Here is a 95,236-nt window from a genome sequence, read left to right as displayed (position 1 = left end):
CGCGCCGCCCCGAAACGGGCGGCGCGTTCGCGTTGTGGCGGGGCCCGGACGGGCGGGCGAGGATGGGGCGGCCTTCGGCATCGGAGACCTTCGGCGGCCGGGCGCATCCGTCTTCGCCGGCCCTTCCGGGGGCCTCGGCGCGATCGGACGCCAGGCATGTGCGGCTCCCGATGTGCCGCCTGCCGAAATCCCCAATAATGATCAGATTTGAGTGTGTTTTTTTATTGCGAAAAAACAGTTATGCGTCTATGATCATCTTCGTAGTCGATAAATTCAACTGTTTTATACAAATAAATACAGTCGCGCCGATTACGCCGCGCTTTTTCGGTCCATGAGGGCGCCTTTCATCACACTGTTTGGATGACGTAAGCCTTTTCTTTCTCATTCTCGTCGAGCGCAGTCCGTCCAGGCGCATTTTGCGCGATCAGGCGGAGACGCCGGGGTGGACCGCTCAGTCCTTGGCCATGCGAAGGCGCGTTTCGGCGCGCATGGACACCAGGCGGCATTCGAGAACCCGCGCTTTCTCCATGAAGGGCTCGTGCGGACGCCATCGGGGGCTCAAAGGCGAACGGGCCCCAAGCGCATGTCCGGGACATGCGCGATGACAGATCGACCAACCGGGAACAGGTCGCAGGTAGGGGCTCGACCGCGTTCGCCGACTGCATGCCCATCGGACGCGCCCGGCGATCGGGACCGGACGGAATCATCGCGGCGGGGAACCTCGCGGCGGGAAACGATGCAGCGGGAAATGATAGGGCGCGAAGGATGTGGCCGGAGGGGCACGCGCCGCGGCGACGACGCCACTCTAAACCGGGTTCAAATACACCCCTCAAAATACACCCTTCCAAAAAAGTCATGCGCGAGTGATCCGCGCCCGATCTTTGCTCGTATAAAAAAATTGGCCTCATCGCATAACTTTAGCAATATCAAATGCACTTTTCGTAAACGAACCTTGCCTAAGGTTTATCCGCGACATGATCCGAAACGCGCAAGGCGCCCAGCCCGCCGCTTTCCCACATGACCGACGCCGATGGAGCGCGACGACCGACCTCGGCTTCGCGCGACGACGCAGGCCCGCGATGACGGCGGGCCCAGCATGACATGTATAGAGACAACAGCCGGCGGCGCTCATGATTGCGCGCCGGATCAAGACGGCGCGCGTCGGCGCGTCCGAAAGTGGGGACGACAATGCTCGACGGACTGTTTGCCAAACACGCCAAGGCGAAACTCGCGGCGCTGGATGCGCTCGGCGCGAATGTGATGCTGGCCGACGCCCAGCTCAACATCACCTATATGAACGACAGCGTGCGCGAGCTGCTGCAGGACGCCGAGAGCGACCTCAAGAAGGAATTGCCGCGCTTTGCGATGGCGACGCTGATCGGCTCGTCGATCGACGTGTTCCACAAAAATCCGAGCCACCAGCGCAATATGCTGGCGGCGCTCAAGACGCCGCACAATGCGACGATCTGGGTCGGCAAGCACGCCTTCGATCTCAAGGTCGCGCCGCTGATCGACGGGGGCAAGACCTTCGGTTTCGTGGTGGAATGGTCCAACGCCAAGGAGCGCCTGCTCAATCTCGACTATCACAACCAGATGGCGGCCATCAATCGCGTGCAGGCGGTGATCGAATTCACGCCCGAAGGCAAGGTGGTCTGCGCCAACCAAAATTTCTGCGACGCCTTGGGCTACCGGCTCGACGAAATCGTCGGACAGAACCACAGCCTGTTCGTCGACAAAGACTACGTCGCCTCCTCGGCCTATGGCGAATTCTGGAACGCGCTGCGCCGCGGCGAACCACAGATCGCCGAATTCAACCGCCTCGGCAAGGGCGGCAAGAAGGTGGTGATCAGCGCCTCCTATAACCCTATCAAAGACTCCCACGGTCGGGTGATCAAAGTCGTGAAATTCGCCACCGACGTGACGGAACGGGTGCGCGCCGTCGACGAGATCGGCGAGGGCCTGGGACGCATGGCCGACGGCGACATTTCCTTCGAATTGAACAGGCCATTCGCGCCGGACTTCGAAAGCCTGCGCATCAATCTCAACAATGCGCTGAAACAACTCTCGGAGACGCTGGGCGCAGTGGCGCGATCCACCGGCGAAATCGACGGCGGCACGCAGGAGATCTCGCGCAACGCCAACGATCTCGCCCGCCGCACCGAACAGCAGGCCGCCTCGCTCGAGGAGACCGCCGCCGCGCTCGACGAGATCACCGCCAACGTCTCCAGTTCCTCCAAGCGCGCCGACGAAGCCCGCCGCGCCGCCGGCGAGGCCAATGACAGCGCCGCCCGATCCGGCAAGGTGGTGGCCGACGCCGTCGGCGCCATGGCGCGGATCGAGGCGTCGTCGAACCAGATTTCCAACATCATCGGCGTCATCGACGAGATCGCCTTCCAGACCAACCTGCTCGCCTTGAACGCGGGCGTCGAGGCGGCGCGCGCCGGCGACGCCGGCAAGGGTTTCGCGGTCGTGGCGCAAGAGGTGCGCGAACTCGCCCAGCGCTCGGCCCAGGCCGCCAAGGAAATCAAGGACCTGATCCGCAACTCCTCGGAAGAGGTGAAGACCGGCGTGCGCCTGGTCAGCGAGACCGGTGAGGCGCTGAAGACGATCGAGACCAATATCGTCGCGGTCAACGACCATATGAACGCCATCGCCATCGCCGCGCGCGAACAATCGGTCGGCCTGTCCGAAGTCAACACCGCCGTCAACCAGATGGACCAGACCACCCAGCAGAACGCCGCGATGGTGGAGGAATCCAACGCCGCGAGCGCCACGCTGGCCAGCGAGACCGATCGTCTCAGGGAGCTCATCTCCCGCTTCAAATTGGCGGGCGGCGCCATTGCCGCGCCGCGGGCCGTCGGCCACGCCGCCCGCCCCGTCGCCTCCCCCGCCCGCGCGCTGACCGCAAAGGTCGCCCGCGGCATGAGCGGCGGCGCGACGGCGGAGAAGTGGGACGAATTCTGAACCTGACCGTTCGCGGCCATTGCCTCGACGGGGGCGGTCCCAGCGCCCGAGATAGAGACGAAGACATCGCGCGTCGCCGGAGGCAGTCCCTCCGGCGACGTTTTTTTCGTCGCCGGATCACTGGGAAAGGCGACTGACGCAGGCTTTGGTTGTATCGGGCGTCGAGCTCCAAGACCTGTCGCGAATGATGAGATCTTGCGCGCCGCGCCGTTGTTCGCGCGACGGTATATTGTCTCCAAAAATCAGAGTTTTACAGGTTGCAGCCTTGCATGATAATTTTCGCGAAAACGCAAATAGGCTTAAGATCAGCAGCCGGACATAAGTCTCCGTTAACCCAAACCAACCAATATTTGCCCGGAGCAGAGGCAATCTGCCGGAAATTTTTACGCCACTTTAGCGTGTCCTTCGGAGGAAGAACTGACGACCATGCAGAATATCAAAATCATTTCGAAAATCGGCCTCGTGATAGGCTGCCTGGTGCTGCTCTGCCTCGGTGTGGCCGTTGTCGAACATCACGCGACAGGGGTCCAGGAAGAAAGCGCGGCGATGATCGATCACACGCATGACGTCATCAGCGAAGTCAACGCGATGATGGCGGCCATGGTCGATCAGGAAACCGGCATGCGCGGTTATGTGATCGCCGGCGACGAGGCGTTCCTTGCGCCGCAGATCACCGGCGCCAAAGCGTTCGAGAAGGCGCACGCCGCCGCCAAGGCGCTGACGGCGGACAACCCGGTCCAGCAGGCCCGTCTCGACGACGTCGCCAAGCTCGCCGCCGAATGGACGACCAAGGTGGTCGAGGCCGAAAAAGCGTTGATGAAGGACCCGGCGACGCAGGATCAGGCGCGCCAGATCGAGATTTCCGGCGCCGGCAAGGCGTCGATGGACGGCATCCGCGCCAAGGTGGCCGAGCTGATCGAAGCCGAGGAAGCACTGCTGGCCATCCGCGATGCGGAGGCCGAAGCGGCCGCCGTCATGTCGCAGATGGCCGCCATCGGCGGCGGCGTTGTCATGGTGCTGTTCTCCATCGCCGGCCTGTTGCTGCTCAACCGGGCGCTGGTCGCGCCGGTCCGCGCGCTCAACGCCTGCATGGTGACCCTCGCCGGCGGCAAGAACGACATCGACGTGCCCGGCCGCGATCGCCGCGACGAACTGGGCGCCATGGCCGCCGCCGTGGAGACGTTCCGCCAGACGGCGCTCGCCAAGATCGACGGCGACCGCCGCGCCGCCGCCTCGCGCGAAGCCACCGACGCCGAGCGCGCCCAGGCGATGGAAACCGAGCGCCAGCGCGCCGCCGCCATGGCGGAAGCGACCACCGGTCTCGCCGAAGGCCTCAAGCATCTCTCGCAGGGCGACCTGACCTATGAGCTGCCGCGTCCATTCGCCAGCGAATTCGAAGGCCTGCGCGTCGATTTCAACGCCGCCGTCGCCCAGTTGCGCGAGACGCTCTCCTCGGTGGCCGAAGCCACCCGCTCGATCGACTCCGGCTCGCAGGAACTGTCCTCCAGCGCCGGCGACCTTTCCAAGCGCACCGAACAGCAGGCGGCGTCGCTCGAAGAAACCGCCGCCGCGCTCGACGAGATCACCGCCAACGTGTCGAGCTCGTCCAAGCGCACCGAAGAGGCGCTCGGCATCGCCACCAACGCCAACAGTTCGGCGCGGCAATCCGGCGAAGTGGTCTCCAACGCCATCCAGGCGATGAGCCGGATCGAGGAATCCTCCGGCAAGATCAGCCAGATCATCGGCGTGATCGACGAAATCGCCTTCCAGACCAATCTCTTGGCGCTCAACGCCGGCGTCGAAGCCGCCCGCGCCGGCGAAGCCGGCAAGGGTTTCGCCGTCGTCGCCCAGGAAGTGCGCGAACTCGCCCAGCGTTCCGCCCAGGCCGCCAAGGAGATCAAGGATCTCATTCGCGCCTCGGCCATCGAGGTGGAGAGCGGCGTGCAACTGGTGACCGCGACCGGCCAGGCGCTGAAGGGCATCGAGGAGCATGTGGTGGCGATCAACACGCAGCTTACCGCCATCGCCACCTCCGCCCGCGAACAGTCCGTCGGCCTGTCGGAGGTCAACACCGCCGTCAACCAGATGGACCAGACCACCCAGCAGAACGCGGCGATGGTGGAAGAGGCGACCGCCGCAAGCGCCTCGCTCGCCAGCGAAGCCGACAAGCTGCGCCAGCTGGTGGGCCGCTTCCAGCTCGGCGCCCGCATGGCCGCGCAGCCGCGGTCTGCGAGCCACGCCTCCCGCCCCGTCGCCTCGCCCGCCCGGGCGCTGACCGCGCGCGTGGCGAAGAGCGTCGGCGGCGCGGCGGCGGCCCAGCAATGGGACGAATTCTGAGCCGACGTCTCGCGCGATCGGCCCGGACAGAGATCGAGGAAGGCCGGCGGACCAGCTTCGCCGGCCTTCCTCGTATCAGAGACGGTCGGCGCGCTCGACCCGGAGCGCGGCGATCTCTTCGCGCAACGCCCTGACCTCGCGCAGGAGATCGGCGTTTTCGACATGGATCGATTTCAGGTCGGCGTCGGTCTCGGCGCTCTGGTCCTGCATGGCCGAGACGATGACGCCGATGAACAGGTTGAGCACCGAATAGGTGCTGAGCAGGATGAAGGGCACGAAGAACATCCAGGCGTTGGGATGGACATCCATCACCGGCCGCACGATGCCCATCGACCAGCTTTCCAGCGTCATGATCTGGAACAGCGAATAGAGCGAGGCGCCGAGGCTGCCGAACCAATCCGGAAAGGTGACGCCATAGAGATTGGTGGCCATGACCGAGGCGACGTAGAACAGCAGCACCATCAGCACGATGATCGAGCCCATGCCCGGCAGCGCCGCGATCAGCCCGCCGATGACCCGCCGGAGCGACGGCACCACCGAGATCAGCCTGAGCAGACGCAGGATGCGCAGCGCGCGCAACACCTGGAACGGCCCGGTGGCCGGAATGAGCGCGATGGCGACGATGCCGAAATCAAACAGGCTCCACGGATCGCGGAAGAAGGCGAGCCGGAAGGCGTAGAGCCGCGCCGCGATCTCCAGCGCAAACAGCGCCAGGATCAGCCGATCCACCCCATGCAACAGCGGCCCCGCCGCCGCCATCGCCGCGGGCGAGGTCTCCAGCCCCAAAGTTATCGAGTTGAGCAGAATGAGACCGACGACGAACCGCTCCCAGCGCTCCGACGTCAAAATCCCGATCAATGTATTGCGCATGGCCAATCCCTTGTTTCGCGGTGATGGAATCGCCGAAGGCCCGGGCTTCGTCAAGGCGCCGCGACGGCCGCCCTGCGCGACTTTTCCGGTGGTTTCCAAATTCCCGGCCGTCGCGCCCTCAAAGGCGATGCCCCGCCTCTCTCGGCAACGCCTCGGCGCGGTCCAGTTCGGCGCGCTTGACCAGGATGTGATCGCCGTCGAAGGTCGAGACCACGAAGATCCCCAGGCCGGCGGTGGAGAGCGGGGCGATGACTGAAAGCACGATTCCCGTCTCGTCGAAGGCGAAGGGGCCTTGCAGCTTGAGGCAGGCCCAGCCGGCATCCTGCCGGACATCGGAAGGCGCGCGCTCGGCGCGGCGGAGGATCGACAGTTCCTCGTCCGATCGCGAGATGCTGACGAAGCCGTCGCCCGCGGCCCAAGCGGGAATGGGATCTGTGGGCGAGAGGCGGCAGACGGCGTAATCGCCGGCCAACAGCGAGAGAGCGACGGAGGGCATGATCGGGTTTCCTGGCGGCTGCGACTTCGGGCGCGCGAGCCCAGACGAGGCCCGGCGGCGACCACGTTGTCGAACCGCGTGGCCGCTCTGTCAAGCCGCGTCGGGCGCCCGCGACACTCTTGACATCCAGCCTGTTCGAGCGCATTTCAGCCTCGACGGACAAGTCCGTCATTTTCAAAGGAACTCTCGTCATGGACCCCGACAGTCGATCGTCGACATCGCATAACCGGCGCGCGCGCTGACGGGACCGCTCCCGACGGCGCAAGGCGCGCCCGAAGGAGAAGACAATGCTCAGAACCTATGTCCGGGCGGACGACCGCCTGCGCGCCGCAGCCCTGGTCGCCGAGGCCGCTCCCTCCCCTGAAACCGCCGTCGCAAACGAAGCCGCCGTGATCTGGTACGATCTCGTCGAGCCTTCGCTGGCGGAAAGCCGGCATGTCGAAGCCTCGCTCGGCCTGACGCTGCCGAGCCGCGACGAGATGGAGGACATCGAACTCTCCGCCCGTCTCTACCAGGAAAACGGCGCGGAATTCATGACCATGACGGCGCTGACCAATCTCGACGGCGACGAGCCGGTGAAGACGCCGGTGACCTTCATCCTCACCGATTGCGCGCTGGCGACGCTGCGCTATGGCGAAAGCCGCGCCTTCGCCGCCTTCGCCGCCCGCGCCGTGCGCACCAACGGCCACGCCTTGCAGAACGCGGAGGTGGTGATGCTCGGCCTGATCGAGGCGATGGTGGACCGCATGGCGGATGTGCTGGAGCGGATCGGCAACGAGATCGACGGCATTTCGCGCAGCATCTTCCGGGCGAAAGCGGCGCGCTCCAACAAGAAGCAGCAGGACCTGCAGTCGCTGATCGAGCAACTGGGGCAGAAGGGCGATTTTCTCTCCGGCATCCGCGAAAGCCTGGTGTCGGTGACGCGGCTGGTCGCCTATCACGCCGCCACCGAAAATCCCGGTCGGAAAAGCGGCAAGGAAGCGCGCCAGATGATCAAGCTGCTCGGCCGCGACGCCACCTCGCTCGGCGACCACGCCGCCTTCCTCTCCGGCAAGATCAACTTCCTGCTGGACGCGACGCTCGGGCTGATCAATCTCGAACAGAACCAGATCATCAAGATCTTCACCGTCGCCTCGGTGGTGTTTCTGCCGCCGACACTGGTGGCCTCGGTCTACGGCATGAATTTCCAGCTGATGCCGGAACTGCAATGGAGCCTCGGCTATCCCTGGGCGATCCTGCTGATGATCGCGTCTGCGGCGCTGCCGTTTCTGTATTTCAAGCGGCGGGGGTGGTTGTGAGGGGCGCCTCGTCGAAAGATGAAGCATTGCTCAAATACAACTGAAAGGGCTTTTAAGAGTTTCGCAAAAGTTGCGGTCCGCCTATCATGATCCGGTCGCCGGAAAAGAATCGACCCCGACCCGGCGACCCGGACGAGCATTCACACTCCAGCTCGGACGCGCCACATCACGTTGTCATGACGGCCATTGCGGGATATACCTATGGGCAAGATCAAACTCTATGAGGGCTTTGTTCCCTCGAGCAACTTCCTCGACAAATCCAGCTTCCGGCTGCGCGAACACGACGCAGACGAGATGCTGTTTTCCGACAAGCGCGGCGCGCATGTCGAGATCCAGGGCAAGGATTTCGCCTACAGCAAGGGCGAACTGGTCGGCGGCACGATCACCGCCATGCAGATCTACGACAAGGACGGCGGCATCACCCTCAGCGCCCGCAATATCAGCATCAAGAGCGACGTGTTCAGCTTTTACTATGATCGCGATGGGTCCTGGGCCTTCGATTACGTCCATTCCCTGGGCAAGGACACCGTCATCGGGTCGTCAGGCGACGACATGATGACGGGCGACGATAAGGACGACATACTGCACGGCAAAAGCGGGGCGGACAGGTTTTACGCGCAGTTCGGAACCGATACCCTGTACGGTGGAGGCGGGGAAGACCGCTTCTACTTCAATTACCGAAAATTCGACGACGCGGTGATCGGCGATTTTGACGATATCGGCACGATTCAGGATGAGATGGTCATCAGCAACTATATGTATCAACACATGAAGGTTCAGCAGGTCGGCAAAGACACCGTGTTGCATTTCGACAAACACGACGTGACCCTGCTCGATTTCAAGGCCAAGGACATCGACAGAGGCGATTTCGATTTCGCGCCTAGCTATGGCTAACCGAACCGAACACAATCGTATTTTCAGATTGTCGGCAGACGGCTGAATGATGTGGGCGCTGCACTTGTTTTTCGTGCGCGTCACACCCGCCAAAACAGGGTGGCGACATTCTGGATGCGACGAACCGCGGCGCCTGTATCATTATTCCTGCCGTCGGCGGACGATCTTCGAGAGAGAAAAACTACTAACGAGAACAAAGTTCGATGGCAAAGATCAATATTTACGAGTCACACTCGCCAGCCAAATTCATATTCAACGAAGATTATTTCCATCTCCATTACAAGAGTAAAAAGGAAATAATATACACAGACGGCAGCGGCGCATTCATAGAAATGAGAGGCGATGAATTCCGCTTTTCAGGCGACCGACTTGTTGCCGGGACAATAAAATCCATCGAAATTGACACCCAAGGCGGAAACATCGCCCTTGAGGCGAAGAATCTCAATGTAACGAGCAGCGTGTTCAATTTCTATTTTGACCATGGCGGCGTCTCCGCATTTGACTATGTGCACACTTTAGGCCGCGATGTCATTGTCGGCTCGAGCGGTGACGACATATTGCGGGGCGGCGACAAAAACGACCGGATTCTCGGAAAAGCGGGCGACGATTATTTCCTGGCGGAACGTGGCGTCGATACTTTTGGCGGCGGAGGCGGCGCAGATGTGTTCTGCCTGACTTTCCGGCAATTTGGCGCCGTTGTGATTAATGACTTTGATGACGTTGGCACCGTGCAGGACACAATGATTGTCAGCCGATGGATGTATCGCGCCATGGATATCGAACAGGTCGGTCAGAACACTGTGCTGCATTTCGCAGAGCAAGACGTGACCCTGCTCGACTTCAGGGCCAATAATATCGACAAGGGTGACTTCGATTTCGAACCGGCCTTCGGCTGAATCGATACTTCACTGACGGACCGATTGCGCGGCTTTCAAAAACAAAAGCGGCGACTCTAGCGTCATACAAAGGGAGGTTGACGCCCTCTCTCCCCCAAATATTGACGAAACCGAATTTTCATGTCCTATTCTTTTTATGATTTACTAACACATAAGCAAAAGCGGGAGGGCGTTATCATGAGCATCGAGGTCCGTCACGACTATCCAGGCCTGATTATCAACGTCGTGGATCAAGCGATCAGTTTAGATTTCGAGATCGCCGACGGGGATGTCACCTACTATCTCAACGGCAACGACGTGATCTTCGCGCAGACGACGTTCGACAATTTCATCAACGCGCGCGCGGGTGACGATTACGTGGCCACGGGCAACGGCGACGACACCGTCTATGGCGGCGGCGGCGACGACGAGCTGATCGGCGGCGGCGGCTCCGACATGATCAGCGGGGAGACCGGCGGCGACATGATCTATGGCGACGACGGCGACGATGAACTTCATGGCGGCGGCGGCGACGACGAAATGTTCGGCGGCGACGGAGCCGACCGTCTGTTCGGCGAAACCGGCGACAACAGGCTCTCGGGCGACGACGGCGACGACACGGTGGTGGGCGGCGGCTCCAACGACGTCCTGTCCGGCGGCGACGACGACGACAACATGCGCGGCAACCAAGGCGACGACGCCCTGTTCGGCGACGCCGGCGACGACGTCATGCGCGGCAGCGAAGGCGCCGACTATCTCAGCGGCGGCGACGGCGCCGACGAATTGCGCGGCGGCAAGGACGACGACATTCTCGAAGGCGGCGCCGGCGTCGATCAACTGCGCGCCAGCTTCGGCGACGACGAACTGGTCGGCGGGCTCGGCGCCGATATTCTGGGCAGCGGCAGCGGCGCCGACGAATTCGGCTATTACGAAGCGGGGGATTCGGGAATCGGCGCCTCCAAGCGCGATACGATCACCGATTTCACCCAAGGTCTCGATTATTTCTATCTCACCGATCTCGACGCCAAGACGGGCGGCGGCGACGACGACTTCACCTTCATCGGAACCAAGGCCTTCACCGCCGCCGGCCAGATCCATGTCAAGCAGAGCGGCAGCAGCGTGCTGATCGAGTTCAACCTCGACGCCGACAAGACGGCCGAAATGTCGATCCTGGTGCAGAACCAGAAGGCCTCCGCCTTCGACGGCGGCGATTTCGCGCTGTAAGACAGCTGCCCGTATCGGCCTGCGCCGCCCCTCTCCCTTTCCGGGACCCGACCGGAAGCAGAGAGGGGCGGCGCAGGCGCGTTTGCGTCACAGCATGAAGAAGCCCTTGGAGAAGGACGCGACGTCCTCGACCTGCAGGGAGAAATCGACCTTCCTGTCGCCGTTGACGTCGCCGTAGATCACGTCGTCGTCATAGCGCAACTGCCCGGCCTTGCGGCTGAAATCGTCGTCGCCGATGAAGCTGAAGGCCTGGTTGCCCTTGGCCTTGCTGTTGGCGTCGATGTCGCTGAGATCGATGCGGTCGCCGGATGCGAAGTCGTGGATGACGTCGCGCCTGGAGGCGGCGGCGGGCGAGTCCGACAGGGCGGTGAAAATGAATACGTCCTTGCCGCCGCCGCCATAGAGATCGTCTGCGCCGCCGAGACCGGCGATCTTGTCGGCGCCGCCATTGCCGCGCAAGATGTTGGCTTCGCCATTGCCGGTGATGCTGTCGGATTTCGAGCCGCCGGACGCATTTTCGAAATTGCGGATGAGGAAGACGCCGTTGCCGCTGTCGACGATGGCCGGCCCGTCGAGATCGATGTCGAGCGACTTGGAGAACGCCTTCATGTCGAGCGTGTCGGAATCCTTGTTGAAGCGGTCGCTGACGTTTTCACCGCCGTCGATCACCAGGAAAGCATCGGCCTCCGCCTGCTTTTTCAGGATGACGGTGTCGGCGTCGCGTCCGGCATGGAGATAATCAGTCCCGCCCGCGCCAAGCGTGATCTCGTCGCGCCCGCGTCCGGCGATGATCGAGCCCACCCAGCCCGTGCTGGTCGAGATCTCGTCATCGCCGCGACCGGTGTTGAGATATTCGACATCGCCGGCGGTTCCGAGCGCGATGATATCGGCGTCGATCCCCGAGAGAATGATATTGGCGCCGCCCGCGCCCATGGTCAGCCGGTTGGCGCCGCCGCCGAGATCGAGCGTGAAGACGTAACCGGAACCGGTTTCCACGACATCGTCGCCGCCGCGCAGCTCGACCATGCCTGCGCCGGCCGCGCCGAGCGCGAGCTGTTCGGCGCCATCGCTGCCCTTCAGCGTTTCGACGAAGGTGGCGGCCAGCGTGATCTCGTTGACGCCCTGCATGCCGTAGACGCCGAGCGTCTCGATGCGCCTGCCAGACCCGACTTCGCTGTCTTCGATGACCGCCCGGACATCGCCGGTGAAGCGCATCAGCGCGATCGACCAGTCGGAACCGCTCAGAGAATAGCTCGCCGTATAAGGCCCTGTGTCATCCATGACGAAAGTGTCGACAAAGAGCAGCCAGTGGTCGCTCCATTCGTAGTCGTCCACGCCGACAGAGAAATTGGTCACGCCATCCAGCGTCACGGCGATGTCTGATGTCAGAGTCGTCATGGCAGGGCCTCCTCGATAGTTTTCGACACTCTATTTTGATTGAAGTATCAATATTTGCCAGCCGACAGAGGATTGATCAACCCCGAAAAAACCCGGCGTTCCGCTCAAACCGCGCAAATCCATTCCGAGAAAGCTCGATATTTCTATAAGTCGCTGATATTTTTTGCTGAATTTTCGACTGACTTGGGATGATTTTTTTGAGGCGGCCCGGCCGATTTCGACAGCGCGCGCCGGCGGCGTCACCCGCGCACGGCCCTTCGCAGCCCGGAGCGACGCCGATCCGACGGAGATTCGCAGACGTGGGGGCCTGCGCGAGGCGCCGCTCGTTTGCGGCGGCGCCCGCGATCGGCAAGGACAAACATGGCGGCCGATCAGGCGCGGCCCGCCTCACCGGCGGCGAAGGCCGCTGCTCAATCCTCCAGCGCCCCGCCGGGCTTGCGCGGCTTGTTGGACAGCGTGGTCGAGGCGATCTTCATCAGATTGTCGCCGCGGCGGACGAAGCGGGCGGCGACGCGGGTGACGATGGTTCCGTCGACGGGGGCGTGGACGGCGATGTCGTTCTCCGGGAAGCCGGGGGTGGAGATGATGGTGGCGAGGCGGTCGCCGGCGGCGACCTGGTCGCCAAAGGTCTTTTCGAACAGCACCGTGCCGGCTTTGGGCGCGTCGATCATCTGCACATAGTCGAGGCCGGCGACCGGACCGGAAAACGTTTCGCGGCGCACGGGTTCGCCGGAGACGACGCCGCGGCGTTGCAGGAAGGCCATCAGGCCCTCAGCGTCGCTGGCGGCGAGATCGGGGCGGACGTCGCGCAGGCCGCGGAACTCCATGGTCAGCGAGATGCGGCCGTCATGCCAGGCGCCGCGCGCGCCGAGAGCGCCGGCCTTCCAGGCATGGGTGACGGCTTCCTCGAAGGCGGTCGAGCCGCCGTCGGAGAGCAGGACGGCCTCGAGGCCGAAACTTTCGGCGAGATCCATCGCTTGCGGCCAGAAGGCGGCTTCGAGATAGGCGTAGAGCTGGCTCTCGTCGTCGCAATGCAGATCGAGCACCAGATCGGCGCCGAGGGCGAGATGGAGAAGCCGGCGCTTGAGCTGATCGGCGGCGGACGAGGCTTCGATCCGGTCGAGCAGGGTCTCGCGGTCTTCGAGCGCGATCAGCGGGTAGTCGCGGTTGAAATTGGCGCGGCTGGCGATCTCGAAACGGCCCTGCAATTCGCCATGCAGCCATTGGCCGGCGCCGATCGGATTGCATTTGGGCACGATCACCACGTCGCCGAGAAGGCGGCCTTCGCCTTCGGCGGCGCGGAGCGCGGGAATGAAGGCGTGCAGCGCCGCGACGCCGGGCAATTCACCGGCATGCAACGCCGCCTGGATATAGACTTTGGATGCGTTGGGGTCAGACCCCGTGAAGGAAAGAACCGGGATGCGCCATTCTCCGGCGACGTCGTCGGCGATCACGATTTCGGATGTCTGCATGGTCTGGCTCCCGTCTTGATGCGGGGCCTATGTGCCGGGTTTCGGGCGCGCTGGCAATAGGACGGGATGGCTCGGCCTGCGCATGGCGCCGATTGGCGGGGGGGCTTTGCTCGCGCCGCATGCGGCGCTCCTCGGCGCCGTGCCGGGTCTGTTCAACGCGCGACCGACGCCGATGCGCCGCCGGGGTCTTCGCTGGGCCCGAAAAATCCGCTCAGTGCTTCTTGGACTTGGAGCCGCTTCTGCGCTTGCGCGGGTGGTCGTCGGCATCGGTCCAGCGCTCGTAGCGCACGCCGGTGAAGAGCAGGATCCGCGCTTCGCCGGTCTGGTCCCGCATGCGTTTCGGCTGTTTGGCCAGCCATGTGTCCAGTCTAATCACTTCTGCCATTCTCTTCTCCATCAACTGGATCGAGACGGATGAACTGGGAATGATCTCATCCTGCCGCACCAGGCAGACGCTCTCCGTCGCCGCGAGGGCTCCGGACATATGCGCCTTTCTCCTTTCATCAGCCGCGTCGGGCGTCAATTCGACGTCCGAAGCGCTTTTTAGTTCCACGAGATACACGATGGATCGCGAAGGTTAACGCGACCTTATGATTTGCGATCACACCATGGCATAGTTAACATCGGCTTAACGGGCGCACAAACGATTTCAACGGCTTGATTTTCACGAGGACGTCAGTGACGGCGAACGTCGCGCGGCAGCCGCGCTTCGAACGGCGCGATGGCCGCAGAGACGGGAAAACGGCCGGCGCGGGGCGGCGCAAGCCGTCGGGCGCGTTTTTTCGACGGTTGCGTTCAGTGAGAAGGAGTCGGCGCCTGCGCTTGCACGGCCGGGCTCTGGGCGGCGAACAAGGAATAGTCTTCCTTGAAGGCGGCGTCGACCGCGCGGCTGATTTCGAGATCGAACACGTCCCAATAGGCTTCGAAAAAATTGAAGCCGTAATTGGCCTGGATGATGGCGCTGATGAAGGCGGTCGCGGCTGTTTCGTGCAGGGCGTCGCCGCGCATGGCGGTCACGCAGGTGACGACCGCCTTGCGATAGGAAGCGCAACGCTCGCCGGACCATTTGTCGAGCAGGAACTCGCCGGCTTCGCGCGTGGTGCGGATCTTGGCGATCTCCTTGCCGCTGCGCCGATCGAAGAGAACGACGCCCATCTTCCACAATCCGCTGATCATGGAGCCACCCCATCGGTTATTTCCATCAAGGATAGCTATTTAAGCTTGCCCGAAAATGCTCCCGAAAATGATCAGGCGCGTCCTCGCTCGCCGATGCTGTCGCCATAAGCCCAGTAGGGGAAATCGGCCTCGATTAGCTCCTGCGCGGCGCGGGAGATCTCGGCGTCGAAATCGTCCCAGAACGCATCGAAGACATTGATCTCGTAGCGCGCCTCGACGGCGGCGCTGACGAAGGTCGCGGCGGCGGCGGCGTGCGGGATCTGTCCCTTGAGAGCCTGGGCGCAGGCGCGCACGGCGCGCAGATAGGCGTCCTTGCGCTCGCGACCCCAGCCGGACAACAGAAACTCGGCGGCGGCCCGCGTATCGGCGATCCTGACCGTGCGGCCGTCGAGACCCGCGCCGCCCAAGAGAACCCCACTTTGCCACATATGTCTCGTCATCGCTTCAATCTCACAATTCGCATCCCGCCGGATGTAGCGCGCCAAGCTTGCGCGGGCTGAGACGGCGCCAGTGCGAGATCTTGCAATGCCGGGATTTCGAGCGGGTCCGCGGTCGATGGTTAACGGCCTGTAAACCGTTTGCAGGTAGCCTTTCCGAAATGGGACAAGTATTGCGTAGAGGGCGCCCAGGTGTCTGACGGATTTCGTGATTTGGAAGGTCCGCCGCTGACGCGGACCAAGGATGTCGTGCTGATGGCCACCGTGTCGAGCTTCGAGGCCATGCCGCATCCGGGGCGCAACGACGTCAGGCAGTTTTCCGAACTGTTCGAGCCGGTGTTCCGGGCCTCGAGCCTGGAAGCGCAGCGCAACGCCGCCGCCGCGCTCGCCCGCTCGCCGCATGTGCCGCGCAGCGTCGCCTGGTTTCTCGCCACCCAGCCGATCGCGGTGGCCGCGCTGTTTCTCGGCGCCTCCCCTACCCTGGACGACGACCTGTTGATCGCCGCCGCCCGCCTGAAGGGTCGCGACCACGCCAAGGCGATCGCCGCCCGACCCAATCTCTCGGTGAAAGTGGTGGATGCGCTGGTGGCGCTGCATCAGGGCCTGCCCGAGCGCGCCGTGGGCGCGCGGAGCGAGGCGGACGCTCCCTCGCAAACCACCGGCGACACCCGCCTGGCGCGCGAGGAGACGCTGCGTCGGACGCTGAAATCACTGGTGGCCCGCGACGCGCTGACCCGCGACGAAGAGAGCGAGGACGCCGCCGCCGAGCGCGAAGAGGCGCTGCTGATACGCTTCGCCCGCCTTCGCGAAGCCAAGGCGTTCTCCCGCATGCTCTCGCACTGCCTGGGTTCGAGCGTCTGGCTCACCAACCGCATCATGCTCGATCTCTCCGGCCTGCAGCTCGCCACCGCGCTCAAGGCGCTCGGCCTGCATGACGGCGAGACGCGTTTCGCCTTGACCCAGTTCTATCCGCATCTCGCGGGCGGCGACATCGAAGGCGCGCGCGCCGACAGCGTGGTCGCCGGCCTCGACGCCGAGGAATGCGCCGAGCGCGTCGGCGTCTGGATCCGCGCCGACGCCTATACCCAGGGAGCGGCGGAAGAGACCGCCGCCAACGCCAACGCCGCCGCCCCGAGGCGGTTCAGGGCGAGCGACAGGCGCGCGGCGGGGTAACATTCGCCGTTTCGCCAACCTCGCCGATGAGTTATGACCATTTTTGAGAAATGGTCACAAACTTCGAGCGAGCGATCGTGAAAAGCATCGATCTCCTTTATCAGACAATGCTGGCCGAACTGGCGCAACGCAGCCTGGACGCGGCCTGGACCGCGGACTTTCCACCCGACGGGCGGTTCGTCACGTCCGTCGTCAAGGGCAAACGATATTGGTATTTCGATCTCTCGCTGCAGGACGGCGGCAAGAAGCGCCGCTATGTCGGACCGGCCGACGACGAGGCGATTTCCGCCCGTGTCGAGACCTTCAAGCGGGACAAGGACGATCTGCGCGCGCGCCGCCGCATGGTTTCGAGCCTCACCCGCGAGGGAGGGATGATTGCCCCGGACCGCATGTCCGGCGACATCGTCGAAGCACTCGCAAATGCGGGTCTTTTCCGTTTGCGCGGCGTGTTGATCGGAACGCTGGCCTTCCAGACATATGGCGGATTGCTCGGGGTGCGGCTGCCCATGGCGTCGATCCTGACCGGCGACGCCGATATCGCACAGGATTTCGCCATCGGCCGCGAAGTCCAGGATAGCCTGCCGCCGATCCTCGGTCTCTTGCAGGCGGTGGACCCGACCTTCAGGGCCGTTCCGCATCGCTCAGGCGCAACGGCGTCCTCGTCCTTCCGCGCATCGACCGGATACCGCGTGGAATTTCTGACCACCCATCGCGGCTCGGACGACTTCAGCGACCATCCGTCAAAGATGCCGTCGCTTGGGGGAGCGAGCGCAGACCCTCTCCGCTTTCTCGATTTCCTGATCCGCGACCCCGTGAGGACCGTTCTTCTGCACAAAAGCGGCGTGCCGGTGATCGTGCCGGACCCGGCGCGCTACGCCGTGCACAAACTGATCGTCGCGAGCCGACGTCGCGACGGCGGCGAAAGCGCGCTCAAGCGCGACAAGGACATTCGCCAGGCCGCGCTCTTGTTCGAGGCGCTGGGCCAAACGCGGCGAACATCGGATCTGTGCCTCGCCTACAACGAGGCATGGGAGCGGGGCCCCGCCTGGCAAGAGGGACTGCGGGCAGGCGCAGCGATGCTGGACGAACCGGACAAACGACGGCTCGCGGATCTGCTCAGGGCTGGAGCCGCTGAAATCGGAGAGGACGCCACCCCGCCTTTCGGGTGAGGCCCCGGCAACATCCGACACACGCCTCGATATGGAAAAACGCCGCCCATGGGCAGGGAATGCCATGGACGGCGCCGGTCAGAAACGAAGTCCGAAGGCTTCGGTGATCCTCTACATCCACACTGCGACAGTTTTGCGATGCAAAAGTAAAAATCCGACAGAAGACACGGGCATGGATCGCGCGCCGGAGAGCGGCTCGCGGCCGGCGGACGCCGATCAGAAGATGCGCAGGCGGCGATGTTCGATGTCGTCGCGGGCTTCGCGCGAGGCGGCGATCACCGAGGAGGCGAAGGTGGCGATGAACATCGCCGAAATCAGGCTGGCGAACAGGGCGAGCACGAATGTCATGGTCATATCCTCGTCAAAAAGGATCTTGTCCGGCGTGAAGCGCGTCGGGGTGATGATTTTCCGGATGGTTTGTCTCGGCCGGACGCATCGTCCAATTCTTGCGGACCAGCCCTGAAGTCTGGATTCACCATGACAGACTCAGATTGCCAGCCGGTTGAAGAAGATGGTTAACCGACGGTGAATCCACCCCCTCGCCTCTCCCCCGCCTGACGGGCGATGCGGATTCTTGATCGGCGTCAGTTTGAGAAGTTGCAATTTCGCAACATCGCGGGATATCCCCGAAATCGTATTTAGAGGCTTCTAATCTATTGATCTAGAGCAACGAAAGCCGTGGCGATGGGCGGATAGTGCGGCCGTGACACACGATGCGGGCCCGCCCTGGGGCGTCTGGCGCGGACCCCTCGCAACGGAAGGAAAAAGACCATGTCTCACGCTCACGCCGCGCCGCTTCTGGCCGCTCTCGCCACCGCCGCCCTGCTCGGCGGCATGCCGGCCAAGGCCGCCGACCTCACCGCCGCGCCCGATGTCGCGCCGGAAGCCCAGGCCGATGTCGCCGCGGCCTTCAGCCCCTGGCAGGTCCGCCTGCGCGCCCTCGGCGTGCTGCCGACCGACTCGGGCGATGTGGACGGCATCGCCGGCTCCGACCTCAGCTACACCGACAGCGTGATTCCGGAACTCGACATCAGCTATTATTTCACCAAGAACATTTCGGCCGAACTGATCCTCGGCACGACCCATTCGTCGATCCATGGCGACGGCTCGGTCAAGGGTCTCGGCAAGGTCGGCAAGACCTGGATCCTGCCGCCGACCCTGACCGCGCAATATCACTTCACCAATTTCGGCGCGTTTCAGCCCTATCTCGGCGCCGGCGTCAACTACACGATCTTCTACAACCAGGATTCTGCCGGCGCGATGACGGACATCAAGGTCAAGAACGCCTTCGGCGTGGCGCTGCAGGCCGGCTTCGACTACATGATCGACGAACATTGGGGCGTGAACGCCGATGTGAAGAAGATCTTCCTGCGGCCGGACTGGGAAGGCGTGGCGGGCGGCGCGCCCGTCAAGGGAACCGCCAAGCTCGATCCCTGGCTGATCGGCGGCGGCGTCACCTACCGCTTCTGATCCGCGCGGGCAGTTTGGCCGCATAGGCATGAAGGCCCCCTGCGATGCGCGCCCCCGGCAAGGGGCGCGCATCGATCATTCGAGGGCGAAGGGCTGGACGACGCCGCGATCAGAAAATGAAATCGCCGGCGTCGAGTTCGGCCTTCTGGGTGTTCCGGATCAGGAGTTGGTCCGACCCCGCCGTAATGACGACGTCGGCGCCGACATTGGCGGCGTGATTGGCCTTGAGATCGGCGAAATCGGCGATCGCCGCCCAGCCGCTGAGGTCGATGTGGTCGATTTCATCGGCATAGTCGCCGATCCTGTCCTGGCCGTCGCCGGAGACGAAATGAAACGTGTCGGCGCCGCCGCCGCCGGTCAGCGCGTCGGCGCCCTTGTTGCCGTAGAGATGGTCGGCGCCCGCCGCGCCCTTGAGAATATTGTCGGCGGCGTTGCCGCGCAGCACATTGCCGAGCTTGTTGCCGACGCCGCTGATGTCGCCTGCGCCGATGAGGATCAACTGCTCGACATTGGCGCTGAGCGAATAGCTGACATAGGAGCGCACCGTATCGCTTCCCCGCCCGCCTTTTTCTCCCAGTATCAGGTCGGCCCGATCGGTGGTCAGGGTGTCGTTGCCGGCGCCGCCCACCAGGTTGCCGTCGAGCGCGCCCTTGACGCCGTTGAAACTGTCGTCGCCGGCGCCCAGCAGGACATCGCCGACCAGCACGCCGCTGTTGACGACATGGGTGTCGCCAGCCTCGGTGTAGATCGAGGCGACATCAGACACGATCTTGCCGCGGTTGACGATGGTGGAGTTGTAGCCGGCCTCCGGCGTGTCGTAGACGCCGTAGGACGCGATGATCACACCGGAAGTCTGATTGACGATGGTGTCGTCATTGCCGGAGCCGAAAATGCCCGAGCCGGCGATCGCCGTAATCATGCCGCGATTTTCGACGTCGTTGGAGTTGCCGTCGAGACGAACTCCGAAATTGTCGCCGGCGATCACGCCGCGGCTGACGAAATCACTGTCCCCGCCGCCGAGAACCACGCCGGTCGCGCCGCTCACCATGGCGTCTGCGCCGATCCAGACGGACGTCTTCGTGCCCAGCAGGTTCAGGCCGGCCACACCGGCCGACACGTCGCCAAGCACGGTGACCGAGATCCTGCTGACGCTGTCGGCGGCGGAGATGCCGAAACCGGACTTAGTCGCGGAAATGGTCGCATTGCCGACAAGCGTATAATCTTCGTTCGACAAGGTCGCCGCATAGGTCGATGTCAGATTCCCAGTAATCCTTCGCGCCATTACATTGTCCTCTGGTGTTTTTCGCCGTCACGAGATCGTCTTCATAACGATTCCACTATCGGGACGGTCGTCCAGCGGCATTCATACATTAAATACTATTTTCATTCGGTTAATTTTTACCAGTCCGAAGCGCCGTCGCCCAATGCGGGCGGCCCTTGGCCTCGGCGATTTTGGCTGCGGTCTCGCAATCATAGGGCAGGCGGCGGAAGGTCACGTCCCAGTCCGCATCCCGCCGTTCGATCACCGCATAGGCCGCATGCGGCGACCCCGCCTCGACCTTGTGCGGATGGGGTTCGTCGTCGTCATAGGCGGGGCAGCCGACCGAGCCGGGATTGACGATCAATCGGCCGTCGGAAAGCCGCACCATTTGGGCGAGATGGGTGTGGCCGCAGAGGATCAACGATTGGCTCACGCCTTCGGCGAAGGTCTCCACCTCGGCGAGAGGACGGGCATGCACGATGCCGTCGGGCGAGACGGTCTCCAGCCAATAGATCATGTCGCTTTGCGGCGTGGCGTGGCAGAGGAACACCTCGTCCCGCCAGACGCGCGAAAACGGCAGGCTGGCGAGCCAGGCGTGATGGGCGGGCGCGAGCTCGTGCCAGCAATCGGCCTCCCATTCATGCAGGTCGGCGGGATCGCCGCGCAGGTAACGATCGTGATTGCCCGAGACCGACACCATGTCGCGGGCGAGAATGAGATCGGCCGTGCGCGCCGCCTCCAGGGGGCCCGAGAGGTGATCGCCGAGATTGAGGATTTCGGAGATTCCATGCGCGTCGATATCGGCCAGCACCGCCTCCAGCGCCAGCGCATTGCCGTGGATGTCGGCGATGACGGCGAAGCGCATCACGAGCCGCGATAGGTGGAGTAGCCGAAGGGCGAAAGCAGCAGCGGCACGTGATAATGCAGCTTGGGATCGGCGACGCCGAACCGGATGGGAATCATGTCGAGAAACAGCAGATCCGGCAGTTTCTGTCCGGTCATCTTCAGATAGGCGCCGGCGTGGAACACGAGTTCATACTGGCCGCGGGTGAACTGCTCCTCGGGCAGGATCGGCCCGCCGTCGACGCGGCCGTCGGCATTGGTGCGGACGGTTTTCAGATATTCGCGCACCTCGTCCTGGATCCGGAAGACATCGATCATAACGCCCTTGGCCGGAAGGCCGAGCGCGGTGTCCAGAACATGGGTGGTGAGGCCTGCCATCAAGAAATCTCCGATATCGTAAAGGGCGTTTGGTAGAAATATTCCTCAAGGTTAACGCCCGGCCCCTGCCTGTCAACCACGAGAAAGTCGCAAACATCGCCGAGCGCCATCAGAGGGTGGTGCCAGAGACCGGCCGGATAATTGACGCCCTGGTCGCCCCGCGCCAGAAACACCTGGGGAACGCCCGGCTTGCCGCCCTCGTCGGCGGCGACCACCACCAGCCAGTCTCCGCCCGAAAGCGGCTGGAAGCTCTGGCTCCCGAACGGATGTCGCTCCATCATGTCGACACTGTAGGGCAGGCGCCGCGGCTGGCCGCGAAAAATATTGAAGATCACCTCCGCCCCCTCGCCCAGGGCTTCCGCCCGGCCGAGCCCGTGATGCCGCTCGGTGGTTCCGCCATTGATGAGCCGCATCTTGGCGGGTGAAATTTCAATGACCTGGCCAAAGGGCGCGAAGGCTTCCGTGGTGAGCGGGCGGATGGGGAGGATCTGGGGCAATGAAAGGGTCCTTATGGGTGGAAGCATCATTTCAGGGATTTCGTCCCGCTCTGATGGGTGACGGCGCGCTCCGCCCCTCATCCCCCTGCCGGGCACGCCGTCAGCGCTCATATCGGCCGGGCTTCCCCGAGAATTCGCGATCTTAAGGCGGGAGGGATATCGCCCGGCGTCAGGAGATGAATCGATGTTCCTTCGAGAAGCCGCTCCAGAGCATCCTGGAGACCGCCGAGCGTCAGAAGCGTCGAGCCGGCGAGGTCATCCACCAGAATGTCGAGGTCGCTGTCCTCGCGGTCCTCGCCTCGCGCCACCGAGCCGAAGACGCGCGGATTGGCGGCGTTGAAACGGCGCACAGCGTCGCGGATGGCTCGGCGGTGCGCGTTGAGACGATCGGACGGTTTCATGCGGCGGCTCCCTTCTCGCTTGATGATAGCGCGGGGAGATCTGGTTTTGAAGGGCGGAGTTCGGCATCCATCAAAGGCGACCGAGGGTCGAGGGGCGCATGCCCCCAAACGCAAAAACGCCAGCCGCGGGGGCTGGCGTTTCGCATGTCACGTCCGTTGCGCCGATCAGGCGGCGGCGGAGGCTTCGGTGGCGACTTCCGCGATGGTCTTCAGGACCTGGGAAGCGATCTGGTAGGGGCAGCCCTGGGAGTTCGGGCGGCGATCTTCGAGATAGCCCTTGTAGTCGTTCTTGATGAAGGAGTGCGGCACGCGGATGGAGGCGCCGCGGTCGGCCACGCCCCAGGAGAACTTGTTCCACGGAGCCGTCTCGTGCTTGCCGGTCAGGCGCAGATGGTTGTCCGGACCGTAGACGTCGATATGCTCTTTCCAGTTCTTGCCGAAGGCGGCCATGAGCGCTTCGAAATAGGCCTTGCCGCCGGTTTCGCGCATGAACTTGGTGGAGAAGTTGCAATGCATGCCCGAGCCGTTCCAGTCGGTGTCGCCGAGCGGCTTGCAATGGAATTCGACGTCGACCGCATACTTTTCGCAGAGGCGCAGCAGAAGGTAGCGGGCGAGCCAGATTTCGTCGGCGGCCTTCTTGGAGCCCTTGCCGAAAATCTGGAATTCCCACTGGCCCTTGGCCACTTCGGCATTGATGCCTTCATGGTTGATGCCGGCTTCGAGGCAGAGGTCGAGATGTTCTTCGACGATTTCGCGGGCGATGTCGCCGACGTTGGAATAGCCGACGCCGGTGTAGTACGGACCCTGCGGCGCGGGGTAGCCGTTCTCCGGGAAGCCGAGCGGACGGCCGTTCTGGTAGAGGAAATATTCCTGCTCGAAGCCGAACCAGGTGTCGGCGTCGTCGAGGATCGTGGCGCGGCTGTTGGACGGATGCGGGGTGACGCCGTCGGGCATCATCACTTCGCACATCACGAGAGCGCCGTTGGTGCGGGCCGGATCGGGATACAGAGCGACGGGCTTCAGCACGCAATCCGAGGAATGACCTTCGGCCTGCATCGTGGACGAGCCGTCAAAGCCCCAGAGCGGGAGCTGTTCAAGCGTCGGGAATTCGGCAAATTCCTTGATCTGCGTCTTGCCGCGCAGGTTCGGAACCGGCTTGTAACCATCCAACCAGATATACTCGAGCTTATACTTTGTCATGTCCATCTCTCGTAAAGTGACTGCGCGCGTCCTGGCGCAACCGTAGTTCAGATCCGCCGGCACGCCCGGGGCTCAAAAAACAGGAATGCAGGTTTCGTGCCAGTTTCAGGCCGCATGCTCGTGGACCGCGAAAATGCGGCGTTTCGACGCCATTCGATTAAGCTTTTTGCGCCAGACTGACGGAACTTACGGCTCCCGGGCGGTGTTTCTGCTTAAAATTTGGCGGAAAAAGAGATGCCGCCCAGAAAAACGCCGCGGCAAGCCCAGGAACCGGTCAGACTCTGATAATTTTTTGGGCGTTTTGCTGTTTTTATGTGCAAACATGTGAAGTTTCTGTTACAACCAAGATCCGGGCTCCTTGGAGCTCATGGAGGAAAGCGAGGCAGTAGCATGACAACGGGCATGATCCGGGAATCGGCCACGATCTACCAATTCCCCAAGAGAAATATTCGCGATCAACGCTTTGGCGCCAATGTTCCCAAGGTGGTGATCATGGAGAGCGGCGCGAGCTGGTATCACGAAGACGCCATCCGCGAAGCCGACGAGACGCGCAAGCAGTAACCTCCGCCTGACGCGAGACCCGCGCCCGCGAAAGATGTCGCGGGCGGAGGAGGCGTTGCGTCAACGCCGGAAGCGCGCCATGCCATGGCGGACCAGACGATCGACGAGATCGTCATAGGCAAGGCCGCTGGCCGAAAAGGCGCGGGCATACATGCTGATATCGGTGAAGCCGGGCATGGTGTTGACTTCGTTGGTCACGAAGGAGCCGTCTTCGCGCAGAAAGAAATCCACGCGCGCCATGCCGTCGCAACCGAGCGCCCGGAACGCGTCGCGCGCCGCATGGCGCATCACATCCTCGACATCGCCGGGCAGAGAAGCGGGCGCGATCAGGGCCGCGCCCTGGGGATCGAGATATTTGGCGTCATAGGTGTAGAAGCCATGGCTTTCGGCGGGCGCGATCTCGCCGGGGCGCGAGACGCGGATCTCACCCTCCTCCGTTTCCAGCAGGCTGAATTCGATCTCGCGGTCGGCGACGAACTCCTCCACCAGCACGATGTCGTCATGGCGGAAGGCTTCCGCAAGCGCGGCGTGGAACGTTTCCTCGTTCGTCGCCTTGCCGACGCCGACGGATGAGCCCTGGCGGGCCGGCTTGACGAAAACTGGAGATCCCAGCTTTTGCGCCACATCGGCGAAATCGGCCTGTTCGCCGCGCCGGAGCGTGAGATCGCGGGCGACCGGCAGACGGCTTTCGCGCAGCAGGCGCTTGGCGACGGATTTGTCGATGGCCGTGGCGGACCCCAGAAGTCCGCAACCGATCAAGGGCAGGCCGACGACATCGGCAAGGCCCTGCATCGAGCCGTCCTCGCCATGCAGACCATGCAGCACCGGAAACAGCGCCTGAAGCGGCGGAAGCTCCCGCGCGCCCTTGGCATCCAGCGCGATCAACCGTCCGCCGCCGCCCGGCGGCAGGCAGAGGTCGGGGCCCGTCTCGGGCGACGTCAGCGTCTCGCCGCCCAGATCTTCGCCCAGCCGGAAACGACCGTCACGGGCGACGAAGATGGCCACGGGCTGATGGCCGGAGCGCATGAGCGCCCTGAACACATTGGTCCCCGATCGCAGCGACACGTCATGCTCGCTGGAGCGGCCGCCATAGAGCACGCCGATCCGCAATCCGCTCTGTTTGCCCGTCATCATCCTGTCCCTTCCCTTGCGCGCCACTTCGTATACTCGTATACTCGTATACGAGAATGATCAAGGCGAGATGCGGCGAAACTAAGGAGGCCCGGTCATGCGACGAACACCGCCCTCGTCGGCGCCGTCCGCAGCGGCGTTCCAGACCGCCGCGCCGCGCACCGCCGCCGACGACATCGCCGACCACTTGCGCGAGGAGATCCTGTCCGGGCGGCTGCCGGGAGGCGCGCTCATCCGGCAGGACGAGTTGGCGGCGCGTTACGGCGTCTCCCGCATGCCGGCGCGCGACGCCTTGCGGCGGCTGGAAAACGAGGCGCTGATCGAGATCCATCCGACCCGGGGCGCGGTGGTCGCGCCGTTCGATCCCGATGCGATCAGGGAGATCTATGCGCTCAGGGCGCTTCTGGAAACCGAAGCGCTCAGCCTCGCCTGCCCGCGCCTGACCGAAGCGGATCTCGACGCGGCCGAAACCGCGCTGGCGCGGCTGGAGGCCGAGCGTGACCCGGCCCGCATCGGGGCGCTCAACAGCCGGTTTCATCTCTCGCTCTACGCGCCCTGCGGCAATCGCCGGCTGATCGATCTCATCGACCGCGAACATGCGGCCGCCGAACGCTATGTGCGGCGCCTGTTGACCGGGCTCGACCATCAGGACCAGTCGCAGACCGAACACCGAGCCATGCTCGACGCCTGCCGGCAAGGCGACACGAAAGCGGCGGTCGCCATACTCCGGGGCCATCTCGACGACGGCGGCAGGCGACTACTGGCGGTCGTGGAAGGCGGCGCATGACAAACGAACCGGTGATCATCGTCGCCTATGATCCGGCCTGGCCTGAGATTTTCGAGGCGCTGCGGCGACGGATCGAGGCCGCGCTCGGGCCGATCGCGATAGCGGTGGAGCATGTCGGCAGCACCGCCGTGCCGGGGCTTCCCGCCAAGCCCATCATCGATATCGACGTGGCGATCGCCGGTGACAGCGCCCTGCCCACAGCGATCGCGGCTCTCGCGACGATCGGCTATGCGCATCAGGGCGAGAAAGGCATAGCCGGCCGGCACGCCTTTGCGGCGCCCGCGGGGCTTGCCCGGCATCACCTCTATCTCTGCGCTGCGCATTCGGCTGAACTGCGCCGCCATCTCGCCTTCCGTGACCGGCTCAGAGCCGACGCCGGCCTCGCCGCCGCCTATGGCGCGCTGAAGATGCGGCTGGCGGAGGAGTTTGGCTGGGATCGCGAGGGGTACACGATTGCGAAGACCAGCTTCATCGAAACGGCGCTAGAGGATGCGCCTTAACCCGTCATTTCGACGCGTCCGCGCTTCCCGCAACACATCCAAACCGCTAGAATGCCGCTCCATACAGCCTTGGAGGGATTCGCAGGCCGCCGCCTCGCCGCCCGCAACCCGCTCTCATTCAGACAGAAAGCCCTTTGTCCATGCGCACCGACGCCTCGCTCAAGCCCGTGCTCGCCGCCGCTCTCGGCGTCGCGCTGTTTTCGTTGCTGGATGCGATGATGAAGCTGATCGCCAGCGCCTATCCGCTCGCCCAGACGACGGGGCTGCGTTATGCGGCGGGCGCGGCGGCGGCGATCGTCTATTACGCGCTGACGGTGGGCCGGCCGCCCTCCTGGGCGGCGGTGATCCGCAGCCTGCCGCGCGCCGCCTGCATTCTGCTGGCCGGCACCTGTTTCTTCTTCGCGCTGTCGCGGCTGCCCTTGATCGACGCCATCGCGCTCAGCTTCCTGTCGCCCTTGTTTCTCGGCCTGTTTTCCTGGGCGCTGCTCGGCGAAAAGCTGCGGATCTCGACGATCGGCGCCATGCTGGTCGGGCTCGCCGGCGTGTTCGTGATCGCGCAGGGCCATCGGCTGGACGAGAACAAGGCTTTCGAAATGCTGGGGTTTCTCGCCGCCATCGCCACCGCCGGCTTCTACGCGCTGTCGATGGTGCTGACGCGCAAACAGGGGGCGACCGATCCGGTGCCGACGCTGGTGATGCTGCCGGTGACGATCGGCGCGCTGGTGACGGCGGGGCCGATGGCGATGGCATGGCAGCCGGTGGCGCACTGGCACTGGCTGGTGCTGGCGGCGGTGGGAGTCACCGGCACCACGGCGCATCTGTGCATATCCTGGGCCTACACCAACTCCCGCGTCGGCCGTCTCGGACTGCTCGAATATACCGGCCTCGTCTGGGGCGCGATCCTCGGCTATCTGATCTTTCGCGAAAGCCCCTCGGCCTTCACGCTGGCGGGTTCGGCGATTATCGTCGCCGCCTGCCTGCCGGCCTTCCGCAAGGAGCCGGCGTGAACGCGCCGGTTCAGAAGGCGCGGGCGCGGCCGTAGAGGGCGTAATTTCTGCCGTCGCCCGCAACGGAGGGCCGCGCGCCGTAGAACACCGGCGCGCCGTCGCGATTGAGCATCGAGGTTTCGAGCGCGGTCATGGCGTGGCCGAGCAGTTCCGGCGGCGCGCCGGCCCCGCTCGAGGCGGCGCATCCGTAATGGCCCGTGAGCACCGGCGCGGTGGCGATGGAATGGCGCAGCGTTCCGACGATCTCGGCGGTCGCCTCGTGCAGCCGGCGGGTGACGCCTGTCACATAGGTCTCCTCCGTGCCGAAGACGATGAAGGCCAGGTGCGGCTGTCCCAGCCAGTAGCCGCCTTCCCTGCCCTTCAGCAATTTGCGGGCGAAGCCGCCGAAACGGGCGAGGAAATAGGCGCGCGCCTTGGCGAGCTCCGGCCGGTCGAACTGTTCGAGGCCGGAGATGCGGCAGAGGATCAGCGTATAGCCGTCGATGCCGCGATCGCCGTGGAAGATCTCGCCCATGCGCCGGTTGAAGGCGCGGCGATTGCCCAGCGCGGTCGGGCCGTCGGTGAATTTGGAGCGTTCGGACTGGTCGATCGTGTGGCGGATCGCCTTGACCGTCTCGATGCGCTCATGCACCGAGCGCATCATCCGGGTGGTGGCGACCTTCTGGGCGGCGGTGGCCTGGCTGACATGATCGATGGCGCGGCGGATGGCGGTGGAATCGCGCGGATCGGCGCGGGAAAACTGTTCGCTCGCCTGATTGAGCACCATGGCGTAGGCGCTGAGCGCCTCCTGGCCGTTGGACAGCGCATCCTGAAAGCCCTGCAATTCCTCGGAAAACAGCGAGGCGGAGCTGTCGAGCGCCGAATGGCCGAAGTGATGCGGCAGGAATTCGCGCGCCAGCCGCTCCACATCCTGCGCCGTCACATGCTTGCCGAGCGCGATGAATTGCTGGCGCAACTCCGGATTGTCGCCGGAAAGCACCTCATGCATCAGCTCGAAACTGACCGGCGTCACCTCCAGCCCCATGCGCAAGAGCTGGATGATCACCTGCTGGGCGAAGTCTTGCCGGTTGGGGATGGGGTTCATGGCGGAAGTCCTCGGATTCTTTCCGAATCATAAGGCCTCTCGGCAAATGCTTGCTTAAGCGGAGTGGTTAAACCACCGTTAATCGCGTGCGAATTTCAACCGGGCCCCTTCAGGCGAAAACCCTCGGCCAGCGCCCGAAAGGCGGCGATGGCTTTTGGCATCGCATCATCCGGCGCGGGGCTGGCGGCGACCCAGAGGGCGGCGTTGAGGGCGGCGCCGGTCAGCAGGCGGGCGGCGGCGTCGGGATCGACGGGCTTGAGGACGCCGTCGGCCATCAACGCCGTCACCGCCTGACGAGTCTCCGCGAGGCAACTGCTCTGGCTCGGCCATTGCGAGGGATCGCCGAGCACCGAAGGGCCGTCGAGCAGCACGATGCGCTGCACTTCGGGATCGAGCGCCATTTCGATATAGGCGGCGGCTTCCTTCTGCAGCGCCTCCCAGCCGCTCTCGGCATCGGCGGCGATGGCGCGGGCGCGGGCCGCCATTTCCGAATCCACCTGATGCACGACGGCGGCGAACAGGCCGCGCTTGTCGCCGAAGGCGTGATAGAGCGCGCCGCGCGTCAGCCCGGCCTCGGCGGTGAAATCATCCATCGAGGCCGCCATATAGCCCTTTTCCGCGAACGCCCTGCGGGCGGCAGCCAGCAGACGGGCTCGGTTTTCCTCCATGCTTTCGCTTCGCTTTTTCGCCATGCGCGCTCCATTTAACATACGATACGTATGTAGACTGTTGACATACGCATCGTATGTCGCCATTTTCACATACGCAACGTATATCGAACCGGAGACCGAGGCAAACGCCTCCCGCCGGTTTTCCACCAGGAGAGACGAGATGACCAAACCCGAACCGATCTTCCCCGCCGACCGGCACGCGCTTTACGCGGCGCATGGCTATTCCGCCGCCATCCGCTCCGGCGACCTTCTGTTCGTCTCGGGACAGGTGGGCAGCCGGACCGACGGCTCGCCGGAGCCTGATTTCGAACAGCAGGTGCGGCTGGCCTTCGCCAATCTCCAGGCCACGCTGGCCGCCGCCGGCTGCACCACCGCCGACATCGTCGACGTCACCAGCTTCCACACCGATCCGGAACGCCAATTCGAGACCATCATGGCGGTGAAGCAGGAGGTGTTTCCGCAAGCGCCCTATCCCAACTGGACGGCGCTGGGCGTAACCTGGCTGGCGGGCTTCGACTTCGAGATCAAGGTCGTCGCCCGCATTCCCCAGGCTGTGGGTCGCGCCTGACGGCTCAGGCGTCGCGCTCCAGCCTCGCCAGATCCTCGAGCAGGCTCGGCCCGACCGGCGACCAGCCCAGGCGTTCGCGGGTGAGCGCGCTGGAGGCCGGCATGTTCATGGTCATGAAATGGGTGAGCCAGCCGAAATGGCCGGCCGCCTCGTCCGGCGCGATCGAGACCACCGGCAGGCCGAGGCGAACCGCGAGCCTGTCGATGATGGCGCTCAGCGACACCGCCTCTTCCGCCACCGCGTGATAGCGGGCGCCGGCGACGCCATTCTCCACCGCCAGGCGGTAGAGCCGCGCCGTATCGTCGATCGGGCAAGCGCACCAATCGACCGCGCCGTCGCCGACATAAGCGAGCGCGCCCTTCTCCAAGGAGAGATCGATGAGCGGGCTGATCAGGCCCTGCTTGCGGCGGTCATGGATCTGCGACAGGCGCATGGTGATTACGTTGACGCCGCGATCGAGCAGGTCGCGACCGGCGAGTTCGGAGGCGACGCGGGGATTGTGGCTGCCCGCGTCGAAATGATCCTCGACGGCTTTCTCGCCCGGCCCCGGCGTGCCCAAGCCGACGCCGGAGGTCACGATCAGCGGTCGGTCGGAGCCGACGAGCGCCTCGCCGAGCGCGCGGATGGCGACGCCGTCGCGGCCGCAATTGGCGGCGAAATTCGTGAACGTATGGTCGAAGGCGGTGTGGATGACCGCGTCGCAGACCTCGGCGCCGGCGCGCAGGCTGTCGTGATCGTCGATGCCGCCGTGATGGACCTCGGCGCCGAGCGCGGCGACCTTTTCCGCGCCGGTTTCGGAGCGGACGAGGCCGAGCACCCGATGGCCGGCGCCGACAAGCTCGGGAATGATGTGGGAGCCGATGAAGCCGCTGGCGCCGGTGAGGAAGATGCGCATGAAAAGTCTCCTTGCTTGCTGCTGGCGATGGCGTAAACAGGAGATCTATCGTGTTAAAGCCGGTAGTTTATCCTATTATAATGCTTCACAGGATCAGGCGATGGACGAGCACAACGCGCTGGGGCGGTTTCTGAGGGATCTGCGCGCTCGCCGCGACCCGGCGAGCTACGGCTTCGCATCGAGCCGTCGGCGCACGCCGGGTCTCAGGCGCGAAGAAGTGGCGCAGCGCGCCCATATCAGCCCGGCCTGGTACACCTGGCTGGAACAGGGCCGCGGCGGCCCGCCCTCCGCCGATGTGCTCGACCGCATCGCCAAGGGACTGCTTCTCACGGAGCCGGAGCGCGAGCATCTGTTCGTTCTCGGGCTGGGCCACCCGCCGCCGGCGCGCTACCGCGCGCCCGAAGGCGTGTCGCCGCGCCTGCAGCGGATGATCGACGCGATGGACTTCAGCCCGGCGATCCTGCGCACCGCCACCTGGGAAGTGCTGGCCTGGAACCGGGCGGCGGCCGTGGTGCTGACCGACTACGCCAAACTGCCCCCCGACGGGCGCAACCTGCTCAGGCTGATCTTTTCAAACCCCGACATCCGCGCCAAGCAGGTCGACTGGCGGGCGATGGCGAGCGGCGTGGTCGCCGCCTTCCGCGCCGACGCGGCCCGGGCAGGCGCCTCCACCGAGGTCATCCGATTGGTGGAAGAACTTTCGGCGCTGAGTCCGGATTTCGCCGAGATGTGGGCCGACGCCTCGCTGCTTCCGCATGGCGACGGCGCCAAGCGGCTCAACCATCCTGTTCTCGGGCTGATCGAGCTGGAATATTCGAGCTTTGCGGTGGACGGGCGGCCGGATCTCGGGCTGATCGTCTATAATCCCGTCGACGAGGCGGTCGCAGGGAGGATCAGGGCGTTGGTGAAGGGAATGGCGGACTGAGCGTGCGCGCGACTGGCCGCCAACTCATTATTCCGGCGCAACCCAACGCAGTTGGCCGAGAAAAGCAATAAATCGCGTGCAAGTTCGGTCTGCATGCTCCTCCCGCCTCCATTGTCGTTGGGCAATCCCTGTATCGACATAGCGAAATTCAACCAAGCCGGAGGACAAGGGCGATATGCGCAAATACGGGCCGCTGTACGGAGCCGTATTCGTTTGCTGGACACAAAGGTCGTGCAGGGAAGTCCATCCGAACAAGGCAGACTTAAGCGGTCCCTCGGCAATCAGGCTCGCCACCTGCTCGACGCCGGATAAAGCACTTTGAAATTTGCTGTCGCCACCCCCCTGCCTTTGGCGAAGTTTGACGACGATATTGTCCCACGCTTCCGTCATCCTGCGAGCGTGGGGCGTCGTCCTCCGACTGTCAATCGGTCACTGCCTCTTCCACAAATCTTTCAATTCTGGCTCGGCATCGACATGAAGCAAAAGTGCTTACTCGCTTTGAGGGGCATGTGCTCCGCCCCTCAAAACGCCGCCGGGGCCCAAAAATCCGAGGACTGCAGGCGGGCGACCGATTCCAGATGCATCAGGTCGACCGCTTCGCCCGGGCCGGCCGCGCCGTCGGCGTCGAAGGAGAGGATGCGGGTGTCAATATCGAAGATCAGCTGTCGGGTGGAATTGAGCTGGCCGCCGGTGATGGTGAGGTCGCCTTCGTGATCGACGGTGATCAGGGCGGCGGCGATGTCATAGGCGCCCTGATGGGTGTCCGGCAGATGACGCAGGATCTCGCCGCCGAGCGTGATCAGGTCCTGGCCCTGGCGGAAATCGGTGATGCGGTCGACGCCGTCGCCGGTGTGGAAGATAAAGAAATCCGAGCCCGAACCACCGGTCAGCACGTCGTCGCCGCGGCCGCCGCTGATCATGTCGCGGTCGGCGCCGCCATCGATCACATCGACGCCCGAGCCGCCCTGAATGTCGTCCTGATGGGCGCCGCCGAAAATGGTGTCGTTGCCAGAGCCGCCGAACACGTCGTCCTCGCCCTTGCGGGCGTCGATGCGGTCGTTGCCGGAGCCGCCATAGATAATGTCGTCGCCGGCGCTCGTGCCGATCACGTCATTGCCCCAGCGAGCGTTGATGCGATAGTCGGTCGAAAAGTCGAAGCGCGGATTGATCACGAATGTGTCGGACGCGATGGTGAGATTGTTGAAGCCGGATTTCACGGCGTCTTCACTGAAGGGCATGACGCCGGTGATGTCGAAACCATTGAGGCGCTTGATCAGGATCGCATTGGCTGCCGTCGTCATCTGACTTCTCCCTTTTGACAGGCGACGCGCCCTCCGCACCGCTCATGACCAGGGTTGTGCCGGATTTCTCCACCGCGTGCTGTTCCCGGCGGAACAGGCAGGCTCGGCCCGGCGGCGCGGCTGCGACGGACCGAGCCTGGCGCGGCGTCGGCGCCGAGGGCGCCCATCGTCTATCGCCCCGAAAAAAGAACGCTGCGCCACAACGCACTGCAACATTCTCGATCTTGAAACGTTATGCATTGCAGCACAGATTTGATCGGTGGCGATCAACATAGGAATTCTGGCGCGGTCGGGGCCGAGGGTGAAGATGACGAGCGACACCATGAGGGCGGAGCGGAAGACGCGCTGGCTCTGGCTGGCGGCTTTCGCGACCGTCTTGATCGGCCTTGCTCTGCGCCTGCCGGAGATCGGTTCGCGCTCGCTGTGGATCGACGAACTCTACAGCCACTGGTTCGCCTCGCGCAGTTATGCCGAACTCTGGCGCGACGTGCCGCAATACGAGACCCATCCCCCCGTCTATTACACGCTGCTCAAGGCCTGGTCCGGCCTGTTCGGCGACGGCGAAGCCGGGCTTCGATCGCTGTCCTTGGCGGCGAGCCTGGCGACGATCGCGGCGATCGCGGTCTCGGGACGCGTGATCGGAAGGTCGCCGCGCTTCGAGGCGGCGGGGCTCGTGGCCGCGCTGTTTGTCGCCGTCAACGCCGCCAATATCCGCGATGCGCAGAACGTGCGGCCCTATGCGCTGCAGACGCTGCTGCTGACCCTCGCCATCCTCGCGGCGCTGGCGCTGATCGAGCGGCTGGCGCGCGCCGACGACAAGGCGCCGCGCGGCGACTGGCTGGGGCCGGCGCTGCTGATGGGGCTGACGGCGGGGGCGGCGCTGTTGTTTCACAACACGTCCTTCTTCGTCGCCTTCGGGCTCTGGGCCGGGCTTGCCGCGACGCTGCCGCTGATCCCGAGCGGGAGGCGGCTCATGGCGTTCGGCGTGATGGCCGGCGCGGGCGTGCTGGCGCTCCTGGTCTGGGCGCCCTACGCGCCGATCTTCTTCGCCCAATCCAAGGGCTTCATGGGCCTCGCCTTCTGGCTGACGCCGAAGCCGCGGGATCTCTGGAGCGCCTGGGAGCTGGTGATCGGCGGCAATTGGCTCGCGCTCTGTCTGACGGCGGCGCTGCTGCTGGTCGGCATGTTCAGGATGGCGCAGGCGGCGCCGCGGCAGGCGACGATCGCCGGCGTGACGCTGACCCTGCCGCTCTATGCGCTGCTGGCGGTGAGTTTTTCGGTCAAGCCGATCTATATCCAGCGGCTGTTCGACTGGATGGTTCCTTTGGCGCTGCTGGTCGTCGCTTATGGCGTCGTCTCGCTGCCGGGGCGGATCTGGATCAAGACCGCGCTTGCGGCGCTGGTGATCGGCCTTTCGGTCGAGCGGACGATCGAGGATTTCCAAAAACCGATCGACGACTGGAAGATGATCGCCCAGGTGATCGCCGACAATGCCAAGCCCGGCGACGTGGTGATCGCCGCGCCCGCCGAGGGCAGCGTCGCGGTGGATTACTACGCCCGCCGTCACGCGAACTTCCCGCCGATCGTCTATGTCCCCGGCCCCTATCCGCAGCGCGGGCTGGATCGCACCTATATGAGCAATCTCGGCGCGCCCCGGATCGCGCCCGAGGACCGGGCGATCGTCGAGGCGGCGCTTGCGCGCCACAGGCGCGTCTGGCTCGTGCAGGTGTCGATTTCGCTTTACGACCCCAAATCCATCATCCGCTCCGCCATCGCCGAAAAGCGCCGTTTCGTGCGCTATGACGGCAATTCGCTGGCCAAGGTGGAACTCTTCGACTGACGCGACCTTTCTTCCTCATCGACCGAAAGACAGCTGAGCCATGAGCGACATCGACCTTCTCCCGAGAACACCGGCCGCCGAAGCCGCGCTGCCGCCCGCCCCCGCCCGAGCGGCCGAGACGACCGCCGCCCCCCTGCCCCTGCCCCGGGCGGCGATCGAGCTGACCGTGGTCATCCCCAGCTATTGCGAGCGGGAGAACATCGCCGAACTCTTCCGCCGCCTGGACGTCGCGCTCGATGGCGTCGCCTGGGAGGCGGTGGTGGTCGACGACGACAGTCCCGACGGCACCGCCGAGATCGCAAAATCGATCGGCCGGCGCGATCCCCGCCTGCGCTGCATCCGCCGGGTCGGCCGACGCGGCCTGTCGGGCGCGGTGATCGAGGGAATGCTGTCCTCCTCCGCGCCGGTCGTTGCGGTGATCGACGCCGATCTCCAGCATGACGAGACGCTGCTGCCGAAGATGCTCGCGGAAATCCGCGCCGGCGCCGAGATCGCCATCGCCAGCCGTTACGCCGAGGGCGGATCCGCCACCGAAGGCTTTTCCGGCGTGCGCCGCTGGGGCAGCGAGATGGCCACCACGCTGGCGCGCAGACTTATGGGCGTCTCCGTCAGCGACCCGATGTCGGGCTTCTTCATGCTGAGGCGCGACATCGTCGAGACGCACGCCCATGACCTCTCCAGCCAGGGCTACAAGCTGCTCGCCGACATCCTGTGGAGCGCAGGCCGAAACCGGCGGATCGTCGAACTGACCTATCGCTTCCGCGCCCGCCAGCATGGCGAGAGCAAGCTCGACGCGCTGGTGACGCTGGATTATCTCGGCCTGATCTTCTCGAAACTGCTCGGCGGGGCGCTGCCGGTGCGCTTCCTGATGTTCGCCGCCGTCGGCGCCTCCGGGGTGGCGGTGCATCTGATGATGCTGCAATTCGGTCTCGGCAATCTCGGCCTCGCCTTCGGCTGGGCGCAGGCGCTGGCGGTGATCACCGCCATGACCTGGAATTTCGTGCTCAACAACCGCCTGACCTATCGCGACGCCCGCCTGACCGGCTGGGGCTTCATGACCGGGCTCGTCAAATTCTACCTCGCCTGTTCGATCGGCTCGATCGGCAATATCGGGGTCGCGAGCTGGATCTACTCCTTCCACGCCACCGCCTGGATCGCGGGACTGACCGGCGCGGTGATGGGGGCGGTGTTCAATTATGCGGTGAGCTCGGCGCTGATCTGGAAGAAGTGAGAGTTGCGGGTGGGGTCAGCGGGCATAACGGGACGGTATAAATTCATTTGGCTTTTTCTAAGTCAGAGACAAAGAGACCATATTTCGTACCACGACCTGTCGCCACGATATTCGTTCCCGGCTGCAGCGTTTTCCGAAAAGTGTCGCTTACGCCACAGACGCGGTCGAACGGAAATGGCGCGCCCTGGAAGGTGACGGACGATCTGCAATATTTTTCATCGGCGTCACGCGCTTGATCGACCACATAGGCCATTTCGACAGGCCCCCCGAATACAATTGCCATCACCATCGGAACCGCGATGTTGACGACAGTAGCGCCGAGGCAATACCCCAGAACAGGGGAAGCTATGACGGCAATTACTTTCTTCAGCTCATTACTGCTTGATTGGGAAACAGAAGACACAATCAGCCATACAGTGAATCCTCCCGTGCCAATTCCAACCAACATTGCCAGATCGCGCACATCACGTATCCATGCCGGCGATGGCAAGAAATTGTTTCCTGATATTTGCACGAGCAGCGGCAACACTCCGATCAACAACCAGATGGCGACAGCCCGTTTTCCGTAAAGCGCTGTTCCATGATGCTGATATTTGGATTCCAATTTCGCCTTCCTCCTCTTGCTCGCCACAAATTACCTACATCCTGTCCCATTGGTCTAAATTGCTTTTTGCAACAGCTGGTCAGAATTCGTCGAAGAAAATGTCGTTGCCGATTGCTGTGTAGATCCTCTTCCATCCAAGACCTTCACGGCTTCATTTCTTCTTTATTTCGGCCAGTGAGATTCAAGTTGGCGCGTAGCGCTCCACAGGCATCGGCGCTGACCTGGAAGAAGGGTCGTCGCCTGGGGTTACCCCCCTCTGGTCTGCCGACCATCTCCCCCTCAAGGGGGGGAGATTGGCTGGCGGCTCGATCCTCGCCCAGCCATTTTCGTTGAAAGTGGGGAAGCCGGCGCCTCCCTCAATCTCCCCCCTTGAGGGGGAGATGTCCGGCAGGACAGAGGGGGGTGGCCCGGAGGGCAGAAGCAAACATGGCCACACACTTCGTCCCCTACCCGACCGCCTCGATCTCGATCTCCTTCCCCGCCATGACCACCACATCGCCCTCGCTCTTGCCGATCAGAAGGCGCGCGATGGGAGACACATAGGAGATCGTGCCCGCCTTGGGATCGGCCTCGTCCTCGCCGACGATGCGGTAGGTTTCGACGCGGCCGTCCTCGCGGCGGAAGGTGACGGAGGAGCCGAAGGCGATCACGTCTGGATCGGCGGGGGCCGGCATCAGTTGGGCGCTGGCGATCCGTTCGGAATAATAGCGGATGTCGCGCAAGGGGCTCGCCTGCTGGCGGCGGCGTTCGTTGACGTCTTCGATCGCGTTGGCCGCCTGATAGAGCTCGCGCGCCTCGGCAAGCGCCGTTTCCAGCGCTTTCAGGCCCGTCTCTGTGACGAGATTGGCGTGCGGCGAGATCTCGCGCGGCGGCAGCAGCGTTTCCGACGCGGTTTCGGCGCTTTCTTCCTTGAGGAAGGCGACGCTCATGGGATGTCCTTTCCGGGCAAGACCTGAAGGCGCGGGCGGCAAGTCTGCCACGCGCCGGTGGAAGACCTTACGCCTTCACGCCCAGCAACCTGAGCCGCATCACCCCGCCGTCGGGATGCATGGCGAAGCGGACATGGGTGACGGGGCCGATCGGTTCGACGTCGGAACCGGCGAAATCATGGACATGATCCATGGCCAGCTTCTTCCTGGTCAGGATCGGCGTCCAGTTCTCCGACGCCGCGATCTCTTCCGGCGTCAGCGTGTCGCCGAGATCGGGCAGATAGGCGCCCAACAGTTCGCAGGTGTCCGGGAAATTGCCCTTGTAGAAATGCGTATCGACCGTGACCTTGCGGATCACGCCGGCATGGCCGAGACGGATGATCGCCCAGTCATGGCCGGGGCCGCGGCGGCGCTTGGTTTCCCAGCCGTCGCCCATATTCTTGCCGCGGCCGGGCTCGAGCATCTTGTCGGGATGGCCGTAATGGGCGTCGGACCAGGCCAGCGATTTGGCCCCGTGGAAGATGTAGGCGAGGTCGATTTCCTGATCGGCGCCGACCTTGGACCAGTCGAAGGCCGCCGTTCCATAGACGCGCAGCCGCGCCACGCCGCCATCGGGATAGATGTGCAGGCGCAGATGCGTCCAGACGCGGGTCTTGTCGGCGTTCTCGTAGAAGTGATGGGCCGACGGGCCCAGCGGGCTTTTCGCCACCAGTTCGGTCCATTGGGCGTCGTCGTTCGGATCGGGGTCGCCATCGGGCGAAAACGCGGCTTCGATGGCGGCGAAGGGCGGATAGTTGCCGGTGAACCAATGCGTATCGACGTCGAAACCCTGGATGCGGCCGGCCATGGCCAGCCTGATCACCGCATGGTCGTGACCTTCCACGCGCTTGCGGCGGCTTTCCCAGCCGTCCATCCATTTGCCGTTGTCGTCGTAGAGATCGGGATCCCAGAGCGGCGGCTCGTCGGCGAGCATGCGCGAGAGCGGCGCGAAGAATTCGTCGGTGGAGAAAACCGCCGTCGCGCCCAGCCGGGCCGAGGCGAGATTGACGGCGCCCGCGGCGAAAGCGGGCATGTCGAGCGTTCCGTAGGAGACTGGCAAGGCGTTCCTCATTCTTGTGTCTGGGCTTGCTGCTTCGGCTAGCTATAGCGCGGGGCGACAGGGATTGAAATGAAACTTCTGACGCCGGCGGCCCGACGCCAGTCTTTCCCTCTCCGCCCCCGATCGTCATCACGCAACCCGACGGATTTTGAGCCGAGTGGACATTTTGTCGCAGAACACGCATCAATTCCAGGGTGGCGTTTACGTAGAAAAAACAAATCAGGGATAATTTTGGAAACTCTCATAACAGGCAGGTCATGACGGGACAGCGCACGTACAATCGCAAGCTGCTGATGGGCGCCGCCTGCGCGACGCTCGTGGTCAATAGTTATGTACTCTTTCTCAGTCTGGTCAGCCTGGTCGATACGAATGACCGCGTTAGGCATTCCATCATCGTCAAGGGCGAGTTGGCGCGGGTCAGCGTGGAAAAGTCCAATGCCGAATCCAACCAGCGCGGATATTTGCTGACATCGGATATCCGCTATCTCGACCCTTATTACAGCGCCGCCAACATCATCCGCTCCAAACTGGACCGATTGCGGGAGTTGGTCTCAGACAATGCCGAACAGCTTCGTTACGTCGAGAAGATGAGCGAGCTCATCGACTTGAGGTTTGACGAAATGGGCGAAGCCATCGTGCTCCAGAGCGCTGGCAATTCCGCTGGCGCCGTGGAGCAGGTGCGCAAAAATCGCGGTAAGGAGATCGGGATCGAGTTTTATCGCACGGTCGAGCGCATGCAGCAGGCGGAGGAGCGCCTTCTTCTGGAGCGCGAAGCGGAAGCGGAACTGGCCAAGCGCGCGGCTTTTCTTACCCTGATCGGGTTTATCGCCACAACGGCCTTGCTGCTTGCGGCGCTCTTCTTTCTCGGACGGAGGGAAATCGCCCGCAAGACCCAGGCCTCGATGGAACATGAGGCGATGGCCGTCACGCTCCGAGAGCAGTCAGAACGCCTGGCGCGGGAACGCAATGATGTCGCCCAGCTCAACGAGGCCAGTAATTTTCTGCAGAGCTGTAACAGCATGGAGGAGATCTCCGCTGTCATCGGTCCATTCCTGGAGCGCTTGTTTCCCAACAATTCCGGCGCCATCTACATCACCGCTCCGTCGCGCAACCGGCTGGACCTGATCGGTTCATGGGGAGACAGAGCGTTTCCCAGCCATTTTGCGCCGCATGATTGCTGGGGCCTTCGGCGCGGGCAAATCGAGGCGCGGGACGCAAACGATGTCCGCCCACGTTGCGAGCATCACGCCTCGGAGCCACATGCGGATCATGAGTTATGCATCCCGCTTGTGGCGCAAGGCGAAACTCTGGGACTGCTGTCTCTGCTCGCCCAAACGGCCGGGTCCGACGCCGCCGAACGTCGCGATACGCGCCGGCTGGCGGAAATGGCGGCGCGCCAGATCGGCCTGACCCTGTCGAACATCAGGCTGCGCGAAAGCCTGCGAGACCAGTCGATCCGCGACCCCATGACCAAGGCGTTCAATCGGCGCCATCTCGAGACGGTGTTCGAGAAGGAAATGGCGAAAGCCATCCGCTATGGCCGCCCCTTGAGCATCGCCATGCTCGATATCGATCATTTCAAGCGCTACAACGATACCCATGGCCATCAGGCGGGCGATGCGGCTCTCATCACGGTGACCCAGCACATCCAGTCCAAACTGCGCGAAAGCGACTGGCTGTTCAGATATGGCGGCGAAGAATTCCTGATCCTGTTCAGCGAATCCGGATCGACGGACGCGGCGACAAGGCTGGATCACATCAGGGAATCCGTGTCCATGCTGGGGATCACCAATGACGGCATTGCGCTGCCGCATGTCACGATCTCTTGCGGCGCGGCCGGTTTGGGCGAGCACGCCGAGACGTTCGAAGCTCTGGTCAGCGCCGCCGACGCCGCGCTTTACGAAGCCAAGAAAGCCGGGCGCAATCAGGTGAGGCGCGCCTCCGAGCTAACGGCCATCGGCAAGATCGCCTGATCGCCGGGCGCCGACCTTCGAGACGCCATCGGCACGAGCCGTCAGGACCAATCCATCGCCTCCAGCCTCAGCCTGGCGATCTTCTCCACCTCATGCGCCGCCGTGTCGAATTCGGTGACGCGGGAATTGTGGATGCGGCGTTCGAAGGCGGCGAGGATGTCGTCTTTGCCGAGGCCCTTGACGGCGATGATGAAAGGGAAGCCGAATTTCGACTGGTAACGGGTGTTGAGATCGGTGAAGCGGGCGAATTCCGTCTCGGTCAGACGGTCCAGCCCGGCGCCCTTCTGCTCGGCGCGCGACTCTTCGGTCAGTTGACCGGCCACCGCCAGCCTGCCGGCGAGATCGGGATGGGCGCGCAGCACGCCGAGCCGCTCCTCGTCGCCGGCGGCGCGGAATTCGGCGGCGAGCGCGGCGTGCACCGTCGGCGCCGACAGAGGCTCCGGCGCGCCATTTCCGTCGAAGGCGCGCTCGGCGATCCACGGCGAATGTTCGAACACCCCGCCGAAACGAGCCACGAAAGCGTTCCGATCCATGAACCTCTCCCTTTTTCAACCGCAAATCAGTCTTGCGACCATATAGGCGCGGCCGAGCCGAGAACAAGCGCAAAGCAATCCGCCTGGCGCAACCGCCCTTTCCAGAGAAGTGAAGGGTCAGTTCCATGGGGGTTTGATTTAACTTTTATCAACTTTAGCCCCGCATTTTATATGAAACTCATGATTGAAGAGCAGGTGGCATGAAAAATCTTTCGGTGTTGTTTCGCGTTTTCATACTGACCGGCTTCTGCCTTCTGGTCCTCGCAGCCGCCCTTTTCTTTCGCAACGAGGAAAGCTACGGCGATGTGGTGGCGGAGCGGAAGGCGATGCTGGCGCAGATGAACGAGAACGCCGTTTCGATCTTCAAGCGCTATCACACGCTCGAAACGGAGGGGAAAATCACCAGAGAGGCCGCGCAGGCCGATGCGATCGCCCAAATCATGGCGATGCGCTACGGCGCGGACGGCTATTTCTGGATCAACGATCTCGACGCCCGGATGATCGCCCATGCCGCCAAGCCGAAACTGAACGGAACCGACGTGTCCGGCATGAAGGATCCCGACGGCGTCTTCATCTTTCAGGAGTTCGTGCGCACCGCCAAGGCGAACGGCCAGGGCTTCGTCGACTATATGTGGCCGAAGCCTGGCTCGGACGCGCCGGTCGGCAAGAATTCGCATGTGATGCTGTTTGAGCCCTGGGGCTGGATCGTCGGCACCGGCGTCTACAACGACGATATCGCCGCCATCCATTCCAGCGGCATGGCCAAGACCGCCGGCATCCTCGCCTTGGCGGGCCTCGTCACCATCCTGTTTTCGGTGATGATCGGCCGCTCGATCTCGGTCCCGCTCGGCGGCCTGCAGGCGGCCATGGCGCGCATCGCGGCCGGCGACGCCTCCGAGGAGGTCGCCCATACCGATCGCCGCGACGAAATCGGCCGGATGGCGGCGGCGCTGGTCGAATTGCGCCGGTCGGTGATCGAACGCCGCGCGCTGGAGGACGGCCGCGCCGCCCAGCAGCAGGCGCTCGCCGACGCCCGCGCCCGCCAGGACGCCGCCGATCGCGAGCAGGTGGAAAAGCAGCAGGCGGTCATGGGCGAGTTCGAACGCGCGCTCGGGCTGATGTCGTCGGGCGACCTGACGGTGCGGATGAGCGGCCTTCCGGCCGATTACGCCCGGCTGGAGCAGGATTTCAACTGCGCCATCGGCAATCTCGCCCAGGCGCTCGACGACATCGCCGTCTCGACAGACACCGTCACGCGCACGGCCGCCGAGATCGACGCGGCGGTGGCGCAGCTGTCGTCGCGCACCGAGGGACAGGCGGCCAATCTGGAGGAAACCGCCGCCGCGATCGAGGAAATCAGCCGGACCATCCAGTCGTCGGCCCGGAGCATCGACCAGGCCAAGACCATGGCGGCCGCCGCCAAGACCGATGCCGGAACGTCGAGCGGCATCGTCGGATCGGCCATTTCGGCGATGAGCCGCATCGAGGAGTCGTCGCGGAAAATCGGCGAGATCATCGGGGTGATCGATGAAATCGCCTTCCAGACCAATCTTCTGGCGCTCAACGCCGGGGTCGAGGCGGCGCGCGCCGGCGAGGCCGGCAAGGGTTTTGCCGTCGTCGCTCAGGAAGTGCGGGAACTGGCGCAGCGTTCGGCCAATGCGGCCAAGGAGATCAAGGCGCTGATCACCGCGTCGAGTCAGCAGGTCGGCGAAGGCGTGCATCTGGTCGAGGAGACCGGCAAGTCGCTGTCGGGCATCGATCGCCGCGTGGCGACGATCGACGCCAGCATCGGCGACGTCGCCACGCTGGCCCGCGAGCAATCGTCCGGCATCGCCGAGATCAACGGCGCCATCAGCCAGATCGATCACATGACGCAACAGAACGCTGCGATGGTGGAGGAAACCACCGCCGCCACCGCGACCCTGCGTCAGGAAACCGAAAACCTGGCCCGCCTGCTCGGCCGGTTCAAGGTCGAGGAGGAGCGTCGGCGCGCCGCGGCGTGACCACGGCGCAGAGCGTCACTTGTTCTGAAGAAGCCACATCTTGCCGGCCATGGTGATCTCATGGGCGGCGGTGTCGGCGTCGGCGCCTTCGCTGGTGGATTTGATCAGGCCGTGGTCGCGCAACTGGGTGATCACCGCCGTGGTGACGGTCTTGATCGGCTGCGGGCGCTCCTTGAACCGGTCGGTGCGCGCATAGGTCACTTCGGCGTTGAGGTGGGTCCATTTGTTGCCCTCGCCGAGATGAAGCCCGCCGTCCTTGACGAGTTTGAGGGCCTTGATCTGCGTCGGGGTGAGTTCGATGGTCATGATGGTCCTTGGTGTGCGGAATTAGAGGCGCCGGAACGGCCTGGAAATGCGACCGGCGCGGCCCGGGAACGCGCGGAGACCGTTCCACGAAAGCCAAGGCAACGTTTGCGCGCGCGCTTGCGGCGCGCGGCTACGCCGGTGCGGTCCTTATGACCCCACGCGGTCGCCATGGCAAGCCCGACCTCGCCGAACGCCTGATATTCACGGCCCGTGACCGCATGCAGCGTCCGCGGCGCCCCGTTTTGCATACCTCAAAGCCTTTGACAGCGCCTCTGGTTTCTCAAATATCGGGCTCCGGTGATTCCAGGGCAAGGGAGACGGCGACATATGGCGCGGGTTCAGAAACGGACGATCGACGACGACGACAATGTGTTCCTGGAGGGCATTCTCTGGAAGAAAGTGGATTCCGACACGATCGCCGCCTGGAACGACCAGGCGCTGTGGATCCACTTCAAGGACACGGCCGCCAACAGCTGGACATGGGCGGACAAGTCCTTCTTCAAATCAGTGTTCGACCAATGGACAGACGTCACCCGGCTGAGCTATCGCCTGACCAATGACGCCACGAAAGCGGACATGGTCGAAACGATCGTGCCCCAGAAATTCTTCGGCGGCGGCGGCGGCGGCAATGTCACGCTCGGCGCGCATGAAACGCCCTATTTCGAAATGAAGAACGGCGTGTCGCGCGGCTGGTACTGGGACGACATGCTGGAGAACGGCTCGACCCGGGAGGGATCGCTGATCTATTCCACCGTGCTGCATGAACTCGGCCATGCGCTGGGCCTCGCCCACCCGCATGACAAGGGCGGCGGCTCCTCGATATTCCCAAACACGCGCTACGACCATTCGGCCTATACGATCATGTCCTACAACGAAGCCTACAGCTTCGGCGCCAATGGCAAGATCACGCTGCGCGCCGGCGCGCTCGGCGGGCTCGACCAGGACTATGGCCTGCGCATCGACCCCGCCGCCTTCGACATCGAGGCGATCCAGGCGATCTATGGCGTCAAGCAGGCGGCGCGCGGCGACAATGTCTATCGTCTCTCCGACGAGAACGGCTACTGGACGACGCCCTGGGACACCGGCGGCATCGATACGCTGCGTTATGACGGCGACGGCCGCGCGACGCTGGATCTCCGACCGGCCTCGCTCAAGCAAGGCGCTTCCGACGCCGGCGGTGGCCTGTCCTATGTCGCAGGCGTTTACGGCGGCGTGACCATGGCGTCCGACCGCACGGTCAAGACGGCGGTGATCGAACGCGCCGTCGGCGGCGACGGCGACGACCGGATCATCGGCAACGACGCCAACAACCGGATTTCCGGTCGCGGCGGCGACGATGTCATCGATGGCGGCGGCGGCGCCGTCGATCTCGTCAATTACCGCGGCGCCTACGACAATTACTGGGTTCGCATCTTCGCCAGCGGCACGCTGGTCGAACAGGAAAAGAACACCAGCAAGTTCGACGACGGCTTCGACCGCCTGAAGAACGTCGAATACCTGCACTTCTCCAACGGCTATGTTTCGTTGGTCGAAGGCCGTCAATCGTCCAACGCCCGCGCGACGGGACTGACGTTCGCCGTCGACGGCGTGGACCCTGGCAAGATGTTCTCGATGCTGGTCGGCTTCACCTCCGGCGAGGATACGATCGTGTTGAAGGACGATCTGTTCGACGGGCTCGCCAAGGGCCGGCTCGACGCCGATCAGTTCGTTCTGGGCGACAAGGCGCTCGACGCCGATGATCACCTGATCTTCGACTACGACGCGCGCGCGCTCTACTACGACGCCGATGGCGCAGGCGGCGCCGAAAAAGTGCTGGTCGCGGCGTTCGGCGATCTCGTGGATGTGGCGGCGCGCGATTTCCTCGTCGTCTGATCGCGCCGTCGCAATGCTCACGTCTCAGCGCGCCGGCCCGCCCGGCGCGTCTTTTTTTGGGTGAATGGCCGGCGACACTCCTGCGGCGGGCCAATTCCTTTGACATGGCCACGAGTTTCTAAACTATCTGGGCCGAGGGCACTGATTCACGCGGGAACGGGCGGAGGGACACTTATGGCCACAGTGATCAAGCGCAATGTCGACGACGGCGAGAACGTATTTCTCGAAGGGATTCTCTGGAAGGGCGTCAACGCCTCGCAGACCTATGCCTGGAGCAGCGACGCGCCGCTGCAGCTCTATTTCCAGGACACCGCCGCCCATAGCTGGACGGAGGCGCAGAAGAATTTCTATCAAAGCGTGCTCGGCGAATGGACATCGGTCACCCGGCTGAGCTTTTCGGTGACCAACTCGTATTCGCAGGCGAACTTGGTCGAGAAGATCGTCGGCCAGAGCGCCTGGGGCGGCGGCGGAATCGTCTATGCCGATCATGAAACGCCCGACGACGCCTGGTCCTTCGGCAACGCCATCGGGCGGTTCTGGAACAAGCTCGTCGATCCCTCCGACCTCAAGCCGGGCTCGTTTTCCTACGAGACGCTGCTGCATGAGCTCGGCCATGCGCTGGGTCTCGCTCATCCGCACGACAATGGCGGCGGCTCGAGCATCTATGCGGACAAGACCTATGACCATATCACCTATACGATCATGTCGTATAACGACAATTACAGCTTCAAGGCGGATGGCTCGATCAAGCTGAAGAGCGGCGAACTCGGCCCGCACAGCCAGAGTTACGGCTTCCGCATCGACCCCGCCGCCTTCGACATCGAGGCGATCCAGGCGGTCTACGGGATCAAGCAGGCGCATACCGGCAACGACGTCTATACGCTGTCGGACAAGAACGGCTACTGGACGACGCCCTGGGACACCGGCGGCAACGACACGCTGCGCTATGACGGCGCCAAGCGCGCCGTTCTCGACCTGCGTCCCGCATCGCTGCGGGAAGGCGCGGCCGACGCCGGCGGCGGCGTCTCCTATGTCTCCGGCGTTTATGCCGGCATCACCATGGCGTCGAACCGCACGGTGAAGACGGCGGTGATCGAAAACGCCGTCGGCGGCGACGGCAACGACGCGATCACCGGCAACGGCGCCAACAACCGCATCACCGGCAATGGCGGCGACGACAAGATCAATGGCGGCGGCGGCGCGAAAGACACGGTGATCTACCATGGCGATCTCGACGACTACTCCATCCGTTATCCCGGCTCCGCCGTGATCCTGACGCACAAGTCCGGAACAAGCGTCTTCGACGACGGCACGGACCGGGTGACCAATATCGAATATTTCAAGTTCCGGGACGGCGTCTATGAATATGCGCGCGCCAATGAGACGGCGCGCGGCGACGGCCACGCCTATCTGCTCGACGGCAGCCTGACCGACAAGGCGGCGACGCTCGTCATCGGCTTCATCACCGGCCGGGACACGCTCGAACTCGACGCTTCCGTCTTCGCCGCGCTCGCCAGGGGCGGCGTCGCAGACGACGTCTTCACGCTGGGTTCGCAGGCGAAGGACGCCGACGACAGGCTGATCTACAATGCCGGCCGCGACGCGCTCTATTACGACGCCGACGGCGCCGGCGATGGCGGGAAACTGCTCGTCGCCCAGTTCACCGGCGATGTCGACCTCGGCGCGCGCGACATCCTGGTGGTGTGATCGGCGGGCGGGTTTCGTCCGAGCGCCGGAGCGGCTCGCTCCGGCGTCCTCCATGCCGGCCCTCTAATTTGCGCGACGGCCTTGCGGGCCGGATTTCGCGACCTATATCCAACGGGTTCTTGCCATGCCCGCCGCATTTTCAGCAGTCGCGCGGGCGTTTCCCTGACATCACTCGACGACGAGGTTTCCCATGCCGATCGCAAAAGGCTACGCCGCCACAGATGCGTCCAGCCCGCTCACGCCCTTCACCTTCGAGCGCCGCGCCCCCAATGACGACGACGTCGTCATTTCGATCAAATATTCCGGCATCTGCCATTCCGACATCCACCAGGCGCGCAACGAATGGGGCAATTCTATCTATCCGATGGTCCCCGGCCACGAGATCGCCGGCGTGGTGACGGAGGTCGGCGCAAAGGTGACCAAGTTCAAGGTCGGCGACCATGTCGGCGTCGGCTGCTTCGTCGATTCCTGCACGCAATGCGCAACCCGCGATCTCGACAACGAACAGTATATGCCGGGCCTGATCGGCACCTACAACGCCTATGAAGCCGACGGGACGACGCCGACCTATGGCGGCTATTCCGACAGCATCGTGGTCAAGGAAGGCTATGTGCTCTCCATCCCCGAAAACCTGCCGCTCGACGCCGCCGCGCCCCTGCTATGCGCCGGCATCACGCTCTATTCGCCGCTCAAGCACTGGAACGCCGGCCCCGGCAAGAAGGTGGCGATCGTCGGCATGGGCGGCCTCGGCCATATGGGCGTCAAGCTCGGCGCGGCCATGGGCGCCGACATCACCGTGCTCAGCCAGTCGCTGTCGAAGAAGGAAGACGGCCTCAAGCTCGGCGCCAAGACGTATTACGCCACCTCCGACGCCGAAACCTTCAAGACGCTCGCCGGAAGCTTCGACCTGATCCTCTGCACGGTCAGCGCCGATATCGACTGGAACGCCTATCTCTCGCTGCTCAAGGTCGACGGCGCCATGGTGCTGCTCGGCGTGCCGGAAAAGCCGGTGCCGGTGCACGCCTTCTCGCTGATCGGCGGCCGCCGCACGCTGGCCGGCTCGATGATCGGCTCGATCAAGGAAACCCAGGACATGCTGGATTTCTGCGGCCGGCACGACATCGTCTCGGAAATCGAGACCATCTCCATGGACCAGGTCAACGAGGCCTATGAGCGCGTGCTGAAAAGCGACGTGCGCTACCGCTTCGTCATCGACATGGCGACGATGTAATAAAGATGGACGGGGGCGCGGCGCGGATGAGCGGCGCGCTCCTGTTTCTCCTCAGGCCATGTCGATGGGACGCACGGAGAGCCGCAACCCCATCGCTTTCAGGATCGCGGTGAGGCCGCGAAGCTCCGGATTTCCCTTGTCGGACAGAGTCCGGTAAAGCTGTGTGGGATTGAGGTCGGCCGCCTGCGCGACGGCCGAGACGCCGCCATAGGCTGACGTCATTTGCCGGAGCGCGATCATCAGTTCCGCCTGATCTCCCTCCGCGAGGATCTGGTCCAGGGTTTCGGCGGCCAGCGCCAGATCTCCCCTGAACAGCTCCGCCATCGCTTCGTCATGACTGCGATCCTTCACGGCATTCTCCCTTATCAGTGGCTCCGGCTCTTCCAGTCTCGCCAGCAGGCGCAAGCGCGATCGATATCCGCTCCCTGGCCGCGCTTGTCGCCGCCACAGAGCAGCAGGACGAGGGTGTCGCCGGCGCGGGCATAATAAAGGCGGTAGCCCGGACCCAGATCGATCCGCAATTCATGCACACCGTCACGAAGCGCCTTGTGGTCGCCGAAATTTCCGAGCTCGAGACGGTTGATACGCCTGACGATCGCAGCCTTGGCCCTGATGTCGCGCAGGTCGTGGAGCCATTCGGTGACGAGATCTACTCCGCCCTTGGTCAGATAGTGGCGAATGATCAACATATATCACCTTCGTTTAAAAACGAAAAGCATGATCCGGAGATATGACGACGATAACCTGACTAGGTCTTTCGGTCGAGACGTCAATCGGCGCCCGAAGACTGAGGCTCCAAGGTCGGGTCGGCGGGCGTCTGTAGCTGTGGCCATCCCCCCTCTGCCCTGCCGGGCATCTCCCCTTCAAGGGGGGAGATTGGATGGGGCGCCGGTTTGCCCAATCTCGACGTCCATGGCTGGGCGATGGTGGCGCCGCTTGCCGATCTCCCCCCTTGAGGGGGAGATGGTCGGCAGACCAGAGGGGGGGTGGCCGCGTGCGTGACAGATGTCCGCCTCCCGACAGCGCTACTGGTCTCCGCCGCAACATCAATCCCGAGGCTGCCGTTTGGGACGCCATGGCCTCTCGAGCCACCAATCGATCTGCCAATCCTCATAGCCGAGCAGTTCACCCTCGCGGCGCTCATGCGTCTCGTCCCATGCGCCCTCGCTCCAGAGATCGAGATAGGCCTGGATGCGCCAGGCTTCGGCGGGCTGCGCGTAGAGCAAGGTGCGAACGGGGTACGAGAAGTCTCGATAGCTTCGCAATAAAGTCACATCCCGTTCGACAAACGTCGCCGCCGCAATATGCGGAGCAAACCGGGCCTTCAATTCATCAAACCAGTCGCTTTCAGGGTCGCTGCTAAATACTGCGAGCGGCTTGCGCCCTTCCAGCATCAACGGCAGTTCGAAGTCTGTGTGGATGAGATAGGGCGCGTGGCGCGTCTGACCGTCTCGCTCGATGTAATCGAGATCGGGATCGAGATCGAGCGGCAGCGTGAAGAGCGCGGCGACGCGTTCCACATCCCCCTCGTCGAGGAAATAGGAATAGGTCATTTCGTCATCGTCTTCGATCTCCAGAGCGGCGGCGAGGCGGCCGGGGTCGTCGATTTCGATACGCGCTTCATAGAGTGCGGATCCGGTTGCGGGATCGAGACGCTTCAGAAAGAAGACCGGCAAGCCGCCCCCTCACCAACTCGGCTTGTGGTGCGCGTGCCAATGCTTCGCGATGTCCAGCCGCGTCGGCGTCCAGGCGTCCTGATGGCTCTTCACATACTCCACGAACCGACGCAGCGCCGCCACGCGGGCCGGGCGGCCGACGAGGCGGCAGTGGAGGCCGACCGACATCATCTTGGGCGATCCCGCCTGCCCCTCCCGATAGAGCTCGTCGAAGGCGTCCTTCAGATAGGTGAAGAACTGGTCGCCGGAATTGAAGCCCTGCGGCGTGGCGAAACGCATGTCGTTGGTGTCGAGCGTGTAGGGGATGATCAGGAAGGGTTTGCCTTCATGATCGGGAACCCAGAAGGGCAGATCGTCGGAATAATTGTCGGAGGAATAGAGGAAACCGCCCTCCTCCATGACGAGCTTCAGCGTGTTGATCGACGGCTTGCCCTGATACATGCCATAGGGGCGCTCGCCGGCGACTTCCGTGTGCAGCCTGACGGCTTCGAGAATGTGCTGGCGTTCGACTTTTTCGGGATAATCCTTGTATTCATGCCAGCGATAGCCGTGGCTGGCGATCTCCCAGCCGGCCTCGTTCATGGCGGCCACCGCATCCGGGTTGCGGGCCATGGCCAGCGTCACGCCATAGACGGTGACGGGAACATCGAGCTCGGTGAACAGCCGGTGGAGCCGCCAAAAGCCGGCGCGCGCGCCGTATTCGTAGATCGATTCCATGTTGAGATTGCGCTGACCGGGCCAGGCCGGTCCGCCGACGATTTCCGACAGCAGATTCTCCGAGGCCGGGTCGCCATCGAGAATGCAGCTCTCGCCGCCTTCCTCGTAATTCAGCACGAACTGCACCGCGACCTTGGCTGCGCCCGGCCATTGCGGATCGGGGATGTTGCGCCCGTAACCGACGAGATCCCGGCTGGTCTTGATATCGACAATCATCTGTTCCGCCTCGTTCTTTTCGTATTGCAGTGCGGCAAAGCTAGAGCGGTGTGGCGCATTTGTCGAGGGGTGGAAACGGCGGTCTACAGCAACCAGCCATGGACATCCGACGACAGGACGGTGGTCACCTCTTCGACAGACGACACGGTGACAACCTGATCGCCAACGGTCACCTGCACCAGTTTTCCGTTCTCTTCGACGGTCTGGATTTCGGTGGGTTCGTCGACCACGAAAACGAGCGTATCTTTGCCGCCGCCGCCGCGAAACTCGAAATTGTCGCCTTGATAGCTTATGACGACATCCTTGCCGGCCCCGCCATAGAACAGATCGTTGCCGCTATAGTTGAACATCAGGTCATCGCCGCGGGCGCCCATATAGATGTCGTTGGTGGCGCTTTTGCCGAAACGTCCGACATCGCCGAGAATATCATTGCCCGCGCCGGCGAAGACCGAGATGTCATAAGATTTTCCCTTAATGAAATCGCGGCTGTTCGTGCCGAATATCGCTCGCATGTTCATTCCTCCTTTTGCTCCCGGTCGCCAGTGTGAAGCATTTCAAGAAAACCCGCAATGATTGCGGCTTAATCGGCGACACGGCAACCTGCGGCGTGCGCCCGGCTATGACGCGCAGCCTGCCGGGATAGCGGCTGCAAATGACCTCACCCAATCCGCCCAGACGCCGACAAACCTCTGTTCCGGCTGGTTCTTTTTGTCATTTATCAGGTGAACGGCGAACGCGATGTTGCGGATTTGCCGAGCGGCTGATTTTGCGAAGCGCGGCGGCTGTGCACGGATTTCAAAACCGGTTGCAGATGGCGAAATTTCATGCAACTCAACAATCAGCGAATGTTGCTCAGCATATTGAAAGCGATTTTGATGACGGCACCTTATTTTCCGTTTAACGGTGCGTCCGCCGACAACGAGTTGACGCGGGCCTCTGCGCCAAACGGCGGCGGCATCCCTATTCACAACACCCTTCGCAGACGTGGCCGAGACGCCATCGCAGGCGGCGAGGCGCGGCAGACATTACTATACCCCTTTGATGGTGAAGCGGGCGACGACGGCAATGACGCGACCTTCGTTGCAGCCGCTCGTGAGGCGATCGCCCAGACAATGCGCCTGGTTTCGAGGATATGACCGCGGCCGATCCGTCGGTACGGCGTTTCACCTTTATATTGGCGCCGGTCCTCTTCGATATGAAATCTCTGACATGGATGACGCAGTATGACAAATTTAATCAAGGGCCTCGTGGTCCGCGGCGATGACGGCGACAATAGTCTGCGCACGCTCTACAAATACGAAGACAACGAACTTCATATTTACAATGTCGTTATGGCCGGCGACGGCAGCGATATCATTCGGTCGAATGATCAGGTCGCCAGAGAAACAGGGTCCGCGCTCTATGGCGAAGATGGAGATGACTACATCTTTGATTCCAATGCGCGTGACACATTGAGCGGCGGCGCCGGAGACGACTACATTTCTTCCGTCGCGGACAATAATGGTCAGGGTCACAAGGACAAGTTTGATGTCGTCGACGGTGGCGACGGTTACGACACGCTGAAATTTTCAGGTCGCATCGATGCGAAATCGTCGGGATTTGAGAAGATCATCGTCGGAGGCTTGGTGAACCTGACTGGCCTGGACCTATCTGCGCTGACGTCGATCGCCGCCGCCGGCACGAACGCTACAATTCAAATGGGGTCGGTTCATGATCTCTCCCAGGTCACATTCGCCGACGTGATCGGCCTCTACAAGATGATCGGATCTGACGACGGCGACCATCTCGACATGTCCGACGAGGAGGCAGCTTTCAGCTTCGATGGCAGGAAGGGCGATGACTATCTGCGGAGCAGCGACCAGGACACCGACTTAAGGGGCGGAATGGGGAATGACACGTTGATCGGCGGAGACGGCGACGACGTTCTCGATGGGGAGACAGGAGCGGATCGATTGCGCGCCGACAACGGCGACGATCGTATTTTAGTCGACAACAATGGCGATGTCGCGTTCGGCGGCGGTGGCGACGATGAATTCATCCTGAAACCGGCAAAGCGCGGTGGGGACGCCGAACTTCATGGCGACGCCGGCGACGACAGATTCGAAATCGGGAAATCCACGAAAGCCCTCGACCTGATCATCGAGGGCGGGAAAGGATACGACACGCTGCTCGTGAGCGGGGACATATCAAGCGTCACCGGCGATATCGACAAACTCATGTTTGAAGGCGACCTTGTCGTCTCGACCGATTTTCTCGACAAGGTCAAGGAATTGAAAGTTCAGAGAGAGCCGATGACCGTTCGCGGTCATGTAACTCTGTCCGACGGGGGCGAATTGACCTGGCGTGGGAACGAACAGACTGCGGATCTGTATGGATCCGACGAAGACACGCAGTTCGACATGGCGCGCGTGACGAACCAGACGCGAATCTTCGCCGGAAATGGCGACGACACGATCGTGGCGGGGTCGGGCGGCTCCCTCGTCGTCGGCGGTAAGGGCAACGACACATTCATCAGCGGAAAAGGCAGCGATATTTTTATCGGTGAGGCTGGGAGAGATGTATTCGTGGTCCGCACGATCCTGGGCAAGGACGAATTCATCATGGACACCTCGGGGGGCGATCACGACGTGATCGATCTTTCCCATGTGCGGGATATCGACAACTTCACTGCGCTGAAGCGACATCTGACCGGCCCGGCCTACGACGTCACGATTGATTTCGGGGACGGAAACCAACTGCATATCGGAGTGGCGGAAGACCTTCTGCAAGCGAAACACTTTATCTTCTAGGCATTTTTAATTTTTGTGCGGACGGCGCTCAGGCGCCGCCGCTCAGTTCGGGGCGGTGCTTAATGTATAGTTGGGATCAGACGACCGTAGCCGGTTCACAGTCAAACGATGTGATTTCGTTCAACATCCTCCAGGCGCCGGGCCAGGAGCGGGCACGGGTGACGATTTTGGGTTATGGTGGGAATGACGTGATTTCCGTCGTCGACACCAAGGCGGGCGGGGTCGTCATTGACGGCGGCGATGGACGCGATGTCATCAGAGGCTCAAAAGGACGAGATGTCCTGACGGGAGGAGCCGGAAACGACCAAATCACGGCTCGCGGAGCCAACGCATCCCTCTATGGCGGCGATGGCGACGACGTTCTGAAGGCCTCCCGATCGGGCTATCTCGAAGGCGGCGATGGCGACGACACGTTGTTTAGAAGCTTACACGACAATGTTTCCGTTCATGGAGGCGCAGGCGACGATACGATGGTCATCAGCAGTCGATCTGAATTGTCTCTGGAAAAGACGCTGCTCTTTTCGCGATCATTCACTGAGGTGGAGCATTTCGCCATCCAGGGATCCATCTACCTGTCTCGTGACATCATGAGCCTGCTCGGCTCGGTCTCGTCTTTCCACAATGACGATGTCTCCATTCATCTCACCGGCGACGGCGCGCGGATCGGCAAAGGGTTTCTCGACGGCGATTTTGGAGGAACCATTACCGGCGGCAGAGGCGACGACCTCATCAATCTTCGTGGGACCGAAAACGATCTGTGGCTGGAGGGCGACGATGGCAATGATCTGCTATACGGCAACGATCTCGACAATATCCTCGTCGGAGGAACTGGGGTCGACACCCTTTTTGGCGGCAGGGGCGACGACACGCTGTATTCCGAGGACACGTCTTCAAACACCATGTTCGAGGAGGGCGACCTCAACAAGTTGTATGGCGACGCCGGAGACGACCGGCTGATATTCATCGGCAATTACGGGTCCGGCTGGGGCGGCGCCGGCAATGACGTCTTTATAGCCGAAACGACCTATATGCAGGCTATCGAAGGGTCATTCTACGGCGGCGGCGGCAACGATCTCTTCAAGATGGACGGCGTCGACGGCACGGTCGTCGGAGGCGCCGGCAAAGACATCCTCGAGATCGAGTATGGGCTGGGCGACAAGACGGTGCTCGATGTCGAAATCCTCAGAGGCCATCGACTGTCGGGACCCGCCGCAGCGCTGAACGCCGTCGATCTGCTGGACGTCACAGGAACCGGTCAGGTGCGGGTGGCAGATGGCGAACTGCTGGCGCCGACGCGCATCAACGGAAAATTCCAGGTCAGCGGCAGCGACGAAGACAATTCCATCGATCTCTCGCACACCCGGATAGACGGTCGAAATCTCGGCGTCTATCTGCTAGACGGCGACGACCGGTTCCGGGGTGCTGCAGGAGACGAGACTATCCACGGCGGAGGGGGCGTCGATACGATCTACCTCAGCGACCATATCGGGCGCGATACGATCACAGATTTCTCGACCAATGCGAAAGAAGAAGATCGCCTCGATTTCTCCAGCTCGAAAGTCATCCGCGATATCGACGACCTCGAAGCGCATTCTGAAATCATCATCGATGATCTCTCCTATGTCCTGATCGTCCATATGGCCAAATCCGAGCTTCGGGTCGAATTTGACAGCTATACCTGGACGCTGGACGCCAACAACCTGATTTTCTGACCTTTTCACGTTTTGACGCAGCTCATCGCACAACGGATTTCAAACCATGGCGAGATACATCTCTGAGATGGTCACCATCGACGGCAATACAATCACCGGCTCCGCCGGCGACGACAGGGTCAATCTCGACAAGAAGCCCATCGATTCCGCGTTCGTCTTCGCGGATCTCGGCGGCGGCAACGATATCCTGCGAGACAACGAAGACGATGGCTGGTTCGGCAATTATTACATGTCCGTGCATGGCGGGGACGGCAATGACAGCCTTTACGGCGGTTCTTCGCCAGACGCTCTTTATGGCGACGCCGGAAACGACTATATCTACCTTTATGGGGATCTGGCCACCCAGGAACTGTCCACCGCGATCGGCGGGGCGGGTAACGACACGATCGACATCCGCGAATGCGGCAATGCCTATGGCGGCGAAGGCCGCGACACGATCATCATCAAGGAACCTGTCGAGACCGGAACAATAAGTGGCGGCGCCGGAGACGACACCCTGGTCCTGATCGCGCCCACCTTTCTCCATGTGAAAGATGTGGCTGTCGATACGGTTGAGCGGGTGATCTTCGACAACCCCGATTTCTCGACGAGCAAGCTCAGGACGACGGACGAGTTCCTCGAAACATTCGATCGGGTTGGCTTCAGGGGAAAGCGATTTGACCTCTATTTCACCGACCAGACCGATTTCCGATCTCCGGAAATTTTTGAACGTCATCACTTCAGCCTCATAGGATCTGGCAGCGACGACATCATCAAGCTTGGCGAAATCGAGGGACTGACCCTCAGCGGCGGCAAGGGCGACGACATCCTTCAGGGGCGTTACGTCGATGGCGGCCAGGGTTTTGACACCATCTACGGCACGGATCTGGATGACCACCTCACAACCGGAAGAATTCCCGACGCGGATATCCTTTATGCCGGCGACGGAGATGACCATGTCGCGAGCTTATACAGCGGCGATAAGGTTTATGCCGGCGATGGCGACGACACCATCATCTCGATTCGGACGAGAAAGCAGTTCCACGGCATGCTTTCCGGCGGCAATGGCGATGATGTGCTCCATGTTTCAGACGAGCGATTTTACGGCCTCATCTCCTTGAAATTCAACGGCGGCGCGGGAACAGACACCCTCTATTTCGCCGAGGGAACGATACGGCCTGAAAGCTCCATAAACGCTGAAATCCTTGATGTGATCGGTGTCATCGCAACACCGGACCAACTGTCCGACTTCGACGTTATCCGGCTCCATGGCAAGACGGGAATAATCGGCCTCAGCCAGGCCGGAGAATTGAACCTCGACAAGGTCGAATTCGGGGACGGAAAAGTCTATGGGGTGCGGGGATCGAAGGGCGACGACACCATCTTCATAGACGCCGCAAGCGGCCAGAATCTCTCGATTTCCGGAGGCAAAGGCGACGACAGGATTGCGAGTGGAGGAGGCGACGACAGAATGACGGGCGGCGACGGCGCCGATCTGTTTGTCTTCGGACATGACTTCGGCGACGACCGGATCGATGATTTCGCCTCTGGCCGCTTCCATGACGTCATCGATCTCTCAGATGTGGCGTCGGTCTCCTCCTTTTCCGATGTGACGGGGCATGTGAAGGAAGATAAGTGGCGCGTCACGATTACTCTGGATGAAGGCTCAATCACGCTTTACGGCGTCAGCAGCGAGAACCTTGATGACAGTATGTTCGTCTTCTGAGGTTTTCCGACCTGCTTCGGCCGGATGACGATCGTCAGATCGAGCTGCGCCATGATGCACCCAACCGAACGGCGCGGGCGACGTCAGCGCGAGGGCTGTTCGACGCCGTGCTCGCGTCGACGGCCGCCCAGCGCCAACACCAGACCGATGATCACGAAGATCGCGCCGGCGACGAGGCTGACCAGCGTGACGAAGCCGCTGACCGCCAGGCCGGCGACCCCCGTCAGCAGCGAAACCTCGCCCGACGCCGCGTCCGAGCCCGGGATGATCACGTCGAAGAGCGCCTGGCCGGTGAGAAGAATCGTCGACACGGGAAGGGAGAAAAAGCTCGCGCCGGCGATCAGGAAGCCGCGCCCGAACGCCGCCCTGATCGTGGAAGCGAGGCCGGCAAGGACCGCGCCGCCGAGGGCGACGGCCGGGACCAGAAGCAGCGATCGATCGGCATGGGACGAACCGAAGGCGGCCACCGCCGGCGCGAGCGCCAGGCCGGCGAGCGCGCCGAAAAACACGCCCGCCAGGATCCTGACCGCAGCTTTGACGATTCCCATGCGGCGCTCCCCCACTCCGTTGGGCCGCAAGTATCGGCCGCGCGGCGGCCGCGTCAATCGCATCCTCGACGCGGGCGGCGGCTGCGACATGAAAAACTGATCGCCTTCAGGATGGAGACGCCGTCCGACGCCGAGGTCGGGGCCGGTCATGCGGGGTCGCTTCGCGCCTGCGCGGCGTCACCCCGCCTCGGCGAGATGCGCCTCGGTCCGGAAACTGTCGGGCAGGCGCTCGGGCTCGCGCCCCTCGATGACGTCGATCAGCGCGTCGGCCAGCGCATGCGCCACGCCGAAGGAGATCTTGAAGCCGCCGGTCATGGCGAGGATGTTGGCGTGGTCGGGCAGCGGGCCGAGCATGGGGTCGCGGGCGATGGCCTTGGGGCGGAGGCCGGCCCAGCGTTCGATGACCGGGGCCTTGCGAAGCGCGGGGATGAGGGCGCGGGCTTTCTCCAGGACGTCGTCGAGCTGCGCGTCGGTGGCGAACGGATCGTCATAGGTGTTTTCAGAGGTCGAGCCCACCGCGACATGGCCGCCGGCATGCGGCACGACATAGACGCCGTCGAGAAAGGCCACGGGCAGGCCGGGGTCGAGATCGGCGGCGATGAGCGCGGCCTGGCCTTTCACCCCCTGCCCCAACTGCTTTTTGAGCGGCGGCAGCAGCGCCTCGAGCTGCGCGAAGGCGTCGACGCCGGAGGCGAGCACGAGGCGATCGAAGAGGATTTCGCCGGCAAAGGATTCGACATCCAGCCCCGCGAGAGATGCGCCCGAGGCGCGGAGGCAAGCGCGGCCGGCGGCGGGGTCGACCGTGTCGAGCTCGGTCCCGAGGAAGATCCGCACATTCGGCTGACGCTTCAGCCAGGTTGTGAGCACGGCGCAAAGGCCGCGCGGGCTCATGCGGGCGGCGAGCGTGTCCTGCACATAGCCGCCATCTGCAAAGGCGGGGTCGATGTAACCGGCGACCGGGGCGGCGTCCGCGACGCGCCAGTGGAAGGCGGCGCCGGGCGCTGCCCAGGCCGTCTCGGCGTCCTGCCGGTGGCGTTCGGCGATGGGGCGCAGATGGGCTTTCGGCAGCGGGATGATGCGGCCGACGCGGGCATAGCCGGCGGAGAGACCGGTCTCGGCCTCCAAGGGAGCGAGCTGATCGGGCAGCGAGATCAGCGCGTCGAACTGGAATTTCTTCTTCTTGCCGAAGTGATTGGGCATCCAGGGAAACAGCGCGCCGAGCAGCCCGCCCGAGGCGCCGGCGCCCGGCGCCGCGCGATCGATCAGCGTCACCGCATAGCCGGCCTCCGTCGCCTTCACCGCCGCCCAGAGGCCCATGACGCCCGCGCCGGCGACGAGAATGTCGGTTGTGAATTGACCGGACGCTGCGGGCGGATTATCGGCTTTCGACATGGACACCACGGATATTGCTGAAGATGCGACGCTGGACTGGATCGAGGGCGATATGCCCTATTCGACCCTGTTTGGCGATCACTTTTATTGCCGCAGCGACGGACGCGCCGAATGCGGCCATGTGTTTCTCGGCGCCAATGGCCTGCCCGGCCGCTGGGCGGATGGCGGGGCTTTCGCCATCGGCGAACTCGGCTTCGGCACGGGCTTGAATTTCTGCGAGACGCTGAGGACATGGCGGGCGGCGCGGGCGGCCGGCGCGGCGCCGGGAAGGCTCTCCTTCACCTCCTTCGAGCTCTATCCGATGGAGCGCGAGGCGGCAGCCAAAGCGCTGTCCCGTTGGCCGGAGCTAGCCCGCGAGCGGGAGGATTTCCTGGCGCTCTGGCCGGAAAAACCTGACGCCGACGTGACGCTGGCCTTCGCGCCCGATGTGACGCTGCGGGTGATCGTCGGCGACGCCTCGACGCGGCTGTCGGCCTGCAACGACCTGTTCGACGCCTGGTATCTCGACGGCTTCGCGCCATCGCGCAATCCGGCCATGTGGTCGGAGGAGCTGATGGCGGCGGTGTTTCATCACACCCGGGCCGGCGGCAGCTTCGCCACCTATGCCGCCGCCGGTTTCGTGCGGCGCAATCTGGTGGCCGCGGGCTTTGAAGTGGAGCGGCGACCGGGCTTTGCGGGCAAGCGGGAAATGCTGGCGGGAACCAAAGCGGCGGCCTGAGCCTTCAGCCCCCGCGTCCAAATGCCGTCTTTACCGTCTTGATACGGTCACGGCCGCATGATGAAATGGGCGCGACGCAAGGAAGGATCGCATGACTGCAAGGCCCATCATCGACTGGCGCTACGACCGCTATGAAATCATCGCCGACGGCATCGTCCACGGCGTGGGCGTGGCCGCCGCGCTGGTGGCGGTGACCGTGCTGATCTTCTACGCGACGGTGTGGGGCACGGCGGCGACGATCGCCGCCTCCTGGGTCTATGGGCTCGGGCTGATCGCCTCGCTCGGCATTTCCTTCGCCTATAATATCTGGCCGGTGTCGCCGGTGAAATGGTTGCTCCGCCGCTTCGATCATTCGGCGATCTTCATCCTGATCGCCGCCACCTATACGCCCTTCCTCGCCGCGGCGCTGCCGGATGGGCTGGTGCTGGCCAATCTCATCGGCATCTGGGCGGTGGCGGCCTTCGGCGTGGCGCTGAAATTCTTCTGGCCGGGGCGCTTCGACCGGCTGGCGATCCTGCTCTATCTCGCCATGGGCTGGAGCGGCGTGGCCATCGCCGGCAAGCTCTCGACCGTGCTGTCGCTCGCCACCCTCGTGCTGATCCTCATCGGCGGGATCATCTATTCGCTCGGGGTGATTTTCCACGTCTGGGAAAAGCTGCGCTTCCAGAACGCCATCTAGCATGGCTTCGTGGTGACGGCGGCGGGCGTGCATTACGCCGCCGTGCTGACTTGCGTCATCTGGCAGAGCGCCTGATCAGGCGGTCTTTTCGAAATCCAGCGCATGGCCGTTGATGCAATAGCGCAGGCCGGTCGGCGGCGGGCCGTCCGGGAAGACATGTCCCAAATGCGCGTCGCATTCTGCGCAGCGCACCTCCACCCTGACCATGCCATGGCTGACGTCGCGGATATTCTTGATGGCGTCCTTGTCGACCGGCTGGAAATAGCTCGGCCAGCCGGTGCCGGAATCGAACTTGGTGTCGGACGAGAACAGCGGCGTCTTGCAGCAGACGCAGCGATAGATCCCCGTCTCGTGATTGTCCCAATAAGGCCCGGTAAACGGCCGCTCGGTGCCGCCCTCCCGCGTGACCCGGTATTGCTCGGGCGTCAGGCAATGGGTCCACTCGGCCTCGGCGGCCTTGGTCTTGGCGTCGGTCATGATGATCTCCCTGTGATCGGAGGATAGATGGGGTGAGCGGGGGGAGATGGCAAGGATGGGGTTGGTCTTTAGGCGAGATCCGAAGCATCGGCCGCACGATCAAGGCGACGCAACGCCGCTCTGCCGCCGAACCGCTTGAAACTTTGCCAATGCTGGCGCATGATGGGCGCTTAAAGAGCCATATAGACGCTCATGGGCATTTAAATGCTCATATTGTAGGACTGACATGAAACGGATCCGCAGCTATTCGCGCATGACCAAACAGGCGCTGTCGATCCTTGGCAAGCTCATTCGCGCGAACCGCCTGGAGCGTGGGATGACGGCCGTGGAATTGTCCGAGCGCGCCGGCATATCCCGCAAGACGCTCCGAGCGATCGAGAATGGCGAGGGCGGCTCTGAAGTGGGAGTGGTGTTCGAAGTCGCCGCTCTGGTGGGCGTTCGCCTGTTCGACGCCGACGACAAGATCCTCGCGCTTCAGGAGGCCCGCCTCGACGAAAAACTCACGCTGCTGCCGAAGAGCGTTCGCCATGGCAAGCAGGAGGTCGACGATGACTTCTAGGCCGAAGAACCCGAAGGAGGCCTTTGTCTGGATCTGGTTGCCAGGAAAGACGGATCCCGTCGTCGCCGGGCGTATGGCGGCAGACGGCGCCGTCTATGGTTTCAACTACGGCGCCAGCTATCTCGCCCGACCCGACGCCATCCCGATCTACGCGCCCGAACTTCCGCTCGAGCGCGGATTGATCGCCCCGCCTCCCGGTCTCGCCATGGCCGGCAGCCTGCGCGACGGGTCTCCCGACGCCTGGGGCCGCCGGGTCATCCTCAACCGGCTCATGGGCGCCAAGGCGACAGACAGCGCAGAGATTACCGAACTCATCTATCTGCTCGAATCCGGATCCGATCGCATCGGCGCGCTCGATTTCCAGCAGTCCGCCACGGATTATGTTCCCCGCCTCAAGGCTGAAGCTTCTTATGGGGAACTGCTGGAGGCCGCCGAGCGCATCGAAAGAGGCGCGTCGCTGACGCCGGCTCTCGACCAGGCCATCAACCATGGCACCTCGATCGGCGGCGCGCGCCCCAAAGCCCTGATCGATCACGGCGAACGCAAACTCATCGCGAAATTCTCCTCCAGCGCCGATCTCTACAGCGTCGTGAAGGCGGAATTCCTCGCCATGACGCTGGCCGCCTGCTGCGGTCTCGACGTTGCGCCCGTCTCGATGATCACGGCGGCGGGCAAGGATGTCCTGCTGATCGAACGCTTCGATCGCGTCAAGGCGGAGAACGGCTGGCGGCGCACCGCCATGGTGTCGGCGCTGACGATGCTCGGCCTCGACGAAATGATGGCCCGTTACGCGTCTTATCAAGACCTTGCCGAACTCATCCGCCACCGCTTCGCCAAACCGAGGGCGGCGCTTCGTGAGCTCTTCGGGCGGATCGTCTTCAATATTCTCTGCGGCAATACCGACGACCACGCCCGCAACCATGCCGCCTTCTGGGACGGCAGCACGCTGACCCTGACCCCAGCCTATGACATCTGCCCGCAGGGCCGGACCGGCAACGAAGCGACGCAGGCCATGTTGATCAAGGGCGACGATCGCAGAAGCACGCTGCAGAGCTGCCTCGATGCGGCGCCTGATTTTCTGATCAACGACAAGGACGCCACAGGAATCATCGGGGCGCAACTGAAGACGATCGCCGCGGAATGGGGCAGGATCTGTGAGCAGGCCGAACTGACGGAGACGGACCGGAGGCTGTTTGCCGGACGGCAGTTCCTCAACAGCTATTGCATCGACGGCCTCGGAGCGGAGCATGGCGGATTGCGTGGGGTGTTTTTGGGAGCGCGGGCTGATCTTATGCACTGACGCAGTGCTGCGCGCCATTTAAGGCGAGAAATGTTCAATAAATTGCCGATGTATCAGGACCTCCATATGCCCAAACTCGCACACCTCACATCGATCGCCCACAATCTCGCGGATTCTCTGAGCTCCGGGTGCGGGTTTATGATCGGCATGTATGACATGGATATTCACGGCGAAGCTGCGGCCTCGAAAGAGGGATTTATAGACGTCGATTTTCTGAGCGGCGAAACGGCCGGCGGCAGAGTTTCGGCTTCGCTGGCGGCGGCGATTGAACGTTACCGCGAGGAATTGCCCGAGCTTTGCCGCCGTCATAAGGTCGACGTCGCGGATTTTGGCGCCCTAAAGGTCCGCTTCGGCGGAGCAGGTCTGGACCGGTATTGCGTCGTGACGGTCAAGGATCGACGCGGGCGATCGTCAGTGGATGAATATCGCGGATCGCCGGCGGCGCGCGTCAAAGTTCTCGATGCTCTCGGGCGAGTGCGCAGTCGTTGATCGACACAGCTGCTGTGGACAAAACCCTGATCACAATCGCGTCAGACCGAGTTTACCGGGTTCATTCCCCGTTTTTGCTGGCGCCGTCGAGATTTACCCCCTATTTCTAGCCGCGACCGATGAAATGGGGAGACGCCGAGATAGTGTCAGCGAACGGGTTCACCACCGCCGCTCTTTTCCTGCCCTTGCTGGGCGCGCTCGTTGCGCCCGCTTTGACGCGGGGGTTGCAGGAAAAAGCCGCCTGGCCGCTGATGCTGTTCTTGGCGGCGCCGTTTTTGATCTTTGCGAGCCATCTGCCCGAGGTTGCAAGCGGGGCGGCTGTGACGGGCGGGTTTGGCTGGGCGCCGGCGATGGGGCTCGATTACGCCTGGCGGCTCGATGGATTGGGTCTGACCTTCGCGCTACTGATCTCCGGCATCGGCGTGCTGATCGTGCTCTATTCCGGCGGCTATCTGAAGGGGCATGTCCAGCAGGGGCGGTTCTTCGCCTTTATCCTGCTGTTCTCGTTTGCCATGCTCGGCGTCGTCGTGTCCGACAATCTGTTGATGCTGTTCGTCTATTGGGAGATGACCTCGATCGCCTCCTTCCTGCTGATCGGGTTCGATCACGAGCGGGCCGCCTCAAGGCGCGGCGCGCTGCAGGCGTTGTTGGTGACCGGCGGCGGCGGGCTGGCGTTGCTGGCCGGCGTGATGACGCTGACGGTGATGAGCGGCGAGACGACGCTATCGGGGCTTACAGCCAAGGCGGCGGATGTGACGGCGCATCCCTGGGCGGGCGCGGCGCTGGTGCTGGTTTTGATCGGCGCCTTCACCAAATCGGCGCAGTTTCCCTTCCATTTCTGGCTGCCCAACGCCATGGAGGCGCCGACGCCGGTGTCGGCGTTTTTGCATTCGGCCACCATGGTGAAGGCCGGCGTCTATCTGCTGCTCAGGCTCAATCCGGTGTTCGGCGACACCACGCTCTGGCAGATCGTCCTGCCGCTGTTCGGCGGCGTCACGCTGGTGATCGGGGCGGCGCTGGCGCTGAAACAGACCGATCTCAAGCTGATGCTTGCCTATACGACGGTCGCCTCGCTCGGACTGATCACCATGATGACCGGCATCGGCTCGGACAAGGCCATCGAGGCGGCGGCGCTCTATCTGATCGCGCATGCGCTGTTCAAGGGCGCGCTGTTCATGATCGCCGGCGTCATCGACCATGAGACGGGCACGCGCGACATCACGCAGCTCACGGGCCTTCGGGGCAAGATGCCGATCACCTTCGGCGCGGCGCTCTTGGCCGCCTGCTCGATGGCCGGCATTCCGCTGTTTGCGGGCTTCATGGCCAAGGAAGAGATCTATGCGGCGCTGACCGAAGGCGGCTGGCGGGCGCTGCCGCTGCTGGCGGCCATCGCAGGCAATGCGATGATGGGGGCGATCGGCTTCGCGATCGCGCTCCTGCCCTTCCTCGGCGCCGAGAAGAAGACGCCGAAACACCCACACGACGGACCTGTCCTGCTGATGGCCGGACCGGTGGCGCTGGCCGCGCTCGGGCTGGTCTCGGGGCTTGCGGCCGGGCCGTTCCATCAGCTGTTTTCGAGCCCGATGGCGTCTTCCGCGGCGGGCGCGGCGCTTAATGTTCACGCCTCGCCGCTGCCGCATGTCAGCCTCGCTTTCGCGCTGTCGGTTCTGACGCTCGTGCTGGCGGCCGCCATGCTGTGGGGCCTCGACGGGTTGCGCGGGCTGATGGCGCGGCTGCTCGTGGCGATCGGCTGGGGGCCCGATCGCGGCTTCGACCAGTTCGTCTCGCTGGTGGTGACCGCCAGCCATGCCGCCCTGAACCGGCTGCAGACCGGGCGGCTGGAGCTCTATCTCACCACCGTATTCGCCTTCATCGCAGCCAGTCTTTTGCTGCCCATGGCGATCCATGGCGAATGGCCCGAAATTCCCGCCTGGCCGCGCGATCTGCAACCGCATGAAGCGGGCTTCATCGCCATCGCCATCTTCGGCCTCTATGCGGTGCTGGCCGCCAAAAGCCGGCTGACGGCGATCGTGTCCCTGGGCATCCAGGGTTTTGCGGTGGCGGTGCTCTATCTCCTGTTCGGCGCGCCGGATCTCGCCTTCACCCAGTTCATGGTCGAGACGCTGTCGGTGGTGATCCTGGCGCTGATCATGACGCGCCTCAGGCTCGACGTCAGCGACCACCGGCCCATCAGGCAGATCGCGCTCGACGCGACGATCGCCGTGGCCTGCGGGCTGGGCTTCGCGCTCTATCTGCTCAAGACGCTGGAGACGCCGTTCGACGCCACGCTGTCGGCCTTCTTCGGCGATTATTCGAAAACGCTCGCGCATGGAGCCAATGTCGTCAATGTCATCATCGTCGATTTCCGCGGCTCGGACACGCTGGGAGAAATCGCCGTGGTGACGATCACCGGACTCGCGATCCTGGCGCTGATCCGCCTGCGGCCCTTGGCGGCCCCGCCCGCCGACAATGACCCCGATCGCGAGGAGGAGCGCGCATGAACTCCGTGATCCTCAAGACCATGGCGCCGTTCCTGACGGTGCTGATGATCGTCTTCTCCGTCTTCGTGCTGCTGCGCGGCCACAATGCGCCGGGCGGCGGCTTCATCGGCGGGCTGCTGGCGGCCGCCGCGATCGCGCTCTACGCGCTGGCCTTCGGAGTGGAGGCGACGCGCCGGGCCTTGAAGGCGCATCCGATGACCATCGCCGGCGGCGGCCTGCTGCTGTCGACGGTGTCGGGCCTGGTCTCCTGGCTCGCCGGCAAGCCGTTCATGACCGGCCTGTGGTTCAACGTCGCCGGCGTCGATCTCTCCACCGTGATGAGCTTCGATCTCGGCGTCTATCTGGTGGTGCTCGGGGCGTTTTCGACCATTCTGCTCGCGCTCGAGGAGCGGGAGGACCCATGACCGAAGCGCCCTTCATCCTGCTCGCCGGGCTGTTCTTCACCGCCGCCATCTATCTGATGCTGTCGAGCCGCATCATCCGCATCATGCTCGGCGTGTCCTTGCTCGGCAACGCCGTGAACCTGACGCTGTTCATCGCCGGCCGGATGACGCGCGAGATCCCGCCGGTGATCACGGGCGGCGACGTGCTGCCCTCGACCGCGGCCAATCCGCTGCCGCAGGCGCTGATCCTGACCGCCATCGTGATCTCCTTCTCGTTCTTCGCCTTCCTGATGGTGCTGGCCTATCGCGCCCGGCAGACGCTCGACACCGACGACACCACGTCGCTGCGATTCTCCGAGCCGGCCGACGCGGCCCTTCCGCCGAGGGAGTACTGACATGCAGACGCTGCTCGCCGCCGCCGCCGGCATCGACCTGACCAAAGTCTACGCGCCCGACGTCGCGCCCGAAGCCTGGCTGGCCATCCTGCCCGTGGCGCTGCCGCTCGCCGCAGGCGCGCTTCTCACCGCGATCCGCCGCAGGATCGGCTGGCATGCGCCGATCGCGCTCGCCACGCTGGCGCTGATGGTTCTGGCGGAGATCGCGCTTCTGGCGCATGTCGCCGTCAACGGCCCCGTCACGCTGGCGCTCGGCCAATGGCTGCCGCCGTTCGGCATCGCCTTCACCGTCGATGTCGGCGGCGCCGGGCTGGCGCTGGTCGCGGGCGTGGTGACGCTAGCCGCGTCCGTGTTTGCGCTCGACGAGATCGACCTCAACCACCGGCGCTACGGCTTTTATCCCTTCCTGCTGTTCCTGATCGCCGGCGTCTCCGGGGCGTTTCTGACCGGCGACGTGTTCAACCTCTATGTCTGGTTCGAGGTGCTGCTGATCTCGTCCTTCGGCCTGCTGGTGCTGGGCGGCGAGAAGGAGCAGATCGACGGAGCGCTGAAATACGGCCTGCTCAATCTGGTCGGCACGACGCTGTTCCTGATCGCCACAGGCTATCTCTATTCCCTGTTCGGCACGCTCAACATGGCCGACATCGCCGTAAAAGTGTCCAAGGATCAGGGCGATCTGCCGCTCGGCACGCTGGCGGCGCTCTATCTCACCGCTTTCGGCATGAAGGCGGCCGCCTTTCCGCTCAACGCCTGGCTGCCCGCCTCCTATCACACGCCGCGCATGGCGGCCGCCGCCTTGTTCGCCGGCCTGCTGACCAAGGTCGGCGTCTATGCGCTGATCCGGGTGCTCGCCATGCTGATGCCGGCCGAAGGCGCGGCCCTGTCGCCGGTGATCGGCGCGGTGGCGGGCCTGACCATGCTGGCCGGCGCGATCGGCGCCATCGCCAGCGACGACCTCAAGCGCGCGCTCGGCCATTGGGTGGTCGCCGGCATCGGGGTTGCGCTGGCGGGGCTGGCGATCGGCGGCGAGGCCGGCCTGTCGGGCGCCTATTTCTACCTCCTGCATTCGATGCTGGTGATGTCCGGCCTCTATTTCGCCGTGGGCGTGATGACGACGCGGGCGGGAGCGTCCTCGCTGACCAAGCTGGGCGGGCTCTACAAGGCCGCGCCGGGGCTGACTGTGATCACCGGCCTGCTGCTACTCGGGCTGGCCGGACTGCCGCCGCTGTCGGGCTTCTGGCCCAAGGCGATGCTGGTCAAGGCGGCGCTCGCCGCCGATCACGACGGGCTGGCCGCGGCCATTCTCGTCTCCGGCTTCCTGCTGAGCTTTGCGGCGGGGCGGGTGATGCTGCTCGCCTTCTGGCGGCCCGGCGAGATCGCCGCCGACAGGGCGCCCGATCACCGGATGATGACCGGCGCGGCGGCGGCGATGGCGGCGCTCAGCCTGGCGATCGGCCTCTGGCCGGCGCCGGCGGCCGATATCGCCGATCTCGCCGCGCGCGGCTTCATCGATCCCGCCGCCTATATCGGCTCGGCGCTGATGGGGGACCGCCCATGAAGGCCGCCCTCGCCCACCTCGCCATCATTCTCGCCGCGACGGCCTTTTCCGGCCTGCCGTCCGGGCTTTCGCTGCTGATCGGCTTTTTCGTCGGCGCCGTCGTGCTGTCGCTGCTGCCGCGCGCCTCGGGCTCGCTGCGTTACGGCGTCAGGCTGTGGCGCATCTGCAAGCTGATCCTGGTCTTTCTGAAAGAGTTCACGCTGTCGGTGTGGCGGGTGGCGCGGCTGGTGACCTCGCCGAGCATGCGCTTCCAGCCCGGCCTGCTGACCGTGCCGCTGACGCTGACCCGCGACGCCGAGATCACCCTTCTCGCCAATCTCATCACGCTGACGCCGGGCACGCTGACGGTGGACGTGGCCGAAGACCGCAGCTATCTGCTGGTGCATGCGGTGGACGCGCCCGATCCAGACGCGACCCGCGACGATATCGTCACCGGTTTCCAGCGGCTGATCAAGGAGGCCTTCGAACCATGACCGCTGCCGACATTCTCACGCATTCGGTGCATTTCGCCCTGGCCATGCTCATCGCCGCCATGGCGCTGATCGCGTTGCGGGTGCTGCGCGGGCCGACCCTGGCCGACCGGGCGCTGGCCCTCGACCAGCTGGTGGGCGTGGCGATCGGCTTCATCGCCGTGATCGCCGTGCAGACCGGCTTCGAACTCTATGTCGACATCGCGCTGGCGCTCGGCCTGACCGGCTTTCTGACCACGGCGGCCTTCGCCCGTTACCTGCAGCTCGCCGGCGATCCCGAAGGACGGCGCGGCGGGGCGCAGATCGACAAGGTCGAAAAGAAGATCGCGCCATGACCGAGACGCTTCTCACGCTGGCGGCGTCGGCGCTGCTGATCATCGGCTCCGTGATCGCGCTGATTTCGGCGATCGGCCTGCTGCGGCTGCCCGACGTCTTCGCCCGCATGCACGCCGCCTCCAAGGCGGGGGCGGCGGGATCGAGCCTGCTGCTGCTCGCCGTGGCGCTGAGGGCCGACGAAAGCTCGATCTGGATCAAGGTGGCGGCGACGATCCTGTTCTTCTTCCTGACGGCGCCGATCTCCGCCCATCTGCTGGCCCGCGCCGCAATCAAGGCGGGCTTCCGGCCGCCGGTCCTCGACGAGGGCGCGCGCGCCGCGATCGAGGAGACGAAAGCGGACTGAGCGACGTGCATCAGGCGGGGTCAGTATTGCCGTAAAATTTCTACGAGCGGGCCAGAAACGATCGAAATCGGGCCAAGCCGCTTCAAACGAAGAACAAGCGAAAAAGTTCCACCACAAAACTGCAAGTCGAGAATTTTTTATAGCTTATGTAAGGCTCTATTAAGATTGGTTTCCATTTTACGGGATGACGTAACGGCAAGTTTTTGCTGATTGTGTAGAATATGTAAAAATATATTGGAAATGCCAAGGAAAGATGTTAATCGGCAAAACAAGAGTCATATTCCGATTCAGTTCAGTCCAATCCTCATGGGGGACGCTAGGCTCAAGCAAGGCGCTGCATGAACGACAGGACTGAAGAGCGGATCTATCCGCTCACGGAATGGAAGTCGTCGAAGCATATTGGTCGAAGCGCTAGGGGTAGCGACCAGGCCATCAAACCTATACTTCGCCGGGCATGGCTCTGATGATCGCTTCTGGTTCGAAAGAAACTGAAGCAGGGCAAGTGGATCGATCAGGAGAACAAGAATGAACGACGCAGCCAATGCGGGAAACAAGGAATTGCTGGTCGAACTGACCGCGGAAATCGTTGCCGCCTATGTCGGCAATCACGTGGTGCCGGCCAACGACCTCGCTTCCCTCATCGCCGACGTGCATACGGCGCTGTCCAACACGGCGACGGCGGAAGCCGCCGCTCCGGTGGTGGAAAAGCCGAAGCCGCCGGTGCCGATCAAGAAGTCGGTGCACAACGACTATATCATCTGCCTCGAAGACGGCATGAAGTTCAAGTCGCTCAAGCGCCACCTCATGACCCATTATGGCATGACCCCGGAAGATTATCGCGAAAAGTGGGAGCTTCCGGCAGACTACCCGATGGTGGCCCCGGCCTATGCCGAAGCGCGCTCGCGCCTCGCCAAGGAAATGGGCCTCGGCCAGGGCCGCAAGAAGCGCGCCTGAGCCGACGGCGCCCAATGCGTCAGATGACAGGGCGGTCCTTCGGGGCCGCCTTTTTCGTTTCCGAGTAAGGAAATTTTTCCTACAATTGATTTCAAATACTTAGCCCGGTTCCGCCCTGTGAATCGGCGATCGGTTGCGCGCCTATCTTTTCAACGTCTGGATTGTACGCTATGAATAGGAAAATTAACCTATTTTGATCGGAGCGATACGGATGAGCGATACCGAAGACCGTGACATCACCAGCCTGTTTTGCGAGCCGCATGTGGCCGCCCGGCTGGAGCAACGCCTGTCGGACTGGCGCGCGCGCGGCAGGGACCAGACGGCCCTCGTCGCCTCTGCCGGCCCCGGCCCCGGCAGGCTCGCCCGCCGCGCCCGACGCCGCCGGCAGCGCGCCGAGATTTCGCCGCGCAGCGTCTCCGGCGTGGTGGCGACGATCGCCACCGAGATGATGTTCCTGACCTCCGACGAGCCGCAGCGCGGTCGCAACCGCCGCTTCGCCATGAGCCATGTGCAGCAGATCGCCATGTATGTCTGCCATGTGGTGCTGCAGATGACCATGACCGAGATCGGCCGCGGCTTCGGCCGCGACCGCAGCACGGTGGGGCACGCCTGCGCCCGCGTCGAGGACCGACGGGACGAGGCCGGTTTCGACCGGCTGGTGACGGCGATCGAGACGGTGACCTCGGGCGTCTTCACGCCCATCGGCCGCAAGGGGTGAGGCCGATGAGCGGGATCGACACGATGAAAGAGATCGAAAAGCTGCTCCGCTTTCTCGGCAATGCCGGCTGCCGCGCGGACCTCGCCCCCGACAAAGCCGACGGCGCGTTGCGGCTCAGCCATCCCGACGGCCGGGTGGCCGATTTCCCGAGGCCGGTGGCGACCGAGGCCGGGAGCCGCGGCTTGCTGGTCGATCGCAACGGCCTGGTGGCCCCCACGCTTGAGGCCCGCTCCTTCCTGCGCCGTCGGCGCGCCGCCCGCGAAGAGGCGATGCTCGACCAGCATCGCGCCATCGAGATCGGCTTTCTCGTCGAGGGCGAGACGGCGGAGCCTGTGCGCATCAACGCCGCCGAAAGCCCGCTTTCGCAATTCGCCCGCATGAAGGACAAATCCGGCGCGCCGTGGTTTGCCGACGCCGCACTCGCCTCCGGCGAGCGGCTGGCGCGCGATTTCCACTTCGCCGGGCTGCAGCCCAAGATCACGCCGAGCTACGAGCCCCGCTTCGGCGACCGCGTCAAGGCCGCGCCCGGCGCGGGCGTGGAGCTCAAGGACAATGTGGTGGCCGCCCGGCTGCGGGTCGCCCGCGCGCTGACCGCCATCGGCCCCGAGCTTTCGGGCGTGGCGCTCGACGTCTGCTGCTTCGAGAAAGGGCTGGAGACGGTAGAGCGCGAACGCCAATGGCCGGCAAGATCGGCCAAGCTGATGCTGAAGACGGCGCTGTTGGCGCTGGAGAGGCATTATCGGGCAGGTGGGAGGGGGTGAATAGCCAATAGCGAATAGCGAATAGCGAATAGCGAATAGCCAATAGGGAGCAGCGAGGAGCGCGCAACTGTCAGATCGATCGGGTTGTTGCGAATATTTCGAATAGGAGTTAGTCTATTCGTGTTGATCAAGGCGAACCGGAGAGAGACATGACCCTTCCTGCAAACGCCCAAGAGCTGGGCGGACGCTTGCCGTCCGAACAGGAACGCGCAGCAGCGAACCAGTTGCGCAAGATCATCGCCGCTCAATCCAAAGCCAATGCGACGCTGCGGGTCGTCAACGACGGACAGGCGGCGACGGAGATCGTTCTGACACCGGGACTGTCGGGCCTCTTGATGGATGTCCTTCGCCATATCGGCAAAGGAGACGCCGTCACGCTGGTGCCGGTTACGCAGCTGCTGACCACGCAGCAGGCCGCCGATATCCTCAATGTGTCCAGGCCCTATCTGATCTCGTTGCTCGATCGCGGCGACATTCCCTATTCGCTGACCGGACGGCACAGACGCATTCAGGCAGATCACCTGTTCAACTACAAGCGCGCCCGCGACAAAGGCCGCAGGGAAGCTCTGGACAGGCTCGGCGAACTGGATGGAGAATTGCTCTTGCAGGACCTAAACAGATGAAATTCGTTAACTTTGCAACTGCCGTTGTTCTGTGTGGCCTATTTTTCTTTATGGGCCTGTCGTTCGGTGAGTCAAATATTGATGGTCTGACAGGCGGATCATTAGCTGACTTAGCGGCTCAACAGTCTATGGCCAGATCCGCCCGTTGGGCGGTTGTCCTATCTTACGCTTCGCTCGGAATAGCGATTATCGGCCTTATCTATATCAGATTTACATTTGAGGAGACGCGCAAGACCACGAAGGCAGCGCTCGAAAGCACCAAAATCGCGGAACGAGCTGCTAAAGAAACCAGAGAAGCTTGGACGAGTGAGCAGCGGGCTTGGCTATCATTTACAAACATCGAGAAAACATCGCTAGAGATCTTTTCGGACAACAAAAAAATAGACATCGTTTTAGAGTTTAAAGTCAGCATATTTAACTCTGGAAACTCGCCCGCTACAGGAGCTTTTATGATTTCCGAAGCAGGGAATGGATGGACAGATCCTGACTTCAGAAAATCTATGAATCGCCTATCCGAACAGCTTTCTGCTGAACAATTCGATGAAAATGAGGAGGGAGGCCTGATAATTGCACCTGGCGGTACAAAAACGTTGCAGAGGCAAACCACTCTTACATTGGATGATGATGCTCCTCTGATAGTGGCGCTTGGTCTGATTGTTCAATATCGCGTTTTCAACGAAAAAACCCCTCGGATTACAGAGGAAAGATTCACAATATCTCCGGCCTTAGTTCAAGATCAGAGGATAAATTTTCACCGGAAATCTTTTAGACAAGAAGCAGCCAATGTTAACTTTATCACTGAGATTGGCCGCATCACTTAAATTTTCAAATTGCTATATTCTCACGCAGGAGCCGTTCAGTTCCAGGAGATCGGCAACGGCGGCGAGGACCTTGGTTTCCAGTTTCTCCATGGTCTCCGCCTCGACGGCGAGACCGTCGATGTCGTCGCTCGTGGCGAACCAGACGTCGGCCTCGCCATCCCAGGCGGCGCGCACGGTAATCGCATGAGCATTCATTGCCGGTCTCCCGCTGTTTGAGCTAACCCGTCATGTCGGCCATCATAGCACGGAGGGCGCTTCAAGGGAATTCGCGCTGCTTGATCGGGCGAGAGTTTGATCGCCAATTGCCTCTCCGTCGACCTTTATTCTAACGAACATATCCAGCTGGACGATTTTCAATGTGTGGCCTTCACCTACCGCGACCTGGCGTAACCCCAGATGCGGAGCGGAACGCGGTCCATGCTTGACGGCGCAACTCAGATTAGCATGATCAGGTTGCAAAACGCGCGGAGAATGAAATTTGACGAACCGAGCATCCCGATTGTCCATCGCTGCGGCTTGGGTTTTGGCGCTTGCAACTGATACACATAGTCGATCGCCCAATGGGGCAGACTCCGTTGCCGCAATACAATCTGTTTCCAGAAAGATAGTAATTGCTGAAAACAACGAAGACCAGACACCCGCCAGCCTATATCTCGCTTGCACAACCAGCGCTGCGCGGCATCTTCTGCTTTCGACCCGCCTCCCCGGACCTAGAGATGATTACAGAAAGGGGAACAAGGACGACGCCTTCCTCTATGTCGAAACCATAGAGCAGAAAATGGATCTGAAGTGGACGCTGGCTGAAAGGGGCAAGGACGATCCCTGGGGCGGCTATCTCTTCTGGCGAAAGAACCTCGATGAGCCGGATACGTTGATCTCGGCGCCGCTCACCGGCGATCAGATTGCCACAATCAGCCGGTGGTTCGGGCATGCGCCACCATCGGAAGTCTCGATCATCGGCTTCCTTGAAACCGGCGTCTCCATGACAGGAAAGGCGACGGGCAAGGCCATCGCCGACTTCGACGCGTCTTGCAGCGCAAAATAGAGTGCGCCCAACGCAGGAAAGCCGGCTCGTTCATTGGAAGCTACGTCGTCTTCCGCAGACACCCTCACCCCGCCGCCTTCACGCCCTCTTCCCTGATACGGTTGACCATCGACCTCAGCCCGTTCGCCCTCTGCGCCGAGAGATGTTCGATCATGCCGATCTCTTTGAACGTGTCGAGCGCGTCGAGTTTGGCGACGTCGGAGGCGTGTTTGCCGCTGTAGATGGCGAGCACGATGGCGACGAGGCCGCGGACGATGTGGGCGTCGCTGTCGCCGCGGAAGGTCATCACGGGGTCTTTGCCCTCGCCCGGTTCGCTGACCAGCCAGACCTGGCTCGCGCAGCCGCGCACCTTGTTGTCGGCCGTGCGGTCCTCTTCGGGCAGATCGGGCAGCGCCTTGCCGAGTTCGATCACATAGCGGTAGCGATCCTCCCAATCGTCGAGAAAGGCGAAGTCGCTGATGATGTCGTCGATGGCGGCCATGATGCTGATCCCTGTCTTTGCGCCCGATATAGGCGTTCGGGGCGGCCTTGAAAAGCCGTGGCAGGGGGTTGTCCGGCGCGATCGGGGCAAAGAAAAAGCCGCGAAGCGCTGGGCTTCGCGGCGGCGTCACGAGGACGAGGCGGGGCATGAAAAGAAGCGAGGCGCGCTTCAGGCAGCGCGGCGGAGCCGGTCATGGCGCGGCCGCGAAGGGGGAATGGGTGAATAGCGAGTAGCGAATAGCGGGTAGCGAGCAGCGAATAGACGGTCGGGTCAGGGCGCGGGGCGCGGGGTCGGGATGGGGATGGGGATGTGGCGGGCGGTCCCGGCTTGCGCGCCGGCCTCGGGGGCGGCTGCGGCCGATGTCACGGTTCCGGTCGTCACGCTGTCGGCGGCGGCGAGCTGGGCGGGGTCGGCGAATTTTTCATCGAGATAGGAATAGGCCACCCGCGCGCCCTCCCTGGCTCTGGAGCCCAGCGTCGAGACGGTCTCGGCGCCCTTGACGCAGACATCGGGTTTTTCCGCGCAGAGCGAGCCCATATAGGTGATGGCGCCGGCGGCGGCGCCGAATGCATCGGTGAGTTCGACGCCTTCCTCTTTCTTCAGGCGGTCGCTCGCTTCCTGATCGAAGATCGGCAGCATGACCAGCACCATCGAAAACCAGAAGGCGGTTCTCAAGAGAAACCACATAGCCTTGTTCCTTGCCCTGTTTCATTCCGGATCTTGTCGCGTCCGGTTTTGTCGTGTCCGCCGGCTGTCGCCGGTCTCGTCGCTTCGGGCCGGCCCATCTGTCCGGCGATGACCAGACCCTAGCCCGGTCATGCTGACGTCCCATTACGGCAAAGGGGAGGAATCGAGTCGAATTTGCAGCGAATTTGAGTTTTTCGACATTTATGCAATCTTGAACTGCATTTGTCTCGAATTCGACCGATCGCCGTTAACCTTCGTGGCGGCCCGTCCCGGAAATACAGGCGATTGAGGGGGACCTGGCCGCCACAAAGGTTAACTCCCGCCGCGGAAGGCCGAAAACGCCAGCAATTACGTGCTGTTAACCACGATTTTCGAAGTTGGCCGCATCTGTGCCTTTTCTGGACTTTTCGCCCGTCGCGGCGGCTGTTCCGGGTTCGTTTTTATCCTTTCCTTAAGTCGACGCTGCCATTTTCCGGACTGAGAGTTCCCAAGGGCTAATGAAGGCCACAAGCTTTGAGAGTATTGAGCGACATCGGCGGCAAGGCGCGTCACATGATCGGACGCGTATGCGAGACAGGCGACGGGGCCCTGCCCCGGCCTGGCCTCAGACTGGCCGCGTCCTGCGCGATCGGCCTGGGCTGCCTGGCCGGCATGCAGCTGGCCGGCGTCGCGCTCGCGGCGTCCCTGCCGGCTTCGGCCGCGCTGTTCGCCGCCTCGATGACGCTGGCGCTGGCGCTGCGCGAGATCCGCCCGGAGTTCAAAGCCGGACGTGAGGCCGAGACCGTCGCCGCCGCTCCGTCGCCCGCGTCGTCGCTTGCGCGCCTGCCGGGCCTTGTGACCCGCCACGATCGCTCGGGCGGCCTCCTTTCCGTCGCCGGCGCCGACGCGCAGGCTTTCGGTTTCTCGCCGGATCGCATCCAGCCGAATGCGGTGATCGACCGCGTGCATGTGGCCGGACGCATCGGCTATCTCCAGGCGGTCGACGACCTGCGCCGCGGCGCGGCCCGCGCCCGCGCCGACGTGCTGTTCGCCGTCGGCGGCTTCGAAAACCACTACCGTCCCGTCCGCATCGACTTCGTCGGCGAATGCGACGCAGACGGCGCGCTGTCGGGTTTCGTCACCCAGATCACCGATCGCGGCCAGGAGGCGGCGCTGGAGGAAGAGGTCGCCCGCGCCCGCGACGAGGCGCTCGGCGCCAACGAGGCCAAGACCCGTTTTCTCGCCGCCGTCAGCCATGAGCTGCGCACGCCGCTCAACGCCATCCTCGGATTTTCCGACATTCTCACCGGCGAATATTTCGGCCGCTTCGAAAACGACAAGCAGAAGGAATATTGCGAGCTGATCAACCGTTCCGGCAAGCATCTGCTCGCCGTGGTCAACGCCATGCTCGACATGAGCAAGATCGAAGCCGGCCGCTACGATCTCGTCAAGGAACCGTTCGATATCGGCGACGCCGTGTCCGCCACCGAGGAAATGCTGTCGCTCGCCGCCCGCGCCAAGGGCGTTGTGCTGACGACGCGGGTGGCCCGCCAGTTGGGCGACGTCTGCGCCGACCGTCGCGCCATCCAGCAGGTGCTGATCAATCTCGCCAGCAACGCGATCAAATTCACCGAAGCCGGCGGCGTGGTGACCATCGACGCCGCCCGAGCCGGCGAAAAACTCGTGCTCACCGTTTCTGACACCGGCGTCGGCATCGCGCCCGACAAGATCGGCAAACTCGGCCAGCCCTTCGTGCAGGTGGACAGCACCTATGCGCGTCAATATGAAGGCGCAGGCCTCGGCCTTGCGCTGGTCAAGGGTCTCGTGGCCCTGCATGGCGGCTCCTTCGCGATCGAAAGCGAAGTGGGGGCCGGCACCAAGGCGACCGTCATCCTGCCTTTCGAGGGCGAGGACGGCGCCGACAACGCCATCGAATTTCCGCCGCGCCTCATCGAGCGCGCCCGGACACAGACGATAGAGGAGACGCTCAATGGCGCCGCCGAAGCGAAAATCGCCTGAGACGAAGAAAGCCCCCGCCCGCAAGGCGCCGGCCAAACGCAAACGGAGCGCCTGGCTGTCAGGCGTCTCCTTCATCGCGCGCTATCCCCGGCTGATCTCGGGCGTGGCGATCTTTTCCGTCGTGTTCAGTTTCGTCGCGGCCAATGCGCTGTGGTATCAGCCGCATCACCCGTCGCCCTTCATGGCGACGCGGGGCGACGCCGCCGCGGCCGTCGACGCGGCGCGGGCTCCCGCCGCGGAAACCGGCGTCACCACGTTCCGCATCCAGCGTGAGGAGGATCTCGCGGCGCAACCAAAGCCGGCGGCCTCGCCGCTGGTGGCCGACATGCAGAAAGCCCTGACCGGCCTCAACCTCTATGACGGTCCCGCCGACGGCGTGAACGGACCGAAGACCGTGGCCGCGATCCAGTTCTATCAGGAGACGGAAGGGCTGGAAGCGACCGGCGAAGCCTCGCAGGCGCTGCTCGACCGCATGAAAGCGGCCCGCGCGGCCGTCGCCGACGCGTCGCCGCCGCCGGATCAGTCGAAGACCGCCAGCGTTAAGAAGAGCGACGACGTGGCGGACCTCATCCGCGCCATGGACGAGACGGGCTCGGTGCCCATTCCCGCCTCCGCCTATCCGGAGCCTGCAAAAAAGACCGCCCATGCCGACAAGGCGAAGGAGGCGCCGGCAGAAGCGCCGGTCAAGCGGGTGATGCTGATCCAGAAAGCCCTGGTCGGTCTCGCCTATGGCGATATCGCCGTGGACGGCAAGGCGGGCGCGGCGACCAAAGCGGCGATCCGCTCGTTCGAAAAAGCCTATCGCCTGCCCGTGACGGGCGAACCCTCGGACGCGGTCCTGAAGAAGCTGAAGTCGATCGGCGCGCTCTGAAGCCGCAAAAGATCGGCTGAAAACGCGTAAAGTTTGACTTTCCGCGGAAAGCGTCAATGATCGTGTTTCAAGTTCTACTCACACATGGTCTTCATGCTCATCCCCGGATCTCCCGATCACGATCGCATCATTGACAAGATCTATGAAGCGGCGTTGCTGCCCGACGCCTGGCAGGACGTGCTGGAGGAGATCTGTCGATGGGGAGGCTTCTTCGGCGGCCTGGTGGCGATGGACGACGTCGCCCGCGCCGACTGGGTGCTGACGCCGAGCGTGGTCCCCATCTTCCAGGAATTCCTCGACGGCGGCTGGCAGCCGCGCAACGAGCGGCTCTACGGCCTGGTGCAATCCGGCGATCTCGATTTCGTTTCCGACTCGCAACTCTACAGCGAGGCCGACAAGGCGCGCATCCCGATCTACCGCGACTTCCTCACGCCGCGCGGTTTCGGGATCGGCTCCGCCACGATCGTGCAGGCGGCGGACGGCCGGCGCATGTCGATCATCTTCGAACGGAAGCTGGAGCAAGGGCCGTCGCCGCCGGAGATCCTGGCGGCGCTCAACAGCCTGAGGCCGCATATGGCGAGGGCGCTCAATCTCGCGAGCGAGGTGCGCCGGCAGCGCCAGCATTCGCTGTTGAACGGGCTGGCGCTGGCGGGCGTGCCGGCGGCGCTTATCACCGAACAGGGCCGGATCCTGGCCGCCAATGCGGTTTTCGAAGGCCTCGGCGACCACATCGCCTTTCTCGCCCATGGCCGGATGGCGCTGCGCGATCCCGCCGCGCAACTCTTGTTCACCGAGGCCTTGACCTCGCTCGGCGGCGAGCGCGTGCAATCGCTGCCGCTGCCGTCGGCGAACGAGGCGGCGCTGCCCGGCGTGCTACACATCCTGCCGCTGCGGCGCATGGCGCGGGATCTCGGCCCGAACGCGCAGGCGATCGTGATGGCGGCCTTCCCCACCAGAGGCGACGAAACCCTGTTTCCGCTGCTGAAGACGCTTTACGATTTCACCCGCGCCGAGGCGCGCGTCGCCGCGCTGATGCTGGAGGGCGAGGCCCTGCCCGAAATCGCCAAGAGGCTCGGCGTCGCCTATGAAACCGTGCGCAGCGGCGCCAAGGCGATCTATCGCAAGACCGGCAGTTCGGGCCAGACGGATTTCGTCCGGCGACTGTCGCCAGTCACGCGCTATTCGGTGGCGTCGGGCGGCTGAGCCGACGATCAGTGGATGCAGTCTTCGCAGAGCGCCGCCTGCGGCACGGCCCGAAGGCGCGCCTCGGAAATCGGCTCGCCGCATTTGGCGCAGAGGCCGAAGACGCCGCGGGCGATGCGGTCCAGCGCGGCGTTGACGGCGCGCAATTCCTCGAGCCCGGCCTGGCCGACCCCTTCGAGCACCTCGTCGCCCTCCACTTCCAGCGCATGATCCTCCGCATCCGCGCCCGCGGATGCGTCGAGCTCGTCTTCGATGGCGCGGAGGCGTCCCTCCAGCTCGGTCTTTCGCGCAGAGAGGCGGGCGGCAAAAGCGTTCACGTCCAGCATGGATCATTCTCCTCCAAATCGTATTTTTCGTGACCGAACCGGGATCAACGGTCGACAAGGACCGAGCATTTGGCGTGGCGCACGACCCGATCGGCGGTGGAGCCGAGAAGATAGTTGGAAAAATCGGGCCGATGCGACGCGATGATCACGAGATCGGCCGCCTGTTCCTCCGCCACAGCCAGGATCTCGCGGGCGGGCGAGCCGACCCGGGTGTGAATTTGCGCCGTCGCGCCGGTCTTGTCGTTCAGCGCCTTCAAGCGATCGACCGCTTCCCGGATGCTGGCCTCGATGAAATCCGCGGGCAGTTCGATGGTCATGTAGCCCGGAATATCCTCCGCCACATTGAGAAGCAGGATGACGCCGCCGTCGTCGACGAGTTCCATCGCCTTGCGAAGGATCTTCTCGCCCTTGTCGAGCTGGCCGATATCCACGGGAACGATGATCTTTTTAAACATGTCGCGCCTCCTGTCGTTGAAACGTCATGGAGGGACCATGCGCGCAGCGGAGCGAGCGGGCATTGATCAACATCAAGCGTCGTCCGCCGGCGGGCGATCAGTCGTAGAGTTCGACGCCCGAGGCCCTGATGCGAGCGAGATCGGACTGATATTTGTCCTCGTAGGCGGCAACGAGGCCCGGATCGGTGATTTCGAGACGCGGATTGGGCTCGTCGAACGGGAAGCCGCGCATCATGCGGGCCACATTCTTGAGCTCGTTGGCCGACAGATGCGGCTTGAGCTCGTTGAGCACCTTCAGCCCCTTGAGGGTGAGTGAGGGCAGAACGTCGCGGCGCAACTCCTCGTCGGGCACGACGAAGGCGACGCTCGGCGCCAGCAGACCGAAAACCCGCGCCGGATTGGCCGACAACCAGTCATAGGTCCAGACGGTCAGCTTGTCGGCGCCGCAGGCCGCGGCCATGTCGGCGACGACCTCGGCCCAGCCGCGACAGTCGGGTTTGAATTTCGCCAGATACCGGTCGAAAGCCGGAGCCTTGCCGCGCGAGGCGAGTTGCAGCCAGGACGAGGTCAGATAGTCGGGATAGCGGCGGATCGAAAGAAAGTAATGCGCCTCCCGCCCCTTCAGGAGGGAATCGAGCATGCGAATGCGCCGATGCGCCGCCGGATACAGCCGGCCCGTCCAGTAATTGGCGGAAATCAGGCCGAGCAGGTTTTCGTCGGAGAGAATGAAGGTGTCGCCGCGGCCGTGACTGCGGATCAGCGCCTCCAGCCGACGCGCCAGGAGCGGGCGCGCCATTGCGCCGCTGATCGCATCCGTCCAGGCCAGCGCATCGAACAATTTGGTGAAGTTCTGCCGGACGGCGGAAATACCCGCATAGCGGATGCTCCCTTCGGCCAGCAGGCTTCCGTGGTCGTGCAACTGCGCCTGAATGAAGGTGGTCGCAGTCTTGTGGACGCCGAGATGGACATTGACGCGCATCGGTGAAAGCCCGGCCTGTTCGACGGAGCCGAACGGCGCCGCGGCCTTGCCGACCAGGCGGCCTGCCATTGCCGGGCTTACTTCGTCATGCGCCATGGAAGATCGTCATTTCAAGATTGAAAAGCAGTCGTCGCCGCCGAGGCGCGACGCCCGTCGATCATGTCGTCAGCCGGCCTCGCCCGGAGCGGCCGGTTTTCCGGTCTTCTTGGCGGCGCGCGCGGCGTCGTTGATCTTGACTTTTTCCTTCAACGCCGACCGTTGCCCCTTCAATGTGGCGATACGGTCCCGCAGCGCCAATATCTCCTGGTTGATCGCCTTGATCTGCATTTTCGGGCCAAGCTTCTTCACTGGCGCTTCAGTCGTATTCATCGTCTTACCTCTTAAAGTGGCTACAGCCCACCGAGTGTTCACCATCCCCGCCCCAGCGGAAGGGGAGCGGCGCATCGCCCTACAATCAGCGCGAACATTAGTGCGGCTACGGTGAAGACACAAGGCCCCGTCGCTCGCCGCGGCGTGCAATCCGAAACAACCATGTCGGCTTCGAGTCCGGCGCGAAGCCTCCACAGATAAAGGGATTAGACCCCGTTCGCGCCGGCAAGCGCCGGTGGGCGCCGGTTTGAAAGCGGCCGCGGCAGAACGGCGTTCTCGCGCCGCCCGCCACGTCAAAGGCCCGTCAATCGCCGCTTCAGGCGCACCCACCAACCCGATTTCTTTTTCGGCTTGATCCGCGCCCGGCGGGCGCGGGCCGCGGCCTCCGGGCCGCCGAACGATGCGAAAAGCGGATCGTCGAGAGAAAGCGGAGGCGGGATATCCCCGCTCTCGATCCGGCCGAGCGATCCCCCGTCGAAACGGACCCAGGAGCGGAATAGGACGGCGCCGCGATCGGAACGGATGTCCAAGGCGCGGCCGCCCATCGCCTCGGCGCAGGACGACATCTGAGGCGGGTGGCGAATCACGGTGTAGTCGCCAGCTTCAGCGCCGGGAGAGAAATGATAAATCGCCAACCCCTGACCTTCCGGCGCGACGACCCGGCCGGCCACATCGGGCGCGACGAGGATCGCATCGGCGCGCATATCGCGCGCGTCGGCGAGCAGTCTCGCCGGCCCCGGCGCCCGCCGGCGCCGGACGATGCGGTAGCGCGACGCATGTGGAAGGATCTGCCGCATCAGCATGACATCGGCGGCGCTGCGGCAATAGACGAGCCATGCGCCCTGCCCGCGAGCGTCCGACAGCGGCGAGGGCATCGCCCCGGCCTTGTCGAAGGCGCGCATGAGCCGACGCAACAGGCGGAAATTGGGTCCCGGGCGGAAATAGCCTTTTTCCCGACGGCGCGGATGCCAGAGGTGGACCAGATGAACGCCGCGTTCGAACGCTTCGAGTCCGTAAAGCGCGAAAAAGGCCCGGAAGCCGCAATAATTCCGGACGCCGTTGTCCTTGAAATCGGTCAGATAGGCGTGCGGGCGAGGCCCTTTCGGCGCAAGCGCCGCCAGCCGATGCAAGATGTCGTAATCCTCCGCGCCGTGCCCGGAAAATTCCGGCGCGTGCCCCCCGAGGGAAAGATAGTGTTCGCGATTGATTACCATCGCCGAACTGCCGAAGGCTGTGGATTGCACGAAATCGCCCTGGGATTCCAGCCAATCCGGCGTGTTTTGCTTGATGAAAGGTAAACCGGCGGTCATGTCGGAGAACCAGCTGTCTACGCCGGCTTCGGTGAGAAACAGCACGGGGACGGTGAAGAAATCAAAGCGGTTGCGCGCCAGATCACGGCGCATGGCCTCGGCGTGAATGGCGCGATACATGTCCGGGGAGCCGTAGAAATCGACGTCGTTGAACATGATGACGGGATTGCGGGCCATGACCGCGCCGAAGTCGCGCACCTTGCCGATCGAGAACAGCCGCTCGGGACGGGGATGCCTGGCCACCTCGACGCCGCTCGCTTCGATGAGGCGCAAGGGCTTGGCCTGAGCCTCGCTGGTGCCGTAGTCGGCGATGAGGATGTCGAAGAGATCGCGGGGGATGGCCGCGACGAGTCGCCGGAGGCGCAATTCGCCCTCATAGGTCTCCGCCGTCAGCCGCAGGGGAATGATCAGGGTGATCTTAGTCATGCCGTGCTTGCTTTTCTCCCTCGGCGCTCCCTCGCCCGGCGCGCCGACGCGTCATAGAACGCCGGGCGTCAAACGCAAAGCCTCTTCCTGCGTTCACCAATGGTAAAGGAAAATTCATCATATTTCCCCACATCTATTCACACCGGAAGCGGCTGCGCCACGGCCGTCGGCTCAACCATATTGTTGGCGCAAAGGAAATATACTAACCTGCCCACGAGCGGCGGCCGCCCGGTCGGGAAACCGACGGCCTCTTCATTGACGCGAATGCGACGAGACCTTGCGTTCGACGCTGGGGATCGGTTTCTTGCTTGTTTGCGGTGGGGCCCTTTCCAACGCCGACCCATATATTTGGAATCAGAGATGACAGTTCCGAAGACCACGGATGACACGACCGAAACAATCCGGTTTCCGCTCACCAAGGACGAGCAGCGCGAGCAGCGGCTTCGCAGGCGCGCCGCGCGTCAGAAGCAAGCCGAGGACGCGCTCGGCGCAGCCGTGATCGCTTCGCCTCCGTCCGACACGGGCAGAGTGATTTCGGTTGTCGCCGACGAAGCGCTCGCGCCGAGGCCGTCTGTGCGCGAGCCCGCCGATGTCGACAACGAGAACGTCGACGCGTTCCAGACGCCGAAGAAGCGCCTGCTGCAGATTTCCTGGACCAACCTGTCCTTCCTGCTGTTCGTGGTGATACCGGGCGCTTTCACGGCTTTCTACTTCATGGTGCTGGCCAGTCCGCAATTTGTGGTGGAATCTCAGTTTTCCGTGCGCGGCTCGAACGCCTCGTCGATGTCGAGCTTCGGCCTCGGCAGCCTGTTCGGCACATCCGTGCAGTCCAATGATTCCTATATCGTGTCGAGCTATATCGAGTCGCAGCAGCTGGTGCGCGACGTACGCGATGAGCTCGGCATCGACCTTCGCCAATATTATTCGGGCCAGAACATCGATTTTCTCTACCGGATATCCCCCGATATGCCGCTCGAGAAATTCACCGAATACTGGCGCAACATGGTCGAGATCAGCTTCAATTCGACCACCGGCAACACCACGCTCTATATCTACGCGTTTTCGGCCGACGACTCCAAAGCCATTACGGACGCTGTGTTGAAGGTTTCCGAAAAGCTGGTGAATTCGCTTAGTGAAAGCTCGCGCCAGCAGATGACGCGCGTCGCCTCGATGCAGGTCGAACGCGCCGAGGCTCGACTGCAGAGCGTGCGCAGCGACATTCGGCGTCTTCGATCGGAAGAGAAGATCATCGACCCCAAGCAACTGTCGGCGCTGGATTTCAGCCTGACGCAAAAACTGGAATCCGAATTGCAGGCCGCCAGAACCCGGCTGAACACGGCGCTGCAGAGCGTGTCGAACGACGCCCCGCAAGTCGTAGTGCTCAAACGCACGATCAAGGGTCTGGAAAATCAGCTCGGCATCCTCAAGGAGAAGATGCTGCTGCCGGACGAATCGGAAAATCCGAACAAACCCACCAAAGCGGGTCGCGTCAACGAAGAAGGCAATATTCCAGGCGTGCTGACGAAATTCGAGGACTTGACCGTGCAGCTCGAATTCTCGACGCAGGCTTACACCACGGCTCTGGCTGCGTTCGAAACCTCGTTGACCGAGGCGCAGAAGCAGGACCGCTATTTCGCAGTGTTCGTCTCGCCGGTCCGCCCTGAAATCGCGCTGTATCCGATGCGGCTTCTGGATACGTTCATCTCCCTGCTGGTGCTGATGGCGGTCTGGCTGCTCGCGCAGTTCTTCTACCGTTCGTTCAAGGACCACGCGATCTGATCCGACAGGATCAATGCCGAAAGAGGGTAGCGTGACGACCATCGACGCCACACGGCGAAACGACAACTTCACAGTCATGCGAGGCGCGCAAAACAATCTGCGCGTCATTGTCGGCATGATTTTTCGCGAGGCGGCCAACCGCTTCGGCGCATCGCCGGTTTCTTATCTCTGGACGATCATCGAGCCTGCGATCCTGGTGGGAATTCTGCTTCTCGCGCGCATCTACTTCAAGAATGTCAGCCCCGCCTTCGGGGAAAGCTCGGTAATGTTTCTGCTGACGGGCGTCGTGGCGTTCCGGGCCGTCCGCGCCGTCATCAATGCGGGCGGCCGGGCGATCCAGGCTAACAGGGCGCTGTTCGAGTTTGGACTGGTCAAGCCGCTCGACACCGTCGTGGCGCGGACCATCGTCGAATTCGTGATCTGGATCGTGATCCTGACGGTGTTCTTTGCTGCCGTCGGTCGCATCCTGAACATCGAGGTGATTACCGACTTTCAGGGTTTCGTGCTGTCGATGCTGCTGATCCTGTATTTTTGCTTGTCCATGGCGATGTTCAACGCAACCGTCGGCGCTCTGGTGCCGGTCTGGCGCAGCATGTGGAAGATGATGTCGATGCCGCTGATGGTGACGTCAGGTGTGCTCTTCGTTCCGTCGCAGATGCCTCCAGACATCCTGAAGTTCATCATCTGGAACCCGTTTCTGCACTGCGTCGAGGGGCTGCGGTCCCACTCCTATCTGGACTATCTGACGGTTTATTCGCCCGACTATCTTCTGAGCTTCTCCACGGCGGTCTTGCTGTTTTCACTGGCGATGGAGCGCCTGTTCCGCAAGGAAATCATCGGCGCGAGAGGCGACGAAGACGAAGACGAGTTCATATGATCAGGCTTGAGAATGCGGGCAAGGCCTATCGCGACAGGCGCGGCCAGATCCAATGGGTGTTTCGCAATCTGCATGCGGTGTTCACCGACAGCGAACATCACGCCGTGCTGGCGCCGAGAGGTCAGGGCAAGACGACGCTTCTGAATACGATCTGCGGCAACGACACGTTGTCGGAGGGAAAGATCCACCGATCGGCGCGGATCTCGTATCCTGCGGATTTCCGCTCTGCCCTGTCGCAGAAACTGACGGGGCGCCAGAATATCCGCTTCCTGTCGGACGTCTATGGCGTGAGTTTCGCGCAGGCGCTCGATTTCTGCGCCGCCTTTTCGGAGCTGGGCCGTCAGATGGACCTGCCGATGAAGAGTTATTCCAACCAAACGCGCGGGCGGTTCATGGTCAGCGCACTGCTGTCGTTGGGTTTCAAGCATGTCCTGATCGACGACATGATCAATCTTGGCGACATGAAATTCCGCAAGAAATGCCTCCAATATCTGCAGGACAGCCGCGACCGGCTGGCCGTGCTGATTGCGACGAGCGACCCGGACTATGCGGCGCGATTGTGCACATCCGCCAGCGTATTGCATGAAGGAAAGCTGACGCATTTCGAGAATTTTGAGGACGCCCGCGCGGCGTTCAACGAGATCAACAAGATCTATGTCTGAAGGACAAAAACCGCCGGAAATCGGCCCCGTCTCTGCAAATTTTTCTCGGCTTTTCAGTTAGATAGCGCCAATCCACATTTCCTTGAAGTTTTTTTGACGAAATGACTTGCGGAAACAAAATGAGCGGTCTATACGACCCTCAACTTGAGTTACGGAGTGTAGCGCAGCCTGGTAGCGCACCTCGTTCGGGACGAGGGGGTCGCAAGTTCGAATCTTGCCACTCCGACCAAGTTGACCTTCCCGAAAATTACTTTTCTCCCGCATAGACCTCGCGAGCGCATAAAGCGCTCCTGTTCGAGATGCTCGGCGCGCGCAATCCTATCCGTTGTTTGGAACCCGTTCGCTGTCGGCGCGGCGAATGTCTGTGCGGGGAAGGCGTGACGGACGCGGCGTCTTGCGCAGAGGCCTTCGCCGGAATGCCGACGGCGCCAGCGAGGCGACGATCAGGATCGGCCAGGCGAAGCAGAGCATCAGCCCGCAGACGCGCCAGATATCCCAGGACGCCCGCGTCGCATAGCCTTCGAACAGCGTGCGTATGACGCAGCCCGTGGCGATCGCGCCATAGACGACCGCTGCGAAGATCAACAGGATCGTCTGAACCGGCTCATAGTCCGCCATCGAAAACACCCTTCCCCTTCCGCACCGCATCGCGGCGCGTCACGCAAAACCCGGCGCCGATCGCCCCATCGCATCGGACGCCGCCTGAAAGACCCAGATCCGAGCGTAGCTCCGCTTTTTTGCTAAAGCTTCCCCCAAATGGGTGAGGCGCGGGAACGAGGCGCATTTATCCGGCGATGGTCGCGGTCGTCCGGCGCGCCGAACATGGCGCCCGCCAACGAAAAATCCCGCGCACGAGGCGCGGGATCTTCGGGGGCCGGTTCGAGATCGGCCGGCAGGAGCCTGTCTGACGCAAACGGCGCGGGCAGAACGGCTCACATTGAAACGGTCGGACGCGACGAGGTCGGAGACCGCGGACGCCTCAGCGGACGCCGTTGACGAAATATTGGATGCACGTGCGGATAAAGGCGCGGCCAGAGGCGCCTTTGCGTTGATCGCCGTCGGCGGCGCCATAGGCCATGTCCATCAGCATGTAGGCGGCGGCCTGGGGATTTGTGGCGCTGAGCAGGCCGGCGGCGCTCCAGCGCTCGAACCAGGCCGTCAGGCGACGGCGGGCGCGATCCAGGCAATCCTCGCGCAGGACGTCGCCGATCTCGGGCGACGCCACGGCGTCCTGGCGCGCCTGACGCAGGAAATTCTGCCGCTTCTGATCGGTCTCCTCGTCGACATCGACGCGGAAGATCGCCGACAGCGCGCGCTCCACGGTGTCGCCGGGTTCGACATCGTCGAAGTCGAAGAGCTGCGCGTTCATCAGGCCGACAATGGCGCGGAACAGATGCAGCTTGCTGGGGAAAAGCCGATAGAGCGTGCGCTTGGAGACGCGGCAGGCGGCCGAAATATCGTCCATGCGCATGGCGATGTAACCGCTGCGCAGATAGATGTCGGCGGCGCGCTCGACGATGATGTCGCGCTGCTCCTCGTCGCTGCGCACCTTGGGGCGACCGCGGCCGCGCTTGGCACGGGCGGTTTCGCCGACGGCGTCGAGGTCGTCGGTCATGATGCGATCGGCGGCGGCGGATAGGCTGTGATGGGTCGATTCCAAAGTCAAAGTCGGGCTCCTGTTTGTCTGGAAGCCAGGTCCGAACCGGATCCGCCTCGCTCCCACGGATCACGCGTCCGGCGGCTTCGCCCTTGCGTCATGCTCACCCTGTGGCCACTGCGCCTCGTCCGATGCGGCCCGCGGTCTGCGTCCTCGACGGCCGCCTGTCATGACCACGCGACGCGCATCCCGGACGAGGTGTCATCCTCGCTCCGGCAGCACCATAGCGATCGCTGCGTTAAGTGCTGTTAAGGCAGTGTAAAGTTAGGTAAAATTACTGGAAAAGCCGATTTGAGGGTGTATCCCGGACGCATGGCCAAGGTTCTTCTCATAGACGACGACGTCGAATTGACTTCGCTTCTCACCGAATACCTGGTCGAGGAGGGCTTCGACGCGCATGCGGTGCATGACGGCCGGCAGGGCGTGGAAGAGAGCCTGTCCAACCAGTACGACATCATCGTGCTCGACATCATGATGCCGAAGATGAACGGCATCGAGGTGCTGCAGCGCATTCGCCGCTCGAGCGACGTGCCGGTGGTGATGCTGACTGCGCGCGGCGACAATGTCGACCGCATCACCGGCCTCAATCTCGGCGCCGACGATTATGTGCCCAAACCCTGCTCGCCCGACGAACTGGTGGCGCGGCTGCGCGCCATCCTGCGGCGCTCGCGCCGCCAGACGCCGGGCGACGGCGGCTCGCGCGTGGTGGAGGCCGGATCGCTGGTGCTGACCCCCGCCGCGCGCCATGCCGAATGGCGCGGCCAACCGCTGGAATTGACCGGTGCGGAATATTCCATTCTCGAAGTGCTGGCCCGCAACGCCGGCCAGCTGGTGTCCAAGCAGGACATGGCCAAACGGGTGTTCGGACAGCCGCTAGCGCCTTTCGACCGCCGAATCGACGTGCATGTCAGTTCGATTCGCCAGAAGCTCGGCATCGCCGAGAACGGCCAGTCGTGGATCCGCACCGTGCGCGGCCAGGGCTATCAACTGGTGACGGAGGGCTGATGGGGCGAACCTTCTGGCATTCGTTCCTGACCATCTGGCTGACCATGGCGGGCGCCATCGCCATCATCGCCGCCGCAAACGCCTATCTCCGCGTGCTGCCGCCGAAGGACAGTTTCATCGACAGCCGCGAATTCTACACGATGGAGGCGCTGAACGCTTATCTTCGTCGCGACCAGATCGACGAGGCGCGCGCCTATACCGCGATGCTGGCGCGCCTGACCCCGCCCATCCGGGCGCGGGTGACGCCGGGGCCGCTGGGCGGGCCACAGGACTGCAAGACCTGGGCCGATCATCCATTCTTCAACGGCGGCCAGAGCGACAAGCCCTTATCGACCGCCGACGAGATCGACGCGCCGCCGCATCCGCCCATACGGCCGGACAAGGACGGCGTCGTGCGGCTGGACGCGCGCGGCGAGCGCGCCTGCTATCACATCGAAATCCAGAAGGAACGGCTGTCCTATTTCGATCGCTATGCGCCGGCGGTGCTGCCGATCATCGCCGGCCTGATGGCGAGCGTCATTTCGTCCTTCCTGCTCGCGAGCTATCTCGTCGCGCCGATCATGAAGCTGCGCGGCGGGTTGAAGACGCTGGCGGGCGGCGATTTCCGGGTGCGGATCGGCCGGCAGCTAGGCCGTCGCCGCGACGAACTCGCGACGCTGGGCAAGGATTTCGACGTTACCGCCGCCAAGCTCGAAGAGATGGACGCCGCCCAGAAGCGGCTGTTTCACGACGTGTCGCATGAATTGCGCTCGCCGCTCTCCCGGCTGCAGGCGGCCGTCGGGCTGTTGCGCAAGAATCCGGCGCGGCTCGAGGCGCTGCTGCCGCGCATGGAGCGCGAGATCAAGCGCCAGGACGGACTCGTCGAGGAAATCCTGACGCTCGCCCGGCTCGGTCCCAACGCCGCCGCCTCGCTCGAACGCGAGACGATCGACGTCATCGATCTCGTCGCCGCGATCATCGACGACGCCGCCTTCGAGGCGCAGGCCAAGAGCGTGGGCATGGACTATGCCGGCGCGCAGAGTTTCGTGACCCGGGTGAACGGCGAACTGATCTACCGCGCCATCGAGAATGTCGCGCGCAACGCGGTGAAATATTCGCCGCCGGGCAGCCGGATCAGGATTTCGTCGTCGCTGGGGAGCGGCGGCGAGACGCTGGATCTCGCCATCCGCAACCCCGGCCCGGTGGTGCCGCAGGAGGATATCGAGAAGATCTTCCACCCGTTCACCCGGCTGCAGGAAAGCGAATCCGGCTATGGCCTCGGCCTGGCCATCACCCGCCGCGCGGTGGAGGCGCATGGGGGCTCGGTGGAGGCGCTCGCCAATCCCGAAGGCGGGCTGACCGTGACCATCGTCATTCCCCGATTGGACTGACATGAGGCCGATCCGTGCGGAACCCGATCCGCGCGAGCCGCGTTAGGGGGTCATCGCGACATCGATGAAAAAGGAGATTGTCATGAAACTCAAGCTGTTGACGGCCGGCTGCCTCGCCCTGGCCACCCTCGCCGCCGCTCCCGCTTACGCCGATGACGACAATGACGGCGCGCTGACAGGCGCAGCCGGCGGCGCCGCCACCGGCGCAATCGTGGGCGGTCCCGTGGGCGCCGTGGTCGGCGGCGCGGTCGGCCTCGCCGCCGGCGCCGTGCTCGATCCTCCCTCCGAGCGCGTCGTGACCTATGTCCAGGAGCAGCCGCTTCCGGAACAGCGCGTGGTGGTGCAGCAGCCGATCGTGGTCGGCGAGCCCCTGCCCGCCGAAGTCGCGCTGACGCCCATTCCCGGCGACGAGGCCTACGCTTATACCGTGGTCAACGAACAGCGCGTAATCGTCGACCCCCGCACCCACACCGTGGTGAGGGTCATCGAATAAACCGGGCTCCCCACCCGAACCTCCAGTCGAAAGCCCTTGCGACCCCCTGCCTCGCAAGGGCTTTTTCGTACAGGTTTTTGCGCAAGTCGTCATGGGAGAGCGCCTTGCCATATCCCCTCCCAGGGGATAGCATGTGAAGCATGACCGACCACCGCCATGAGAGCCATCCCGAAATCGTCAAGCGGCTGAAGCGCGCCGAAGGCCACCTGCGCGGCGTCATCGCCATGATCGAGGGCGGACGCCCCTGCCTCGATGTCGCCCAGCAGCTGCAGGCGGTGGAAAAGGCCGTGGCCAGCGCCAAGCGCACTTTGATCGAGGATCATCTCGACCATTGCCTCGACAGCGCCGTCGGCAGCCTCGGGCGCGAGGAGCGCCAGACCATCGCAGACTTCAAAGCCATCGCCCGTTATCTCTGAGGAGCGCTCATGCCCGGGTTCGACGCATTGTTGCAGCAAGGCTCGGCGCATGCCTGGCTCTTCATCCCCAGCGCCATCCTGCTGGGGGCGCTGCACGGGCTGGAGCCGGGCCATTCCAAGACGATGATGGCCGCCTTCATCGTGGCGGTCAGGGGCACGGTGCTGCAGGCGGCGCTGCTGGGGCTGGCGGCGACGCTGTCGCATACGGCCGTCGTCTGGGGCATCGCGCTCGTGGGCATGACGCTGTGGCAGGGCGTCGACGCCGAGGCGATCGAACCCTATTTCCAGCTCGCCTCCGGCCTGGTGATCATCGCCATTGCGCTGTGGATGATCTGGCGGGTGCGGCGGGAGCACGCGATGGCTCATCATGCGGCGGGGCATGGTCATGACGGCCGTCATGGGCGCGTCCATCAGCATCATGGACATCATGGGCATCATGGACATCGCCGCTCTCACGATCATGGCGCGGCGCGGTCCGATGCGCATCGGCATTCCTCGCCCCCCGATATCAGGCGCATCGACACCGGCCATGGCGTGGTGGCGCTGGAGCTTCATGAAGGCGATGGACCGGCGGTGTGGCGATTGAGGACGGAAAGCGGGCCGCGCTGGTCGGCCTATGACGTGAAGCTGACCACCGAGCGGCCGGACGGGACGCTCGGCGTCTTCGTGTTCGCCGAGCGCGGCGACTGGCTGCAATCGGTCGATGCGGTCGACGAGCCGCACGACTTCACGGCGCGGCTGACGCTCCGCCATGGCGGCCACAGCCATGCCTATGATCTCGCTTATCTGGACAGGCCGGGCGATGACGCACCGCATGCCGAAATGCACGGGCTGGCCGGCGGCGCCGACGGCTATCAGGACGCCCATGAACGGGCGCACGCCAACGACATCCGCAAGCGCTTCGCCAACGGCCGCGCCACCACCGGCCAGATTGTCCTGTTCGGCCTGACCGGCGGGCTGATCCCCTGCCCCGCCGCCATCACCATCCTTCTTCTCTGCCTGCAGCTCAAGGAATTCTCGCTTGGCTTCACGCTGGTGCTGTGCTTTTCGATCGGGCTGGCTCTGACGCTGGTTTCGGTCGGCGCGCTCGCCGCGCTCAGCCTGCGGCAGGCCGGCAAACGCTGGCGCGGCCTCAGCGCCATCGCGGCCCGCGCGCCTTATCTGTCGGGTCTGCTGATCCTGGCGGTCGGGATCTACACCTGCCTGCATGGCTGGCAGGGGATCGGGGGCGGGGCGTGAGGGGGATTGATGGACAAGGCGAGACTTGTGAGCCTCCCAACGCGCGCTTTCTCACTGATGATCGCGACGATGGCCTTGACCATCTCGTCCACCGCCAAGGCGGGAGGCGATGCGATGGATAAGGACGCGCGCCTCACAGCGCTTCCGACGGAGATGCAGGGAGACTGGATCGGAGTGGAGGATGACAGCTACACCGCCTCGATCCACGGCGCGCGCATCGAGGTGATGGGAAAAACTGTCATCTACGATAGCTGGCGGCTCATCCAGCAGGACGGCGCGACGACGGTGGATTTGCGCGTCGATGACCCCGCCGAAGAATATGATTTTCAACGACGCGATATCACCGGGCTAGTGATCAGTCCGGAGGGAGACTTCCTGGTTTACAACGTCAGATATTCGATGGCGCTCAGGCGGCGAGACTAAGCGGGAGATGCAGGCGACGCAAGGCGCTTGCGAACCTTCATCAGCGCGAAACCGAGCAGATTTTCACCGCGCCAGAGCAGCGGATTTTGCGCATCCGGATGATCGGCGGCCAGACCGATGCCCCAGATGCGATCGACCGGGCTCGCCTCCACGAGGATCTGCTCGCCGGTGGCGATGAGAAAGGCCGCGAGTTCGGTGTTCTGCGCGAATTTGTGAAAGTTCCCCTCTTCCACGACCCCGGCCTTGTCGCGATCCCAGACATCAGGATCAAACCCCCTCGCCTCCCGGCCGAGTTGCTTGACCTCCTGCGGGCTCGAAGCCGAAAGGATCTTCGTCGCCGTCTCCTGATCCCCGAACAGCCGCGACTTCTCCGCCATCATCCAGTGTTCTGCGGTCGGGTAGCGAAGACCCGCAACCTCGAAGGCGGCGGGCCACCACTGGCTGAGACAGGACGCGCCGATGCTGCCATCCTTGAGGGGGCGATGGCCCCAGAACATCAGAAATTCGAGCGGCGTTCCAGCTTGATAGGCGCGCTCAAGGGAAGTGCGGTCGGTGAACATGGGATGGTTAGAGTTGCTTTGGGTGAGGATGTCAACGAGGGGTATCGGGACGGCGATTCACCAAGCTGCGTCCCTCACCCGGATCTCGATGTCGAGCCGCGCGGCGGCGGCGATGTTGACGAGGGCGTCGAGCGAGAATTTCGCGAGCTTGCCGCGCAAGAGGTCATTGGCGCGCGGGCGGGTGAGGCCGAGGCGCTTGGCAGCCTCTTCCTGCGGGAGATCCCATTTCAGGACGGCCTTGCGGATTTCATAAAGCAGCGCCGAGCGCGCCTTGAGATTGGCGGCTTCCTCCGGGGTGTCGGAGAGGGCATCCCAGACGCTGTCATACGTCTCATTGGTCATTGTGCCGCTTTCCATGCTTTGCTCGTCACGGTTCGGTTTCGCGATTGCTTGTCACCATCACCGATGCGCGAGTTCCAATTTCACGCTATGAGCGCAACCAGTAATAGGATAGCCTTGAAGCAGAAGACAACAAATCGCGCCGTCGAGCGTATTCCAAAAATGGATCCCGTCCTCCAAGATAATTTCGATAAATGGCTCAGAGCCCATCGTCGTCCTCTCGATCAGCATTCCGACGCGGACATAAAACAGGCGATCGCGACCGAGGACTTCTCTGGCCTCATTCATCTCCCGCCAGACCTCAGGCGTTCGATTGCTGACAATCCCGATTTGCAGACCGATATCTGGTGGTATGTCGAGATCCGGCATGAACTCGATATCGAAGACTTCCCCTGCATCCACATCGCCTACGCCATCAGTTCAAAAGCGAAATCCGTCATTGGCAGGTCGCATGGCGTTTTCACGTTGAGTCTGGATCAGACGCGAACGAATGGGCTGGTTATCGGCTTCTGCCCGTGGTGCGCCACGCCATTGAATGTGAGCGCATCATAGCCAAGCCCTCACCCCGCCGTATCCACCCGCACCTCCACCGACAGCCCCGGCGCGAGCCTGTCCGCCGCCGGTTGGCCCTCGTCGATGGCGATGCGGACGGGGAGGCGTTGGGTGACTTTGGTGAAATTGCCGGTGGCGTTGTCGGATTTGATCACGGAGAATTCGCTGCCGGTCGCGGGCGAGAAGCTTTCGATGCGGCCGGTGAAGGTCTGGCCTTTGAGGAGATCGGCGGTGAAGGTGACGGGCATGCCGATGCGCATGGCGGCGACCTGGGTCTCCTTGA

Annotated in this window: 102 protein-coding genes, 1 tRNA gene and 1 pseudogene (1 of these 104 running past the window's edge); 59 read left to right on the top strand and 45 right to left on the bottom strand. The window is 63.3% G+C overall.

Features of this window, described 5'->3' with window-relative positions; genetic code table 11:
* The 3 genes from OCK01_RS14100 to OCK01_RS14090 all read left to right on the top strand — a co-directional run.
* Positions 1–211 (top strand): hypothetical protein (locus OCK01_RS14100; protein ID WP_263824469.1); only part of this gene is annotated, 211 nt, incomplete at its 5' end.
* Positions 212–1,188: 977 nt separating this feature from the next.
* Entirely contained in the window at positions 1,189–2,964 is a 1,776-nt protein-coding gene (locus tag OCK01_RS14095) for a PAS domain-containing methyl-accepting chemotaxis protein (protein WP_263824468.1), read from the top strand.
* A 426-nt stretch (positions 2,965–3,390) separates the two neighbouring features.
* Positions 3,391–5,301 (top strand): methyl-accepting chemotaxis protein, encoded by a 1,911-nt coding sequence (locus OCK01_RS14090; protein ID WP_263824467.1) that lies wholly within the window; start codon positions 3,391–3,393, stop codon positions 5,299–5,301.
* A gap of 75 nt (positions 5,302–5,376) precedes the next feature.
* On the opposite strand, the gene OCK01_RS14085 is transcribed toward OCK01_RS14090, so the two are convergent.
* Positions 5,377–6,171: an ion transporter gene (locus OCK01_RS14085; RefSeq protein ID WP_263824466.1), complete on the bottom strand. Its 795-nt coding sequence runs from the start codon at positions 6,169–6,171 to the stop codon at positions 5,377–5,379.
* Positions 6,172–6,289: 118 nt separating this feature from the next.
* The gene (locus OCK01_RS14080) at positions 6,290–6,670 is read right to left on the bottom strand and encodes an ACT domain-containing protein (RefSeq protein WP_263824482.1); all 381 of its coding nucleotides are present in this window, start codon (positions 6,668–6,670) and stop codon (positions 6,290–6,292) included.
* Positions 6,671–6,954: 284 nt separating this feature from the next.
* On the opposite strand from OCK01_RS14080, the gene OCK01_RS14075 reads away from it, so the two are divergent.
* The 4 genes from OCK01_RS14075 to OCK01_RS14060 all read left to right on the top strand — a co-directional run bounded on the left by OCK01_RS14075 (position 6,955) and on the right by OCK01_RS14060 (position 10,958).
* Positions 6,955–7,965, top strand: a complete 1,011-nt coding sequence (locus OCK01_RS14075) for a magnesium transporter CorA family protein (protein ID WP_263824465.1) — start codon at positions 6,955–6,957, stop codon at positions 7,963–7,965.
* Positions 7,966–8,166: 201 nt separating this feature from the next.
* Positions 8,167–8,859, top strand: coding sequence for a hypothetical protein (locus tag OCK01_RS14070; protein ID WP_263824464.1), 693 nt, complete (start codon positions 8,167–8,169; stop codon positions 8,857–8,859).
* A 203-nt stretch (positions 8,860–9,062) separates the two neighbouring features.
* Entirely contained in the window at positions 9,063–9,755 is a 693-nt protein-coding gene (locus OCK01_RS14065; RefSeq protein WP_263824463.1) for a hypothetical protein, read from the top strand.
* Positions 9,756–9,932: 177 nt separating this feature from the next.
* Positions 9,933–10,958, top strand: a complete 1,026-nt coding sequence (locus tag OCK01_RS14060) for a calcium-binding protein (RefSeq protein WP_263824462.1) — start codon at positions 9,933–9,935, stop codon at positions 10,956–10,958.
* A gap of 87 nt (positions 10,959–11,045) precedes the next feature.
* Here OCK01_RS14060 and OCK01_RS14055 read toward each other — a convergent pair whose 3' ends face one another.
* From OCK01_RS14055 to OCK01_RS14035, 5 genes are all read right to left on the bottom strand, one after another.
* On the bottom strand, positions 11,046–12,356 hold the full coding sequence (locus OCK01_RS14055) for a M10 family metallopeptidase C-terminal domain-containing protein (protein ID WP_263824461.1): 1,311 nt from the start codon (positions 12,354–12,356) through the stop codon (positions 11,046–11,048).
* Positions 12,357–12,766: 410 nt separating this feature from the next.
* Complete coding sequence (locus tag OCK01_RS14050) at positions 12,767–13,828, bottom strand: succinylglutamate desuccinylase/aspartoacylase family protein (RefSeq protein ID WP_263824460.1); 1,062 nt, start codon at positions 13,826–13,828, stop codon at positions 12,767–12,769.
* A gap of 211 nt (positions 13,829–14,039) precedes the next feature.
* Complete coding sequence (locus OCK01_RS14045) at positions 14,040–14,312, bottom strand: hypothetical protein (RefSeq protein ID WP_182829470.1); 273 nt, start codon at positions 14,310–14,312, stop codon at positions 14,040–14,042.
* A gap of 311 nt (positions 14,313–14,623) precedes the next feature.
* Positions 14,624–15,004: a DUF982 domain-containing protein gene (locus OCK01_RS14040; protein ID WP_182826905.1), complete on the bottom strand. Its 381-nt coding sequence runs from the start codon at positions 15,002–15,004 to the stop codon at positions 14,624–14,626.
* Between the two features lie 71 nt (positions 15,005–15,075).
* On the bottom strand, positions 15,076–15,444 hold the full coding sequence (locus OCK01_RS14035) for a DUF982 domain-containing protein (protein WP_263824459.1): 369 nt from the start codon (positions 15,442–15,444) through the stop codon (positions 15,076–15,078).
* A gap of 189 nt (positions 15,445–15,633) precedes the next feature.
* Between OCK01_RS14035 and OCK01_RS14030 the strand changes: the two genes are divergently transcribed.
* Positions 15,634–16,614, top strand: coding sequence for a DUF2336 domain-containing protein (locus OCK01_RS14030; protein WP_263824458.1), 981 nt, complete (start codon positions 15,634–15,636; stop codon positions 16,612–16,614).
* A 77-nt stretch (positions 16,615–16,691) separates the two neighbouring features.
* Positions 16,692–17,783 carry a GSU2403 family nucleotidyltransferase fold protein gene (locus OCK01_RS14025; RefSeq protein ID WP_263824457.1) on the top strand — a complete coding sequence of 364 codons (1,092 nt, stop codon included), beginning with the start codon at positions 16,692–16,694 and terminating at the stop codon, positions 17,781–17,783.
* 216 nt (positions 17,784–17,999) lie between these two features.
* Here the strand turns inward: OCK01_RS14025 and OCK01_RS14020 are convergent, their stop codons facing one another.
* Positions 18,000–18,131 carry a hypothetical protein gene (locus tag OCK01_RS14020; RefSeq protein ID WP_263824456.1) on the bottom strand — a complete coding sequence of 44 codons (132 nt, stop codon included), beginning with the start codon at positions 18,129–18,131 and terminating at the stop codon, positions 18,000–18,002.
* A 423-nt stretch (positions 18,132–18,554) separates the two neighbouring features.
* On the opposite strand from OCK01_RS14020, the gene OCK01_RS14015 reads away from it, so the two are divergent.
* Complete coding sequence (locus tag OCK01_RS14015) at positions 18,555–19,253, top strand: OmpW/AlkL family protein (protein ID WP_263824455.1); 699 nt, start codon at positions 18,555–18,557, stop codon at positions 19,251–19,253.
* Positions 19,254–19,362: 109 nt separating this feature from the next.
* On the opposite strand, the gene OCK01_RS14010 is transcribed toward OCK01_RS14015, so the two are convergent.
* From OCK01_RS14010 to OCK01_RS13985, 6 genes are all read right to left on the bottom strand, one after another.
* Complete coding sequence (locus OCK01_RS14010; protein WP_263824454.1) at positions 19,363–20,535, bottom strand: calcium-binding protein; 1,173 nt, start codon at positions 20,533–20,535, stop codon at positions 19,363–19,365.
* 109 nt (positions 20,536–20,644) lie between these two features.
* A complete protein-coding gene (locus OCK01_RS14005) occupies positions 20,645–21,379 on the bottom strand; it encodes a metallophosphoesterase family protein (RefSeq protein WP_263824453.1) in 735 nt (244 codons plus the stop codon).
* The gene (gene uraH, locus OCK01_RS14000) at positions 21,379–21,735 is read right to left on the bottom strand and encodes a hydroxyisourate hydrolase (RefSeq protein WP_182826912.1); all 357 of its coding nucleotides are present in this window, start codon (positions 21,733–21,735) and stop codon (positions 21,379–21,381) included. Before uraH ends, OCK01_RS14005 begins: the two co-directional genes overlap by 1 nt.
* Positions 21,735–22,232, bottom strand: a complete 498-nt coding sequence (locus tag OCK01_RS13995; protein ID WP_263824452.1) for an ureidoglycolate lyase — start codon at positions 22,230–22,232, stop codon at positions 21,735–21,737. Before OCK01_RS13995 ends, uraH begins: the two co-directional genes overlap by 1 nt.
* A gap of 107 nt (positions 22,233–22,339) precedes the next feature.
* Positions 22,340–22,633, bottom strand: a complete 294-nt coding sequence (locus OCK01_RS13990) for a nucleotidyltransferase family protein (RefSeq protein WP_263824451.1) — start codon at positions 22,631–22,633, stop codon at positions 22,340–22,342.
* A 165-nt stretch (positions 22,634–22,798) separates the two neighbouring features.
* Entirely contained in the window at positions 22,799–23,833 is a 1,035-nt protein-coding gene (locus tag OCK01_RS13985; protein WP_182826914.1) for a glutamine synthetase beta-grasp domain-containing protein, read from the bottom strand.
* 402 nt (positions 23,834–24,235) lie between these two features.
* Between OCK01_RS13985 and OCK01_RS13980 the strand changes: the two genes are divergently transcribed.
* Entirely contained in the window at positions 24,236–24,394 is a 159-nt protein-coding gene (locus OCK01_RS13980; RefSeq protein WP_263824450.1) for a DUF2735 domain-containing protein, read from the top strand.
* 60 nt (positions 24,395–24,454) lie between these two features.
* Here OCK01_RS13980 and OCK01_RS13975 read toward each other — a convergent pair whose 3' ends face one another.
* Positions 24,455–25,525: a D-alanine--D-alanine ligase family protein gene (locus OCK01_RS13975; RefSeq protein WP_263824449.1), complete on the bottom strand. Its 1,071-nt coding sequence runs from the start codon at positions 25,523–25,525 to the stop codon at positions 24,455–24,457.
* Positions 25,526–25,622: 97 nt separating this feature from the next.
* Between OCK01_RS13975 and OCK01_RS13970 the strand changes: the two genes are divergently transcribed.
* The 3 genes from OCK01_RS13970 to OCK01_RS13960 all read left to right on the top strand — a co-directional run bounded on the left by OCK01_RS13970 (position 25,623) and on the right by OCK01_RS13960 (position 27,819).
* Complete coding sequence (locus OCK01_RS13970) at positions 25,623–26,312, top strand: GntR family transcriptional regulator (RefSeq protein WP_263824448.1); 690 nt, start codon at positions 25,623–25,625, stop codon at positions 26,310–26,312.
* On the top strand, positions 26,309–26,812 hold the full coding sequence (locus OCK01_RS13965; protein WP_263824447.1) for a GrpB family protein: 504 nt from the start codon (positions 26,309–26,311) through the stop codon (positions 26,810–26,812). The genes OCK01_RS13970 and OCK01_RS13965 overlap by 4 nt, the downstream gene beginning before the upstream one ends.
* Before the next feature lie 140 nt (positions 26,813–26,952).
* The gene (locus OCK01_RS13960) at positions 26,953–27,819 is read left to right on the top strand and encodes a DMT family transporter (protein ID WP_263824446.1); all 867 of its coding nucleotides are present in this window, start codon (positions 26,953–26,955) and stop codon (positions 27,817–27,819) included.
* 10 nt (positions 27,820–27,829) lie between these two features.
* Here the strand turns inward: OCK01_RS13960 and OCK01_RS13955 are convergent, their stop codons facing one another.
* Both OCK01_RS13955 and OCK01_RS13950 read right to left on the bottom strand, forming a co-directional pair.
* Positions 27,830–28,903, bottom strand: coding sequence for a hypothetical protein (locus tag OCK01_RS13955; protein WP_263824445.1), 1,074 nt, complete (start codon positions 28,901–28,903; stop codon positions 27,830–27,832).
* Between the two features lie 95 nt (positions 28,904–28,998).
* Positions 28,999–29,595 carry a TetR/AcrR family transcriptional regulator gene (locus tag OCK01_RS13950; RefSeq protein ID WP_263824444.1) on the bottom strand — a complete coding sequence of 199 codons (597 nt, stop codon included), beginning with the start codon at positions 29,593–29,595 and terminating at the stop codon, positions 28,999–29,001.
* A 139-nt stretch (positions 29,596–29,734) separates the two neighbouring features.
* On the opposite strand from OCK01_RS13950, the gene OCK01_RS13945 reads away from it, so the two are divergent.
* Positions 29,735–30,142 carry a RidA family protein gene (locus OCK01_RS13945; RefSeq protein ID WP_263824443.1) on the top strand — a complete coding sequence of 136 codons (408 nt, stop codon included), beginning with the start codon at positions 29,735–29,737 and terminating at the stop codon, positions 30,140–30,142.
* Between the two features lie 4 nt (positions 30,143–30,146).
* Here OCK01_RS13945 and OCK01_RS13940 read toward each other — a convergent pair whose 3' ends face one another.
* Positions 30,147–31,037, bottom strand: coding sequence for an SDR family oxidoreductase (locus OCK01_RS13940; protein ID WP_263824442.1), 891 nt, complete (start codon positions 31,035–31,037; stop codon positions 30,147–30,149).
* A 100-nt stretch (positions 31,038–31,137) separates the two neighbouring features.
* Between OCK01_RS13940 and OCK01_RS13935 the strand changes: the two genes are divergently transcribed.
* Positions 31,138–31,962 (top strand): helix-turn-helix transcriptional regulator, encoded by an 825-nt coding sequence (locus OCK01_RS13935; RefSeq protein ID WP_263824441.1) that lies wholly within the window; start codon positions 31,138–31,140, stop codon positions 31,960–31,962.
* Between the two features lie 521 nt (positions 31,963–32,483).
* Here the strand turns inward: OCK01_RS13935 and OCK01_RS13930 are convergent.
* Positions 32,484–33,263, bottom strand: a complete 780-nt coding sequence (locus tag OCK01_RS13930; RefSeq protein WP_263824440.1) for a calcium-binding protein — start codon at positions 33,261–33,263, stop codon at positions 32,484–32,486.
* 307 nt (positions 33,264–33,570) lie between these two features.
* Here OCK01_RS13930 and OCK01_RS13925 point away from each other — a divergent pair, with 307 nt between their 5' ends.
* Both OCK01_RS13925 and OCK01_RS13920 read left to right on the top strand, forming a co-directional pair.
* Complete coding sequence (locus tag OCK01_RS13925) at positions 33,571–35,103, top strand: glycosyltransferase family 39 protein (RefSeq protein WP_263824439.1); 1,533 nt, start codon at positions 33,571–33,573, stop codon at positions 35,101–35,103.
* Between the two features lie 40 nt (positions 35,104–35,143).
* Positions 35,144–36,334, top strand: coding sequence for a glycosyltransferase (locus OCK01_RS13920; RefSeq protein ID WP_263824438.1), 1,191 nt, complete (start codon positions 35,144–35,146; stop codon positions 36,332–36,334).
* Between the two features lie 43 nt (positions 36,335–36,377).
* Here the strand turns inward: OCK01_RS13920 and OCK01_RS13915 are convergent, their stop codons facing one another.
* The 3 genes from OCK01_RS13915 to alc all read right to left on the bottom strand — a co-directional run bounded on the left by OCK01_RS13915 (position 36,378) and on the right by alc (position 38,939).
* Positions 36,378–36,938 carry a hypothetical protein gene (locus tag OCK01_RS13915; protein WP_263824437.1) on the bottom strand — a complete coding sequence of 187 codons (561 nt, stop codon included), beginning with the start codon at positions 36,936–36,938 and terminating at the stop codon, positions 36,378–36,380.
* Between the two features lie 446 nt (positions 36,939–37,384).
* On the bottom strand, positions 37,385–37,867 hold the full coding sequence (gene greA, locus OCK01_RS13910; RefSeq protein WP_263824436.1) for a transcription elongation factor GreA: 483 nt from the start codon (positions 37,865–37,867) through the stop codon (positions 37,385–37,387).
* Between the two features lie 67 nt (positions 37,868–37,934).
* Complete coding sequence (gene alc / locus OCK01_RS13905) at positions 37,935–38,939, bottom strand: allantoicase (protein WP_412179012.1); 1,005 nt, start codon at positions 38,937–38,939, stop codon at positions 37,935–37,937.
* A 284-nt stretch (positions 38,940–39,223) separates the two neighbouring features.
* On the opposite strand from alc, the gene OCK01_RS13900 reads away from it, so the two are divergent.
* Positions 39,224–40,939, top strand: a complete 1,716-nt coding sequence (locus OCK01_RS13900) for a GGDEF domain-containing protein (RefSeq protein WP_263824434.1) — start codon at positions 39,224–39,226, stop codon at positions 40,937–40,939.
* Positions 40,940–40,980: 41 nt separating this feature from the next.
* Here OCK01_RS13900 and uraD read toward each other — a convergent pair whose 3' ends face one another.
* On the bottom strand, positions 40,981–41,472 hold the full coding sequence (gene uraD / locus OCK01_RS13895) for a 2-oxo-4-hydroxy-4-carboxy-5-ureidoimidazoline decarboxylase (RefSeq protein WP_263824433.1): 492 nt from the start codon (positions 41,470–41,472) through the stop codon (positions 40,981–40,983).
* Between the two features lie 200 nt (positions 41,473–41,672).
* Here uraD and OCK01_RS13890 point away from each other — a divergent pair, with 200 nt between their 5' ends.
* The gene (locus OCK01_RS13890) at positions 41,673–43,475 is read left to right on the top strand and encodes a methyl-accepting chemotaxis protein (protein ID WP_263824432.1); all 1,803 of its coding nucleotides are present in this window, start codon (positions 41,673–41,675) and stop codon (positions 43,473–43,475) included.
* A 15-nt stretch (positions 43,476–43,490) separates the two neighbouring features.
* On the opposite strand, the gene OCK01_RS13885 is transcribed toward OCK01_RS13890, so the two are convergent.
* Entirely contained in the window at positions 43,491–43,781 is a 291-nt protein-coding gene (locus OCK01_RS13885; RefSeq protein WP_182826933.1) for a hypothetical protein, read from the bottom strand.
* Between the two features lie 327 nt (positions 43,782–44,108).
* Here OCK01_RS13885 and OCK01_RS13880 point away from each other — a divergent pair, with 327 nt between their 5' ends.
* From OCK01_RS13880 to OCK01_RS13870, 3 genes are all read left to right on the top strand, one after another.
* Positions 44,109–45,653 (top strand): zinc-dependent metalloprotease family protein, encoded by a 1,545-nt coding sequence (locus OCK01_RS13880; protein WP_263824431.1) that lies wholly within the window; start codon positions 44,109–44,111, stop codon positions 45,651–45,653.
* 174 nt (positions 45,654–45,827) lie between these two features.
* The gene (locus tag OCK01_RS13875; RefSeq protein WP_263824430.1) at positions 45,828–47,360 is read left to right on the top strand and encodes a M10 family metallopeptidase; all 1,533 of its coding nucleotides are present in this window, start codon (positions 45,828–45,830) and stop codon (positions 47,358–47,360) included.
* Positions 47,361–47,550: 190 nt separating this feature from the next.
* Positions 47,551–48,591, top strand: a complete 1,041-nt coding sequence (locus tag OCK01_RS13870; RefSeq protein ID WP_263824429.1) for an NAD(P)-dependent alcohol dehydrogenase — start codon at positions 47,551–47,553, stop codon at positions 48,589–48,591.
* 51 nt (positions 48,592–48,642) lie between these two features.
* Here OCK01_RS13870 and OCK01_RS13865 read toward each other — a convergent pair whose 3' ends face one another.
* The 5 genes from OCK01_RS13865 to OCK01_RS13845 all read right to left on the bottom strand — a co-directional run bounded on the left by OCK01_RS13865 (position 48,643) and on the right by OCK01_RS13845 (position 51,712).
* Positions 48,643–48,942: a DNA-binding protein gene (locus OCK01_RS13865; protein WP_263824428.1), complete on the bottom strand. Its 300-nt coding sequence runs from the start codon at positions 48,940–48,942 to the stop codon at positions 48,643–48,645.
* Positions 48,943–48,956: 14 nt separating this feature from the next.
* Positions 48,957–49,280 (bottom strand): type II toxin-antitoxin system RelE/ParE family toxin, encoded by a 324-nt coding sequence (locus tag OCK01_RS13860; RefSeq protein WP_263824427.1) that lies wholly within the window; start codon positions 49,278–49,280, stop codon positions 48,957–48,959.
* Between the two features lie 357 nt (positions 49,281–49,637).
* The gene (locus tag OCK01_RS13855) at positions 49,638–50,267 is read right to left on the bottom strand and encodes a hypothetical protein (RefSeq protein ID WP_263824426.1); all 630 of its coding nucleotides are present in this window, start codon (positions 50,265–50,267) and stop codon (positions 49,638–49,640) included.
* 9 nt (positions 50,268–50,276) lie between these two features.
* Entirely contained in the window at positions 50,277–51,200 is a 924-nt protein-coding gene (puuE, locus tag OCK01_RS13850; RefSeq protein WP_263824425.1) for an allantoinase PuuE, read from the bottom strand.
* Positions 51,201–51,283: 83 nt separating this feature from the next.
* Entirely contained in the window at positions 51,284–51,712 is a 429-nt protein-coding gene (locus tag OCK01_RS13845) for a hypothetical protein (protein WP_263824424.1), read from the bottom strand.
* Positions 51,713–52,024: 312 nt separating this feature from the next.
* On the opposite strand from OCK01_RS13845, the gene OCK01_RS13840 reads away from it, so the two are divergent.
* The 4 genes from OCK01_RS13840 (at position 52,025) to OCK01_RS13825 (ending at position 57,406) form a co-directional block, all read left to right on the top strand.
* On the top strand, positions 52,025–52,336 hold the full coding sequence (locus tag OCK01_RS13840) for a hypothetical protein (protein WP_263824423.1): 312 nt from the start codon (positions 52,025–52,027) through the stop codon (positions 52,334–52,336).
* A gap of 111 nt (positions 52,337–52,447) precedes the next feature.
* A complete protein-coding gene (locus OCK01_RS13835) occupies positions 52,448–53,989 on the top strand; it encodes a hypothetical protein (protein WP_263824422.1) in 1,542 nt (513 codons plus the stop codon).
* A gap of 158 nt (positions 53,990–54,147) precedes the next feature.
* Positions 54,148–55,701, top strand: a complete 1,554-nt coding sequence (locus OCK01_RS13830; protein WP_263824421.1) for a calcium-binding protein — start codon at positions 54,148–54,150, stop codon at positions 55,699–55,701.
* Between the two features lie 46 nt (positions 55,702–55,747).
* Complete coding sequence (locus tag OCK01_RS13825; protein WP_263824420.1) at positions 55,748–57,406, top strand: hypothetical protein; 1,659 nt, start codon at positions 55,748–55,750, stop codon at positions 57,404–57,406.
* An 83-nt stretch (positions 57,407–57,489) separates the two neighbouring features.
* Here the strand turns inward: OCK01_RS13825 and OCK01_RS13820 are convergent, their stop codons facing one another.
* Together OCK01_RS13820 and OCK01_RS13815 are read right to left on the bottom strand one after the other, a co-directional pair.
* Complete coding sequence (locus OCK01_RS13820; protein WP_263824419.1) at positions 57,490–57,954, bottom strand: hypothetical protein; 465 nt, start codon at positions 57,952–57,954, stop codon at positions 57,490–57,492.
* 177 nt (positions 57,955–58,131) lie between these two features.
* Complete coding sequence (locus OCK01_RS13815; RefSeq protein WP_263824418.1) at positions 58,132–59,346, bottom strand: NAD(P)/FAD-dependent oxidoreductase; 1,215 nt, start codon at positions 59,344–59,346, stop codon at positions 58,132–58,134.
* On the opposite strand from OCK01_RS13815, the gene mnmD reads away from it, so the two are divergent.
* Both mnmD and trhA read left to right on the top strand, forming a co-directional pair.
* Positions 59,345–60,064: a tRNA (5-methylaminomethyl-2-thiouridine)(34)-methyltransferase MnmD gene (gene mnmD, locus OCK01_RS13810; protein WP_263824417.1), complete on the top strand. Its 720-nt coding sequence runs from the start codon at positions 59,345–59,347 to the stop codon at positions 60,062–60,064. The two genes, OCK01_RS13815 and mnmD, sit on opposite strands and share 2 nt — an antisense overlap.
* 91 nt (positions 60,065–60,155) lie before the next feature.
* Positions 60,156–60,740 (top strand): annotated as a pseudogene (gene trhA, locus OCK01_RS13805) (PAQR family membrane homeostasis protein TrhA); the annotation flags it as partial.
* A gap of 78 nt (positions 60,741–60,818) precedes the next feature.
* Here trhA and msrB read toward each other — a convergent pair.
* Positions 60,819–61,220 carry a peptide-methionine (R)-S-oxide reductase MsrB gene (gene msrB, locus OCK01_RS13800; protein WP_263824415.1) on the bottom strand — a complete coding sequence of 134 codons (402 nt, stop codon included), beginning with the start codon at positions 61,218–61,220 and terminating at the stop codon, positions 60,819–60,821.
* Positions 61,221–61,446: 226 nt separating this feature from the next.
* Here msrB and OCK01_RS13795 point away from each other — a divergent pair, with 226 nt between their 5' ends.
* From OCK01_RS13795 to OCK01_RS13725, 15 genes are all read left to right on the top strand, one after another.
* Positions 61,447–61,779, top strand: coding sequence for a helix-turn-helix transcriptional regulator (locus OCK01_RS13795; RefSeq protein WP_263824414.1), 333 nt, complete (start codon positions 61,447–61,449; stop codon positions 61,777–61,779).
* Positions 61,769–63,079 carry a type II toxin-antitoxin system HipA family toxin gene (locus OCK01_RS13790; protein ID WP_263824413.1) on the top strand — a complete coding sequence of 437 codons (1,311 nt, stop codon included), beginning with the start codon at positions 61,769–61,771 and terminating at the stop codon, positions 63,077–63,079. Before OCK01_RS13795 ends, OCK01_RS13790 begins: the two co-directional genes overlap by 11 nt.
* Positions 63,080–63,145: 66 nt before the next feature.
* Positions 63,146–63,568, top strand: a complete 423-nt coding sequence (locus OCK01_RS13785) for a hypothetical protein (RefSeq protein WP_263824412.1) — start codon at positions 63,146–63,148, stop codon at positions 63,566–63,568.
* A gap of 119 nt (positions 63,569–63,687) precedes the next feature.
* Complete coding sequence (locus tag OCK01_RS13780; protein WP_412179009.1) at positions 63,688–66,069, top strand: putative monovalent cation/H+ antiporter subunit A; 2,382 nt, start codon at positions 63,688–63,690, stop codon at positions 66,067–66,069.
* Positions 66,066–66,473 (top strand): Na+/H+ antiporter subunit B, encoded by a 408-nt coding sequence (locus OCK01_RS13775; RefSeq protein WP_263824410.1) that lies wholly within the window; start codon positions 66,066–66,068, stop codon positions 66,471–66,473. Before OCK01_RS13780 ends, OCK01_RS13775 begins: the two co-directional genes overlap by 4 nt.
* Positions 66,470–66,847 carry a Na+/H+ antiporter subunit C gene (locus OCK01_RS13770; RefSeq protein ID WP_182826948.1) on the top strand — a complete coding sequence of 126 codons (378 nt, stop codon included), beginning with the start codon at positions 66,470–66,472 and terminating at the stop codon, positions 66,845–66,847. Before OCK01_RS13775 ends, OCK01_RS13770 begins: the two co-directional genes overlap by 4 nt.
* 1 nt (position 66,848) lies before the next feature.
* Positions 66,849–68,405, top strand: coding sequence for a Na+/H+ antiporter subunit D (locus OCK01_RS13765; RefSeq protein WP_263824409.1), 1,557 nt, complete (start codon positions 66,849–66,851; stop codon positions 68,403–68,405).
* Positions 68,402–68,878 (top strand): Na+/H+ antiporter subunit E, encoded by a 477-nt coding sequence (locus OCK01_RS13760; protein WP_182826950.1) that lies wholly within the window; start codon positions 68,402–68,404, stop codon positions 68,876–68,878. Before OCK01_RS13765 ends, OCK01_RS13760 begins: the two co-directional genes overlap by 4 nt.
* The gene (locus OCK01_RS13755; protein WP_182826951.1) at positions 68,875–69,210 is read left to right on the top strand and encodes a cation:proton antiporter; all 336 of its coding nucleotides are present in this window, start codon (positions 68,875–68,877) and stop codon (positions 69,208–69,210) included. The genes OCK01_RS13760 and OCK01_RS13755 overlap by 4 nt, the downstream gene beginning before the upstream one ends.
* On the top strand, positions 69,207–69,554 hold the full coding sequence (mnhG, locus tag OCK01_RS13750) for a monovalent cation/H(+) antiporter subunit G (protein ID WP_182826952.1): 348 nt from the start codon (positions 69,207–69,209) through the stop codon (positions 69,552–69,554). Before OCK01_RS13755 ends, mnhG begins: the two co-directional genes overlap by 4 nt.
* A 525-nt stretch (positions 69,555–70,079) precedes the next feature.
* Positions 70,080–70,508 carry a MucR family transcriptional regulator gene (locus tag OCK01_RS13745; RefSeq protein ID WP_182826953.1) on the top strand — a complete coding sequence of 143 codons (429 nt, stop codon included), beginning with the start codon at positions 70,080–70,082 and terminating at the stop codon, positions 70,506–70,508.
* A gap of 211 nt (positions 70,509–70,719) precedes the next feature.
* A complete protein-coding gene (locus OCK01_RS13740; RefSeq protein ID WP_263824408.1) occupies positions 70,720–71,226 on the top strand; it encodes a helix-turn-helix domain-containing protein in 507 nt (168 codons plus the stop codon).
* A gap of 5 nt (positions 71,227–71,231) precedes the next feature.
* Complete coding sequence (locus tag OCK01_RS13735; RefSeq protein ID WP_263824407.1) at positions 71,232–71,987, top strand: DUF6456 domain-containing protein; 756 nt, start codon at positions 71,232–71,234, stop codon at positions 71,985–71,987.
* 149 nt (positions 71,988–72,136) lie between these two features.
* Positions 72,137–72,610 carry a helix-turn-helix domain-containing protein gene (locus tag OCK01_RS13730; protein WP_263824406.1) on the top strand — a complete coding sequence of 158 codons (474 nt, stop codon included), beginning with the start codon at positions 72,137–72,139 and terminating at the stop codon, positions 72,608–72,610.
* Positions 72,607–73,431, top strand: a complete 825-nt coding sequence (locus tag OCK01_RS13725; protein ID WP_263824405.1) for a hypothetical protein — start codon at positions 72,607–72,609, stop codon at positions 73,429–73,431. The genes OCK01_RS13730 and OCK01_RS13725 overlap by 4 nt, the downstream gene beginning before the upstream one ends.
* A gap of 12 nt (positions 73,432–73,443) precedes the next feature.
* Here the strand turns inward: OCK01_RS13725 and OCK01_RS13720 are convergent, their stop codons facing one another.
* Positions 73,444–73,626, bottom strand: a complete 183-nt coding sequence (locus OCK01_RS13720) for a DUF1902 domain-containing protein (RefSeq protein WP_263824404.1) — start codon at positions 73,624–73,626, stop codon at positions 73,444–73,446.
* A 304-nt stretch (positions 73,627–73,930) separates the two neighbouring features.
* Here OCK01_RS13720 and OCK01_RS13715 point away from each other — a divergent pair, with 304 nt between their 5' ends.
* Entirely contained in the window at positions 73,931–74,476 is a 546-nt protein-coding gene (locus tag OCK01_RS13715; protein ID WP_263824403.1) for a hypothetical protein, read from the top strand.
* A 64-nt stretch (positions 74,477–74,540) separates the two neighbouring features.
* Here OCK01_RS13715 and OCK01_RS13710 read toward each other — a convergent pair whose 3' ends face one another.
* Both OCK01_RS13710 and OCK01_RS13705 read right to left on the bottom strand, forming a co-directional pair.
* Positions 74,541–74,957 carry a SufE family protein gene (locus OCK01_RS13710; RefSeq protein WP_263824402.1) on the bottom strand — a complete coding sequence of 139 codons (417 nt, stop codon included), beginning with the start codon at positions 74,955–74,957 and terminating at the stop codon, positions 74,541–74,543.
* Between the two features lie 270 nt (positions 74,958–75,227).
* Complete coding sequence (locus OCK01_RS13705; protein ID WP_263824401.1) at positions 75,228–75,644, bottom strand: DUF5330 domain-containing protein; 417 nt, start codon at positions 75,642–75,644, stop codon at positions 75,228–75,230.
* Between the two features lie 552 nt (positions 75,645–76,196).
* Here OCK01_RS13705 and OCK01_RS13700 point away from each other — a divergent pair.
* The 3 genes from OCK01_RS13700 to OCK01_RS13690 all read left to right on the top strand — a co-directional run bounded on the left by OCK01_RS13700 (position 76,197) and on the right by OCK01_RS13690 (position 79,716).
* Positions 76,197–77,642 carry a sensor histidine kinase gene (locus OCK01_RS13700; RefSeq protein ID WP_263824400.1) on the top strand — a complete coding sequence of 482 codons (1,446 nt, stop codon included), beginning with the start codon at positions 76,197–76,199 and terminating at the stop codon, positions 77,640–77,642.
* Positions 77,614–78,513 (top strand): peptidoglycan-binding domain-containing protein, encoded by a 900-nt coding sequence (locus OCK01_RS13695; protein ID WP_263824399.1) that lies wholly within the window; start codon positions 77,614–77,616, stop codon positions 78,511–78,513. Before OCK01_RS13700 ends, OCK01_RS13695 begins: the two co-directional genes overlap by 29 nt.
* A gap of 84 nt (positions 78,514–78,597) precedes the next feature.
* Positions 78,598–79,716 carry a helix-turn-helix transcriptional regulator gene (locus OCK01_RS13690; RefSeq protein ID WP_263824398.1) on the top strand — a complete coding sequence of 373 codons (1,119 nt, stop codon included), beginning with the start codon at positions 78,598–78,600 and terminating at the stop codon, positions 79,714–79,716.
* Between the two features lie 8 nt (positions 79,717–79,724).
* Here OCK01_RS13690 and OCK01_RS13685 read toward each other — a convergent pair whose 3' ends face one another.
* The 5 genes from OCK01_RS13685 to OCK01_RS13665 all read right to left on the bottom strand — a co-directional run bounded on the left by OCK01_RS13685 (position 79,725) and on the right by OCK01_RS13665 (position 83,581).
* On the bottom strand, positions 79,725–80,042 hold the full coding sequence (locus tag OCK01_RS13685; protein ID WP_182826962.1) for a TraR/DksA family transcriptional regulator: 318 nt from the start codon (positions 80,040–80,042) through the stop codon (positions 79,725–79,727).
* A gap of 44 nt (positions 80,043–80,086) precedes the next feature.
* On the bottom strand, positions 80,087–80,497 hold the full coding sequence (locus tag OCK01_RS13680) for a universal stress protein (RefSeq protein WP_182826963.1): 411 nt from the start codon (positions 80,495–80,497) through the stop codon (positions 80,087–80,089).
* 97 nt (positions 80,498–80,594) lie between these two features.
* On the bottom strand, positions 80,595–81,572 hold the full coding sequence (locus tag OCK01_RS13675) for a hypothetical protein (protein ID WP_263824397.1): 978 nt from the start codon (positions 81,570–81,572) through the stop codon (positions 80,595–80,597).
* A gap of 69 nt (positions 81,573–81,641) precedes the next feature.
* Positions 81,642–81,845, bottom strand: a complete 204-nt coding sequence (locus tag OCK01_RS13670; protein ID WP_263824396.1) for a hypothetical protein — start codon at positions 81,843–81,845, stop codon at positions 81,642–81,644.
* A gap of 293 nt (positions 81,846–82,138) precedes the next feature.
* Positions 82,139–83,581: a galactosyltransferase-related protein gene (locus OCK01_RS13665; RefSeq protein ID WP_263824395.1), complete on the bottom strand. Its 1,443-nt coding sequence runs from the start codon at positions 83,579–83,581 to the stop codon at positions 82,139–82,141.
* A gap of 360 nt (positions 83,582–83,941) precedes the next feature.
* Between OCK01_RS13665 and OCK01_RS13660 the strand changes: the two genes are divergently transcribed.
* From OCK01_RS13660 to OCK01_RS13645, 4 genes are all read left to right on the top strand, one after another.
* Positions 83,942–85,360: a hypothetical protein gene (locus OCK01_RS13660; protein WP_263824394.1), complete on the top strand. Its 1,419-nt coding sequence runs from the start codon at positions 83,942–83,944 to the stop codon at positions 85,358–85,360.
* 31 nt (positions 85,361–85,391) lie between these two features.
* Entirely contained in the window at positions 85,392–86,237 is an 846-nt protein-coding gene (locus OCK01_RS13655) for an ABC transporter permease (RefSeq protein ID WP_263824393.1), read from the top strand.
* Positions 86,234–86,899 carry an ATP-binding cassette domain-containing protein gene (locus OCK01_RS13650; RefSeq protein ID WP_263824392.1) on the top strand — a complete coding sequence of 222 codons (666 nt, stop codon included), beginning with the start codon at positions 86,234–86,236 and terminating at the stop codon, positions 86,897–86,899. The genes OCK01_RS13655 and OCK01_RS13650 overlap by 4 nt, the downstream gene beginning before the upstream one ends.
* Positions 86,900–87,051: 152 nt before the next feature.
* Positions 87,052–87,128: transfer RNA gene (locus tag OCK01_RS13645), tRNA-Pro, on the top strand.
* A gap of 89 nt (positions 87,129–87,217) precedes the next feature.
* Here the strand turns inward: OCK01_RS13645 and OCK01_RS13640 are convergent.
* Together OCK01_RS13640 and OCK01_RS13635 are read right to left on the bottom strand one after the other, a co-directional pair.
* Positions 87,218–87,517, bottom strand: a complete 300-nt coding sequence (locus tag OCK01_RS13640; RefSeq protein ID WP_263824391.1) for a hypothetical protein — start codon at positions 87,515–87,517, stop codon at positions 87,218–87,220.
* Positions 87,518–87,878: 361 nt separating this feature from the next.
* Entirely contained in the window at positions 87,879–88,565 is a 687-nt protein-coding gene (locus tag OCK01_RS13635) for a TetR/AcrR family transcriptional regulator (RefSeq protein ID WP_263824390.1), read from the bottom strand.
* A 303-nt stretch (positions 88,566–88,868) separates the two neighbouring features.
* Between OCK01_RS13635 and OCK01_RS13630 the strand changes: the two genes are divergently transcribed.
* The 6 genes from OCK01_RS13630 (at position 88,869) to OCK01_RS13605 (ending at position 93,502) form a co-directional block, all read left to right on the top strand.
* Complete coding sequence (locus OCK01_RS13630; protein ID WP_263824389.1) at positions 88,869–89,561, top strand: response regulator; 693 nt, start codon at positions 88,869–88,871, stop codon at positions 89,559–89,561.
* Positions 89,561–90,931: a sensor histidine kinase gene (locus OCK01_RS13625; RefSeq protein ID WP_263824388.1), complete on the top strand. Its 1,371-nt coding sequence runs from the start codon at positions 89,561–89,563 to the stop codon at positions 90,929–90,931. Before OCK01_RS13630 ends, OCK01_RS13625 begins: the two co-directional genes overlap by 1 nt.
* 82 nt (positions 90,932–91,013) lie before the next feature.
* The gene (locus OCK01_RS13620; RefSeq protein WP_182826975.1) at positions 91,014–91,424 is read left to right on the top strand and encodes a DUF1236 domain-containing protein; all 411 of its coding nucleotides are present in this window, start codon (positions 91,014–91,016) and stop codon (positions 91,422–91,424) included.
* 140 nt (positions 91,425–91,564) lie between these two features.
* Positions 91,565–91,840: a metal-sensing transcriptional repressor gene (locus OCK01_RS13615; RefSeq protein ID WP_263824387.1), complete on the top strand. Its 276-nt coding sequence runs from the start codon at positions 91,565–91,567 to the stop codon at positions 91,838–91,840.
* A 9-nt stretch (positions 91,841–91,849) separates the two neighbouring features.
* Positions 91,850–93,079, top strand: coding sequence for a nickel/cobalt efflux transporter (locus tag OCK01_RS13610; RefSeq protein WP_263824386.1), 1,230 nt, complete (start codon positions 91,850–91,852; stop codon positions 93,077–93,079).
* Between the two features lie 9 nt (positions 93,080–93,088).
* Complete coding sequence (locus OCK01_RS13605) at positions 93,089–93,502, top strand: hypothetical protein (RefSeq protein WP_263824385.1); 414 nt, start codon at positions 93,089–93,091, stop codon at positions 93,500–93,502.
* Here the strand turns inward: OCK01_RS13605 and OCK01_RS13600 are convergent.
* A complete protein-coding gene (locus OCK01_RS13600) occupies positions 93,499–94,062 on the bottom strand; it encodes an NADAR family protein (protein WP_263824384.1) in 564 nt (187 codons plus the stop codon). The two genes, OCK01_RS13605 and OCK01_RS13600, sit on opposite strands and share 4 nt — an antisense overlap.
* Positions 94,063–94,119: 57 nt before the next feature.
* Positions 94,120–94,404, bottom strand: a complete 285-nt coding sequence (locus OCK01_RS13595) for a helix-turn-helix domain-containing protein (RefSeq protein ID WP_263824383.1) — start codon at positions 94,402–94,404, stop codon at positions 94,120–94,122.
* Between the two features lie 114 nt (positions 94,405–94,518).
* On the opposite strand from OCK01_RS13595, the gene OCK01_RS13590 reads away from it, so the two are divergent.
* The gene (locus tag OCK01_RS13590; RefSeq protein ID WP_263824382.1) at positions 94,519–94,953 is read left to right on the top strand and encodes a hypothetical protein; all 435 of its coding nucleotides are present in this window, start codon (positions 94,519–94,521) and stop codon (positions 94,951–94,953) included.
* An 8-nt stretch (positions 94,954–94,961) separates the two neighbouring features.
* Here OCK01_RS13590 and OCK01_RS13585 read toward each other — a convergent pair whose 3' ends face one another.
* Positions 94,962–95,236, bottom strand: the final stretch of a protein-coding gene (locus tag OCK01_RS13585; RefSeq protein WP_263824381.1) for an HlyD family secretion protein. It continues 763 nt past the right edge of the window; 275 of the gene's 1,038 nt are visible here — the last part of the coding sequence; its start codon lies beyond the right edge, outside the window — the gene reads right to left on this strand; its stop codon occupies positions 94,962–94,964.

Source organism: Rhizobium sp. TRM95796, assembly GCF_025779995.1.
Classification (GTDB): Bacteria; Pseudomonadota; Alphaproteobacteria; order Rhizobiales; family Rhizobiaceae; genus Rhizobium_E.
Note: the sequence above shows the minus strand (reverse complement) of the source record. Positions and strands in the feature narration are given on the sequence as shown.

What these genes read in the sequence shown, in the direction of transcription:
- mnhG (WP_182826952.1), top strand. Translation starts at nt 69,207, where the DNA reads ATGACCGAGACGCTTCTCACGCTGGCGGCGTCGGCGCTGCTGATCATC.
- mnmD (WP_263824417.1), top strand. Translation starts at nt 59,345, where the DNA reads ATGGACACCACGGATATTGCTGAAGATGCGACGCTGGACTGGATCGAG.
- OCK01_RS13740 (WP_263824408.1), top strand. Translation starts at nt 70,720, where the DNA reads ATGAGCGATACCGAAGACCGTGACATCACCAGCCTGTTTTGCGAGCCG.
- OCK01_RS14035 (WP_263824459.1), bottom strand. Translation starts at nt 15,444, where the DNA reads ATGACGAGACATATGTGGCAAAGTGGGGTTCTCTTGGGCGGCGCGGGT.
- uraH (WP_182826912.1), bottom strand. Translation starts at nt 21,735, where the DNA reads ATGGCAGGCCTCACCACCCATGTTCTGGACACCGCGCTCGGCCTTCCG.
- OCK01_RS13620 (WP_182826975.1), top strand. Translation starts at nt 91,014, where the DNA reads ATGAAACTCAAGCTGTTGACGGCCGGCTGCCTCGCCCTGGCCACCCTC.
- OCK01_RS14005 (WP_263824453.1), bottom strand. Translation starts at nt 21,379, where the DNA reads ATGCGCTTCGCCGTCATCGCCGACATCCACGGCAATGCGCTGGCGCTG.
- greA (WP_263824436.1), bottom strand. Translation starts at nt 37,867, where the DNA reads ATGAGCGTCGCCTTCCTCAAGGAAGAAAGCGCCGAAACCGCGTCGGAA.
- OCK01_RS13825 (WP_263824420.1), top strand. Translation starts at nt 55,748, where the DNA reads ATGGCGAGATACATCTCTGAGATGGTCACCATCGACGGCAATACAATC.
- OCK01_RS13815 (WP_263824418.1), bottom strand. Translation starts at nt 59,346, where the DNA reads ATGTCGAAAGCCGATAATCCGCCCGCAGCGTCCGGTCAATTCACAACC.
- OCK01_RS13705 (WP_263824401.1), bottom strand. Translation starts at nt 75,644, where the DNA reads ATGTGGTTTCTCTTGAGAACCGCCTTCTGGTTTTCGATGGTGCTGGTC.
- OCK01_RS13610 (WP_263824386.1), top strand. Translation starts at nt 91,850, where the DNA reads ATGCCCGGGTTCGACGCATTGTTGCAGCAAGGCTCGGCGCATGCCTGG.
- OCK01_RS13770 (WP_182826948.1), top strand. Translation starts at nt 66,470, where the DNA reads ATGACCGAAGCGCCCTTCATCCTGCTCGCCGGGCTGTTCTTCACCGCC.
- OCK01_RS13640 (WP_263824391.1), bottom strand. Translation starts at nt 87,517, where the DNA reads ATGGCGGACTATGAGCCGGTTCAGACGATCCTGTTGATCTTCGCAGCG.
- OCK01_RS13765 (WP_263824409.1), top strand. Translation starts at nt 66,849, where the DNA reads ATGCAGACGCTGCTCGCCGCCGCCGCCGGCATCGACCTGACCAAAGTC.
- OCK01_RS13900 (WP_263824434.1), top strand. Translation starts at nt 39,224, where the DNA reads ATGACGGGACAGCGCACGTACAATCGCAAGCTGCTGATGGGCGCCGCC.
- OCK01_RS13925 (WP_263824439.1), top strand. Translation starts at nt 33,571, where the DNA reads ATGACGAGCGACACCATGAGGGCGGAGCGGAAGACGCGCTGGCTCTGG.
- OCK01_RS13660 (WP_263824394.1), top strand. Translation starts at nt 83,942, where the DNA reads ATGACAGTTCCGAAGACCACGGATGACACGACCGAAACAATCCGGTTT.
- OCK01_RS13970 (WP_263824448.1), top strand. Translation starts at nt 25,623, where the DNA reads ATGCGACGAACACCGCCCTCGTCGGCGCCGTCCGCAGCGGCGTTCCAG.
- OCK01_RS13820 (WP_263824419.1), bottom strand. Translation starts at nt 57,954, where the DNA reads ATGGGAATCGTCAAAGCTGCGGTCAGGATCCTGGCGGGCGTGTTTTTC.
- OCK01_RS14020 (WP_263824456.1), bottom strand. Translation starts at nt 18,131, where the DNA reads ATGACATTCGTGCTCGCCCTGTTCGCCAGCCTGATTTCGGCGATGTTC.
- OCK01_RS13595 (WP_263824383.1), bottom strand. Translation starts at nt 94,404, where the DNA reads ATGACCAATGAGACGTATGACAGCGTCTGGGATGCCCTCTCCGACACC.
- OCK01_RS13600 (WP_263824384.1), bottom strand. Translation starts at nt 94,062, where the DNA reads ATGTTCACCGACCGCACTTCCCTTGAGCGCGCCTATCAAGCTGGAACG.
- OCK01_RS13710 (WP_263824402.1), bottom strand. Translation starts at nt 74,957, where the DNA reads ATGGCCGCCATCGACGACATCATCAGCGACTTCGCCTTTCTCGACGAT.
- OCK01_RS13870 (WP_263824429.1), top strand. Translation starts at nt 47,551, where the DNA reads ATGCCGATCGCAAAAGGCTACGCCGCCACAGATGCGTCCAGCCCGCTC.
- alc (WP_412179012.1), bottom strand. Translation starts at nt 38,939, where the DNA reads ATGCCCGCTTTCGCCGCGGGCGCCGTCAATCTCGCCTCGGCCCGGCTG.
- OCK01_RS13885 (WP_182826933.1), bottom strand. Translation starts at nt 43,781, where the DNA reads ATGACCATCGAACTCACCCCGACGCAGATCAAGGCCCTCAAACTCGTC.
- OCK01_RS14055 (WP_263824461.1), bottom strand. Translation starts at nt 12,356, where the DNA reads ATGACGACTCTGACATCAGACATCGCCGTGACGCTGGATGGCGTGACC.
- OCK01_RS13845 (WP_263824424.1), bottom strand. Translation starts at nt 51,712, where the DNA reads ATGCGAGCGATATTCGGCACGAACAGCCGCGATTTCATTAAGGGAAAA.
- OCK01_RS13785 (WP_263824412.1), top strand. Translation starts at nt 63,146, where the DNA reads ATGCCCAAACTCGCACACCTCACATCGATCGCCCACAATCTCGCGGAT.
- OCK01_RS13930 (WP_263824440.1), bottom strand. Translation starts at nt 33,263, where the DNA reads ATGACGACGGCAGCCAATGCGATCCTGATCAAGCGCCTCAATGGTTTC.
- OCK01_RS13605 (WP_263824385.1), top strand. Translation starts at nt 93,089, where the DNA reads ATGGACAAGGCGAGACTTGTGAGCCTCCCAACGCGCGCTTTCTCACTG.
- OCK01_RS13940 (WP_263824442.1), bottom strand. Translation starts at nt 31,037, where the DNA reads ATGCGCATCTTCCTCACCGGCGCCAGCGGCTTCATCGGCTCCCACATC.
- OCK01_RS14040 (WP_182826905.1), bottom strand. Translation starts at nt 15,004, where the DNA reads ATGATCAGCGGATTGTGGAAGATGGGCGTCGTTCTCTTCGATCGGCGC.
- OCK01_RS13675 (WP_263824397.1), bottom strand. Translation starts at nt 81,572, where the DNA reads ATGGCGCATGACGAAGTAAGCCCGGCAATGGCAGGCCGCCTGGTCGGC.
- OCK01_RS13725 (WP_263824405.1), top strand. Translation starts at nt 72,607, where the DNA reads ATGAAATTCGTTAACTTTGCAACTGCCGTTGTTCTGTGTGGCCTATTT.
- OCK01_RS13880 (WP_263824431.1), top strand. Translation starts at nt 44,109, where the DNA reads ATGGCGCGGGTTCAGAAACGGACGATCGACGACGACGACAATGTGTTC.
- uraD (WP_263824433.1), bottom strand. Translation starts at nt 41,472, where the DNA reads ATGGATCGGAACGCTTTCGTGGCTCGTTTCGGCGGGGTGTTCGAACAT.
- OCK01_RS13735 (WP_263824407.1), top strand. Translation starts at nt 71,232, where the DNA reads ATGAGCGGGATCGACACGATGAAAGAGATCGAAAAGCTGCTCCGCTTT.
- OCK01_RS14045 (WP_182829470.1), bottom strand. Translation starts at nt 14,312, where the DNA reads ATGTCCGGAGCCCTCGCGGCGACGGAGAGCGTCTGCCTGGTGCGGCAG.
- OCK01_RS13780 (WP_412179009.1), top strand. Translation starts at nt 63,688, where the DNA reads ATGAAATGGGGAGACGCCGAGATAGTGTCAGCGAACGGGTTCACCACC.
- msrB (WP_263824415.1), bottom strand. Translation starts at nt 61,220, where the DNA reads ATGACCGACGCCAAGACCAAGGCCGCCGAGGCCGAGTGGACCCATTGC.
- OCK01_RS13685 (WP_182826962.1), bottom strand. Translation starts at nt 80,042, where the DNA reads ATGCTGGACGTGAACGCTTTTGCCGCCCGCCTCTCTGCGCGAAAGACC.
- OCK01_RS13890 (WP_263824432.1), top strand. Translation starts at nt 41,673, where the DNA reads ATGAAAAATCTTTCGGTGTTGTTTCGCGTTTTCATACTGACCGGCTTC.
- OCK01_RS13625 (WP_263824388.1), top strand. Translation starts at nt 89,561, where the DNA reads ATGGGGCGAACCTTCTGGCATTCGTTCCTGACCATCTGGCTGACCATG.
- OCK01_RS13960 (WP_263824446.1), top strand. Translation starts at nt 26,953, where the DNA reads ATGCGCACCGACGCCTCGCTCAAGCCCGTGCTCGCCGCCGCTCTCGGC.
- OCK01_RS13670 (WP_263824396.1), bottom strand. Translation starts at nt 81,845, where the DNA reads ATGAATACGACTGAAGCGCCAGTGAAGAAGCTTGGCCCGAAAATGCAG.
- OCK01_RS13935 (WP_263824441.1), top strand. Translation starts at nt 31,138, where the DNA reads ATGGACGAGCACAACGCGCTGGGGCGGTTTCTGAGGGATCTGCGCGCT.
- OCK01_RS14090 (WP_263824467.1), top strand. Translation starts at nt 3,391, where the DNA reads ATGCAGAATATCAAAATCATTTCGAAAATCGGCCTCGTGATAGGCTGC.
- OCK01_RS13965 (WP_263824447.1), top strand. Translation starts at nt 26,309, where the DNA reads ATGACAAACGAACCGGTGATCATCGTCGCCTATGATCCGGCCTGGCCT.
- OCK01_RS13615 (WP_263824387.1), top strand. Translation starts at nt 91,565, where the DNA reads ATGACCGACCACCGCCATGAGAGCCATCCCGAAATCGTCAAGCGGCTG.
- OCK01_RS13745 (WP_182826953.1), top strand. Translation starts at nt 70,080, where the DNA reads ATGAACGACGCAGCCAATGCGGGAAACAAGGAATTGCTGGTCGAACTG.
- OCK01_RS14095 (WP_263824468.1), top strand. Translation starts at nt 1,189, where the DNA reads ATGCTCGACGGACTGTTTGCCAAACACGCCAAGGCGAAACTCGCGGCG.
- OCK01_RS13950 (WP_263824444.1), bottom strand. Translation starts at nt 29,595, where the DNA reads ATGGCGAAAAAGCGAAGCGAAAGCATGGAGGAAAACCGAGCCCGTCTG.
- OCK01_RS13720 (WP_263824404.1), bottom strand. Translation starts at nt 73,626, where the DNA reads ATGAATGCTCATGCGATTACCGTGCGCGCCGCCTGGGATGGCGAGGCC.
- OCK01_RS13790 (WP_263824413.1), top strand. Translation starts at nt 61,769, where the DNA reads ATGACTTCTAGGCCGAAGAACCCGAAGGAGGCCTTTGTCTGGATCTGG.
- OCK01_RS13975 (WP_263824449.1), bottom strand. Translation starts at nt 25,525, where the DNA reads ATGACGGGCAAACAGAGCGGATTGCGGATCGGCGTGCTCTATGGCGGC.
- OCK01_RS13730 (WP_263824406.1), top strand. Translation starts at nt 72,137, where the DNA reads ATGACCCTTCCTGCAAACGCCCAAGAGCTGGGCGGACGCTTGCCGTCC.
- OCK01_RS13980 (WP_263824450.1), top strand. Translation starts at nt 24,236, where the DNA reads ATGATCCGGGAATCGGCCACGATCTACCAATTCCCCAAGAGAAATATT.
- OCK01_RS13875 (WP_263824430.1), top strand. Translation starts at nt 45,828, where the DNA reads ATGGCCACAGTGATCAAGCGCAATGTCGACGACGGCGAGAACGTATTT.
- OCK01_RS14085 (WP_263824466.1), bottom strand. Translation starts at nt 6,171, where the DNA reads ATGCGCAATACATTGATCGGGATTTTGACGTCGGAGCGCTGGGAGCGG.
- OCK01_RS13945 (WP_263824443.1), top strand. Translation starts at nt 29,735, where the DNA reads ATGACCAAACCCGAACCGATCTTCCCCGCCGACCGGCACGCGCTTTAC.
- OCK01_RS13760 (WP_182826950.1), top strand. Translation starts at nt 68,402, where the DNA reads ATGAAGGCCGCCCTCGCCCACCTCGCCATCATTCTCGCCGCGACGGCC.
- OCK01_RS13630 (WP_263824389.1), top strand. Translation starts at nt 88,869, where the DNA reads ATGGCCAAGGTTCTTCTCATAGACGACGACGTCGAATTGACTTCGCTT.
- OCK01_RS13775 (WP_263824410.1), top strand. Translation starts at nt 66,066, where the DNA reads ATGAACTCCGTGATCCTCAAGACCATGGCGCCGTTCCTGACGGTGCTG.
- OCK01_RS14010 (WP_263824454.1), bottom strand. Translation starts at nt 20,535, where the DNA reads ATGGCGCGAAGGATTACTGGGAATCTGACATCGACCTATGCGGCGACC.
- OCK01_RS13695 (WP_263824399.1), top strand. Translation starts at nt 77,614, where the DNA reads ATGGCGCCGCCGAAGCGAAAATCGCCTGAGACGAAGAAAGCCCCCGCC.
- OCK01_RS13690 (WP_263824398.1), top strand. Translation starts at nt 78,598, where the DNA reads ATGGTCTTCATGCTCATCCCCGGATCTCCCGATCACGATCGCATCATT.
- OCK01_RS13840 (WP_263824423.1), top strand. Translation starts at nt 52,025, where the DNA reads ATGCAACTCAACAATCAGCGAATGTTGCTCAGCATATTGAAAGCGATT.
- OCK01_RS14060 (WP_263824462.1), top strand. Translation starts at nt 9,933, where the DNA reads ATGAGCATCGAGGTCCGTCACGACTATCCAGGCCTGATTATCAACGTC.
- OCK01_RS13680 (WP_182826963.1), bottom strand. Translation starts at nt 80,497, where the DNA reads ATGTTTAAAAAGATCATCGTTCCCGTGGATATCGGCCAGCTCGACAAG.
- OCK01_RS14075 (WP_263824465.1), top strand. Translation starts at nt 6,955, where the DNA reads ATGCTCAGAACCTATGTCCGGGCGGACGACCGCCTGCGCGCCGCAGCC.
- OCK01_RS13920 (WP_263824438.1), top strand. Translation starts at nt 35,144, where the DNA reads ATGAGCGACATCGACCTTCTCCCGAGAACACCGGCCGCCGAAGCCGCG.
- puuE (WP_263824425.1), bottom strand. Translation starts at nt 51,200, where the DNA reads ATGATTGTCGATATCAAGACCAGCCGGGATCTCGTCGGTTACGGGCGC.
- OCK01_RS13665 (WP_263824395.1), bottom strand. Translation starts at nt 83,581, where the DNA reads ATGACTAAGATCACCCTGATCATTCCCCTGCGGCTGACGGCGGAGACC.
- OCK01_RS13700 (WP_263824400.1), top strand. Translation starts at nt 76,197, where the DNA reads ATGATCGGACGCGTATGCGAGACAGGCGACGGGGCCCTGCCCCGGCCT.
- OCK01_RS13650 (WP_263824392.1), top strand. Translation starts at nt 86,234, where the DNA reads ATGATCAGGCTTGAGAATGCGGGCAAGGCCTATCGCGACAGGCGCGGC.
- OCK01_RS13795 (WP_263824414.1), top strand. Translation starts at nt 61,447, where the DNA reads ATGAAACGGATCCGCAGCTATTCGCGCATGACCAAACAGGCGCTGTCG.
- OCK01_RS13860 (WP_263824427.1), bottom strand. Translation starts at nt 49,280, where the DNA reads ATGTTGATCATTCGCCACTATCTGACCAAGGGCGGAGTAGATCTCGTC.
- OCK01_RS14050 (WP_263824460.1), bottom strand. Translation starts at nt 13,828, where the DNA reads ATGCAGACATCCGAAATCGTGATCGCCGACGACGTCGCCGGAGAATGG.
- OCK01_RS13955 (WP_263824445.1), bottom strand. Translation starts at nt 28,903, where the DNA reads ATGAACCCCATCCCCAACCGGCAAGACTTCGCCCAGCAGGTGATCATC.
- OCK01_RS13985 (WP_182826914.1), bottom strand. Translation starts at nt 23,833, where the DNA reads ATGACAAAGTATAAGCTCGAGTATATCTGGTTGGATGGTTACAAGCCG.
- OCK01_RS14015 (WP_263824455.1), top strand. Translation starts at nt 18,555, where the DNA reads ATGTCTCACGCTCACGCCGCGCCGCTTCTGGCCGCTCTCGCCACCGCC.
- OCK01_RS14070 (WP_263824464.1), top strand. Translation starts at nt 8,167, where the DNA reads ATGGGCAAGATCAAACTCTATGAGGGCTTTGTTCCCTCGAGCAACTTC.
- OCK01_RS13990 (WP_263824451.1), bottom strand. Translation starts at nt 22,633, where the DNA reads ATGAAACCGTCCGATCGTCTCAACGCGCACCGCCGAGCCATCCGCGAC.
- OCK01_RS14065 (WP_263824463.1), top strand. Translation starts at nt 9,063, where the DNA reads ATGGCAAAGATCAATATTTACGAGTCACACTCGCCAGCCAAATTCATA.
- OCK01_RS13755 (WP_182826951.1), top strand. Translation starts at nt 68,875, where the DNA reads ATGACCGCTGCCGACATTCTCACGCATTCGGTGCATTTCGCCCTGGCC.